Below are 110,531 nucleotides of genomic sequence, written 5' to 3'. Positions count from 1 at the left end.
CCGGCCTCGGCGCGCCCTATTGGGATGCCGAGGCGCGCGGCGCGATCTTCGGGCTCACCCGGGCGACAGGCCCGGCGGAGCTCGCCCGGGCGGCGCTGGAGGCGGTCTGCTACCAGACCCGCGACCTCCTGGACGCCATGCAGAAGGACTGGCGCAATTCGGGCGGCGACACGGTGCTGCGCGTCGATGGCGGCATGGTCGCCTCCGACTGGACGATGCAGCGGCTCGCGGACCTTCTCGACGCCCCCGTGGACCGGCCGACGATCCTCGAAACCACCGCGCTCGGCGCCGCCTGGCTCGCCGGCTCCAGGGCGGGCGTGTGGCCGGACAGGAAGGCTTTTGCGAAAAGCTGGGCGCGGGAGCGCCGTTTCGAGCCGAAGATGGACGAAAAGGCCCGTTCCGCCAAGATTCGCGGCTGGAAGGATGCAGTCAGGCGGACGCTGACGGCCGTCTAATTCTTTAAGTCTGATTAACTATCAGGTGAAAACTTGAATTAAATTCGAGGCGCGTCATTTTCGCACCACCTTGATTGTCATATTCTCCGCCGCGATTTGGAGAGGGCGAAAGATGTTTCGAATCCAGCGGGTTTTGGCGTTCCTGTTTCTGGCCGGTGCTTTCCTTGCGATGGGCAGGACGGCGGAGGCAGGCTATGCCCATTTCATCTATGACGCCAGGAGCGGCAAGGTGCTGGCGTCGGAAAATGCCGACGACATCAACCATCCCGCGTCGCTCACCAAGATGATGACGCTCTACATGACCTTCGAGGCGCTGCGCGACGGCCGGCTCGGATGGAACCAGGAAATCGTCATGACGCTGAACGCGGCGAGCAAGATACCCTTCAAGCTCGGCGTGCCTGCCGGCCAGACGTTCACCGTCCGCGAAGCGGTGTTTGCAATGGCGGTTCGGTCCGCCAACGACGCGGCGGCGGCGATGGCCGACCATCTCGGCGGTTCGGAAGAGCGTTTCGGGCAGATGATGACGAAGAAGGCCCGTTCGCTTGGAATGACGAGGACGGTGTTCCGCAACGCCTCCGGCCTCCCGGACGACCAGCAGGTGACGACGGCGCGCGACATGGCGATGCTGGCGCTCGCGCTCATCCGGGATTTCCCGAAGGAATATCAACTGTTTTCGCTGCGTTCCTTCGAGTTCCGCGGCAGGAAGATCCCCGGCCACAACAACCTCATGTATCGTTATCCGGGCATGGATGGCGTCAAGACCGGCTATATCCGCGCGTCCGGCTTCAACATCGCCAGCGCCGTCAACGTCAACGGGAGGCGGGTGATCGGCGTCGTTCTCGGCGGCAAGACGGCGCGTCAGCGCGACGACCGGATGGCGGAGCTTCTCGATCAGTCGGTGCCGGGCAATGTGCCCGCCGCCGGCGGTCTCGTGGCTTTCGAGGCTCAGCAGAAGCGGCCGGGCGAAGGCGCGGTTCCGCTGCCTTTCGCCGTTCCGCGCAAGGAGATCACGCTTGGCAACCCGGCGGGCAATCCGCCGGCCAGGGCATCGATCGCCAACCTTTATGCGACGCCGCAGGAGCCGGTAGGGCCGCTCTGGCGCATCCAGATTGCCGCCGCCGGCAGCCGGGAAGCGGCTTCCGGCATGCTCCAGAAGGCGCTGCCGCTGCTTGCCGAGAATTTCGGCCGTATCGCGCCGAGCGTCGAAAGCTATGCGGACGGCAGGAAGGAATATTTCCGGGCCCGCTTCGTCGGCTTTTCGGATGCCGCCGCCGCCGCCCAGGCCTGCTCGGTCCTGCAATCGAAGTCGATCAACTGCTTCGTGGTGCAGTGATCCCCTTCCACTATTCCACGCTCTCGCCGGGATAGACGCCCCAGAGCGAACCCTGCTCGACCGAACCGCGCAGGCGGCGCTGCTGCAAGGAGACCTCGCACCAGGTGCCGTCGCAACGGTGGAGGTTGAGCCGGACTTCGGGGGCGAGGCGGGCAACGACGCGGGCGTTTCGCGAAGGCCCCGATCGAAGCGCCAGGGGTTGTTTCATCCAGGGGCCGACGACAGCGGTGCGGTTGCCGGACAGGAGAGGGGCGAACATCCATCCGGTGTTGCCCTCGTGGTCGCGCACGCGCCGCCAGTTCCCGTATTCCTCGGTGATCTCCAGCGGCAGGCCGTGGGCGGAATAGATCCAGGATGCCGGATAGTCCGTGGAAGGGCCGACGCGCATATGCGCCCTTGCGGCCTTCAGGGATACGAAGCGCGGGACCGGAAACCCGGTCACGCGCCCTTTCCTGAAACCTGCGGCCAGCGCAGGTTCCTCCTGTCCTTCGTCGCCGTTCGCATGGGCGTCGAGCGCCGGGAGGGCGAGCGCGAGGCAGGCCGCAACCGCGGCGGCGCAGAGTTGAAGCCCCTTGCGCATGCCCGTCATGCGGCGGCCGGTGCCGCTGCGGGGCAGAGGGCATCGGCAACGCTTACCGGCACCTGCGGACTTCCTGGAGGGCGGCGCTGACGCCGCGAAGGGAATAGGAGTAGGAGGTGCTGGTGCCGCGGCGGGAGGTCGCTTCGAGGGTCATGTCGCTTCCGCGGCGCATGGCATCGACAAGCACCGGTTCGCGCGACTGGTCGCGCAGCCATGCGGCATTGTCCTTCGGGACAAGACGGAATGTGTCGCCGCCGACCGTGACGCGGACTTCGGAACCTTCCCTGATCGGATATCCCATGATGGCCTGCGGGGCGTAGCCCGACGGACCCTGCGGCGCGATCAGAAAGAAATTGTCGCCGTGATCCACGGCGGAGGGCCTCGATGTCACGGGGACGGAAAGGGCGTAGCAGGTGGTCTGGCCGCTGTTGACGTAGGAATAGACGCCCCAGGCCTCGAATTGCGCCACCCGGGTCGGCTGGGAGCCGGCGGAGGCAGCCGAGACGAAGATGAGGGAAAGGCCAAGGGCGAAAGGCTTGATGTTCATGGTGTCTCCACAGTGTGACAGGCCCGGGAGATGGGCCTCATTTCAGGACGGCCTCATTCAAGTTTCGGTGGGTTATCGAAAGGTTAATATCTGTGTCAAACCGGTGATCACCGCGGTCACAAAGGCTTGATGGCTTCGTGTTCGGCCGCTCGGAGCGCCGTGCGTCCCTTCCGGCCCGCGGTGTTCCAAGCTATTGAAAATATATTGAATCTTCGCATCGCGCCTTTCGAAAACCGCTTCCGCCTTCGATCATTTCACCGGAGCATTCATCGCCCAGGCGACGCCGAACGGGTCGCGAAGCTGGCCGTAGCGGTCTCCCCAGAACATCACCTGCAGGTCCACGACGACCTCCAGCCCCGCGTCGACGGCGCGTTTCCACCAGGCATCGATGTCGGCGCTCGACAGGGGCAGGAAGATCGTGAAGGCCTGCGGCTTTTCGAGCGGATAGCCATGCTCGGGATAGGCGTCGCCCAGCATCAGCGAACTGCCGTTGACATAGAGATGTACGTGCATCGTCCGCCCCTCGTCGTCGATGGGGTGGAAGGATTCGGTCTCGGCGCCGAAGGCCTTCCTGTAGAACTCGGCGGCTTTCATCGCGCCATCGACCTGAAGATAGGCGACCAGCCCTCCACGGACAGGCGACGGGGCCTTGCCGCCGTTCGTTCCAGCTTCGGTTTCCATGAAAATTCCCTCCTTCTCTGTGATCCGGTTCGGCCTGAACCGGATCACAGGACGCATGAGGAGGGGGAATCCCGACAGAAGCGGAAGGAAATTTCTAACCCTGCGCCACGAATTCCCTGATCAGCCCCTCATAGGTTTCGAAGGGCGGAAAGGTTTCGTAGGAGTGCACGGCCGTGGTCGTCGCCCAAGGCAGCTTTTCGGACGTGTAGGTCTCGATGAAGGGCGAGAACCACTGCACGTCGTCCAGCATGGTGGGGCGGAGATTGACGAACCAGTCTATGCCCTCCGGTTTCGTGAACATCCAGCTCTTGCAGTGCGGGCAGTGGTAGTGATGGGCGTCGGCGCCATGCAGGCCGCCGATGACCGGTTTGCCGGCGATCACCTCGAACCCGTTCGACGGGATCGCCGCCGAACAGGAGAATGCGCTGGCGCTCATCTTCTGGCAGCCGGTGCAATGGCAGGCCATGGTGAGGATCGGTTGCGCGCTGATCCTCAGCCGGACCTGGCCGCAGCGGCAGCCGCCTTCCATGGGGAGGGTGGGCCTGGGCATCTTAAAACTCCTTTCCCGGTGAATTCGGCGCTGCTGCGCCGGGTCCCTCAGGGGCGTTTCGGAATGTCGAGGCCGCGCTGGACGGCGGGCCTGTCGAGGCCGCGTTCCAGCCATTTCGGCACGCGCTTCAATTGGTCGTATTCGACCAGCTCCCCGGCGCCGTAGAAGCCGATGAGGTTGCGCACCCAGCCGAGCATCGAGATATCGGCGATCGTGTATTCGTCGCCCATGATCCAGTCGCGGCCTTCGAGCCTGCTTTCGATGACGCGGATGAGGCGGGCCGATTCCTTGGCGTAACGGTCACGCGGGCGCTTGTCCTCGATGTCCTTGCCGGCGAACTTGTGGAAGAAGCCGAGCTGGCCGAACATCGGGCCGATGCCGGCCATCTGGAAGAAGACCCATTGGATCGTCTCGTAGCGCTTCGCCGGGTCGGAGGGCAGGAGCTTGCCGGTCTTCTCGGCGAGATAAAGGAGGATCGCGCCGGATTCGAAGAGGCCGAACGGCTTGCCGCCCGGGCCGTCGGGATCGATGATCGCCGGAATCTTGCCGTTCGGATTGAGCGACAGGAATTCCGGCGTCCAGGTCTCGTCGACGCCGATGTTGATCGCATGCGGTTCATAGGGAAGGCCGATTTCTTCCAGCATGATCGAGACCTTCACGCCGTTCGGCGTCGGCAGCGAATAGAGCTGGAGGATGTCCGGGTTCTTTGCGGGCCATTTGGACGTGATGGGAAAAGCAGAAAGATCAGCCATGGGATTTCCTCGTAAGGGTTTTGTTCCGCGGCGACTATAGCCAGCAGCGCGCAATGCGCCAGACATGGAACATTGAGATTTTTTGATGCGCGATGTCGGCGGGCCGGTTACTCCTTCGTCTTCAACAGGAGAAGGAGATCGACATGCTTTATGCCATCCTTTGCTACGCCCATGAGGAAACCGTCTTTGCCTGGTCCAAGGAGGAAGAGGAGGCGGTCATGGGAAGGCTCCGCGCAGTCCAGGAACCGATGGCGAGGGCCGGCAGGCTCGGCCCGGTGGGACGGCTGATGCCGACGACCGCCGCCACGACCGTACGCAAGGGCAGGGAAGAACCGCTCGTCGTCGATGGTCCCTTCGCCGAGACCAAGGAGGCGCTGCTCGGGTTCTACACGGTCGATGTCGATACGCTCGAAGAGGCGGTCGCCTTTTCGAAGGAGCTTTCCAAGGTCAATCCGGGGTCCACGTCCTACGAGATCCGGCCCTTCTACGTCTTCCATCCGGGAGAGATCAAAACATGACGACAGACATCGCGTGGATCGAACTCGCGCTGACGGCGGCAAGGCCGCAGGCGCTCGGTGCGCTGCTCCGCTATTTCCGGGACCTCGACACCGCGGAGGAGGCCTTCCAGGAAGCCTGCCTGCGCGCCGTCAGGACCTGGCCGGACAAGGGGGCGCCGCGCGACCCCGCCGCCTGGCTGATCTTCGTCGGGCGCAACAGCGGCATCGACGCCGTCCGCAAGCGGCAGAAGAACGATCCGCTGCCGGAGGAGGAGGCCTTCTCGGATCTTTCCGATGCGGAGACCGATATCGCCGACCGGCTCGACAATTCCAACTATCGCGACGACATCCTGCGGCTGATGTTCATCTGCTGTCACCCGGACCTGCCGGCGACCCAGCAGATCGCGCTGGCGCTCAGGATCGTCTCGGGGCTCAGCGTGCCCCGGATCGCACGCGCCTTCCTCGTCGGCGAAGCCGCCATGGAGCAGCGCATCACCCGCGCCAAGGCGCGCGTCGCTAAGGCCGGTGTCCCCTTCGAGACGCCGGGGGCCGCGGAACGCGCGGAACGGCTCGGCGTCGTCTCGGCGATGATCTACCTCGTCTTCAACGAGGGCTATTCCGCGGGCATCACCAATCCCGACAACGCCGCCTTCTGCGAAGAGGCGATCAGGCTCGCCCGGCTGCTCCTGCGCATCTTCCCGTCCGAGCCGGAGATCATGGGGCTGGCGGCGCTGATGCTGCTGCAGCATTCGCGGGCGCAGGCGCGGTTCGACGGGCAAGGCCAGATCGTCCTCCTCGAGGATCAGGACCGCAGCCTGTGGGACCGCAGGCTGATCGACGAGGCGCTCGCGCTGCTCGACAAGGCGATCCGCCACCGGCAGCCCGGCGCCTATCAGGTGCAGGCGGCGATCTCGGCCCTGCATGCCCGCGCCGCGACGCCGCAGGAGACGGACTGGGAAGAGATCAACATGCTCTACGGCCTGCTCGAGCGCATCCAGCCGTCTCCGGTCGTCACGCTCAACCGGGCGGTATCGGTTTCGAAACTCAAGGGGCCGGAGGCGGCGCTGGAGATCGTCGAACCGCTGGCGGAAAAGCTGAACGGCTATTTCTATTTCCACGGCGTGCGCGGCGCGCTGCTGATGCAGTCCGGACGCAACAAGCAGGCCCGCGAAGCCTTCGACCGGGCGATCGCGCTGGCCAATTCGCCGGCCGAATGCGCCCATATCCGCCAGCAGATCGACAAGCTCGGGGCGGTCGGCGCGCCGGTGGAATAGGCCGGTGGAACAGGTGGAGACCGGGATCGGGCGGGCTTGCGCGCCGCCGATCGAACGGGTTTATGATGAAGGCACGCGCATCCTGAGGAGGGAGGAACCCGATGTATTACGCCATACTGGCCTATCACGCGGAGGGAGTGGTCGAATCCTGGAGCAAGGAGGAGGACGACGCGCTGATGGACGAGTTGCTTCGGATCAACGATCGTCTCGTCAGCGAGAAGCATCTCGGACCGGCCGCAAGGCTTGGCCCGACCCAACGCGCGGTGACGCTGCGCGGGGCGGGCACCGGTATGGTCGTCGACGGTCCTTTCGCCGAGACCAAGGAACAGTTGCTCGGCTTCTATGTCGTGGATTTCCCGACGCTCGACGCGGCGGTCGCTGCGGCGCGCGACCTGCGCCGCGTCAATCCGACGGCGGTCTACGAAATCAGGCCGATTTCGCTCTATCTGCCCGGCGCATCGCTGGAAACCCGCGAAGAGGGTTAGATCCCCGGGCCATCCTTTGCGATGTTCCGGAAAAATCTCCTGGCGGCTGTCGGATATCGTCGGGGTCGCACGTCCTTGGAACAGCATCGCACACAGGATGCCTTCGAATCCAAGGGAGACAGGAAATGATTGCTGATATCGCCACGCACTCGCTGCAACTCGTCCGCGAGATGGATGCGCCTGCCGACAAACTCTACAGAGCCTGGACCACGCCGGAGCGGATGGGCGAATGGTTCTGCCCGAAACCCTGGAAGGTGACGGAGGCGAGGCTCGACGTCCGCCCCGGCGGCTCCTGCTTCATCCTGATGGAAGGGCCGGAGGGTGAAAAGATCCCCAATCCCGGCATCTACCTGGACGTCGTGCCGAACAGGAAGCTCGTCTTCACCGATGCCTATACCAGTGCCTGGGTTCCGTCGGAAAAGCCGTTCATGACCGCGATCGTCGAATTCGAGGATCTCGGCAACGGCCGCACGAAATATACGGCGACGGCGCTCCACTGGACGGCAGAGGACAAGAAGGCGCACGAGGAGATGGGATTTCACGAGGGCTGGGGCATCGTCGCCGGCCAGCTCGAACGGATCGCCGGGACGTTTTGAGACGGCACGGCCCCGCCGGCGCTGCGCATCATGGATGAAGCGTGGCGCCTTAACGGACCTCTGGCCTCGCCGGACCATATCTTCCGCCTGAAGGACTTCCCGGATCGATTCCGCTTTCGGCGGCAAGTCCTTGAATTCCCTGGATCGCCATGCGTCCGGTGTCGCGGCGCAAGGCTCAGTTGTCCTGCGGCAGCAGGGCTTCCTGCAGCGTCAGATTGGAGTAGACGCGGTTGCGGCCGTTCATCTTGGCCATGTAGAGAAGCTGATCGGCGGCGTTGAGCTGGTTGCCGAAGGTTTCGCCTTCCTCCATTTCGACGACGCCTATGGAAATCGTGATCGCGATGGTCTTGCCGTTCACGGGTATTGCCGTCTTCTCGACATGCAGGCGTATCCGCTCGCAGAGGGAATGGGCCTGGAATGCGTTGCAATCCTTGATGTAGATGGCGAATTCCTCGCCGCCGAGACGGGCGGGCAGGTGCCTTCCCTCGGCGGTCATCTCGATGAGGATGGCCGCGAGCGCCTGCAGCACATGGTCCCCGGCCTCGTGTCCATGGGTATCGTTGATCGACTTGAAATGATCGATGTCCAGGATCGCGACCGCATCGGTCGGCGGGGCGGGTTTCTGGGGCGGAAACCTCTCGAAAAAGTAGCGGCGATTGGCGAGGCCGGTCAGGTAGTCGCGTTCGGCCAGATAACGGAGCCGCTTGATCTGGGTGAGCGTCTCCACCGTGTTGTCGATGCGGCACTGCAGTTCTTCCGGGACGAAGGGCCGGTAGATGAAGTCGGATGCGCCCGCCTTGAGGAAGTTTGCCGAAAGCCGGCGGTCGGACGAGGATGACACGCCGATGATCCTGAGCTCGTCCGAAGGGCGCGTTTCCCGGATGCGCCGGGTCAGTTCATGGCCGTCCATGTCGGCCATGTGGTAATCGGTGATCACCAGCTCGACCGACGGCTCCTCGGCCAGGATATCCAGCGCCTGCCGGCCGGAATGCGCTTCCAGCACACGGAAGTTCTGCCTTTCCAGTATCTCCACGAGGCCCGAACGGGCGGTGCGGGCATCATCCACGACCAGCACGGAAAACTGACCATTGGCCAGGATGCGATTGACTGTTCCGATTACCGTATCCACCGTCCGGTCTCCGTTCTTCACGATGTAGTCGATGATCTTGCGCTCTGCGTATCGGGTGCTCATGTCCGGATCGAATGTCGCGGTGAAGACGATGGTGGGCACCTGGTGCCGGCCGAGCAGGCCGAGGACTTCGCCCTGCGGCGCATCAGGCAGGTTGAGGCCGGTCAGGGCGAGCGTGAACTTCTGCCGTTCAAGCTGCCTTTGCGCGTCTTCGAGGCTGGCGGAGTGAAAGACGCGGGCGCTCGTTTCGCGTTCCAGCCGATGTTGCAGAAGCGTCGAAAGCGCAACGGAATCCTCGATGAGGAGGATGTCGTTCAAAGGCTGCCGGTTCGGGACCGCCGAAGTTTGCCGTTCGCCGCCGTCGTTCATTTCAACTGCCTAAATTGCCATTAATATTGACAATATGCATAGACCGCAGGGTTTACCATTCCCTTAGAGAGACGACCTATATTTGTGGCCTAAATCTTGTATCGCGCTTAACGTTGTCAATATTGGCAGGAGAGCGGAATGAGGAAACGGGCGTTTTCGCGCTTCGATCCGGAACCTTCGCCAAGCGAGGCGGCTTGCAGCTCCCGCCGCCAGGCTTCGGCATCCGCTTTCCTCGTCCCTATCCGTCCCGGCCCCAACCGGTCCCGACGCGATTTTCGGCGGGTGTCCGTTCAAGCAGTGGATGACGTGCACACCGGCTGAAATTTTCTTGAGGGAATATGATGGTTTGGTGATATTCTTGCGTTGGACAATTGCAGGTAGTGGTCCTATCTGCTTCGGGCGTTTTTCCGGAATCATCTGGAGTTCTTCGTGATCACGCATCCGGCGGGAGAAATCGAACATCTGCCATTTCACGGCACCGGTGAAATGGGCAATCTCATCCGCGCGTTCGATTGGTCGGAGACGCCGCTCGGACCCATTTCGAAATGGCCCCAGAGCCTGAAGATCATGACGGGCATGCTGCTCCTGTCGCCCGTTCCCATCGTCCTCATCTGGGGCGGGGACGGCATCATGATCTACAATGACGCCTATTCCGTCTTTGCCGGCGACCGCCACCCGAAACTGCTGGGCTGCAAGGTGCGGGAGGGATGGGAAGAGGTCGCCGATTTCAACGACAACGTCATGAAGATCTGTCTGGCGGGAGGCGTGCTCTCCTACCAGAACCAGGAACTGACGCTCATCCGTCACGGCAGGCCGGAGCCGGTATGGATGAATCTCGACTATTCCCCGGTGCTCGACGAGAGCGGCGAGCCGGTGGGTGTGCTTGCGGTCGTGGTGGAGACCACGGAAAGCGTGTTGGCGCAGCGCAGGCTGCGGGAGAGCGAGGAGCGGTTCCGGGCGCTGACCACGGCGACGTCGGACGTCGTCTACCGGATGAGCCCGGACTGGAAGGAAATGCGCCAGCTCGACGGCCGCGGCTTCCTTCCCGACACCGAAAGCCCGAGCGTCGCCTGGCAGGAACTCTACCTCTTCCCGGAAGACATCGGGCATATCCAGGCAGTCATAGACGAGGCGGTCCGCACGAAGGGCGTCTTCCAGTACGAGCACCGCGTCCGGCGGGCGGACGGTTCGGTGGGCTGGACATTGTCGCGCGCGGTGCCGATCTTCGATCGCAGGGGCAGGATCGTCGAATGGTTCGGCGCGGCATCCGACGTTACCGAGCGCAAGCGCAACGAGGAGCATCTGAAGCTCGTGGTCCACGAGCTCAATCACCGCGTCAAGAACAACCTGGCCATGATCCAGGCGATCGCGACGCAGACGTTCCGGAACACGGCGGACCTGAAAGAGGCGCAGACCCGGTTTTCGGCGCGCATGGTCGCCCTCGCGCAGGCCAACGACCTGCTGACCGGCGAGCGGTGGGTTGGGGCGTCGTTGCGGGGGGCGATCGAGCAGTCGATACGCTCCCATTGCCCGGAGGAGCATCGCTGCGCGATCAAGGGCGAGGACGTCAAGCTTTCTCCCAAGACGGCGCTTGCCCTGACGCTGGCGATGCACGAGATGGCGACCAATGCGCTCAAATACGGCGCCTGGTCGAATTCGTCGGGCAAGGTATCGGTGTCGTGGTCGACCTATGCGGACAGGGAGGGGGCGAAACGGCTGCGGATCGAGTGGCGCGAGACGGCCGGGCCGCAGGTCGAGCCGCCGCTCCGGCGTGGCTTCGGGTCCGTCCTGATCGAGCGCGGCCTCGCGCGCGAGATCGGCGGCGAGGTGAAGATGGAATTCGTGCCGGGCGGTCTCGTCTGCACGATCGACGCACCCGAAAATGTCTATGCGGGGCAATGACATGTCGCTGCGAATCCTCGTGGTCGAAGACGAAATGACCATCGCGCTGCTGATGGAGGACATGCTCATGGAGCTCGGTCACCAGGTGGTCGATCTCGCCATGCGCCTGTCCCAGGCCGAGGAACTGGCGAAGAAGGCCGATTTCGACATGGCCATCCTGGACGTGAACCTGGATGGGCGAAAGTCGTTTCCGGTCGCCGACATCCTGACCGGCCGCGGCATTCCCTTCGCCTTCGCGACCGGCTACGGCATCACCGGCATAGAACCCGCCTATGGCGGGTCGCCCGTGATCACCAAGCCGTTCCTGATCGACGACCTGAAGGTCGCGATCGAAACGCTGTCGTCGCACAATCGGGCGGCCTGACGATCGGGCCGCCTGACGGTTTTTCCCCCAACCCATCCAATTCATCGAACAAAGGCTTCGAAAGAATAGCGTTTGTGCAAACCGTGCCCGATACCTATCTGACGGGTATCAACGAATGGATCTTTCACGATGGAACTCGGGCTTCATACCTTTGGCGACGTAGACGCCGCAGCGCTTGACAAAGGGGCGGAAGGCGCGCGCCGGGTCAGGAACCTTCTGGAGGAAATCGAGCTTGCCGACCAGGTGGGGCTCGACGTCTTCGGACTCGGCGAGCATCACCGTCCGGACTACGTCATCTCCTCGCCCTCGACGGTGCTCGCCGCCGCGGCCGGGCGCACGAAGAACATCCGCTTGACGAGCGCCGTCTCGGTGCTCTCCTCCGACGATCCCGTGCGCGTCTTCCAGCAGTTTGCGACCGTCGACCTCATCTCCGGCGGCCGGGCGGAGATCATGGCCGGGCGCGGCTCCTTCATCGAATCCTTCCCGCTTTTCGGTTACGATCTCGGCGATTACGACCAGCTTTTCGAGGAAAAGCTCGATCTGCTTCTGGCGATCCGCGATGGCGAGACCATCACCTGGGAGGGCCAGATGCGCCCGCCGATCCATGGCCGAGGCGTCTATCCCCGCCCGCTGCAGAACCCGCTGCCGGTCTGGATCGCCGTCGGCGGGACGCCGCAGTCGGTGGCCCGGGCAGGGGCCTACGGGCTGCCGCTGGCGGTCGCCATCATCGGCGGCGAATATCCGCGCTTCGCACCCTTCTTCAACCTCTACCGCGAGGCTGCGCGCCGGGCGGGCCACGATCCGGCGGCGCTGAAGACCAGCATCAACGTGCATGGTTTCATCGCCGACACGACGGAAGCGGCGGCCGACACCTTCTACGGCCCGCAGGCGGAGGTGATGAACCGCATCGGCCGCGAGCGTGGCTGGGGTCCGACCAGCCGGGCGCATTTCGACCAGGCCCGCGGGGCGCTCGGCAACCTCTTCGTCGGCGAGCCGGAACTGGTCGCGGAAAAGATCGTCGCCGCGCACAAGGTGTTCGGCATGGACCGTTTCCTGCTGCAGATGGCGATCGGCCCCATGCCGCACGACCGGATCATGCGCGGCATCGAGCTCTACGGCACGAAAGTCGCTCCCATGGTCAGAAAAGAACTGGGGGTCTTCAGAAAAGAATTGACGGGCCCGGTCGATGGCGCGAAACCGGCGGCCTGACGAAATGGGACGCAAGGCACGATCATGGTTATCTCCACCGAACACGAGCTGTCGAAGCTGAAGGAAATCGGCCGGCTTTGCGCGCAGGCGATGGAGGCGATGGCCAGGGCACTGGAGCCCGGCATCACGACCCGCGAGCTCGACGACATCGGCCGCAAGATCCTGGAGGATGCCGGCGCCCAGTCGGCTCCCGAAACCTGCTACCAGTTTCCGGCGGCGACCTGCATCAGCGTCAACGAGGAAGTGGCCCACGGCATTCCCGGAGACCGGGTGATCCAGGCGGGCGATCTCGTCAATATCGACGTTTCGGCCGTAAAAGACGGATTCTTCGGGGATACGGGCGCGTCCTATGCCGTGCCGCCGGTGACGCGCGAGATCGAAAAGCTCTGCCGCGACGGCCGCCGGGCGATGTGGACCGGATTGCAGCAGGTCAAGGCCGGCAGGCCGATCGCAGGCATCGGCAACGCGATCGGCGCGTTCGCGAAAAAGAACCGCTATACGCTGATCACCAATCTTTCGAGCCACGGCATCGGCCGCTCCCTGCACGAGGAGCCGAAGGAAGTGCCGACCTGGCCGGATTCCGGCGAGAAACGGGTCATGCAGGAGGGGCTGGTCTTCACCGTCGAGCCGTTCCTGTCGCTCGGCGCGAACTGGGCCGAGGACGGAGGCAACGGAGATGTCTGGACGCTTTACAGCGATCCGCAGGCGCCGACGGTGCAGTACGAGCATACGGTGGTGGCGACGCGCAACGGCCCGGTCATCCTCACGCTGGCGGCATAAAGCGGTCTGGCGGATCGCAGATATCCGACGGCATCCTGCGAAGAGCGAAAATCAGCTCAGCCTGCTCCTCTGCCCGGCAATTTCCGCCTGGCGATAGAAGGTATCCACGCGTTCCTTGTCGAGATGCGAAAGAAGCTGGCGCGTATGGACGCGGGCGGCGCTTTCCAGGAACTGGGCGAAGGCGGCGTAACCGATGTGATCTGCCCTGCGCAGCTGCGCGATCAGGGGATCGGCAAGCACTTCCGATACGGTCAGGTCGCTTTCCATCTTCCATCCTCCGCCGTGCCTACATGACGACCGGCGAAGAGTGATCCTCATTCGTGACGGCAACAAGACGAAAGTCGTATTGCGCCGCATCAAATCGTCGCGGCACCTGCGTGATTGCGATTTGTCCATCAGCGGCATTGATCGCTGCGATGACAATTCCTCATTTGCCGCGGCCCGATGGGGCTGCCATAACCGGCGCATGCTCCAGGTCAACACCGGCTATTCCAGCCGTCCCCTGCTGGTCGGTTTCGCCGGCGCCGTCGCCATGGCGGCCGCCATGGGGTTCGGGCGTTTCGTCTACACCCCGATCCTGCCGGGCATGATGAGCGGCATCCCGCTTTCGGCGGCCGATGCGGGCCTCATCGCGGCCGGCAATTTCGCCGGTTATCTCGCAGGCGCCATCCTGTCGGCCTATGGCTGGGCCGCGGGGCGCGAGCGGCGGGTGGTGCTTGCCGGCCTGCTCGCGACCGCGATCCTGCTGGCCGGCATGGCCGCGACGACCTCCGTTCCCGCTTTCATCGCCATCCGTTTCCTCGCGGGTGCGGCGAGCGCGCTTGCCATGATCTTCGCTTCGTCGATCGTGCTGCCCTATGCCGTCGGACGCGACAATGTGAACGTGCTGCATTTCGGCGGGGTGGGAGCGGGGATCGCGCTTTCCTCGGCGCTGGTGTTTGCCGTCAACACGATGGCGGGCGCCAGTTCGTCCGGCTGGGCCGATAGCTGGCGGCTGAACTGGATCGCGGGGGCGGCGGTCGTGTTCGTCGTGCTGGCCATCGCCGCCTTGCTGCTGCCGCGGCCGACCTTCGGCAAGAGCGCCGTCGTGGAGCCTCCGCTGGAATGGCGCATGCCGCTCGTGCTGCTGACCGCGTCCTACGGGCTCTTCGGTTTCGGTTATGTGATCACCGCGACCTTTCTCGTCGCCATCGCGCGGATGGGGGACGCCGGACCGGTCGTCGAATTCCTGGCCTGGTTCGTGACGGGAACGGCGGCGGCCGTCTCGCTCGTCCTCTGGCGGCCGGTCGTCAGGAGGTTCGGGCTCGGCAAGGCCTATGCCGCCGCGCTCGGGCTGCAGGCGGTCGGCGTGCTCGGCTCGGTCGCGCTGCCGCCCACCGCAGGCGCGCTTGGCGGCGGATTGCTGCTCGGCGCGACCTTCATGGTCGTCACGGCCTACGGGCTGCAGATCGCCAGGGCGCTTTCGCCGGAAAGCCCGCGCCGGGCGCTCGCCGTCATGACGGCGGCATTCGGCGCCGGCCAGATCATCGGCCCGCTGGCGGGGGGCTGGGTGGCGGAACGCAGCGGCAGTTTCGTGGCCCCGACGCTGCTTGCCGCGGCAGTTCTTGTCGCCTGCATGCTGCTCGCCCTGCCGGTCGCCCGCCGGCCCGCTTGAAAAATCCCATGGTTACAATCGTGTAACGATGACGTGCGGCCATTGCCGCATTCTTGGAACTGCCTTAGTTTCGCGCTCTACAGTCGTTCCCGACCTTCAGAGCTCTCGAACTCAGGAAAGCCCAAGCTCCGTGTTCCATTCCTTCTTTCCCCGGCCGAAACTGTTCTTCATCTCTGCTGCTATCTGGACGGTCATATGTATCGCCGTCTGGTATACAGTCGGGCCGCAGATCGGGGCGGCCATCGGGCTTCCGCCGCTTGCACCCGGAGAGCAGGCGCCCGTCGGCCTTGCCTTCTTCTTCACGCCGGACAATCTCTGGTTCTATCTCTACTTCACGATCTTCGTACTGATTTTCGGTATCGCGTGGAAGCTGGCCGAAAGGGACCATCCCTGGGCCAACTGGTCGATCTGGGGTTCGGCTTTCATCATCTTCATCGCCTATTTCGCGGTGCAGGTGTCGGTGGCCCTCAACAACTGGCGGGGGCCGTTCTTCGACCTGCTGCAGGCCGCCCTTGCGAAGCAGCCGGGCATCACCGCCGGGCAGTTCTACGACTACCAGCTCCGCTTCCTCGAGATCGGCATGGTGGGTGTCGCGATGAACGTCATCACGGCATTCTTCACCAACCACTACGTCTTCCGTTGGCGCACGGCGATGAACGATTATTACATGTCGAAATGGGACAAGCTGCGGCACATCGAAGGGGCCTCGCAGCGTGTGCAGGAAGACACGATGCGCTTCGCCAACATCCTGGAAGGGCTGGGCGTCACCCTCATCAATTCGGTCATGACGCTGGTCGTGTTCCTGCCGCTGCTTTTCCGTATGTCGGAGCATGTGGGCGATCTGCCGCTCATCGGCGCGATCCCGCATGCCCTGTTCTGGCTGGCGATCGCCTGGTCCCTGTTCGGGACGGCGCTGCTGGCGCTTGCCGGCATCAAGCTGCCCGGGCTGAATTTCCGCAACCAGCGAGTGGAGGCCGCGTATCGCAAGGAACTCGTCTATGGCGAGGACCATGAGGACCGCGCCAGCCCGGTTACGGTCCGCGAGCTTTTCACCAACGTACGGCGCAATTATTTCCGCATGTACTGGCACTACACGTATTTCAACATCGCACGGTATACCTATGGGCAGATCGATGCGATCTTCCTGAACTTCATCCTGATCCCGACTTTCGTGGCAGGGCGGATCACCATGGGCATCTGGCAGCAGATCGCCACCGCCTTCGGCGAGGTCAGCAACTCTTTCCAGTATCTGGTCAACTACTGGTCGACGATCATCGAACTGCTGTCGATCCACAAACGCCTCGTCGCCTTCGAAGCGGCCATCGATGACCAGCCGCTTCCGGAGATCGACCGGCACTATCTGGAGAGGGAAGCGAAAGGCGGCGAGCTTGCGGCCGACCGGCCGTACTGATCCTCTTTGAAGAGCAGCACTTTTGGCCGCGCCGGATGTCACTCCGGCGCGGTTTTGCGTTGAATGCGCATCGTGCATCCCGAAATCGATGCCGATTTTCGGGCCGATGCCTTGGGAAGGGGGCAGGCGGGCATTTCAATGGTATTGGGGTATTCAGGCTTTCCGCCTGCCCCGGCCGCCTAGAGCTGTTTCGGAAGGTATAGTCAGGCCTTCCTTGCGTTCCATCGGCCATCACCGGAAACCGGGCCTTTCGAGCCAGATGAGGAGGCCGGTTCTAGAACCCGGTTTCCCATCCGATGACGGCCACGATTATGGGCGAGATCCGCAAAGCGGGGACGAGACGGGGAAAGAAAGCGCTCAAGTGGTTGGGAAGCGGAGCGAGAATCTTTTGGAACAGGTGAATTCATCCCCGCCCCGCCGCCAGGCCGGGTAGATTACAGCCCCGACGTTTCTTTCGGCTTCTCCCGCTCCTTCAGCATTTGGATGGCTTGCGAATAGCTGACGCAGGCGACGTCCTCCTTTCCGCAGACTTCCGTCACCAGCCGCTCCATGGCCCGCCAGTAGGCGCCGCCATTCATCTCGACGAAATGCAGGCCGATCTGGAGCGGGATGCGGCCGCCCTGGTATTGCCGGTCGAAGGCGGACCTGAACGCGGCATAGGCGCGCTCCTCGAATTCCGCCGAACCGCTCGGATTGTCGAAGCCGCCGGAATGGCGGACGAAAAGGTTGTAGTCCATGGCGATGATCGGCCGGTTCGACGGGCCTTCCGGAATGAGCGGCAGGCCGAAGCGGATGAGCCCGTCCTTCTCCTCCGGCATCGCCGGCCCCTTGGTGACGAGGCTCGCGTCGTACCGGAAGCCGGCCTTCTTCTCGGCTTCGGTCATGCCGGGGCTCGTGGAGAAATAGGGCGCGCGGAAACCGCGGATGTCGTTTGCGACGAAATCCTTCCAGCCCGCCGGTTGCTCCGACGCGGCGTCCAGCGTCTTCCAGGCGTTGGTCAGCACATCGTGAAAGGTCGTGAACTCGGCGATCCAGTCGTCCGCCGTCCAGTCCTTGCCATCGAAATGGCCGCAGGTGTGGCTCGATATGTCATGGCCTTCGAGATGCGCCTGCCAGACATGCCCCAGCCTCGCGCGCGCTTCCTCAGCAGTCTGGGCGAAACCGATATTGGATCGCCCGGCCTTCTGGCGCGGTCCCTGGTAACTCTTCGCGTTGGCCCGCTCGATCACCAGCGTGCAGGACAGGAAATAGGTGAAATGCGCGCCGGCGCGTCGTGCGAGATCGCGGCTGCGCTGCCAGAGCGCGTTGGCGCCGGCCCCGTCGAAGGAGATCATCACCAGCTGCTTCGGCCTTTCCGCCGCATGGGTGGCCAGAGGGCTCAGGGAAAGACAGAGGGCGAAGGGAACAACGGAAAAACGCATCAACGGAACCTGATTCACGCGAAGGAAGGCCGCTTCATGACGGCGGAATGAGGCGAAGCTTTGAACGGGCCGGGCAAAACCCGGTCGGGTAACCGGAAGCCGTTGACAAGCTCCCCCGGTTTATCGCCGATGTGCATCTTTTGAAGGATGTCTTTCGGTGCCTCACCTTTTTTGCGCTTCGAGGCGATTTCGCAAAACCGGTGGCCACTTTTGCGTGACGCGTTCAAAGGACCTTACATATCAGGGAAAATAGGCTAGAAGGCGCTTTCTTCTTGAGATTGAGGCCGCATGGCCGGAGACTTTGATGGCGCAGCACGACGACGACAGTTTTATCCGCGAGGTGAACGAGGAACTTCGCTCCGATCAGGTGAAGTATGCGTGGAAACGCTTCCGGCCGGCGGTGATTGCGATCGTGGTGCTGATCGTCGGCGGCGCCATCGCCAAGGAAAGCTACGAGTGGTGGGATACGCGCAGCTCCTCGCAATCCGGCGACAAGTTCCTGGCGGCGTTGCAGCTTGCCTCGCAGGACAAGCCGGACGATGCGCTTGCCGCTTTCGAGGCCTTGGAGAAGGACGGCACCGGCTCCTATCCGGTGCTCGCCAGGATGCGCGCCGCTTCCCTGCAGCAGGCGAAAGGTGACATGGCGGGCGCCATCGCCTCCTTCTCGGCCGTGGGCAAGGATGGCCATGCGCCGCAGGCCATGCGCGATCTTGCGAAGATGCGCGCCGCATGGCTTTTGATCGACACCGGCACCTATGAGCAGGTCGCGGCGGAAGTGCAGGCCGTCGCCAATCCCGGCAATCCGCTTGCAAGTTCCGCCCGCGAGGCGCTGGGCCTTGCCGCCTACAAGGTCGGCGACATGAAGAAGGCCAAGGAATGGTTCCAGCAGATCGCCAACGATGCGTCTGCGCCCCGCAACATCGCCAACCGCGCCCAGATCATGCTCGACAACATCGCCGCCTCCGGCAAGGCGTCCTGACGCCCTGCCGATCCGGATCTTAAGGAAACCAAATGAGCTTCACCGTCGCCATCGTCGGACGCCCGAATGTCGGCAAGTCCACGCTTTTCAACCGTCTGGTCGGAAAGAAGCTGGCGCTCGTCGACGACACGCCGGGCGTGACGCGCGACCGCCGGCCGGGCGACGCGAAGCTCGTGGACCTGAAATTCCGCATCATCGATACCGCCGGCCTCGAAGAGGCGGGTCCCGATACGCTTGAAGGCCGCATGCGGGCGCAGACGGAAGCGGCGATCGACGACGCCGATCTGACGCTTTTCGTGGTCGATGCCAAGTCCGGCCTAACCCCGCTCGACAAGACTTTCGGGGAACTCCTGCGCCGCAGCGGCAAGCCGGTGGTGCTGGTCGCCAACAAGTCGGAGGCACGCGGCTCCGACGCCGGCTTTTACGACGCCTTCACGTTGGGGCTCGGCGAGCCGGTGCCGATCTCCGCCGAACACGGCGAGGGCATGCTGGATCTGCGCGATGCGATCGTCGAGGCGATCGGCGAGGAGAGGGCCTTTCCGGAGCCGGATGAGGAAGCGGAGACGGATATCGACGTGCCGGCCCCCGCCGCCAGCGCCGGGGGCGAGGCGGAAGAGGAAGAGGTCGAGCCGGCCTATGACGAGACGAAGCCGCTCAGGGTCGCGATCGTCGGCCGCCCGAATGCCGGCAAGTCGACGCTGATCAACCGCTTCCTCGGCGAAGACAGGCTGCTGACCGGGCCGGAAGCCGGCATCACGCGCGATTCCATCTCGGTCGAATGGGACTGGCGCGGCCGCACCATCAAGATGTTCGACACGGCGGGCATGCGCCGCAAGGCGAAGGTGCAGGAGAAGCTGGAAAAGCTTTCCGTCGCCGACGCGCTGCGCGCCATCCGGTTTGCCGAAACCGTCGTCATCGTCTTCGACGCAACGATCCCGTTCGAGAAGCAGGACCTGCAGATCGTCGACCTCGTGCTGCGCGAGGGCCGTGCGGCGGTGCTCGCCTTCAACAAGTGGGATCTCGTCGAGGAGCCGCAGGCGGTGCTTGCGGACCTTCGCGAAAAGACCGAGCGGCTGTTGCCGCAGGCGCGCGGCATCCGCGCCGTTCCGATCTCCGGCCAGACGGGCTACGGGCTCGACAAGCTGATGCAGAACATCATCGATACCGACCGGGTGTGGAACAAGCGCGTCTCGACCGCCAGGCTCAACCGCTGGCTCGACGGCGTTCAGGTGCAGCATCCGCCACCGGCCGTTTCCGGCCGTCGCGTCAAGCTCAAGTACATGACGCAGGTGAAGACCCGCCCGCCGGCCTTCATGGTATCCTGCACGAGGCCCGAGGCATTGCCGGAAAGCTATGTGCGTTACCTGGTGAACGGGCTGCGCAACGACTTCCAGATGCCGGGCGTGCCGATCCGCGTGCATTTCAAGGCCGGCGATAACCCGTTCGAGGGACGGAAGAAAAAGCGGTAGGGCGCGGACCCCCTGTCAATCGCTGCAGTGGGCCGATCGCCGCCGCGGGGGTTGCATTTCTCCTCTCCCCGTGTTCGAGTGCGACATTAGCGCGCGGTCGGGAGTAGCCGCGCGCGGGAGGAGAAATTCATGATCATCGCCGGCCTTATGGCATCCGTCTGTCTTGCAATCGGCAGCATCGCGTTTTTCGTGTGGCGCGACCGCCGGGCGGGATGATTGCCGGATGATCTCAGGCCCCGGATGATCTCAGGCCGTTGATGGTCTGGCGCCGGTCGGGGGGCCTTTGAGCCGCGGCCTGCGGCCCTGAGCGATCATGACGTTGTTCAAGAACTGTTTCGAGGCGGCTTCCCAGGTGAAGTTGCGGGCAAGCTTGCGCGCATTCTCGCGGGAGCATTTCAGCGCCGCAAGGCAGGCCTCGCGCAGGTCCTCGCTGAGCGCCCCGGCGCCCGAGCCTTCCTCGATGATGTCGATCGGACCGGTGACCGGGTAGGCCGCGACCGGCACGCCGCTCGCCAGCGCCTCCAGGATCGTGTTGCCGAACGTATCGGTCTTCGACGGGAAGACGAAGACATCGGCTTGCGCATAGGCATGGGCAAGGTCCTCGCCGGTCTTCATGCCGGTGAAAAGCACGTTCGGGTAACGTTTCTGGAGATCGGCACGGGCGGGGCCGTCGCCGACCACGACCTTGGAGCCCGGCAGGTCGAGGTCGAGGAAGGCCGGCAGGTTCTTTTCCACGGCAATGCGGCCGACGGTCATGAAGATCGGGCGCGGCAGGTCGAACGGGCGTTCGTCGAGCGCCATCGGGTGGAAGACGGTCTGGTCTATGCCGCGGCTCCAGCGAAGCAGGTTCTTGATGCCGAGCCTCGACAGTTCCCGCTCCAGGCTGGCGGTCGCCACCATGCAGCCGTTGCCGGCGTTGTGGAACCAGCGCACGAAAGCATGCAGCCAGCGCAGCGGGATCGGGAACCGCGCCGCCACATATTCGGGAAAGCGGGTGTGATAGCTGGTCGAGAAGGGCACCCGGTTCTTGAGGCACCAGCGGCGGGCGAGCAGCCCGAGCGGTCCTTCGGTGGCGATGTGGACGGCGGTCGGCTGCGAGGCTTCGATCGCGCCGGCAACCTGGCCGTAGGTGGCAACCGAGAGACGGATTTCCGGATAGGTGGGACAGGGGACGTTGGTGAAGTCCTGGGGCGTGACCATCACGACGTCGACACCCATCCGGGCAAGTTCCCGGTTGGTGTTCTCGATGGAACGAACGACGCCGTTCACCTGAGGATACCAGGCATCCGTCACGATGGTGATTCTGGTCATGAAAGGCCCAGCCCGGTTGCCGGTCCGTGCGCGACTCGGCCGCCACGGAGCGTTTTCGGCCCTCTATCGTAAAGGATTGTTACAGGAGGATGAAGGACCTTGCCGGGGCCGGTTGAACGGCATGCCGTCCGGCGGGATCTCTACGGCTCGGCCGGTGCCAACAAGGTCAGGGAAGGGCCTGGTTCTTCGCCTGTGCTTCAGGCGTTCGTCGTCGCAACCGGTTACCGGATCGGCGCCGCGACGCTCCTGAACCGTTCCTCATCCCGGCAGAAGGGCGGGGCTGATGAGGGCTCCGTGGTGGCCGATGACGACGGCGGCGACGGCGGCGCCATAGGCTGCGGCTTCCTGCGGCGCGGCGCCGCGAACCAGCCGGGAGAGGAAGGCGCCATTGAAACTGTCGCCGGCGCTCGTCGTATCGACAAGCCGCGCCGTCCGGACGGCCGGGACATGAACCGGCTCGCCGCCTCCGAAGCTCAATGTCGCACCGTCCTCGCCGTTCTTCACGACGACGTTCTCGACGCCGAGGGCATGGTAGCGGGCGATCGTGCCGGCGACCGTCGCATCGCCGAAATGGGTGGCCTCGTCATCGAAGCTCGGCAGCACGAGATTGGCGGCGCGGGCGCCGGCCTCGATCGTGCCGAGCATATAGTCCCTGTCCGGCCACAGGCGCGGGCGGATGTTCGGATCGAAGGCGACCGTCCCGCCGGCCGCTTTCGCGCGGCGCAGTTCGGAAAGCAGCGTTTCGACCGCTTCCGGCGCGAGGATGCCGAGCGTGATGCCGGAGAAATAGACGATGTCGGCCGTTTCGATCGCGTCTCTCAGGTGGCCCGCGTCGTTGGCGAGCTTTTTCGCGGCAGCCGTGTCGCGCCAGTAGCTGAAGGTGCGCTCGCCGTTCTTCAACGTGATGAGGTAGAGACCGGGCGTGCTTTTCTCGATGCGGCGGATGAAGCCGGTGCCGATGCCGGCCTCCTTCATGAAGGTCAGCATTTCGGACGAAAGCGGATCGTCGCCGAGCGCGGTGAAATAATCGACCGACCATTCGGCCGGCAGGCATGCGCGCGCGTACCAGGCGGTGTTGAACGTGTCGCCGGCGAAACCCTTGCGCAGCAGGCCCTCGCCCGCCTGCGACAGTTCCACCATGCATTCCCCGATCGAAAGAAGCCGTCCGCCCATTTTGCGTCCTCCGCTATTTTGACCAAGTCGCATAGGCCGAAGTGGCGATGGTGGCAAGAGCGGAGCGGACGCTTGCTTTTGCGTTGTCTTTTGCAGCCTTCACACTAGGTTGGCTGGAACAAAGGAAGGGAAGGAGAGTCGAGGCATGGCGACGGAAGCGGCAAGGACAGTCGACGCAAACTGGTGGCGCGGCGCGGTGATCTACCAGATCTATCCGCGCTCCTTCCAGGATACGACCGGCGACGGGCTGGGCGACATCAAGGGGATTACCGCCCGGCTTGCATATGTCGCCTCGCTCGGCGTCGATGCGATCTGGCTGTCGCCCTTCTTCACCTCGCCCATGGCCGACATGGGCTACGACGTCTCCGACTATTGCAATGTGGACCCGATGTTCGGGACGCTCGCCGATTTCGACGAGATGATGGCCGAGGCCCACCGGCTCGGGCTGAAGGTGATCATCGACCAGGTGATCTCCCACACGTCCGACCGGCATCCGTGGTTCGTGGAAAGCCGCTCCAGCCGCACCAATCCGAAGGCCGACTGGTATGTCTGGGCCGATCCGAAGCCGGACGGCACGGCGCCGAACAACTGGCTTTCCATCTTCGGCGGGCCGGGCTGGGAATGGGACGGCGTGCGCAAGCAATATTACATGCACAACTTCCTGATCGCCCAGCCGGATCTCAACTTCCACAATCCGGAGGTCCAGCAGGCCGTGCTGGACACGGTCAGGTTCTGGCTGGACCGGGGCATCGACGGTTTCCGCCTCGACACCGTGAACTACTATTTCCACGACAAGGAACTCAGGAACAACCCGCCGATGGTGTACGACACGGAGGGGGCAGGCATGGAGACGGACACCAATCCTTATTCCATGCAGAACCATCTCTACGACAAGAGCCAGCCGGAGAATATCGAGTTCCTGAAGCGGCTGAGGACGCTGCTCGACGGCTATGGCGGGCGGACGACCGTGGGCGAGGTGGGCGACGGGCCACGCTCGCTGACGACGCTGGCGATCTACACGAGCGGCAACGACAAGCTGCACATGTGCTACACGTTCGACCTGCTCGGCCCCGCGTTCCACGCCGCCTATATCCGCAAGGTGATGACCACCGTGCAGGACACGGTCACCAACGGCTGGGTCTGCTGGGCCTTTTCCAACCACGACGTGGTGCGGCACGTCACGCGCTTCATCGACGACCCGCAGGAGCAGGATCGCGTCGCGAAGCTGTCGATCACGCTGATCGCCGTGCTGCGCGGCTCGATCTGCCTCTATCAGGGCGAGGAACTGGGACTGACGGAAGCGGAGCTCGCCTTCGAGGACCTGCGCGATCCCTACGGCATCCGCTTCTGGCCGGCGTTCAAGGGGCGCGACGGATGCCGCACGCCGATGGTGTGGGAGGCGAAGGCTCCGCACGCGGGGTTCACGGAGGGGGCGAAGACCTGGCTGCCGGTGCCGCGCGAACATGCCGCCCGCGCCGTCGACGCGCAGGAGGCCTTGGCGGATTCCGTGCTCAACCACTACCGGGCGACGCTTGCCTTCCGCAAGGCGCATCCGCCGCTGATCGACGGTGACATGACCTTCCTCGATACGAACCAGGACCTGCTTGCGTTCGTGCGGGAGAAGGGCGGTGAAAAGCTGCTTTTCGTCTTCAACCTGACCCGCGAGGCGCAGGATTTCACCCTGCCGAAACGGCTTGGCGACGTATTGCCGGTATCCCTGCCGGGTTTCGTCTCGCGTCTCGACAGGGGCGTGGTGAAACTCGACGCTCTGGATGCGTTCTGCGCGAGGGTGTGAACGACTTAGCCGATCAGTTTGTCATAATCGGCATGCGAGCCGATCCAGAACCAGACGAAGTCCTCCCCATCCTGAATGGCCAGCGCCCGCCAGGATTTTCCGACGCGTGCCGACCAGAACCGGCCGATGCGTTTGAAATGGAGGGAAGGATGTTTCGGGTCTTGTTTGATCAGTTCGAAATTCTCGTCTGCCAGTTTCTGAATCTGTCGGGGAAGGCGGTTATATGCTTCCCAGAATGACGTCGCCGCATGATGTTTCAAAGCGGTCGCGTCTTTCCAGCACGGAATTCGGCCAGAGCCTTGTCGGCGAGCGCATCGAGCTTGCCGGCCGCATCCTTGCTTTCGATCTGCCGGTCCCAGCGTTCTGCTTGGAATTCCTCGAACCATGCCGAGAATGCTTCGAGTTCCTTCGCATTGAGTTCGGATACGGATTTTTCGATCTGCTCAAGTTTTGTCATCGGATGCGCCTCTTTCAGGGAGAGGATATTCGTCCTCACGGCATTTTGCAAAACTACGTTCAGATCAACGCAAACCGATCCACGTCCACCATGCCCCGGTCGGAAATCTTCAGGTGGGGGATGACCGGCAGGGGCAGGAAGGCGACCTGGAGGAAGGGTTCTTCGAGTTGCGTTCCTAGCGCATAGGCGGCTTTCCTCAGGTGGTGCAGCGTGTCGCGCACCGTCTCATAGGGCTCGAGGCTCATGAGGCCCGCGACGGGCAGGGCGATCTCGCCGGTCACCCGTCCGTCCTCCACCACCACGAAGCCGCCGTGGATTTCGCCCAGGCGGTTGGCGGCGCGCGCCATGTCGTCCTCGTCGACGCCGACGACGCAGATATTGTGGCTGTCATGCCCGACGGTCGAGGCGATCGCGCCTTTCCTCAGCCCGAAGCCCTGCACGAACCCGTTGGCATGGTTGCCGTTCTTTCCATGCCGTTCGATGACGGCGACCTTGATGATGTCGCGGTCGAGATCGACGCTTGCCTTGTTGCCGGAGGAGGGAAGACGGTAGCGGCGATGTTCGGTGATGATCTTGCCGGGCATCACGCCGATGACCGGCGTTTCGGCCTCCGTGGCCGGCACCACGAAATGGGCCGCCTCCACCCTCCTTGCCTTGACGCTGTCGAGGCCCACGGGCGCGACCGGCCCGCGGGTGGCGAACAGCTCGTCGGAGACGCGGCGGCCGGCGGAAAAGACGATCTGCGCCTTGCAGTTTTCGAGGCTGTCGATGACGGCGAGATCGGCCCGCCAGCCGGGAGCCACGAGGCCGCGGTCGCGAAGCCCGAAGGCGCGCGCGGCCGAGATCGATGCGGCCCGGTAGACGGCAAGCGGCTCGACGCCATGGGCGATCGCGGTGCGGATCATGTAGTCGAGATGGCCCTGTTCGGCGATGTCGAGCGGGTTGCGGTCGTCGGTGCAGAGCGCGAGATAGGGCGACAGCCGCTCGGTGATGATCGGCATCAGGGCCTGCAGGTCCTTGGAAACGGAGCCTTCGCGCACAAGGATATGCATGCCCTTGCGGATCTTCTCGAGCGCCTCCGCGGCGGTGGTGCATTCGTGCTCGGTGCGGATGCCGGCCGAAAGATAGCCGTTCAGGTCGTTGCCGCGCAGCAGCGGCGCGTGGCCGTCGATATGGTCGCCATAAAAGGCGTCGAGCTTGGCGAGGCAGACCGGGTCCTTGTGGATGACGCCCGGGAAATTCATGAATTCCGCAAGTCCGATGACCTTGGGATGGTCGCGGAAGGGGAGCAGCTTCTCGATGGGCAGTTCGGCGCCCGCCGTTTCCAGATGCGTCGCCGGCACGCAGGAGGAGAGCTGGACGCGGATGTCCATGATGGTTTCGAGGGCGGAATCCAGGAAGAACCTGATGCCTTCCGCGCCGACGACATTGGCGATCTCGTGCGGATCGCAGATCGCTGTCGTGACGCCGTAGGGAAGCACGCAGCGGTCGAATTCATGCGGCGTCACCAGCGAGCTCTCGATGTGGAGGTGCGTGTCGATGAAGCCCGGCACGACGATCTTTCCCGAGATGTCGATTTCGGTCCTGCCCCCGTAGGCACCGCAGGTGCCGACGATCCGGTCCCCGCAGATGGCGATGTCGGAGGCCACGAGTTCGCCGGTGACGAGGTCGAAGAAGGTCCCGCCCTTCAGCACGATATCGGCAGGCTCGCGCCCGGTGCCTTGGTCGATCAGCATTTCTAGTCTGGCGGTCATGGCTGTCTCCGATTCCATCCGGTCCATTCTAGCCGGGTAAGGCGGACAGGGAAATGAAGCGATCCGGGGTTCCGAAGACGGTCCGGGCGGACATTCCAGTTCTGGTTGATCTGTCAAACAGGCGTTACAGCCATGGGGTAATCAATCGTCATCTTGTGTGCAGCGGGAGGGATCAATGGACATCTATCAGCAGATATGGGACGCCGATCAGGCCGCCAATGGCGTGCAGCCCATCCTTTCAGGCCAGCAGGGCGACGAGGCGAGGGGATATGTCTCGGTGGCGAACACGGTTGGCGCCGAGGAGGAGACCCGCGTTCTCGACAAGGTGGTCATCCCCGATGCAAAGCGCCTGACCTACGACCGCGTGCTGAAGCTTTTCGACAATTATGCCCTCGACGAGCAGGAGCAGGAGGTCGAGACGCCGCAGGAGCGCCAGGAAGTCCACGATCTTCTTGCCGCGGTCATCGACACGCCGCCCATGCAGGTGGCGCGGGAATATGTCGCCAATGCCAGCGGCACGGTGATCTCCCGCGACCGCTGGTACGGGGTTCTGCTGGAGCACTGGTTCCGCACCTTTTCCCAGGGCGGCGATCCGGCGCTCACCGGTTTCGAACATGTCTTCGTCGGCGAGCAGGAAGGGCCGAAGGTTCAGGGCTATCACTTCTGGTACAAGTACTACCTGGATGACGGGCTCGCCACGACCTACGATCGCGATAATTTCCCGGGTTTTGCGGACGACCGCATCGCCTATGTGCGAGGGCTCTACGAGAATGGACAGGAGAATTTTCCGGAGTCGGTGACGATCTCCTACAAATGGCATGCGCCGGACTATTCCCGATGGTCGGCCGGCGACGACCCGAAAGAGATCGTCCGGCCGCTGACCAAGCCGGTGGGCGGCTTCTTCGTCGGCTGCAGCGTCGAAGGGCTGATGGCCATCGGATCGGTGCGGGCGCATCTCGGCGCCCGCGCGCCGAAGGAGGCGGTCATCAACGGCGCGCGCTACGATTTGAAGGTTTTCCGCAGCGCCAACGACCAGCATATCCGGACCTTCTATCCCGTCTTTCTCGGCCCTGCGGGGCGCGGCGGCGCGGAAGGCCCCGTGGTGATCCCCCGGCAGCCGGAGCAGCCGCAGGAACCGGCGGTCCAGAGCCCGATCCGCATCCTTGCCGCCCTGGTCAATCCGGAGGGAACCGACGAGGACAAGGAAACCGTCACCCTCATCAATACCGGCGCCGCGCCGCAGTCCCTAGAGGGCTGGTTCCTCGTCGACAAGACGAAGCGTCGCTTCGCCGTCAACGACGTCACGCTTGCTCCGGGCGTCGCCACGACGATCCTGCTTCCCCGCAACTCGATCCAGCTTTCCAACAAGGGCGGCGAAATCCGGCTCGTCAACCGCGACGGCCATACCGCGCATGTGGTTACCTATTCGAAGGCGCAGGCGAGCGATCAGGGCCGGACGATCGTCTTCTGACGATGGTTGCGGTCTGGGATTGCGGTCTGGCCGGTCGACGGCGATCCGGAAGCGGCTCGAAGGGAGCGACCGGTGGATCAGGCGATCCGAGGACGGTACCGGGCCGTCCTCAGGAACCGCGCCTGCCTTCGTAAAACAGCCCCCTCAGAATGAGCCCGACGCCAAAGACGAAGCGCGCATTCTGGTCGCTTTCCAGCAGGTCGGGAAGGGCGGCGGCCAGGTGAGGGTAGTCCTCGGGCGAAAACGCCTTGAACTTCTCGGCAAGCGGGTGCGTGCCGCCTGTGCTGCGCGACTGTTCGACGAGCGCCTGTTCCTCGATGACGAAGCCCAGCACGAAATAGAAAAGCGAGGCGATCGCGCACGTCGCGATCCTGGTGTCGAACCCGGCGCGTGAGAGCGCCGCAAGCGCAATCTCCGCCACCTGCAGCACGTTCGGGCGGGCCACGAACGTGCCCGCGAAAACGCGTGCGCCATCCCGTCTCGACAGAAGTGCGAGGCGTATCTCGGTGGCGATCTCCACCATCACCTCCCGGCAGTCGTCCGAAACGACGATCCTTTCCGGAATGCCGGCCACCAAGGCTTCGGCCATCTCGTCCAGCAGCGCCTGCTTGCCGGGGAAGTGCCAGTAGAGGGCCGGGGCCTGCACGTCGAGTGCATCGGCGAGCTTGCGCATCGTCAGGCCCTCGATACCCGTCCTGTCCAGCAGGTCCAGGGCCGCGTCGACAATACGTTGTCGGTCCAGGTTCATGGCGAATCCTCCTTGTGAGGGCAATTTAACGATGTTAAGTAACTTAACAATGTTAAATTGGAGGCCTCATGCGACTTGATGCAGACAGTTTCCCGATCGTCTGGATGCGGGATCACGATCATGGCGACGAACACAACGATGCGGCCGAGCGCGCATTGCTGCTCCAGTTGTTTTCGCGCGGGGAACGCTTCGTCCTGATCGCGGAGAGGGCGCCGCGGCCGTCCGATCTGGCTGAAAGCACGCCGGAAGACCGCAAAGAACGCGCCAGGATGCTCAAGGCCTACAAGAGCGAGATGGTGCGCCTCTGCGCCGGCATGATCCTGATCGGCCGGGCGTCCGGACTGGCGCTGCCGATCCGGAGGGCGATCGAGGGTTTTTCATCGGCCATGGGGATCAGGTTCCTGTTCGCCGACGACGGGGCGGCGGCTCTCAAGCTCGCCAAGGAGCTTCTGGGGTCGGGAGAAACGGGCGCTTCGCCAAGATGAGCGGTTCCGGGCCGTCTCCATCCGTGGAGGCGGAGACCCGGGCCCTTGTCGAAGGCGCGGCTGCGATGACGGTCCTGCCGTTATCGTCAGGGCATTCCCGGCGTCGCCGCTTCCTGCAATGCGTGCAGGACCATTTCGACGCTCTGCGCGATCGACGATCCGGCTGTATCGATCTGCAGATGAGGCCGGTCCCAGGGCTCGTAGTCGCGGGCTTCCACCTCTTCCCAGGTGGGAGGCCTGAAACCTTCGATATCCGGGTGTCGCTCCTCGACCCGGCGGCGGTGTTCCAGCCTGTCCGAGCAGACGATTTCCACTTCGAGGCATGTCGCGCCTGCCTGAGCGGCAATCTCCCGGAAGGCATCGCGCGTTATCTTCAGCGGATTGACCGAATCCGCCACGACCGAACCGCCGATGCGAAGATTGTCCGCCGCCACCCGGTAGGCGATCATGTAGCCAGCCGGCCCGACATCCGGGGCGGAGCCCGGAATGCCCGAGGCGCGAATGGCCTGCTCGATCGTGTCGATGCGCAGGTAACACGCCTGCAGACGGCCGGCCACCTGGCGCGAGATGGTGGTCTTGCCTGTTCCCGGCAGGCCGCCAAATATCACAAGCATGCAGCCCTCATCCGGTTTCCGGCGACGATTTCCGGTTCGAACGGATCTTTCGCTTCCCGCTCCGGGAACTTCGAAAAAAGATGGGCGCCCGAGGCGCCCATCCTTCGATATCACTCGGCAGCGACGATCTTGCCGTCTTCCCACTTGAAGAGCGAGAAGCTCTGCGAGGTAAGGTCGCCGGTCTCGCCATAGGTGAGCTTGCCGATGGCGGTGGGGATCGGCTCGCCGGACTTGAGGGCGGTGGCGACGGCCGCCGCGTCTTCGGCGCTCTTCGCCTTTTCGATGCCGGCCTTGATGACTTCGACAGCGGCATAGGCGTTCAGCGTGAAGGCTTCGGCTGGAATGTTGCGTGCGGCCAGCGCTTCTGCCGCCGCCTTGGAATCCGGGCTCTTGGTGGCGTCGGAGGCGTTGGTGAAGATCGTGCCGGCCGCCGCCTTGGTGCCGATGTTCCAGAACTCGCTGTTCGACAGGCCGTCGCCGCCGATGATCGTCGCCTTGATGCCGAGATCGGCGAGCTGGCGGGCAAGCAGGCCGCCTTCGGGGTGATAGCCGCCGAAATAGATGAGATCGACATTCTGCGACTTCAGGCGCGTGGTGAGCGCGCTGAAATCCTTGTCGCCCGGGGTGACCGCGTCATCGAGGACTTCCTTCACGCCGCCGGCGTTGAGGGTCGCCTTGAAGGCGTCCGCCAGGCCTTTGCCATAGGCGCCCTTGTCGTTGATGATGGCGATCTTCTTGTCCTTGAAATTCGCCACGACGTATTTGGCGGCAACTTCCGCCTGCTGGTCGTCGCGGCCGCAGGTGCGCAGCACGTTGGTGAGGCCGCGCTTGGTCAGTTCCGGCGTGGTGGCGGTGGGCGTGACCATCAGCACGCCGTTTTCGGCAAGCACGTCCGAAGCGGGCATGGCGACGCCGGAGGTCACCGGGCCGACCACGAAGCGGATGCCTTCGCCGACGAGCTGGTTTGCCGCGGATACGCCCTGCTTGGGCTCGCCGGCGTCGTCGGTTGCCTTCAGGACAACCTTCTCGCCGAGAATGCCGCCCTTCTTGTTGATCTCGGCGACTGCGGTCTCGGCGCCGTTCTTGACCTGGTCTCCATAGGCTGCGACCGGGCCGGTGAGGGGGGCGATGAGGCCGATGACGATATCGGCATGGGCGAGCGGAGCAAAGGTGAGGGAAGCGAGGGCGGTTGCCCCCAGAAACGTCTTGAGGTTCATCTCGGTTCTCCTTGGGTGGAGCCCTGAAGGCTCGCGGTCACGCCGCATCCCTGCCTTTCGTCCCCCGATAAGCTCCCGGTCGATCATGCCGGGCATATCGCGCCAATGACGGAAGGCGATGCGGTCGATGCCGCGCCGAGCCATGTTTGGCTTTCGGCGGCGGCCATCCAATCTCTAGGAATTCGCCCGGGATTCCGCAAGAAGATAACAAAACCGGGATGCCTTTTGTCGCTTTTCACAAAAACCGGGCTGCAAACCGCTCAAACGGGCGTGGATTCCGCAAATCCCGGGAATGTGCCGGATGGCAGTCTCACGCACTGCGTTCCAGGGCGTCGAGGAACGACTGAACCTGCCGGTTGAAGGCCTGGAATTCCTGAGGCGTCATGCCGGAACGCTGCATGAGGGTGTCTCCGAGGCACTTGCTCCGCTCGATCAGGACGCGGCCCGCATCGGTCAACCGGACATGCACCTGCCGCTCGTCCTCCTTGCTGCGCCGGCGCTCCACAAGGCCGGCCTGCTCGAGCCGCTTGACGGGAGGCGTGATCGTGCTCGATTCGAGCGAAAGCCGGTCGGCGATCGCGCCGATCGTGATCCCGTCGTTTTCGGCAAGCGTGCTGAGCACCAGATATTGCGGGTAGGTGATGCCCATGGCATCGAGCATCGGCTTGTACGTCCGGTTGATGGCTATGTTGGCCGCGTAGAGCGAAAAGCAAAGCTGATCATCCAGCGGGTAGGCGACATGTTCGGTCATGGTTGTCTCACGCGATCCCGTTCGGTTTCCGATATCACAAAAAATAGTATCGCGATAAATATTTTTGTAGACAGGTGCGGAAAACGTCGCTAGCTTATGTATATCGCGATAAATTATATTGAGATATGGAAATCGCGATACACCGAAAGGTGCGGTTCACCAAGGCGACACGCTGCGGCATTATGAAGGTTCGGCTGGCCGGCCGTCCGAAGGGGGCCACCCGCGCAGTCATCGCGTCGCAATCATTCAGAGATCACTTTCGAAGGACGAGAAGACCATGACCAGCAACTTCATCACCACCAAGGACGGTACGCAGATCTTCTACAAGGATTGGGGTCCGAAGGATGCCCAACCTGTGGTTTTCCACCATGGCTGGCCGCTGAGCGCCGACGACTGGGACGCCCAGATGCTGTTCTTCCTCCACCAGGGTTTCCGGGTCATCGCCCATGACCGCCGCGGCCATGGCCGGTCCAGCCAGACCGAGACCGGCAACGAGATGGATACCTACGCCGCCGACGTCGCGGAACTTGCCGCGCTTCTCGGCCTGAAAGGCGCGATCCATGTCGGGCATTCGACCGGCGGCGGCGAAGTCGCTCGCTACGTGGCGCAGTACGGCGGGGGCGGCCGGGTTTCCAAGGCCGTGCTGATGGGGGCGGTGCCGCCGATCATGGTCAAGTCCGAGACGAATCCGGGCGGCCTGCCGATCGAGGTCTTCGACGGTTTTCGCGCCGCGCTTGCCGCCAACCGCGCGCAGTTCTTCCGCGATGTGCCGGCCGGGCCTTTCTACGGCTTCAACAGGCCCGGCGCGCAGGTTTCCGAGGGCGTGATCCAGAACTGGTGGCGGCAGGGCATGATGGGCGGCACCAAGGCCCATTACGATTGCATCAAGGCCTTTTCGGAGACCGATTTCACGGAAGACCTCAGGAAGATCGAGGTGCCGGTGCTCGTCATGCATGGCGGCGACGACCAGATCGTGCCGATCGCCGACTCCGCGCCGCTTTCCGCCAAGCTCCTGAAGAACGGCACGCTGAAGATCTATGAAGGCCTGCCGCATGGCATGGCGACCACGCATGCCGATATCATCAATGCCGACCTGCTGGCCTTCTTCAAGGGCTGAGCGCAAAAGGCACGCGACCGGGCTCGCCGCGGCGCGGCGGGCTTTACAGCAGCGGGCGGAGAAGCATTTCCGTGCCGAGGACGAGAAGCGCCACCAGGAACCAGCGGCGGAAGGCGGGCGGGCTGATCCGGTTGCGGGCGGCCTGGCCCAACCACATGCCGATGAGGGCAGGGACCAGCGCCAGCGCCGACAGCCCCAGGTTTCCCGGATCATAGGCGCCACGCAGGGCAAGGCCGGCGGCAAGAGCGACCGTCGATACGGTGAACGACAGGCCGAGCGACTGGATGAGGTTGTCCTTTTCCAGCCCGAGGGACTGAAGATAGGGAACGGCCGGGATGACGAACACGCCGGTGCCTCCGGTGACGAGACCGGTCACGAGGCCGATGACGGGCGAAAGCCAGGGTTCCATCCGTGCCGGAACCCGGAGCTGGCGGGCGAACAGCGTGTAGCCGGCATAGGCGACCAGGGCTGCGCCGAGCGCGCCGGTGGTGATGGCCGTGTTGCCTCCGGTGAGCAGCGACGCGCCGGCGACCGTCCCCACGGCGATGGCGAGCATCATCGGCCAGAACCGCTTCAGCACCGTCCCGACATGCGGGCCGGCGACGAGTTGCCAGACATTGGTCACGAAGGACGGGACGATCAGCAGGCCGGCGGCGGCGAGCGGGGAAATCAGTGCGCCGAGCACGCCCATCGCCACAGTCGGCAGGCCCATGCCCGTGACCCCCTTGACGAAGCCGGCGAAGACGAATGTAGCGGCGATCGCCGACAGGAAAAGGGCCTGATTATCCATTTCGTTTCTACGGATGTGCCGACCGTTGACCGACCACAGGCCGGCGGAGAGGCCCGGAACGACACCGGCAGGCGAGCCGATCGGGTCCGGGGCGGAAAGCTCCCCCGCGAAGGCGGGAGAGCCGAGGGCGGCGAGAGCGGTCAGATATTGTTCTTCAGGATATCCCGCAGCTTGCCGAATATCTCGTCGATATGGTGCCTTTCGACGATCAGCGGCGGCGACATGGCGATGATATCGCCGGTCGTGCGGATCAGGAGGCCGTTTTCATAGGCCTTGAGGAAGGCGGTGAAGGCGCGCTTGGTCGGCTCGCCGGCGATCGGATCGAGTTCGATCGCGCCGATCAGGCCGATATTGCGGATGTCGATGACGCTCGGCAGGCCTTTCAGCGAGTGCAGTCCCTCTTCCCAATAGGGGGCGATTTCCCTGGCGCGCTCGAAAAGGCCTTCTTCCCTGTAGGTTTCCAGCGTCGCGATGCCGGCGGCCGACGCGATCGGATTGCCCGAGTAGGTGTAGCCGTGGAAGAATTCGATCAGGTGTTCCGGGCCGTTCATGAACGCATCGTGGATTTCGGAAGTGACCAGCACCGCGCCCATCGGGATGACGCCGTTGGTCAGGCCCTTGGCGGTCGTCATGATGTCCGGCTTCACATCGAAATACTGGGCCGCGAACGGCGCGCCGAGGCGGCCGAAGCCGGTGATGACCTCGTCGAAGATCAGCAGGATGCCGTGCCTGGTGCAAATCTCGCGCAGCTTCTGAAGGTAGCCCTTCGGCGGGATCAGCACGCCGGTGGAGCCGGCGACGGGTTCCACGATGACGGCTGCAATGGTCGATGCGTCGTGCAGGGTGACGATGCGCTCCAGCTCGGTCGCGATGTCGCCGCCATGTTCCGGCTCGCCCTTCGTGAAGGCATTCTTGCCGGGGACATGGGTATGTGGCATGTGGTCGACGCCGGTGAGCAGCGTGCCGAACATCTTGCGGTTGGCGACGATGCCGCCGACCGAGATGCCGCCGAAGTTGACGCCGTGATAACCGCGCTCGCGGCCGATCAGCCGGAAGCGCGAGCCGTCGCCCCTGGCGCGGTGATAGGCAAGCGCCACCTTCAGCGCCGTCTCCACCGATTCCGAGCCGGAATTGGTGTAGAGGACGTGGTTCAGGCCCTCGGGGGCGATATCGACGAGGCGGTTGGCGAGCTCGAAGGCCTTCGGGTGGCCGAGCTGGAAGGCGGGGGCATAATCGAGTTCCCCGGCCTGCTCGCGGATCGCCTCGGTGATCTTCGGCCGGCAGTGGCCGGCATTCACGCACCAGAGGCCGGCGGTCGCGTCGAGCACCTGACGGCCGTCATGGGTCGTGTAGTGCATATCCCGGGCGCCGACGAAGAGACGGGGCTCCTTCTTGAACTGGCGATTGGCCGTGAACGGCATCCAGAACGCCCTCAGATCGTTGGGCGTGGTATTCAGGCGATTGGACATGAGGCTCTCCCATGGCCATTCGAAACGTCGGGTGGCCATTTCCCCGTGGACGGCTTGACGCCAGGTTTTTGACTGCATGGTCAAACTATCAGCGGGGACAGACCCGTCAACCGCCTTTGGGCAAGGCGGGGCATTCCGGGGAGAGCGGGCAGGAGGGGAAGCGTTCGCCCGCCGGCAAAGCCTAAGCCTCAGGCCCAGCCGAGCGGGGCAAAGGCCTTCCTTATCGTCTCGGCCAGGGCATCGACCGCCGGGCGCGATCGATAGGCCTTTCGTTTCAGGAGAACGCGGGAGAAATCCACCGGAGGAAAGCCGTCCTCCTGCGTCAGTTCGCGGCAATCGGCAGGAATGCTGCTGCGCGACAGCGGCGCCACGCCGAGGCCCGCGGAGGCGGCGGAACGAAGGGCGCCGCTCGTTTCGCAGGTGAAGGCGATCCGATAGGCGATCGAGTGCCGTTCGAGCGAGCGTATCGCGAATTCGCGACACCAGTCCGACCGGCGGTAGACCGCTATCGGCAGCGGGCGCTGCAGGTGGACTTCGTGGGCGGTGGAGGCGACCCAGACCGTGGGATCGATCGCCAGGACCTCTCCGGACTTGTCGTTGTTCCAGTCGAAGATGATCGCGAGGTCGAGTTCTCCGTTTTCGAGCGCCTGAAGCTGCTGGGATGAATAACCGCATTCCACCGTGACCTCGGTTGCCGGATGCCTTTCGGCGAAGGCGGAGAGAGCATGCGGCAGGATGGTCTGGCTGTATTCCTCGGGAATGCCGATCCGCAGCGTTCCGTCGAGCGGCGTCGTCTGCATGAGCGCGGTCGTCTCGTCCACGAGGCCGACGATCCGGCGCGCATAGGGCTCCAGTCGAAGGCCTTCTTCCGTGAGATGGACGCCACGCGGACCCCGCTCGAAAAGAGGCTTTCCGACGACCTCCTCCAGGCGCTTCACCTGCATGCTCACGGCCGACTGCGTGCGCCCGAGCCTGAGCGCGGCCCTGGTGACGTTACGGACTTCCGCAACGACCAGAAAACTTCGCAGAAGATCGCTTTCCAGAGGGAGTGCCATGGGATCAGAAATCGGTTTTCCTTATGGCTGACATCGTAACTATTCATTTGTGCGATGTCTATCGTGCGGGATGATTGGCCTCTTTTACCCGACGTGGAAGAAAGCCATGAGCTCAGTTATCAGGCATGCCGCGGGGGCCGTCGCCTCGGTCTGGCATCGATACCGGCAGAGGAAGATGGAGCGGTCGGCTCTTCTGACGATCATCCTGCGCCGGAACGATCACCTGCGCAGAGACGCAGGACTGCCGGCTGATAGCGATCTCGCCCGGCCCGGCTCGGGAAAAGCCGAGCATGCGTTGTGGAAGGCAGGAATCTGGCAGCGCTGGTAATACGTTTGCGGCGCGTGGAAAACAAATGCTGTGCATCAAAACAAACAACCCAGCCTCCGGCGCGCATGCCGGAGGCTGGGCTTAGGGCAGCGGAGACATCATGTCAGCGCTGTCATTCTCAGGCGGCGGACTTCTTCTGAGCCGGCGCGCAATAAATCTCTTCCAGCGTCTCAAGCACCTTGATCACCGATTCGGACGAACTGGAATAATAAATCGTCTGCGCATCGCGCCGGGTCTTCACCAGCTTCTGGGCGCGCAGCTTGGAAAGATGCTGCGACAGCGCCGACTGGCTGAGGCCGACCTGCGAAGCGAGCGCGCCGACGGCAACCTCACCTCGTACCAGGCAGCACAGGATCATCAACCGCTTCGGATTGGCCATGGCAGACAACAAGCCTGCTGCCGCGGTGGAATGCTCAGATAGTGCCATCGTATCCATCAGCTAAAATTCCCCTCATATTCGAAGCGGCCCCCCGCTTCAAAAAATCGCCCTTTTGTCCTACAGGCGAAAATTAACAAGGAGCAAAAGGGATTGTATATCCCTAAATTTCGGGTAACCGGCCTAATGTACTTTAGCTGTGGCAAAAATATAATCAAGCACGGCTTCTGGTGAGTCCGCAAGCCGGTCGAATTCGTGCCTGAGTTGAATATCGCCACCGATAAGGTCTATTCCGGCCCGATCCACCCCTCCGAATCGCCAGTTTTTCCCGTTTCCGGCACCGAGATGAGTCGCCAGCCTGGTCGCGGCCTCTGTCATATTCGTTAAATCTTTCTGGAGTCCGAGCCATTCCGGCGTGATTCCCGGTTCGGGAATCATCAGGTCGGCGCCCGTCAGGACATAGGCCCGGCCGAACCCGCCGTTCAGCGAAGCGCTCTGCGGGATGATTCGGAAGAAGCGGAAATCGGGAAAGTCCGCATAGAGCGCGGCTTTCGGGTGCCGGTCCAGGAAGCGGCTGCGGATGCGGGCATGTTCCGCCGTGTCGCGAGCGACGCTTTCGGCGAGCGACTGCACCGCGATCCTCGGATGGGCGAGTGGGTCGCCCTTGCCGGGTTCGCCGGCCAGCAGCGAGCAGCGGGGATCGGCGACCAGCCCTTTCGTATGCCCGGAAAGGCCGGAGACCAGGATGACCGGCACACCGTCGACATCGGTGCCGGTCAGCGCCCGGCTGACGGAGGGAAAGCCGGTTTCCGGATCGAGGACCGCGAGCGCCATGTAGCGCGCGCCGCGCACCAGCTTGCGGGCGAGGCGGCGGGCCTCGTCGTCCGTATCCCGCAGCACCTGCGGTTTGTCGGTCCGGGCCTTGTCGGCTTCGGGCGTATCGGCCCCGGTTTCATCAGCCCCGGTTTCATCAGCCCCGGTTTCATCAGCCATGTCGTCCACCTCGATCCTGTCGGCCGGCCGCGCGCCGGACGTCAGCAGGACATAGCACCGGCCGCGACGGCGTCAAAGCGGACCCGATGTCTCAGGTTTGATGTCAGCCATCCCGCCGGCGGTGGCGGGTAAGCCCGGCGACCACGTCTTCGGCGGAGATCGTGCCGACGATCGCCCCGTTGTCGACGATGCCGACCGCTCCCGGCTGGCGGGAGAGGGCGTCGAGGATATCGACGAGCGGCGTTGTGGCGAGCGCGGTGGCGGAAACACTGGCGGCGCCCGCCGCCTGTCCCACGCCCGGGCGCATCACGTCACCGGCCGTCAGCATGGTGATCGGGTTCATGTGCTGCACGAAATCGGCGACATACTGGTCGGCCGGGGCGCGGACGATTTCCTGCGGGGTGCCGCACTGGATGATGCGGCCGCCTTCCATGATGGCGATGCGATTGCCGATCCTGAAAGCCTCGTCGAGATCGTGGCTGACGAAGAGGATGGTCTTCCTGAGCCGCCGCTGGAATTCCAGGAGCTCGTCCTGCAGGCGGGTGCGGATCAGCGGGTCGAGCGCGGAGAAAGGCTCGTCCATCAGCAGGATGGGAGCGCCGGTCGCAAAGGCGCGGGCAAGGCCGACGCGCTGCTGCATGCCGCCTGAAAGCTCGCCCACCTTGCGGTCGGCCCATTTCGTCAGGTTGACGAGTTCGAGCTGTTCGCCGACGCGCTTCTTCCGTTCCGCCTCCGCAACGCCGGCCAGTTCCAGGCCGAAGCCGACGTTTTCCGAGACCGTGCGCCAGGGAAGCAGGCCGAATTGCTGGAAGACCATGGAGACGGTGTGCATGCGCAGATCCCGCAGCGCCCTGGGGCTCGCCTTGTAGGGATCGACCGGACCCGACGGCGTGGCGACGCGCACGCCGCCGCGCACCACCGGCGCAAGCCCGTTGACGGCGCGCAGCAACGTCGACTTGCCGGAGCCGGAGAGGCCCATCAGAACGAGGATCTCTCCCTCGTGGATCGTCAGCGAGGCATTGGCGACGCCGAGCACGATGCCCGTCTCGGCGCTGATCTCGTCGCGGCTCCTGCCCTGATCCACCAGCGCGAGCGCCCTTTCGGGATTGTCGCCGAAGATGATGTCGACGCGGTCGAAGACCACGCAATCGGTCGTCTGGGCTGTCATGCGCCATCTCCGGTCGAGGTACGGAACATGCGGTCGAGAATGATGGCCAGGATGACGATGCAGAGGCCTGCTTCGAAGCCGCGGGCGATGTTGACCGTGTTGAGCGCCCGCACCACCGGCACGCCGAGGCCGTTGGCGCCGACGAGCGCGGCGATCACCACCATGGAGAGCGAGAGCATGATCGTCTGGGTGAGGCCGGCCATGATCTGCGGCATGGCGAAGGGCAGTTCGACCTTGCGCAGCACCTGGCCGGGCGTCGCTCCGAAGGCCACGGCGGCCTCCGTAAGGGCGGGGGGCGTCGAGACGATGCCGAGGCGGGTGAGGCGGATCGGCGCGGGAATGGCGAAGATGACGGTGGCAATGAGGCCGGGCACCATGCCGAGCCCGAAAAGGATCAGCGCCGGGATCAGGTAGACGAAGGTCGGGATCGTCTGCATCAGGTCGAGGATCGGCCGCATGACCTCGTAGACCCAGGCGCGGCGGGCGGCGGCGATGCCGAGGGGCACGCCGACGGCCATGCTGACGGCGGTCGAGGCGAGCACCAGGGCCAGCGTCTCGGTCGTTTCCTTCCAGTAACCCTGGTTATGGATGACCAGCAGGCCCAGACAGGTGAAGACCGCGACGCCGGGCGAGCGGCGCAGCCACCAGGCGAGAGCCGTGAAGATCGCGATCATCACATAGGCGTTCGGCCACTGCAGGACGAAGAGCAGGGCGTTGATGACGGCCGAGAGCACGGCCGACAGCCAGTCGAAGAACCAGTCGGCATTGGCGGTCAGCCAGTCCACGAACATCTTCGCCCAGCCGCCAAGGCGCAACTTGCCGTCGGAATCCACGAGCCAATCGGGAAGCCAATTCACATCCATGCCCGCCTGATCCGGAGGAAACTATCGCTTGAAGGACGAAGGGCCGGTCTCCCGGCCCGGCCGGGGCTCACAGGCCAAGCTTGGACTTGACCGCCGCAAGACCCGGCTTGCCGTCCTTGGTGGTGACGCCGGCGAGCCATGGCTCGACCGCCGCGCCGTTCTTCTTCAGCCATTTGGTGGCGGCGGCTTCCGCCTCGTCGCCGTCGTTCAGGATGCCGCCCATGACCTGGTTTTCCATGGTCAGGGAGAATTTCAGGTTCTTGATGAAGGCGCCGACATTGGCGCATTCTTCGGTGAAGCCGGCGCGCACGTTGGTATAGACCTCGGCTCCTCCGAAATTCGGCCCGAAGATGTCGTCGCCGCCGGACAGATAGGTCAGCTTGAAATTGGTGTTCATCGGATGCGGCTCCCAGCCGAGGAAGACGACCGCCTGGCCCGCCTTGTCGGCGCGGGCGACCTGGGCGAGCATGCCCTGCTCGGAGGATTCGACGACTTCGAAGCTCTTCAGCCCGAACGTATCCTTCTCGACCATGCCGAGGATCAGGCGGTTGCCGTCATTGCCCGGCTCGATGCCGTAGATCTTGCCGTCCAGCGCATCCTTGTGCTTGGCGATGTCCTTGAAATCCTTGATGCCGAGTTCGGCGCCCTTGGCATTGGTGGCAAGCGTGTATTTCGCGCCGACAAGATTCGGACCGAATGATTCGACTGACTTGTCGTTGATATAGGGACGCACGTCCGCTTCCTGGGTCGGCATCCAGTTGCCGAGGAAAACGTCGATATCCTTGTTCTTCAGGGAGCTGTAGGTGACCGGGACGGAGAGCACCTTGACATCGGTCTGGTAGCCGAGCGCCTTCAGAAGGACACTCGCGGTGGCTGTGGTGGCGGTGATGTCGGTCCAACCGACATCGGAGAAACGGACCGTGCCGCAGGCTTCCGGCTCTGCGGCGGAGGCACCCGTGGATAGCACCAATATAGAGGTCGCGGCTGCGAGCGTGATCTTCAGCGAGGTGTTGATGCGCATGAGTTGCTTCCCTGTTTTTTCTGGTTCCCGCCATTATCAATATCTGCTGAGACGAGGCAAGCGCGCGCATTCGCGGCGAAGGCCGGGGGGTATTTGCGACATTTGCGAGAAAAATTCCGCCGGTCGCCGGGTTCAGTTTCCTGTGGTTATCGGCATCGCCCGCTTTTCTCGAATCCGGTTCGCGGTCAGAAGCGGCTCATGGCCAAGCTCTATTTTCACTATGCGACCATGAACGCCGGCAAGTCGACCATGCTGCTGCAGGCTTCCTACAACTATCGGGAGCGCGGCATGCGCACGGTGATCTTCATCGCCGCGCTCGACGACCGGGCCGGGAAGGGGCGGGTGGCTTCCCGCATCGGGCTTTCCTCGGAGGCGATACCCTTCGGGCCGTCCGACGACCTGTTCTCGGCGATCGAGGCCATGCATCGCGAAGAGCCGGTCGCCTGTGTCTTCGTGGACGAAGCGCAGTTCCTCTCCAAGGAGCAGGTCTGGCAGCTCGCGCGCATCTGCGACCGGGCCGGCATACCGGTGATGGCCTACGGGCTGAGGACCGATTTTCAGGGCAAGCTTTTTTCGGGCTCGCTCGAACTGCTCGCCATCGCCGACGAATTGCGCGAGGTGCGCACCATCTGCTTCTGCGGCCGCAAGGCGACGATGGTCGTGCGGCTGGACGGCAACGGCGATCCGGTGCGTGAGGGCGCGCAGGTCGATATCGGCGGAAACGAGAAATACGTGTCTCTCTGCCGCCGGCACTGGGAAGACCGGATACGGTGCGAGTGAGGCCGGTCCGGGACCATTCCCCGATCGCCTGAGACGGAACGCCGCGGAGGTGCGGCGAGATTGACTATGGTCAAAACCCGTGGCGGGTAGGATAGCTAACGGGTATCCCAGTCGGATCTTCTCAGGAGTGTGTCCATATGTTCAAGGCCGCCAAGACCCTTACCCTTGCTGCAACCCTTGCTCTTTTCGCCCTGCCGGCCCTGAGCGCCGAGATCGAGGTGAAGATGCTCAACAAGGGCAGCGACGGCCAGGCCATGGTGTTCGAGCCGGCAGCCGTCAAGGCTCAGCCGGGCGACGTCATCAAGTTCGTGCCGGTCGACAAGGGGCATGACGTCGTTTCCGTGACCGGTCTCGTGCCGGAGGGTGTCGCCGAGATCAAGGGCAAGATCAGCGAGGCGGTTTCGTTCACGGCGGACAAGGCCGGCGCCTATGTCTTCAAATGCACGCCGCATTTCGGCATGGGCATGGTGGCGCTGGTGGTTGTGGGCGACGCACCCGCCAATCTCGATGCGGTGAAGGCCGCGAAAATGCCGAAAAAGGCGAAGGAGCGGCTGGACGCCGAGATCGCCAAGCTCGGGCTCTGATAATCGCGGCGCCGCCGTGGCATAATTCCGGCGCCGCGCTATCTTGTCTGCGAAGACAGGAGAGGCGGCGTGGCGGGACATCAGGATTTCGACGGCGAGATCAGGCGCATCGGCGGTGCCTTGAATGTGTTGCGCGAGGCGCTTGCGCCGGTTGCGGCCGCGCTTGCCAGGGTCGCTTCCGAAGCGGCGCTGCCCGAAGAGGAGGGGCTGGCGGCGGTCGGAGACCATCTCAAGTCGGAAGCGCCGGACCGGCATGCGCTGGAAGCGTCGATCGCGCGGTTGACGGCGGGCCTTTCAGCGGCAATCGAAGAGGGCAAGCGGGAATTCGATGCGCGCGAAGTGCCGACCCGCTTCGAAAAACTGATCGGCCTTGTGTCCGGAGCGGCAATGCGCCGCCGCCAGAGGGCGCGTTGGCGCAACCGGGTGCCCGCCGATCATCTTGCCGAGCTTCTGAGGCGCGCCGATGTGCTGGTCGGCCTCGTGAGGGCCGAGTGCACGTCTCTCCTTGCCGAGCGCAGGGAGGGCGAGAACGATCTGGTTGCGTTTATCGACCATCGGCCGGAAATCCTGGAGAAACTGCGCGGCGGGGCCGGGGCGGCGATGAGCGGCGTCGAGGCCGTCCGCCAGACCGAACGTTTCGTCGAGCTTTTCCAGGCGTTCGTCGACAGGCTCAATGCGAATATCGGCACCTGCAACGTGCTGCTGCACAAGCTGATGGCGGATACGGAGGATCTGCTCATCCTCTATCGGGTCGTTTCGGAAGCTGCGCCGCGGCATGGTTCCGAGACGATGGAGCCGGACGCCTTTCCGCATCTCGCATCCGCGGTCGGGCGCATGGCGAGGGGAATGCTGACCGTCCATGGACTGGAGCGGCGCCTGATGCGCGTCAGCCAGGCCTTCGCCGAGCGGTTTCCGAAGGAGGCTGCGGAAGCGGCGGCAACCGAGCCGCGCCTTTCGAATGCCGGATGGAGGCCGCCGGCATTTGCCGGTTTCAGACCCGTCCGCTCCTGATCGCGACGAAAAGACCCGGCGTCAACCGGCGGCCGGGAACCTTCCGGGCGATTTTGCTCTTGGTCTTCGCTGTCCGAACACATATGTGTGAGGCGGCTCAAGTGGATAGCCCCTGACAGGAGACAGTGATGCTCGACCGGATTACCGCCTTCTTCCAACGGATCGGCCAGGTTGTCGGCCGGGGGATAGGGCTTCTCGTCGCCTGGTTGGTCTGGCCGTTCATGGCCGCCCACGGCTGGTATGGCCGGCGTCATTGGATGGTGAAGGGACCGATCCTCGCCGTCCTCCTGCTTCTCGTCGGCTTCTACGGCTATTTCTTCTGGCAGACGCAGGTCTGGTCGGGCTTCAACCCGAATTTCGTCGAAAGCTACCGCTGGTCGGAGCGCACGGTCCCGGCCGGCCAGGAATTGCCTGCCACCACGGCTCCGGCAAGCGCCAACGCGACCGCGACGGGGGCAAGGCAGTGCCAGTCATCGGCGATCGTCGACGCGGTTGCCGACCTTACCGACATGAACGTCAACCAGAATGCCTGGATCTCCTCGATGCTGCTCTATCGGCTCGGGTTCTTCGGCATCGACTGGGATCATACGCCTTTGCTCGACAACAAGGCTTCGTTCCAGCGTGGCGTGAACCAGGCGGTGCGGCGGACCTCCAGCGAACTGGTCGACACGCTGGGGCGGGTGCGCGGCACGTCCGGCATCAACAACAACCTGCAGGATGCGCGCGGAAACCTGCAGTTCGACGAATATTCCTGGTATTTCGGGCTCGATCCCTTCGGCTTCAAGACGCCGACGCCGGCCTATTACCGCACGGCGATCGAAAAGCTCAGGGCCTTCAACCGTGATCTTTCCTCCTGCAATGCGACCTTCGACAGCCGCGCCGACAACCTGATCCAGTTCGTGGACCGGATCGCCAACGACCTCGGCGGCACGGCGGCCATCCTGCGCGAGCGTTCGGAGAACAACAGCGCCGGCTGGTTCGATACGCGCGCGGACGACCGTTTCTGGTTCGCCTACGGCCAGCTCTACGGCTATTACGCGGTGCTTTCGGGCGCCGGCGCGGATTTCTCCCAGGTGATCCGCGAGCGCAATCTCAGCCAGATCTGGAACGAGACGCTCAACCGTTTCCGGGCTGCGCTGCGCGTCCAGCCGGCCATCGTCTCCAACGGCCGCGAGGACGGGCTGATCATGCCAAGCCATCTCGCCGTCATGGGTTTCCACACGCTGATGGTCCGTTCGAACCTGGTGGAAGTGCGCTCCGTGCTGGACCGGTGATTTCGGCCGGTCAGGCGTTGGGGTCGTCGAGGAAAAACGTCACGCCCGGGCTTTTTTCGAAGAACTCGTAGGTGATGCCGACGACCTCGCCGCCCGTGCCCGGCTTGTCGCGGAACTTGCCGACCGTGCGGACGTATTTATAGTCTTCCGCATTGGCCTTCACACGATAGATGTTGTGGTAGGTGAGGCGTTCGGCGCTTGCGCGTTCGTAGATTTCCATCAGGACCGGCATGTCATCCGGGTGGATGCGGGCGATGAGAGCGACCAGGTTGATGGGGCCGTCCTGCGGCTCAAGGCCGAAGATGCGACAGACATCTTCCGTCGCGAAGAAATGACCGGTGTCGATCTCCATCCGCCAGAATCCATAGAGACGGAAGGCGGCGGCAAGGTTCACCGCCTCGTCGGACGACAGCCCGACTTTCTCATATTGCGTATTGAGGCGTTTTTCGAGGTGTTGAAGCCACAAGGGCAATCTCTTTTCTCCGCAAGCCGAGGGGAAGGTTCCGGCTTACATTATCAATCTCAACCTTAACGCCTTAGCTACCAATTGGGTTCGATTGACGCAATCCAGTTTCTTGATGGCATTGGTCATATAAGCGTTGACGGTGTGATCGGACAACGAGAGAATACGGCCGATCTCCGCCGAGGTCTTGCCCTGCGCCGTCCAGCGGACGACCTCCAGTTCGCGGCTGGAGAGGGGGCCGACGACTGTCGTCCTGGCGCTGCGGCGCAACTTGTCGAAGACATTGAAGGCGTGCAGGACGAGCATGCCGATCTCGTTCAGCTCCACCTGGGTGAGCCGCGGGCGGACGCCATCGAACCGCAGCAGGAAACGGTCGCCATCGAGGGAGTTCAGGGCCATGGCCACGCTGGTGATCATCCCGTGGCGCCGCTGCAGTTCCTCCATCGTTGCAGGAATTGCAAATCCGCGGATATTTTCCGGCTCGTCGAGCGACCAACAGTGCGGCAGGACCGATCCGGCGACGATCGGCGCGATCGGGCAGAGGCGCAGGAGGCGGCGGCGGTCGAACTCCTGGACGTAGGAGGACGGCAGCGTCGTCTCGACGATTATCCGCGACAGGAGCATCTCGTCCGGAGAGGTGGATGCGAACAGCGTGACGTGGCGGAACCCGAATTCATGGGCGACGCGCCGCATCGCCGCGAATACCTCCACCTGCGAATCCGAGGCGGAAATTTCACTGTTCAGAATCGATTGCCGTTCCAGAGTGATCATACGAGTCAAAGCTGACAGGTGTTTATGTTATGGTTAACAAATATATAAATCTGATTGAATAGCCAGCGGAATTTCATGCAGTGCAGCAGATATTCACTACTTTTATGATAATAAGTCAGTTTTTCGGCTATTTTAGGAGTTCGGCAGGAAGGATTTCAAACGGGGAGGTATCCCGTTCCCTTGATTTCCTCCATCACCGCGTAGGTGTGGGTTTCGCGGACGCCGGGAAGCGGGAGAATCACCTCGGACAGGAACTGCCGGTAGGCTTCCATGCCGGCGACCCGCGCCTTGACCAGGTAGTCGAAGCCGCCGGCCACCATATGGCACTCCATGACGTCGTCGCTGCGTTTGACCGCCGCGGCAAATGCATCGAAAACGTCGGGCGTCGTGCGGTCCAGCTTCACCTGCACGAAGACGAGAAGGTTGCGGCCAAGCTTCTCCGGCGAGAGTTGCGCGCTATAACCAAGGATGTAGCCTTCGCGGGTCAGCCGCTTGACGCGTTCGGCCGTTGCGGTCGGCGACAGGTTGACGCGGTCGGCGAGTTCCAGATTGCTCAGGCGGCCCTCCTTCTGGAGTGCGCGGAGGATCTTGCGATCGAGACGGTCGAGTTCCTTCATGTTTCTCTATGAGTTGATGTATGTGTAGTTTTATTTCCACTCAATAGCCCAAAAATCCGCCGGAATCACCAGAGAATTCCCGCTATGTGGAGAATGAAACGGAGATGCCCATGAGCCAGCAGATTTTGACCGAGCCTTTCGTTCCCTTCAATGCGCCCTACGCGGGCGACGACGACCGGCTGATCCGCCAGTTCGCCGCCCGTACTGGCTTTTCGACCGCGCAGGACGCGGCGATAGACCAGCGGGCGCGGCGGATGATCAACGCCATCCGCGACGGGGCCGGCAAGGTGGGCGGCGTCGAGGATTTCCTGCGCGAATACGGACTTTCGACGCGCGAGGGACTGGCGCTGATGGTGCTTGCCGAAGCCCTGCTGCGCGTGCCGGATGCCCTGACGCAGGACCGGCTGATCGAGGACAAGCTGCGCGAAGGCGGCTGGAGCTCGCATGAGGCCTCCGGTGAAAGCTGGTTCGTTTCGGCCTCCGCCTGGGCGCTTGCCGTTTCCGCGCGCGTCATCGGTCCCGGCGAAACGCCGGAGGGCATTCTTCGCGGTCTCGTCAAGCGCGTCGGCCTGCCGACGGTGCGGACCGCGACCAAACAGGCGATGCGCTTCCTCGGCCATCACTTCGTGCTCGGCGAGACGATGAAGGACGCGCTGGCGCGTGCCGCCAAGAGCGAGGAGAAGGGCTATCGCCATTCCTTCGACATGCTGGGCGAGGGCGCCCGCACGGCCGAGGACGCCAGGCGCTATTTCCGTTCCTATGCGGATGCCATCCAGTCCATCGGCGGCTTCATGGCCAGGAACGGCAAGGACAAGCAGCTTCCCGACCGCATGGGGATCTCGGTCAAGCTCTCGGCGCTGCATCCGCGCTATCTCGCCACCCATCGCGACTGGGTGATGAAGGAACTCGTCCCGGACCTCCTTGATCTTGCGCGCATGGCGAAGGAGCACCAGCTCAATTTCACCATCGATGCGGAAGAGGCTGACCGGCTGGAACTGTCGCTCGACGTGATCGCGGCCGTGTTCTCCGATCCGTCGCTTGCCGGATGGGACGGGTTCGGGCTGGCGATCCAGGCCTATCAGAAGCGCGCCACCGCGGTCATCGACTATATCGACCAGCTTTGCGCGACGCTCGGCCGGCGGATGATGGTGCGTCTCGTCAAGGGCGCCTATTGGGATACGGAGATCAAGAGAGCGCAGGAACGCGGGCTTGAGGACTATCCGGTCTGGACCCGCAAGCCGGCGACGGACCTTTCCTATCTCGCCTGCGCGCAGCAGCTTCTTTCCAAGCGCGCCCGCATCTTCCCGCAATTCGCCACGCATAACGCCCTGACGGTCTCGACCATTCTGGAGCTTGCCGGTCCGGACCGCTCGGGCTTCGAGTTCCAGCGCCTGCATGGCATGGGCGAGGCGCTCTACGACGACCTTCTGGACAGCAACGACCGGATCGCCTGCCGTATCTATGCGCCCGTCGGCGGTTATCGCGACCTGCTCGCCTATCTGGTCCGCCGCCTGCTGGAAAACGGCGCCAACTCCTCCTTCGTGGCGGTGGCGGGCGACAAGCAGATTCCAGTCGAGAAGCTGCTCGAACGGCCTGCCGCACGCCTCGGCCTCGATGATGGCGCAAGCGCCCGGCACAGGCAGATCCCGCTGCCTTCCGACGTCTACGGCCGTCGTAAGAACAGCGCCGGCTTCGAGTTCGGGCATCGCGAAAACCTCGAACGGCTGATGGCAAGCCTTTCCAGGCCGTGGGGCGAGGTGAAGGCCGGGCCGCTGGTCGCCGGCGTGACGTCGAAGGCCGAGGAAAGGCCGGTCCGCTCTCCTTCCGACCGTTCCAGGATCGTCGGCTCGGTGAAGGATGCGACGACGGCGGATGTCGAGACCGCATTCGCCGCCGCCGGCAAGGCATTCAAGGCCTGGTCACGCCAGCCGGTGGAGGTGCGCGCCGCCTGCCTGGAGCGGATGGCCAGCCTACTTGAGGAAAACCGCGACCGGCTGCTGGCGCTGCTGGCCGCAGAAGCCGGCAAGACGCTGGACGACGGCATTGCCGAGATCCGCGAGGCGGTGGATTTCTGCCGTTATTATGCCGACAAGGGGCGCGAGCTTTTTGGCAGCCCGATGCCGATGCCGGGGCCGACGGGGGAAGACAACCGGCATCTGTGGCGCGGCCGCGGGGTGTTCGGCTGCATATCTCCATGGAACTTCCCGCTCGCCATTTTCCTCGGCCAGGTCTCGGCGGCGCTGGTGGCCGGCAATACGGTCGTCGCCAAGCCGGCGCCGCAGACGCCGCTGATCGCCTTCGAGGCGATCAGGCTCTTCCACCAGGCCGGCGTGCCGGCCGAGGTGCTGGCGCTGGTGCCCGGCGGTCCCGAGGTCGGCGCAGCGATCACGGCGCATCCGAAGCTTGCCGGCATCGCGTTCACCGGCTCCACGAAGACCGCATGGGCGATCAACCGGGCGCTCGCCGCCAAGGACGGGCCGATCGTGCCGCTGATCGCCGAGACGGGCGGGGTCAACGCGATGATCGTCGATGCGACGGCTCTTTCGGAGCAGGTGGCGGACGACGTGGTGATGTCGGCCTTCCGCTCTGCGGGGCAGCGCTGCTCGGCGCTGAGAATCCTCTTCCTCCAGGAGGATGTGGCCGACGGCATGCTGAAGATGATCGAAGGGGCGGCCGCAGAGCTCAACCTTGGCGATCCCTCGCTGCAGAACACCGATGTCGGGCCGATCATCGACGAGAGCCAGACGAAGATGCTGGCCGACCATGTGGCGGACATGCGTATGAAGCAGAAGGTACGTTATGCCGGGCGCGTGCCGGAGACGGGCAATTTCTTCGCGCCGCATATCATCGAGCTCGATAATCCGGCGGCCTTGACCAAGGAGGTTTTCGGCCCGGTCCTGCATGTGGTTCGATGGAAGGCGAAGGATCTGGACAAGGTGCTTTCGGCGGTGGACGCCACCGGCTTCGGCCTGACGCTCGGCGTTCACAGCCGGATCGAATCCACGATCCGCAAGGTGACCGAGGCGCTTGATACGGGCAATGTCTACATCAACCGCAACATGATCGGCGCCGTGGTGGGCACCCAGCCCTTCGGCGGTTCGGGCCTTTCGGGCACCGGCTTCAAGGCGGGCGGCCCGGCCTACCTGATGCGGTTTGCCGAAGAGCAGGTGATTTCGGTCAACACCGCGGCGGCGGGCGGCAATGCCAGCCTGATCGCAATGGGCGAGGGGTGAGACGCGACGGCCGGAGGCCGGCAAAATGCTCCGGTGGAGCATCTTGAGCGTCGAACGCGCCGAGCCAGAGCGAGGCGCCGGCAGGGCGCAGTCCGGCGAAACCTCACCAATCGATCCGGGGAACCGATCGGTGTTCCGGACGCCCGGAGCGAAAGCGAAGGGCCGGACGGTTTTGCCGGCAAGACGCTCCCAAGACGCTCCCAAGACGCTCCCCTGGAGCGCCGGCAGCCGGCACGGCGAACGGCCGGCATCCATGACAAAAGGCCGGGATCGCTCCGGGCCTTTTCGCCAGTGGCGCGGTCAGTGCTTCTCTTCGTATTTTTCGCTCTTGGTCTTCGACATGATGCGTTCGAGCCAGCCGAGCATGACGGCGGAGACGACGAAGGCGAGGTGGATGATCGTGTACCACATCAGCTTCGTATTGTCGTACTGGCTGGCATTCAGGAAGATCTGCAGAAGGTGGATCGAGGAAATCGCCACGATGGAGGACGCGACCTTGATCTTCAGGCTGCCAGAGTCGAGCTTGCCGAGGAAGGAGACGTCCGCCTCGGTTTCGTCGAAGCGGCTGACGAAATTCTCATAGCCGGAGATCATCACCATGACGATCAGGCTGGCGACAAGCGCCGCGTCGATCAGGCCCAGCATGGCGAGGATCATCTCCGCCTCGCCGAGCGCGAAGACGTTTTCGGCGACCTTCAGGAACTTGACCGCGAAGGAAACGGCATAGACCGCAAGCGCGGCCACCAGCCCGAGATAGAAGGCGACCAGAATCCAGCGGCTCGACAGAATGATCCGTTCGACCAGCAGTTCCAGCGATTTCATACGATTGTCTTCCCCGTTGATGGACCCGCCTCACTTAACCGCCGATGGTGAAGGCTGCAAGACGGATATCAGACGAAGAAACGCCGCACCTCGAAAGGCACGGCGTTTCCGCTTCCGGGCAGGGAATGCTCAGAACTTCTTGCTGATGGATACCTTGAACGTGCGGCCCGGCTCGCTGAAGTAGTCGCGCGTGGCGTTGGCCGTGCCGTTCGGGACGCTGACGGCGTCCCAGTATTTCCTGTCGAACACGTTGAAGACACCGGCCTGGACCTTGAGGCCGGCGACCTCGACGTCTCCGATCTTCTCCGGCGCCCACCAGGCGGTCAGGTCGACGATACCGTATCCGGGGGCTTCGAAGCCCCGGGTCGTGCCGCTGCCGCTGACCTTGTCACGGTCCGTCGCCATGGTGAGCGAGACGTCCGTCCCCCAGGTCTCGGCGGCGTAACCGAGGCCGACAATGGCGCGAAGCGGGGCGACCGAGTTCAGATAGGCCCCCGTTTGCGTATTGCGGCCGTTGGACCAGGCGAGCGAACCCCAGGTCCGCCAGTTCGGATGGAACTGCCATTCTCCGGTCAGCTCGATGCCGTAGATGCGGACCTTGTTGACGTTGTCGTAGCCGGTGATGCCGCCCACCGGATATTCTCCGCCCGGCGGAGCGATCGTGATGGTGTCGATGAAGTTGCGGTAATAGTTGTTGAACACGGTCGCCGATACGGAATAATCGGTCGCGACGTATTTGGCGCCGATCTCGAAGCCGTTGCTGGTCTCTGTTTCCAGATCGGGATTGCCGATACGGGCGTAGGAACCCGGCGCGCCGTAGTTCTGATAGAGTTCCGTCACGGTCGGGGCACGAAAACCGCGGGCATATTGGGCGAAGAGTTCGAGTTCCGCATTAACCTGATAGGCAAAACGGAGTTTTGGCGAGATGCCGAAATCTTCGGCGGATTTCAAATAAGCCGGGTTGTAGTTCGGGCTGCCTTCGAAGGCGGCGGTCGACTTCGGATCGTGGCTGTACCAGTCGAAGCGCAGGCCAGGCGTGATCGTCAGACGGTTGTCCATCAGCTTGATATCGTCTTCCACAAATGCGCCAAAGACGACGCTGTCGACGTCAGGCATATCCGAGGCATTGGTGTGCAGAAGGCGGCAGGACTGCGGGCCATACGGTTGAGGCACAGTCGTCCAGTCGACGTCCGGGCAATTGTCGACGCCGGCGGAATACTGATGGGTGTCCTGCCAGTAGAGTTCGCCGCCGAACCGGATTTCATGATCCAGTCCGCCGATCTGCAACTCTTTCCTGGCATTGCCGGTAATGCCGTAAGAAGTCTGCTCGATCATGTTGTCACGTTTGTAGACGCCGTAAGGAGGGCCGTAGTGCAAAGCCGCAGCGCCCGGAATGAAGGCCCGCGAATCTCTAAGGCGGATCGCGTCGGTCGTATTGTTCAGCTTTTCCTTCTGCCAGTAGATGTTGACGCTCGCCTGGTCGAGGATATCGGTGCCGTCGGGCGAAATGAAATCGTAGGAGCCGGAGAAGCGCTTGCGGTCGACTTCCTCGCCCGACTTGAAGCTGCCCTGCTCGTAGCTGGACGTCGTGCCGCGCATGTTGTCGGAGTCTTCGTCGCGGTTGAAGAGGTCCGCCGTGAAGCCGAGGCGATGACCGCCCTCCAGGTATTGGTGGAACTTGACCAGCAGGTTCTTCTGGTTGAAGTCCATCGGATTGGGCTCGGTACGCGTCGAGTCATACCCGCCGACATGACCCCGGTTTTCGGTTTCGTGACCCTTCCTGTAGCCGCCCTGGATCAGGAGCCAGCTATCGTTGACGCGGCCCGCGATCGCCGCATTGCCGCCGAAGCTGTTGTCCTTGCTGTCATAGGTGGACTTGGTCAGCGCGCCGAAATTCTTGCCCTCGTCGATCAGGTCCTCCGGATTGAGGGTTCGCAGTTCCACGACGCCGCCGAGTGCGCCGGAACCGTAACGGCTGGAATCGGCGCCCTTGGTGATGTCGACCGACGACAGGCTGTCGAAATCGAAGGAATTGATGCCGCCCTGGGCGCTGTCGCGCGGGTCGGTGAGCCAGGGCAGGCGGATGCCGTCGATCGTCGTCAGGACGCGCTGGTCCTGCAGGCCGCGGATGTTGATGCTCTTGGTGCTGCTGTTGAAATTCACGCCGGCATCGATGCGGCGGGCAAAATCCTGGAAGTCGGTGACCATGCGCCGTTCGATCTTCGGGCGCTCGGTGGTCTGCGTCAGCGGAGAATCGGCAACCCGGCCGCCTTTCTCCTGGTGCAGGACGATCGGCTTCAGCTCGGTCTGCTGTTCGTCCGTGGTCGCCTCCTGGGCGCGGGCGGCGGATGTGATACCCAGTGTGATGACGACCGCAGTGCCGGCCAGAAGATACCGGTGTCGTAACGAACCTGAAGCCATGAAAGTCCCCTCGAAAAGCATGTGGCAACGTCGCGCGCCGTTCTCTCGACGCACGGACATGAAGTCGGATCTGTTGATTTCCGTCACAGCGGAAGCCCCGACGAGGAGCGTTAAAAATCTAAACAAAAGGAGTCAAGTTTAAAATCGAGTTTTTTAGTCAAGTTATTGTGTGGTTTCATGGGACTGTGACCTGAAAGCATTCGGCCCCGCTCCGGCCATTCCCACATTGCCGTTCCTTCGCTATTCATGACCGCGCGGGCAATTCGAATTCACAAACGAACGGGAACGGGGAGAAGCGCATGGCAGCCGTCAAATCGGATATCGAGATCGCGCGCGCCGCGAGAAAGAAGCCGGTCGTGGAGATCGGCGCGCGGCTGGGGATACCGGTCGAGGCGCTGGCTCCCTATGGCCACGACAAGGCCAAGGTCGGTGCGGATTTCATCGCCTCGCTCGCCGATCGCAAGGACGGCAAGCTCATCCTCGTGACCGCGATCAATCCGACGCCGGCGGGCGAGGGAAAGACCACGACGACCGTGGGTCTGGGCGACGGGCTCAACCGCATCGGCAAGAAGGCGGTGATCTGCATTCGCGAACCGTCGCTCGGACCTTGTTTCGGCGTCAAGGGCGGCGCCGCCGGCGGCGGTTATGCCCAGGTCGTGCCGATGGAGGACATCAACCTGCATTTCACGGGCGATTTCCACGCCATCACCGCCGCGCACAACCTCCTCACGGCCATGATCGACAACCATGTCTATTGGGGCAATGCGGAGAATATCGATACGCGGCGCATCACCTGGAGGCGGGTGATGGACATGAACGACCGGGCGCTGCGCCAGGTGGTCGCCTCGCTCGGCGGCGTCGCCAACGGTTTTCCGCGCGAGAGCGGGTTCGACATCACCGTAGCCTCGGAAATCATGGCGATCCTCTGCCTCGCCTCCGACCTCAAGGATCTGGAAAGACGGCTCGGCGACATCGTCATAGGCTACCGGTTCGACAGGACGCCGGTGTTTGCCCGCGACCTCAAGGCCGACAAGGCGATGACCGTGCTCCTGAAGGACGCCATGCAGCCGAACCTCGTGCAGACACTGGAAAACAATCCGGCTTTCGTGCACGGCGGTCCCTTCGCCAACATCGCGCATGGCTGCAACTCCGTGATCGCCACCAGGGCGGCGCTCAAGCTCGGCGACTATGTGGTGACCGAGGCGGGTTTCGGGGCGGATCTCGGAGCGGAGAAGTTCTTCGATATCAAGTGCCGGAAATCCGGGCTCCTGCCGAATGCGGCGGTGATCGTCGCGACGGTCAGGGCGCTCAAGATGAATGGCGGGGTGAGGAAGGAAGACCTCGGCGTGGAGGATGTCGAGGCGCTTCGGCGCGGCTCGGCCAATCTCGGGCGGCATATCGCGAACGTGCGGAAATTCGGCGTGCCGGTGGTGGTGGCGATCAACCATTTCATCTCGGACACCGAGGACGAGATCGCGGCGGTCAAGGATTACGCGGCCCGGCACGGAGTGGATGCCATCCTCTGCCGTCACTGGGCAGAAGGTTCGGCGGGCATCGAGGAACTGGCGGAGAAGGTGGTGGAGCTTGCCGAGAGCGGCCAGGCGAAGTTCCAGCCACTCTATCTGGATCAGCTGCCGCTGATGGAGAAGATCGAGATCATCGCCTCGAAAATCTACCATGCGGGCGAGGTGACGTCCGACAAGGGAGTGCGCGACCAGCTGAAGGCCTGGGAAGAGCAGGGCTACGGCGACCTGCCGGTCTGCATGGCGAAGACGCAATACTCCTTCTCCACCGATCCTTCCCTGCGCGGCGCGCCGGAGGGCCATATCGTGCATGTGCGGGAGGTGAGGCTTTCCGCCGGCGCCGGTTTCGTCGTCGCCATCACCGGCGAGATCATGACCATGCCCGGCCTGCCGCGGGTGCCTTCGGCGGAGCGGATTTTCCTTAACGACGACGGGTTCGTGGAAGGGCTGTTCTGAAGGCGGCTGTCTGCGGCCGGTCCGGCAGAAAATGCGCGGGCGGCATCAAGCCATCGGAAAGCATGCCGGGAACCCGGGGCTTGAATTCCGAATTGATGCTGCGCAGGATCGGTGCCATGTTGTTTCGTCTTCGTCCTGTCGGAGAAATTCTCATGTCGATCGCATCCGGAAAGCTTCCGTATCTTCTTCTCGTCGCCATGGCCGCCGGTTCGCCGGGCCTGCAGCCTGCGCAGGCCGCCGATCTGGCCGACGGCTATCATTCGAGGCCCGCGGCGAAAGCCTATCGCCAGCGGGCGGTCAGGACCACCTATGCCGGCCGCGGCGCCCTGGAATGCAGCGACCTGCGCGTGACGGAGTGGGGCAGTTCCCGGACGGTGCAGGTCTGCCATTCGCCTCTCGACCTCGATCCTCCCCACACGCCGCCGGGCGGGGGTTCCGGCGATTACACATCCTCGTCCTCCTGAGCGGCCGCCCTGCGGATGTGTTCGGCTATGGCATCGGCCCGAAAATCGTAAGCGCGTTTCGGACAGCACGGTGCTCTAACGGCAATAACGATAGCCGTTCCTGCGTTCCAGCACATCGAGATGGAGATGCGTCTCGTGGGCGGCGTCGCTGCCCGGCGAGAGCACGGTCGTGAAGTGCAGGCAGGCGCCGGCGGTGGCGGTGCGCTGGAAGGCGCCTTCGAGCGTCGAATCGTCCTCCCGCGGTTTCATCTCCATCGTCTCGCCGTTGTCGAGCTTGAAGGCGGCGATATCGATCGCATTTCCCCGCGCATGTTCGGAAATCTTGCCCGTCGCGGCGCCGTTGCGCAGGCGGCAGGCATAGGTGGAGCCCGGCACGATGCCGGTGATCTTCCGCCCGGGCATGGCGATGGCAAGCGCGGGCTGGACGGTGTCCTTCAGCCAATGCGCCATGGTGAGCGCCGTCCTGCAGCGCATGGTCGCGCCGCCGAGCTCGAGGCCCGGCAGGATCTCGGCAATTTCCACCGGATGCTCGATGCCGCAGCCGTCGCCCTCATCGATCGGATCGCTCGGCTCGAACTTCGCGCCGAGCGACGACAGTTCGGCAAGGCAGGCCTTCAACTCCTCCGGGTCCTCCTTCACGGGCGGTAGCGGGGGAGGCGATGTCTCGACCTTGTCCTCTTCCTTCTCCTTGCCATCCGGCTTCGGGCCGGTGTCCGTGGGGGCAGGCGCGTCGGCGCCGGGCTTTCCCGCCGGTTGAGCTTCTCCGGGTTTGGGCGCAGGCGCCGGAACCTCCGACGCCTTCGGGATTTCGGGCGTTGCCGGTGGCGTTGGCGTCTCCGGCGCTTGGTTTTCCCGCTCCTTCACTCGCTGCTCCGTTTTCCCGGCGGGCCTTTCGGCTGGCAGGGGACCGGTGCTCGGCAGCGTCGCTCCGGACGAAGCGGCAGCAAGCAGCATCAGCATAGCCAGTCGAACCGTCATCGGCCTCTCCCGATCGCCGTTGAAAACAGGCTCTCAACGTTTCAGCCCCGAATGCGGTTGCGTATGCAATTTAAAGGGGAGTTTGATAATTTCTTCAATCGCCGATCTTGCGTTATGCGTGTATTGTTGATCTAACTCGCCTTATTGGGGAAAAGGAGGGGTCTGATGCAGGTGGGGATTTCATTCGTCATTCTGTTGTGCGCGGGCGGGCTTGCCGCCTGTACGCACGGGGAGAGCGGTCTCAAGGTGGTGAACATCCGGACGGATTTCGCCAAGACGAATTACGGCTACGTCAATTCCGGCGGTTATCGGGCGGGTTCGCTGTTTTCCTGGGACAAGGCAGCATCCCGGCTGGTCTTCCGCGACAACGTGCCGGGCTTCGAGACGGATATCTCCAGCATCCCGCCCACCGACAGCAGGATAACCTACCAGTCCGGCATGACGGCCGACGCGTCCATCTCGCTGGCTGTGAAGGCGCGGATCGACACGGTGCTGAAATCGGATGCGACGATCGCGATCAAGGATGCCAGGCGCCTTACGGTCTCCGGCGTGATCACCAGGATCACCAACTACATGAAGACGAATGGCGACCTGTTCGAGGAATGGAATTTTCGCGAGAGCGCGTCAAATTCCGATCGTTATTTCCTGATCGTCCGCGACGTCACCTACGGGGACAGTCTGGATGTCGAGGTCAACAACGAGAAATCGGCGGGGGCAGGTTTTCCGATCAAGATCGGCGACGCCTCGTTCCAGGTCAAGTTTACCGGCAAGGGTCTCGGCAATCTGAGCGGCAACGATATTCCCATCACCATGAACGTCTACGTTCTCAAGGCGAAATTCATCGAGAATGCCGAGGGCGGTCAGAATCCGACATTCGGCGTGGTGAACGATATCGATCTCAAGGATTTGCCGGAGCTTTTCCGATCGGTCGGCAGCACGTCGTAAGCCGCGGATGCGTGAGCCACGGATGCGTGCCGGGGCCGAACGAAAGGCGCTTGCCTAATCCCGAAAGTCCGGCTAACAATCCTGCCCATGACGATTTCGATGAACATCGGCAACTGGTGGTGGGTACGCTTCGCGCGGCCTTGACCAGTCATGTCCATCGACAAGACAGACAAGCCGCCCGAGAACCGAGGCGGCTTTTTTGTTGGCCGCAGGGGACCCGGGCAGAGAGTAGTGCCAGAAAGGTGTTTCGCGGCTTTCCGTCCGGAATTGCGCCGAAGCAGAGAGATCGGAGAGGGCAATGGTAACGATCATTCGGGATGACGGTTCGGAGGTCTACGAGACCAGGGGTGGGATTGGCGTCAGCCGGCAGCGGCGTGCGGCGGATTATGCCACCGCCATCTCTTCCTATGTCGACAGGCTGGACGAGCGGCGCGGCGCGGTCTTTTCCTCCAACTACGAATATCCGGGCCGCTACACCCGCTGGGACACGGCGATCGTCGACCCGCCGCTCGGGATTTCCTGCAACGGCCGCAAGGTGTGGATCGAAGCCTATAACGAGCGCGGCGAGGTGCTGCTCGGCTTCGTGACCGAAAAGCTGAAGACCGTCGATGACCTGACGCTCGGCGCAAGCACGGCCCGCCGGCTGGATCTTGCCGTCAACGAGCCGACGCGCGTCTTCACCGAGGAAGAGCGCTCCAAGATGCCGACGGTCTTCACCGTGCTGCGCGCCGTCGTCGATCTTTTCCATTCGGAAGCGGATTCGGCGATCGGTCTCTTCGGCGCCTTCGGTTACGACCTCGCCTTCCAGTTCGATGCGATCAAGCTTTCCATGGCAAGGCCCGAAGACCAGCGCGACATGGTGCTCTACCTGCCCGACGAGATTCTTGTCGTGGACCATCATGCGGCCAGGGCCTGGATCGACCACTATGATTTCTCGAAGGATGGGGCAACCACGGAAGGCAAGTCGGCCGAGATCGCGCCCGAGCCTTTCCAGCGCACCACGGTCGTGCCGCCGAAGGGCGACCACAAGCCGGGCGAATATGCGCAACTGGTGACGAAGGCGAAGGAAAGCTTCCGTCGCGGCGACCTCTTCGAGGTCGTGCCCGGCCAGAAATTCATGGAGCGCTGCGATAGCAAGCCCTCGGAGATTTCCAACCGGCTGAAGGCGATCAACCCGTCGCCCTATTCCTTCTTCATCAATCTCGGAAACCAGGAATACCTGATCGGCGCTTCGCCGGAAATGTTCGTGCGCGTGTCGGGCCGGCGGATCGAAACCTGCCCGATCTCCGGCACGATCAAGCGCGGCGAGGACGCGATCTCCGACTCGGAGCAGATCCTGAAGCTCCTGAACTCGAAGAAGGACGAATCCGAACTGACGATGTGCTCGGACGTCGACCGCAACGACAAGAGCCGCGTCTGCGAGCCGGGTTCGGTGAAGGTGATCGGCCGCCGGCAGATCGAGATGTATTCGCGTCTCATCCACACGGTCGACCATATCGAAGGCCGCCTGCGGCCGGACATGGACGCTTTCGACGGATTTCTCAGCCACGCCTGGGCCGTTACCGTCACCGGCGCGCCGAAGCTGTGGGCGATGCGCTTCATCGAGAACCACGAGAAGAGCCCGCGCGCATGGTATGGCGGGGCGATCGGCATGGTCGGCTTCAACGGCGACATGAACACCGGCCTGACGCTCAGGACCATCCGCGTCAAGGACGGCATTGCGGAAGTCAGGGCAGGAGCGACGCTTTTGAACGACAGCGATCCCCATGAGGAAGAGGCCGAGACCGAACTGAAGGCATCCGCCATGCTGGCCGCGATCCGCGACGCCCGCACCGGCAATACGGCCAAGGCCGGCCGCGACGTGGCGCGCGTGGGGCAGGGGGTGAAAATCCTGCTCGTCGACCACGAGGACAGCTTCGTTCACACGCTCGCCAATTATTTCCGCCAGACGGGAGCGACGGTCTCGACCGTGCGCACGCCGGTGCCGGAAGAAGTGTTCAACCGCTTCGATCCGGATCTCGTGGTGCTCTCGCCCGGGCCGGGCAATCCGAAGGATTTCGACTGCAAGGCGACCATCAGGAAGGCGCGCGCCAGGAACCTGCCGATCTTCGGCGTGTGCCTCGGCCTGCAGGCGCTTGCCGAGGCCTATGGCGGGGAACTGAGGCATCTCGCCGTTCCGATGCACGGCAAGCCGTCGCGCATCCGCGTGCTGGAGCCGGGCATCGTCTTCTCAGGGCTTTCCAGGGAGGTGACGGTCGGCCGCTATCACTCGATCTTCGCCGACCCGAAGACGCTGCATCCGGACTTCGTCATCACGGCGGAAAGCGAAGACGGCACGATCATGGGCATCGAGCACGCCAGGGAGCCGGTCGCGGCGGTGCAGTTCCACCCGGAATCGATCATGACGCTCGGCGGCGATGCCGGGATGCGGATGATCGAGAATGTCGTGGCGCATCTGTCGCGGAAGCGCGAGACCAAGGCTGCTTGAGATGTCGGCGGAAGACATAACGATAGAACCCATCCGGGAAGTGCATATCGAGAGCTTTCGCAAGGCTCTCGATATGGTATCGCGCGAACGGAAATATCTGACCTTGCTGGAAGCGCCGCCGCTCGAAAGCGTACGGGAATTCGTGCTCGGGATGATCGAGAACGGCCATTCGCAATTCGTCGCGGTCGCCAATGCGGATCAGGATGGCGGCGTGGTGGTCGGCTGGTGCGATATCCGCGGGCATGCGCGCGAGACGCATGCCCATTGCGGCACGCTCGGCATGGGGATCGTTTCCGGCTATCGCGACAAGGGGCTCGGCACGCGGCTGATCACGACGACGCTCAACGATGCGAAGGCGCGGGGGCTTCATCGCGTCGAACTGCACGTGCACGCGGACAATCCGAGGGCGGTCGCCCTCTATGAAAAGGTCGGCTTCGTGCGCGAAGGCGTGGCCCGGGATGCGGTGAGGATCGACGGGCGCTATATCGACGCGATCCAGATGGCGGTGATTTTCTAACCGAAACATATAGAGAGAATTGGTATCATATGGTGATACCTTCCTGTTGACATGGATTGGTATCGTTATATGATACTTTCATCGAGAGTTGACGATGATCCGGTCGTTCAAGGACAAGCTGACCCGTTCGATCGATGACGGTACGGTCAGGAAAGGCTTCCTCCCGATCTGGTTCGCAGAGCCCAGCTTCTGCTGGCGGTGTTGAATGCGGCGACCTCTCTGGAGGATTTGCGCTCGCCACCCGGAAACCGCCTGGAGAAGCTTTCCGGGGACCGGGAGGGCAGGCATTCGATCCGCATTAACAAGCAGTGGCGGATTTGCTTCGTCTGGACCGATGCGGGGCCGAAAGAGGTGGAGATCATCGACTACCATTAGGCTGATCATGGTCTACAGGAGATCGTCATGAACGTCAGTAACCTTCCTCCGATTCATCCCGGTGAAATCCTGCGCGATCTTTATCTGGAGCCGCTGGAGATGACACCTTACGCGCTTGCCAAGAAGCTGAAAGTTCCACGCACTCGCATCGAGCGAATCGTTGCGCGGAAGACCGGTATTACGTCGGACACCGCCTTGCGCCTCGCCAAGTTTTTCAAGACCTCGCCGGAATTCTGGATGAACCTGCAAAACAGCTTTGATCTCAAGCTGGAAGCTCAGATTCTGAAGGATGAGCTTGAACTCATTCCGGAGTATGAGACTGCGGCATAGCCTTCGGAACCTCCTCGCAGCCTGTCGCAAACAGCCTTTCGCTCAGGAAATCGACAAAGGCGCGAACCTTCGGCGACAGGTGCCGGTTCGACGGCCAGATGATGTGGAACAGTCCGGGAGCATCCAGATGCTCGTCGAGGATCGTGGCCAGGCGTCCGTCCGACAGGGGAGCGCGGGCGAGAAAGTCGGGCATGCAGGCTATGCCGATGCCGCTGATGGCCATCTGGCGCAGCGCTTCCATGTTGTTGCAGGTCATGACCGTGCGCACGCGCGGCTCCGGTGAGTCCGGCGGCCTGCGCAGCGGCCATTCCTGCAGCCTGCGGCTGTTGGGGAAACGGAAGCGGATGGCCTGGTGATTCTCCAGGTCGCGCGGGCAGCCGGGCGTGCCGTGGCGGGCCAGATAGGCGGGAGCGGCGCAGAGCAGCAGCCGGAAAGGTCTCAAGGCCCGCGATATCAGCCGCGAATCCGGCAGTTCTCCGCTGCGGATCGCCACATCCATTTCCTCGTCGATCAGGTCGACGATCCGGTCGTTGAAGTCGACGTCCAGCTCCACCTCCGGATAGCGTTCCATGAATTCGGGAAGGATCGGCACCAGGAGATGATAGGTGACGATGGGAACGCTGATACGCAGCCTGCCGCGCGGGACGGAGACCGCATGCGCCAGGGACGCTTCCGCATCGTCGAGTTCATCGAGCAGACGGCGGCATCGCTCATGGAAGAGGCGGCCTTCCTCGGTCAGGCGGATGCTGCGCGTCGAGCGCTGCAGAAGCCTGACGCCCAGCTCCGCTTCGAGCCGCGCGACGGCCTTGCCGACTGCGGAGGCGGAAAGGCCCGTGACGCGGCCGGCGGCCACGAAACTCCCCAGATCCGCAGTCCGGACGAAGGCGGTGATGCCGGCAAGCCTGTCCATGATGTCTTCCTATTCGAGCGTTTTCTTCCGGTATGGATGGAAGAATAGCGGTATTTTCCCTTCATTGCATCAAATCTATCGTGATCGGCGTTCGGCGTCCCGATTTTCAGGCTGCGGCGGCTCCCGCGCCGCAAGGGCGCCTGTCTTCGAGCAAACCCAAGGAATTCCCTTCATGAGAGATACGATACCCGACACAGGTACGGCCGGACGATCGTCGGTTCTTCTGGCCGTGTGCGCGGCCGCGGCGGCGATGCCGACCGCGTTCACGGGGCCGGCGGTGGCGCTTCCGGCCATCAGCCAGCACCTCGGCGGCAGCCCTGTCGCGCTCAACTGGATCACCAACGCCTTCATGCTGACGTTCGGCAGCACGCTGATGGCGGCCGGCGCGCTTGCGGACGCCTATGGACGCAAGCGCGTGTTCCTGGCCGGAACGCTGGCTTTCGGGCTGGTTTCGGCCGTGCTCGCCCTGGTGCAGGACATCTTCTGGCTGGATATGCTGAGGGCATTGCAGGGGCTGGGCGCCGCCGCGGCCTTTTCCGGCGGCATGGCCGCGCTTGCCCAGGAATTCGACGGCCAGGCGCGCGTGCGCGCCTTCAGCATCGTCGGCACGAGTTTCGGGGTGGGGCTGGCCTTCGGCCCCATCGTGTCCGGGCTGATGATCGACGCCTTCGGCTGGCGGTCGATCTTCGTGCTGGTCGTCATTCTGGCGGGTCTCGGCTTTGGCCTCGGACGTGCCGTGATGCGCGAATCGCGCGATCCCGACGCGGCCGGGCTGGACTGGCCAGGCATCGTCTCCTTCACGGCGGCGCTCACCCTCCTGACTTTTGCAGTGCTGCAGGCGCCTGAAACCGGCTGGGATCATCTTCCGGTGGTCGCCATGCTTGCCGGGTCGGTGCTTCTCCTTTTCGCCTTCGTTGTCGTCGAACGCCTAGCGCGGCGGCCGATGCTCGATCTGTCGCTGTTCCGGTATCCGCGTTTCGTGGGCGTGCAGCTTCTGGCGGCGGCGCCTGCCTATGGTTTCGTCGTCCTGCTCATCCTCCTGCCTGTCCGCTTCATCGGCGTGGAAGGAATGGGGCAGATCACCAGCGGGTGGCTGATGGCTGCGCTTTCCGGTCCGCTCCTCGTCCTGCCGCTCGCCGCAGGGCTTCTGACCCGCTTCCTCGCGCCTGCGACGATCTGCGGCCTGGGGCTGGCGGTCGCTGCGGCCGGTCTTCTGTGGCTCGGCCGGTTTCCGCCCGGAACCGACGCCCGCGCACTTGTCCTGCCGCTGCTGACGATCGGCGTCGGCATCAGCCTGCCCTGGGGGCTGATGGACGGACTTGCGGTGAGCGTCGTGCCGAAGGAGCGCGCCGGCATGGCGACGGGCATCTTCAGCACGACGCGCGTTGCGGGCGAGGGGGTGGCGCTCGCGGTCGTGACGGCGCTGCTTTCGGCCCTGATGCAAGGCAGGCTCTCCAGCGCTGCCGGCGACAGGGCAGGCTCCATCGCGCAGCATATGGTGACGGGCAATCCCGCCGGGGCGGCGGCCATCCTGCCGGCGCTCGGGCGGGCGGCGTTGCTCGATGCCTACGGCGACGCGTTCAGTCTCCTGCTTCTCGTGCTCACCGTCATCACGGCGGTCACGGCGGCGGTGGTCTTCGTCTTTCTCGGCCGCGGAGCGCCTGAGGAGGAGGCGGAGGAAGATAGGGCGCCGGCCGAGCCTTCCTGCCGGTCCACCCTTTGACAAACGGCTCGGCCTGATCCATATACCCGCCTATCCGAAACCGCCGCCGCGAGACGTCTCGCGGCGGCGGTTTCGCCGTTTTGGACCATGGGTCCTGCAAATCATTCGCACGCGCAACAAGGAAGACATGGTGGCGAAAGAGCGAGAAATCGTCGGACGGCTGGCTTTCTGGAGCATTCCGGTTTCGATTGTCGTCATGGGGCTGAAGATGCTCGCCTGGTGGGTGACGGGCTCGGTGGCGCTGCTGTCCGACGGGCTTGAATCCTTCGTCAATGTCTCGGCCGCCTTCATCGCCTATTTCGTCATTCTCTATGCGCAGCGGCCGGCCGATCACGACCACCAGTTCGGCCACTACAAGGCGGAATATATTTCCGCCGTCGTGGAGGGCGTCCTGATCGTCGTCGCGGCCCTTCTGATCATCAGCGAGGCCTGGAACGGGCTCGTTTCGCCGAAACTGCCGGAAGCGCCGGTGCTCGGCCTTGCGATCAACGGCGTGGCCGGCGTCATCAACGGGGTCTGGGCGACGATATTGATCCGTTTCGGGAAACTGCACCGGTCGCCGGCGCTGACGGCGGACGGCCACCATATCATGTCGGACGTCGTCACCTCGGCGGGCGTCTTCGTCGGCCTCATCCTGGCGATCGCGACCGGCAACGCGGTGCTCGATCCGGTGCTCGCGATCCTGGTCGCCTGCAACATCCTCTGGCAGGGGTACAAGGTCATCTCCCATTCGCTCGGCGGGCTGATGGACCGGGCGCTGGACCCGGAAGAGGAGGCGGCCGTCCGCGAGGCGATCGCGACCCATTCGGAGGGCGCGCTCGGGGTGCATGACCTGAAATCCCGCCGTGCGGGGGCGGCCGCTTTCATCGACTTCCATCTGGTCGTTCCCGCCGAAATGAGCGTCGAGGAGGCGCATGGGATCTGCGACCGCTTGGAAGATGCGATCAAAGGGATTATTCCCGGCGCCACATTGGCGATCCATGTGGAGCCCGAAGGCGAGCGCGCCCATGGACAGAAGGTAGAGGTCGAAGGAACAGGCAAATGACGACAACGGATGTGAGCGGGCTGTCGCAGCTCGGATCGAAGGTCGAGACACCCCGGAGCCCGGAAGAGGCGGTGCTGGAAAAGGTGCCGAACGGCAACCAGGGCACGGACTATGTGGTGCGGTTCACCGCACCGGAATTCACGTCGCTCTGCCCGATGACCGGCCAGCCGGATTTCGCGCATATCGTCATCGACTATATTCCGGACGGATATCTGGTGGAGTCGAAGTCGCTAAAGCTCTTCCTGCATTCCTTCCGCAACCACGGCGCCTTCCACGAGGACTGCTCGATCCATATCGCCAGGCGGATCGTCGATCTGCTTCAGCCGAAATGGCTGCGGATCGGCGCCTACTGGTATCCGCGTGGCGGTATCCCGATCGATGTCTTCTGGCAGACGGGCGAAGCGCCTGCCGGCGTCTGGCTGCCGGAGCAGGGCGTGCCGACCTATCGCGGCCGGGGCTGAGGAACGGTCCGGCGAAGCCGGAGCAGGCGATCCGGTGAAGCCGATTGCGATGGCGGGCGCGCCGCCAGGGCGAAGCGCCGGAAGCGGCGCGGCTTACAGGTGAAATGCTCCGGCAGAGCGTTTCACGCGTGTGAGGTATGCGCGACGCCCCGTTCCGTGGGGCATTTCGGTTGAGATTTTGCTCCGGCCGTCCCTATCAAGGATGGCGCTCACACGTCCATCGAGTCGTCGCCGCCGAAATCGCTATTGTCGAGGCCGGATTGATCGTCAGCGGAATCGCTGTCGTTGAAATCGGCCTGCTGCCAGCCATCGTTCGAATCCCGGTCGCCGGCACTGGAATTGTCGTTGTCCGAGGCTTCGCGAATGGCGTCGTCGCCATAATAGTTGTTGATGACCGTTTCACCGGCTGGCGCGCTGCCGGCTTCATTGCCGAAGGGATTGGCGCCGGCAAAGGGCGAGCCCCAGCCAAGCGAATTCATGTGATTGCCAAAAATGCCGGAGAGCGAATTGGCAAGCAGCATGCCGCCGGCAACGCCGGCCGCCGTTCCCAGCGCGCCGCGCAGGAAGCTGCCGCCGGCGGAAGGCATGGCCTGTTGCCCCCAGAGCCCCGAGGGAGGAGGGGGCGGCGCGCGATAGCCGTCGTCATAGTCCCGGCCCGGCCGGTAGCCCTGGCGTGAACTGCTCCACGGGCCGGAGGAGGGCGGAGGCGCCGGCTGCCGAGGCTGGCCCGAGCCGAAGATGGAGCTCAGGAAGCCGCCGCCCTGCTCGGCGGGATGAGGTTCGCCTGTACCGGCTTCCAACTCGCGGATGCGTTCTTCCAGTTCCCGGATGCGGTTGGCCGCGGCTTCCAGGCCCTTTTCCTGCACGACGACGGCCTGGGCCAGGTAATAGGTGGCGTAGGGCTGCTCGCGGGTCGACTGTTCGATGAAGCTCTCCGCCTCCCGGTCGCGCGGCGTGGCGGATGCCGTCCGCACGCGATCGAAAAGGGCGGTGAGGAGCTGGCGTTCTTCCGGTGACATTGTTGCCTCCTTGAGGGCTGTTGCCATGGCCAAGGAGGTAGGAAGGGATTCCGGCTTTTCAAAGCCGGAATCCCTTAAATCTCGGTAAGGATCAGCCGAAGACCAGCGACAGGCCGAGCAGGGCCGTGACTGCTCCGGCAAGACGCGTGACAGCCGGGGCGAAGCGGGAAATGCCAAGGCCGAGCCCGATGCCCACGGCATGGAGCAGGGCTGTGGCCGCGACGAAGCCGATGCCGAACTGAAGAGCGCCCGCCGATCCGAGTTCGCCGCCATGGGCAAAACCGTGGAAGAGGGCGAAGATGCCGACGACCGCGGCGGATACCGGGACGGGAAGTTTCACCGCCAGCGAGACGAGCAGGCCGAGGCCGATGACGGAAGCGAGGATCGCGGGCTCGACAAAGGGGAGGTTCATGCCTGCGAGAGCGGCGAGGAAGCCGAGAGCCATCGTGCCGACGAAGGCTGCGGGCACGGCCCAGAGCGCATTGGCGTTCCTTTCCGCCCGGGCGATCTGCGAGGCCCAGAGGCCGACCGCGACCATGGCGAGGATGTGATCGAGGCCGAAGAGCGGATGCGAGACGCCGGCCATGAGGGAGCCGTGCTCCAGGGGGTCGAGATGGGCGGCGGCGGGAGCCGTTGCGGCGGCAAGAACGGTTGCGGCGAGAGAAAGGCGTTTCAGCATCTTGGTCCCCTGTAAATTATGAGCATGCGGAATGACAGGGGAGGATAGGCAAGCGCGCCCTGGCTGTCCATCGGCATTCGCCACGTGGCGCGGCCTGTGACTACGTCATTCACCTTAGACTCCGGAAGGCACTCTTCTTAGACTTCGTCTCCATTGTTTTACGGCCGCGAACACATTATGTCCCGTATATGAATCTGATGCAGGAGACTCTGACTGTGCTCGACGACGAAGACGACAAGGACGACAAGACCAAGGAACTGCCGCTCGGCAAGGAAACGGAGGCGAACCTTTTCAAGTCGCGTTCGATCTTCATCTACGGGCCGATCACCCAGGAACTGGCGCAGAAGGTCTGCACGCAGCTCGTGGCGCTTTCCGCCGCCAGCGACGAGGACATCCGCATCTACGTGAACTCGCCCGGCGGTCATGTGGAATCGGGCGATTCGATCCATGACATGATCAAGTTCATCAAGCCGAAGGTCTGGATGATCGGTACGGGCTGGGTCGCATCCGCCGGCGCGCTGATCTATGCCGCCGCGCCGAAGGAGCGCCGTATCGCGCTGCCGAACACGCGCTTCCTGCTGCACCAACCGTCCGGCGGCACGCGCGGCATGGCTTCCGACATCGAGATCCAGGCACGCGAGATCATCAAGATGAACGAGCGGCTGATCAAGATCTTCTCCAAGGCCACCGGCCAGCCGGAGAGCAAGATCGCCAAGGATATCGACCGCGACTACTGGCTCGGCGCCGAGGAAGCCGTTTCCTACGGCCTCGTATCCCGGATCATAACCTCGCAGGGCGAAATCTGACAGGTTCGAGCTTTCGAGACGAGACCCCGCCGGCGCAAGCCGGCGGGGTTTTTCGTTCCCGGTCTTCACGCCACCTGCGGCCGCCAGGCGATGACGCCTTCGGTGCGGGCCCGGACCTCGGGCGACGCGAGGCAGGTCGTGACGGCTTCATAACCCGGCGCGCCCGGGTGAGGAGCGACCCGGCTCGGCGGGCTGTGGTTGGCGGGGCAAAGGATGATCGCCTCGTCCTGTCCCACTGCGGCAAGATCGAGGATCGCCGACGAACGGGTCAGCATGAAGACGGGGCGGGCGGTGCGGGCTCGATGACGAAGATAGCCGATCAGGGCTTCCTGTGTCGCCTGGTCCAGCCCCTGTTCGATCAGGTCGAGGACCAGGATATCCTGCGGGCCGGCCTCCATCGCCACGACGAGGGCGGCCAGGTCGGGTGAGGGTGTGCTTCCCTCCTCGGCGAGCCAGTGGAGCGCCTGTTCGACACGGGCCTTCAGCTCCGGATCGGCCTGCATGCGGGCTTGCGCCGCGGCGGCATTGTCCGCCCCGCGGTCGAGATCGACGAAGACGGCGCCGGGCAGGTGTTCGGCGATCGCCTTCGCGAGCCGCGTCTTGCCGCTGCCGAGCGGACCGATGATGTAGTTCAGGGAGCGGATGTCCCGAAGCTCGAACCTTTCCCCGCCCCAGGGCCAGGGCAGGTCAAAGGCGACGGCGATCTCCGCCTCGGGCCGCGCAAGCCGGGCAAGTTCCGTCATCTTCGGCGGAAGGCCGCCGGCAAGGCCCGCGCGCAGGTCGCGCACCGTTTCGACCGTTGCCGACAGGTGCCGGATGTCATCCTCAAGCCGTTTCTGGTGTGCGGCGAGCGCGGGCACGAGACCCTGTGCGTCGCCCTGCAGCACCCGCGCCACCTGGGCGAGGCTGAGGCCGAGCGCCCGGAGCGCAGCGATCTCCGCTGCGCGGGCCATTTCGGCGGGGCCGTAGGTCCGCCAGCCTGCCGCAGTTCGGACCGGGGAAAGCAGGCTGCGCCGCTCGTAGAGGCGGAGCGCCTTCTGGGATATGCCGAGGCGCTCGGCGGCTTCGGATGGGCTCAGATAGTGTGCGGAAGAACTCAAGGGAATCACCTCGTCGGTTGTTGACCGCATGGCTTATCGAGGCAGCCCCAGGGACCGGGTCAATAGCGGATGGCGAGATTTTACGTTCGGCTCCGGCCGGCCTGTTGCGGCCCGTCCGGTGCCGGTCGGCTCTCGGCCGGTCGCGCAGGCATTCCGCAGCCCATAAAAAAACCGCCCTCCGGAGGGAGGGCGGTTCTCAGGCCGGACGTTTCGTCCTGCTTATTCGGATGCGGAAGCCGAGGCTTCTTCGCTGGCTTCCTCGACACCGGCAGCCGGGGCAACGATGGTTGCGATGGTGAAGTCGCGGTCGGCGATGACCGGACGTACGCCCTTCGGCAGGGTGACGGCAGAAATATGGATGCTGTCGCCGATCTTGGCGCCGGAGAGGTCAACCGTGATGAATTCCGGGATGTCGTTTGCCGGGCAGTGGAATTCGACCGAGTGGCGAACGATGTTGAGAACGCCGCCGATCTTGATCGCGGACTTCTCTTCGTTGACGAAGTGAACCGGTACTTCGACCGTGACGTCGGTGTCGCCGGAAACGCGCAGGAAATCCACATGCACGGTGAAGTCGCGGACCGGGTCCAGCTGGTAGTCCTTCGGCAGGACCTGGATCTTCTGGCCGTCGACGTCGATCGTGGCAACCGTGGTCATGAAACCGCCGGCATGGATGCGCTTCGTCACTTCATTGGTCGAGAGTGCGATCGCGAGGGGGGCCTGCTTGTCACCATAGATGACAGCGGGAATGAAACCGTTGCGGCGAAGTTCACGGGAGGACCCCTTACCTACCCGTTCGCGCGCCTCGGCCTTGAGCTCATAAGATGCGTGGCTCATGGCATGTCCTTTCGAGGTTGTTTGGAGAGTTTTCCGCAAGCGATGGCCGCTGCGTCAAACCGAAGGCGCCATCCGGTGCGCTTCATCCGCGTTGCCTCCAAGGGTGTCTGCGCGGACCGGCGGGCTATAATACAATAGGGTTTGGAGCGCAAGCATTTCAGGCCGGAAAGACGCCGATCCTGCTTGACTTCCCGGACCCATCTTCCAAATTCGCCGGTGATTGAACGAAGGAAGGGCTGATTCATGAAGAGGGCTTTGATCGCGACGGGCGTGGCAGCCGTGTTCTCCGCCCATGCGGCGCAGGCGGCCGAGGTCAACGATCAGGGTGCCCGCGCGCTGAAGGACAGCCTGAGCCATTTCCTGCCGGACCCCGCACGAAGCAGCGGCTTCCTCACCGTCACGCCGGCCGGCGACCGCTACGAGATCAGCTACGATATCGCGAGGCTTCTCGCGACGATCGACAGACAAGACTTCACGGTTTCCGGCCTGACGCCTTTCACGCTCCTCGCGGCGCCGCTTCCCAATGGACAGTGGAAGCTGAACAGCGACAGCAACATGAATTTCTCCGTGAAGGGGAAAATGCCTGACGGCAGGCCGACGAACCTGACCTATTCCGTCACGGATGCCGTGTTCTCCGGCATTTTCGATCCTGCCATCAGCTATCTGCGCTCGGGCGAGGCGACTTCGGGTCCGATCCGCATGGTGTCGAAGAGCGGAGCGGAGGAGATCGAGGCGAGCTTCGCCGGCATGAACTATTCGCTGACCTCGACGGACGGCGCGATCGCCGGCGCCACGAATTTCCAGGGCAAGGGCTCGCTTGCCAAGTTCTACGAGCGGATCGCTGCTCCGCAGACCCCGCCGGTACAGATCCGCGCCGAAAGCCTCGATTTCGACGTCGGCGTGGAGGGCGTGGTCACGCAGAACATCCAGAAGCTCGTTTCGCTAACATTGGAGCTGATCAGGAACGAAAAGCCCTCGGATGCCGAGATCACGGAGCTGAAGGGGCTTATCCGCGACGCGATGCCGTTCTTCACCTCGCTGTCGGAGAAGATCGCGTTCAATAACTTCATCGTGGCAAGCCAGGCCGGCGATTTCGGCGTCGACAAGCTCGACTATACCTTGACGATGACGGAACCTTCCGAGGCGACGCGCATCGGTTTCGGCTTGGGAGTGGAAGAGATTTCCACACCGTCCGGCCTCGTTCCGGAAGTCTATGCCCGGCTGGTGCCGGACATGGCCGCCGTTGAAGTCGGGATCGCCGACCTCAATTTCACCCGCTTCGTGGACACCGTGATGGAGATGGAGCTGACGAAGCCCGGGCCTCCGCCCGAGGCGGAAGGCGAGCGACTGGGCAAGGCGCTTCTCAAGGACGGCCTGCTCACGATCGATTTCCCCAGGGTCGTGGCCAGATCGTCGCTTTATGATATCGAGGCTTCCGGTGAGATCACCGGCAATCCCGACGAGAAGGACCGTTATAACCTCAAGACCTCGATCCTGGCCCGCGATATCGACAGGCTGATCCAGTATTTCCAGGGTGCGGCGAAGGTCGATCCGCAGTTCAACCAGGCTTCCTTCGCGGTCATGATGGCCAAGGGCATGGCGAAGACGGAGCCGGACGGGCGGCTGCGCTGGGATATCACGATCGAGGACGGGAAGACTTTCAGCGTCAACGGGCAGCCCATCCGCTGATTTGCCAGGCGGTTGCAAGCATTTCTCCGTCAGAATTGATGCCGGTCCGGGCTTGGCTTTATTTACCATTCGGAAGAACGTTTCGGACATGTTTCAGTGCTAAAACTTCTCAGTCAATGCAATTGAGAAGTAACAGGTATTCATGTTTCGCGTTCTTTCCTGCGTCTTCATCGAACACGATCTGCGCTACATCATCGGAGCGGTTTTCATCTGTGCGGCGGGGTCGTTCCTGACGGTCCGGCTGTTTTCGCGCGTTCGGCGAGGACGTGGCCTGGAAAAGGGTATCTGGCTTTTCCTCGCAGGCTTTATCGGCGGATCGACCATCTGGACGACGCATTTCCTGGCCATGCTCGGTTACCTCGGCGGCGGGCAGGCGGGGTACGAGCCGGCCATGACGTTTCTCTCCTTCGCGGTCGCGGTCATGACGGCCATGGCCGGCCTCGGCATTGCCGCCTATGGAGGCCGGTCTGCGCTCATCGAGGCCGGCGGCACGATCCTGGGGCTCGGCATCGCCGCCATGCATTACACGGGCATGGCGGCCTATGATGTGCAGGGCGTCATCCTCTGGGATCGCAACTATGTCATCGCCTCGCTGGTCCTGGGTGCGGTATTCGGCGCGCTCACGACCAATCGCGTCATGCGCCCGGTGACACGTTTCTGCAAATATGGGGCGGTTCTGACGCTGATACTGGCGATCGCCACGATGCATTTCACCGCCATGGGGGCCGTCACCGTCGTTTTCGATCCGCGCGCGGTGATGCCCGCCACGATCGTTCCGCCGATCGTGCTCGGTTTCGGCGTGCTGTCGCTGATGCTGATCCTGCTGGCCCTGACCGCGGCGACCTATCTGATCGACGCCCGCACCACCAAGGCGGCCGTGGAACAATATCGCCACCTCTCCCTTCACGATCCGCTGACGGGGCTTGCCAACCGTGCGGCTTTCAACGAGCAGCTTGCGGACATCGCGGCCCGCCCGCTCGATCCGATGGCCCACACGGCCGTGCTTTCCTTCGATCTCAACCGTTTCAAGGAGATCAACGACGTCCACGGACATGCGGCCGGCGATGCGGTGCTGAGGGCGGTCGGCAGCAGGCTTGCCGAGGCGATCGGGGAGAACGAGTTCGCGTCCCGTGTCGGCGGCGACGAGTTCGTCGCGTTGAAGCACATGTGCTACCGGCGTTCGGACGCGCTGGCGCTGGCCAACCGGCTGCTGGCGGAAATCTGCAAGCCGATCGAATGGGCCGGCAACACGCTGACCGTGGGCTCCAGCGTCGGCATAGCGCTCTATCCGGACGAGGCAAAGACGGTCGATGACCTGCTGGCGCAGGCGGACGTCGCCATGTACCGCGCCAAGCAGACCGGCGACAACGTCATCTGCTTCTACGATTCCTCCATGGACCAGGCGGTGCGCGAGCGCAACGCGCTGGCGATGGATATGCGCTCGGGGCTGGCGAAAGGGCAGTTCCAGCTTTTCTACCAGCGCCAGAACGACACGTTCACCGGCGCGGTGATCGGTTTCGAGGTCCTGCTGCGCTGGAACCATCCGGTGCGGGGGCTCGTTTCGCCCGTCGAGTTCATTCCGATCGCGGAACGCACAGGCTTCATCAACGAGCTTGGGGAATGGGTACTGCGAACCGCCTGCAAGGAGGCGGCAGGCTGGAAGAACCCGCTCGGCATCGCCGTCAATGTCGCCTCGCAGCAGCTCGCCGATCCGAGCCTACCGCAGAAGGTGCGTGAAATCCTGAAGGAGACGGGGCTCGACGCAGCGCGTCTCGAACTTGAAATCACGGAATCCGGCATCATCGCTGATCATCAGCGCGCGCTGCAGACCATCCGCCATCTGAAGAGCCTCGGCGTGAAGATCGCCATGGACGACTACGGCACCGGTTATTCGTCACTTTCGACCCTGATGACCTTCCCCTTCGACAAGATCAAGATCGACCGCAGCTTCGTCGACGGACTGGCGGTCAGCGAGCAGTCGGCGGCGATCGTCCGCTCGACGCTGATCCTTGCGTCGAGCCTGCATATCCCCGTGCTTGCGGAAGGGGTGGAAACCGACGAACACATGATCTTCCTGCGCAAGGAAGGGTGCATGCAGGTCCAGGGCTATCTCTTCGGCAAACCGGGACCGCGCGAGGGCATCGAGGACATCGTCAACGGCAAGACGGGTCCGGCGGTCGCCAGGGTCGCCTGATCCTCAGCGCCGGGGCTCGCCGCCCGGCGCATAGACGGTCTTCTGCTCGAAACGGAACTTGTGGCTGCATTGGCCGCAGCGCAGCATGTATTTGCGCGGATCGGTGGACGCAAACTCCGTGAAGAAGCCCACCGGCAGCTCGTCGATCCGGAAATCGCGATTGCTTTGACGCTTGTCGTCCGTTTCGGACACCTCGGCAAAACCCGTATTGCCGCATTGGGAACATTCGAGTTTTCGGGAATAGCGGTCTCGCGCGGCCATGAGGAACTCCTTCGACAGGCGCCTTAACTAATCGAAGCTGCGATGCAAAGCAAAACGCCGGGACGGTTGTCCCGGCGTTTTGCTTCATGCATTCCACGGCTCCCGGCCTATGTCGCTCAGCGGCGGCACTCTCCGGAGGCCACGACGCTGAAACCGGCATTTCCCGCTTCGCAGGCGTTCGGGAACGTCTGGGTGCGGGAACCGCGCTGGCCGCAGACCGGCCGGTATTCGCGCGTGCAGACACCGCCGGGCCGCTCGGGGCGTCCCGGGCGATCGGGACGATCCCAATCCGGCCTGTCGGGACGGCCTGGACGATCCCAGTCCGGCCGATCAGGACGGCCCGGGTGATCCCAATCCGGCCGATCCGGCCGACCCGGCTGCGGGAAGCCGGGCTGGCGGCATTCGCCGCTGCTGACGACGCGGTAGCCGCGCTCGCGCGCCTGGCAGGCATTGCCGAAGGTCTCGGTGCGGCCGCCGCGCTCGCCGCAGACCGGGCGATATTCCATCGTGCACATCTGCGGTTGCGGCCGGGGTTCGGGCCAGGGACGCTGCGGCGGATAATAGCCGCCCGGCCCGGGGCCGCCTTCGACGCAGCCGGACAGCAGCGGAATAAGAAGGAAAAAGGCCAGCCTCTTCGACTGCCCGAAACACGAAACCATAGCGACTCACTCCTCGTTGTGTTCACAAGAAGTTTATCGGAACACCTGTCGTTGCAAAAGGTCAGTCGAACAGGCTGGAGACGGAGGATTCCATCGCCGTGCGGCTGATCGCCTCGCCAAGCAGGTTGGCCGTGGTGATGACGCGGATGTTGTGGGCCGACTGGACCGCCGTGGTCGGCTGGATGCTGTCGGTGATGACCAGTTCGCGCAGCTGCGAGGCGGCGATACGGGCAACCGCGCCGCCCGAGAGGACGCCATGGGTGATGTAGGCCGTCACGCTTGCAGCGCCCTTCGCCAGCAGCGCATCGGCGGCGTTGCAGAGCGTGCCGCCGGAATCGACGATGTCGTCGATCAGCAGACAGTCCTTGCCGTCCACTTCGCCGATGATATTCATGACCTCGGATTCGCCGGCGCGTTCGCGGCGCTTGTCGACGATGGCGAGCTGGCAGTCGAGGCGCTTGGCCAGCGCGCGGGCGCGCACCACGCCGCCGACATCGGGCGAGACGACCATGACGTTGTTGAGGTCATAGTGCTCCTTGACGTCGCGGGTCAGGATCGGCACGGCGAAGAGATTGTCGGTCGGTATGTCGAAGAAGCCTTGGATCTGGCCGGCATGCAGGTCGAGCGTCAGGACGCGGTCCGCGCCGGCCTCGGTGATCAGATTGGCGACGAGCTTGGCCGAGATCGGCGTGCGGCCGGAGGCGCGGCGGTCCTGGCGGGCATAGCCGAAATAGGGAAGGACCGCCGTGATGCGCTTTGCCGACGAGCGGCGGAACGCATCGATCATGATCAGCAGTTCCATCAGATGGTCGTTGGTCGGAAAGGACGTCGACTGAATGACGAAGACGTCTTCCCCGCGCACGTTTTCCTGGATTTCAACGAAGATTTCCTGGTCTGCAAATCGCCTTACGCTGGCTTTTCCGACTGGAACATTGAGATAGCTGCAGATCGCGTCGGCGAGGTGCCGGTTCGAATTGCCTGCGAAAACCTTCATTTCGGTCCGCCTGTTTTGAAGCTGGATGCGGGCCTTTTACCGCCGCTGCCCTCGAATGCAATAGTGTTTTGCGCCTCACCACGGTTTTTTATGAAGAAACGATGACCGGCGGCTTTCAAGCCACTCCTTCTATCCGCGTTGCGACTGGCGCCAGCTCAGGTAGTCCTGGATGGTCTTGCCGGCGATGGCCTCCATGGTGGAGGCGGGCACGGCCGCCCATGGATCGGAACCTTTCGCCGGCACGCTTTCCTGTCCCTGCATGCGGTGCAGCCGGGCGCCGGAATTGTCGAGGATATCCCAGACGTAGATGACGGTGACCTTGTTGCCGTCGACGAAGGCGGAGAAATAACCCTTCAGGATGTTCTCCGTGCTGGTATCGCCGGACGGGCGGATCGTCAGGCCGCCGGCCCGTGCCTGGGCGCCGAGCTGGCGCGAAAGCGGCGTTACCGCCTGAACCGGTGCGCCGATGATCGGCAGGAAGCGGACCGTGCCGCCGGACGCGCCGGACGGCGGCAGCGAGGCCTGCTGCGAGGGAGCGGCCGTTGCGGGCGGCTGTTCCTGCGGCGGCTGCGCCGCCTGTTGCTGGCCTTGCCCGTTCCATTGCGGCGCCGGGCCGGAAGACGCGGGCGAGACCGAGCTGCCGGTTTCGAGCGCGCGGGCCTGGGCCTCCAGGGTGTTCTGCGGCCCGGTCCGGTAGCCGCCCTGCCGGGCGCCATAGGTTTCCGGCTGCGCGGATCGCGCCATGCGCTCGGTATCGGCTTGGGTAACGGGCGCGGACGCCGTGCCGCTTCCGCCGCCGACATTCGCCTGCGGCGTCAGGGCCTCGGTCGTGTTGCAGGACGACAGGGCGACCGCGAGCAGGATTGCGGAAAACAGTCTTCCGAAAAGCCGCATGCCCGCCTCCTGCACAAGATTCCCCATCCCGGAAGCTTATTGTTCGCCTTCGGGGCCTGTCAATCGCCGGATGAGAGACTGAAAATCAGCGCAAAATAAGGTCCAGACCGTGGCGGGAAAGAGGCTGCGGATCGGTTTCGGTGGTCAGGTAGGTATGGCCGAGGGTCATGGCGGCGCCGCTGTCGGAGTCCATGATGATCATATGTGCGAAAAGCGTCATGTCGGGCAGGATCTCCTGCGGGTTGCCGACATGGAACATCTGGTGCTCCATCCACGAGGGCGAAAAACGGGCGCCGAGCGAATAACCGCAGGCATTCAGGCGGTGGCGCGACAGGCCGCGCTCGTCGAGAATGCGGGCATGGGTATCGAAAACGTCGCCGAACGTGTGGCCGGGGCGCAGAACCTCCTCGATCGCCCGGATCGTTTCGAGGCAGGCCTTGTGAAGCTCCCGGTGGCGGAGCGTCGGTTCGCCGATGATGACGGTGCGCATCATCGCGGCATGGTAATGGGCTGCCGTGCCGGCCCATTCGAGCGTCAGCTGGTCGGTCGCGTCGAGCTTGCGGCGGCCGGCCTTGTAGCGGCACAGAAGCGCATCGACGCCCGAGCCGATGATGAATTCGTTGGCGGGATAATCCCCGCCGCCGAGGAAGACCGCGCCCTGCATGGCGGCCAGAATCCCGGCCTCGTCGCCTCCGGCCCCGATGAGCGGCAGCGTGGCGTCGAGCGCGTCATCCGCAAGCTCGGCGGCGCGTTTCGCATAGGCGATCTCCGCAGGGCTTTTGACGAGGCGCAGCGTGCTGACGAGATAGGAGGCATCGCTGATCTGGCCGAAGGTGGAGAGCTGGTTGTCCACCAGCCGGGCGGTGCGGCCCGTCATGCCGTGGGTGTCGTATTCCACGCCGATCTTGGCGCCGAGCAGATCCATGTCGCTCAGCATGTTCTTGAGGTCGAGCGTCGGATCGGCGTTCACCCGGTCGACCCAGACGACGATGTTCTCGATGATCGAGGTATGGCGCGCCTGGCGCAGGTCCGCGGAACGGGTGAGCAGCGTCATCGTGCCGTCGGCCTTGACCACCAGCGTCTGGAAAAAGCAATAACCGAAGGTGTCGTAGCCGGTCAGCCAGTACATGCTTTCCTGGGCGAACAGCAGCAGCGCATCCAGCTTTTCCGCGCGCATCCTCTCCGTCAGCCGCGCCAGGCGGTCGGCATATTCGGTTCTGTCGAAATGCAGGGCCATATCAATCCTCCCGAATAGAGATTGCTGAAATCTGGCGGCCGTAGTCCGGCTCTCTTGCGTGGGTGGTGCGGCGATAGGAGAAGAACCGTTCCGCATCCGGGTAGGTGTCGAGGTCGAGGTTTTCGGCCCGCACGCCGGCGGCCTTCAACCTCCTGATCGTCAGCGAGGGCAAGTCGAACATGGCATGCCCCGGCTTTTGCGAGGCCGTGAAGAATTCTTCGTAGCCGGGATCGAAAGCAAGGAAGCGTTCGACGAATTCGGGGCCGACCTCGTAGCTTCTCGGGCCGATCGAGGGGCCAAGCACGGCGGTGATCCTTTCACGAGCGGCGCCGAGCGATATCATGGCCTCGATGGTGTTTTCGAGCACGCCGCCAAGCGCCCCCTTCCAGCCCGCATGGGCGGCGCCGATGACGCCGTTCTCGCCGTCGGCAAACAGGATCGGGCCGCAGTCGGCCGACAGCACGCCGAGCACCACGCCGGCAACGGTGGTCACCATGGCGTCCACCTGAGGCCGCTCGCCGGCATAGGTCTCGTCCACCACGAAGACGTCCGGGGAGTGGACCTGGTGAACGGTCGCAAGCTTGTCCAGCGGCAGTCCGAACCAGCCGGCGACGCGGGTCCGGTTCTCGATCACCTTCAGCCGGTCGTCGTCCGAGCCGATTCCCACATTGAGGCCGGCGTAAAGTCCCTCGGACACGCCGCCCTGGCGGGTGAAGAAACCATGGCGGACGCGGCCGCCCGCCACGTCGTTCAACAGGGGGCTCTCAATCGGCGTCGGCAAGGGGCTGTCCTGCATCGGCGTTGTCTATCCTGTTGATTTCAAGGGATTTTGTGCAGGCGCAAGATGAATGCCCGCTGCTTCGGTCCGGGGCGAGAGTGGCCCAAGCGAAGGGGGGATGTCAATCGGGTTGGGGAGATTGCCTGAATTGACGACGCTCTCCTGCGGCCCGCGGGGCGGAGCGGAGGTGGCGCAGGCCCTCAGCCTGTCGCCCGGAAGGGCATAAGGTCCAGAGCGGGGCTCGATACCGCGATGACCTTGAACAGCTCGCCCATCTTGCCGGCGCCTTCTCCGGCCAGCCGGTCGACCGCCGCGGCGATCAGCCGCTGTTCCGGCGGCTCCTTGTCCTTTGCAAGCGCGGTCGCGCGTTCGGCGAGGCCGAGGCCGAAAAGGAATTCGCCCTGGCGCAGGCCGCCGTTCAAATGCACGCCCGTGGAAAGAGCGACCTTGGCGAGATCCTCGAAATCCACATGGCTGGTCAGGTCCGCTTCGCCGGGGCTGGCGAGCGGAGGGTCGAAGTCATGGTTTCGGACCGCCTGCAGCGTATCGCCGAAACCGGTGACCATGTGGCCGTAGTCGATGACGAGCGCCGTGCCGCCGGAACTCCTCAACCGGTCGCAGAGGGTCTGCATGACGGCCTGGCGGGCGGGAGCCAGCTCGAAGATCGTGCCTTCGGGAATGGAGGCGGCGGGCGAGGGCAGGAGGGCGGGATCGAGCGTTGCGACGCCGGCGGCGAAGGTCAGTTCGTCATCGGCGTCCAGACCGACGAGGCGCTCCCGGAAACCCGTCGACGTCCTGACGAACTGGCGGATCGGGATCGCATCGAAAAGCTCGTTCGCGGCAATCAGCGTAAAGCCTTCCGGGACGTCCTCGAAACTGTCGTGCCAGGAGATCTTGGTCGAATAGGCCTCCAGTGTTACCCGCTGCACGCCCCGCAACCGCTCGCTGGTTTCGACGAGATGGACATGCAGGCCCTCGAAGAGCGGCGGCGCGATTCGCCGGATGACCCTCAGCATGTCGGCCATCATCGTGCCGCGGCCGGGGCCGATCTCCACAAGCTGGACGGCAGGCGGCGTCCCGTGCCGCTGCCAGGCATGCACGATGAACACGCCGATCATCTCGCCGAAGAGCTGGCTGATTTCCGGTGCGGTGATGAAATCGCCGTGCCGGCCGAAAGGTTCGCGGCTGCGGTAATAGCCGTATTCCGGGTCGGCGAGGCAGAGCGCGAAATAGTCGGTGACGCTGATCGGGCCGTTTGTCCGGATCAGGTTCTTGATCTTGTCGGCGAGGGGCGTGCTCACGATCGTGCGCCTCCGTCTACGCCTTTGCGGAGGCCGTGGTGGCGGCCGAGCGTGCCCGGGCGACGGCCCAGAGGCCGATCGCGACCATGGGCAGGGAAAGAACCATCCCCATCGTCAGCCAGTTCGTGCCGAGCAGGTAACCGAGCTGCGCATCGGGTTCGCGGAAGAATTCCACGAAGATGCGGCAGAGCCCGTAGCCGGTCACGAACGTGCCGGAGAGCGTGCCGGGCGTCTTCAGCGCCCTGAAGCGGAAGATCAGCAGCGCGAGCGCCAGCAGGAGCACGATGCCTTCGAGCCCGGCCTCGTAAAGCTGGCTCGGGTGCCGTGCGAAGGGACCGCCGGTCGGAAAGACCACGGCCCATGGCATGTCGCTCAGGCGTCCCCAGAGTTCACCGTTGATGAAATTCGCGATGCGCCCGAAGAAGAGCCCCAAGGGGACGACGGCGGCGACCGTGTCGAACATGCTCCAGACCGGAATTCCGTTCCGGCGCGCGAAGAGGATCATGGCGATCGTCGCGCCGAGGAAGCCGCCATGGAAGGACATCCCGCCGTTCCAGATCTGGATCACCCGGATCGGATTCTCCGACACCGCGGCGAAATCATAGAAAAGCACGTAGCCGATACGCCCCCCGAGCACGATGCCGGCGGCGACCCAGACGAGGAAGTCGTCGAGATGGGTGGCGGTGATCGGTGACTGCCCGTCCTTCCACAGCGAACCGTTCGCCACCAGGCGGCGCGCATAGAACCAGCCGAGCAGGATGCCGGCGACATAGGCGAGACCGTACCAATGGACGGCGAGCGGGCCGATGGAGAAGGCCACCGGATCGATGTCCGGGAACGGCATGAGGGCGAAAAGATGAAGCGCTTCGTACAAATTATCGGGTTCCCAGGCTGGGTATCGTCGCGGAACATGGCGTTGCGGATATCGCCGGTCAAGGCGAATCTCAGCAAGAGCTGATGCAGGCAGTGGATGACGCTTGCAACAGATCGCGGCAGGCCCTACTTCACCTCTATGGATTTTTTCAGGCCGCGCCTCCGTGGAATGTTTGGGCGGCCGGACATTTCGGGAGTAGAACCATGTCGACCGGGACGAACCGCATCCTCGACGATTTCGCGCGGCTGATGACCGATGCCGCGGGCGCCGCCCAGGGCGTGCGCAAGGAAATGGAAACGGCCTTCCATGCCCAGGCCGAGCGATTCCTCAACAGCATGGACGTGGTCAAGCGCGAGGAGTTCGAGGCCGTGCGGGAAATGGCGGCCCGCGCCCGCGACGAGAACGAAGCGCTGAAAGCCCGCATCGAGGCGCTCGAGGCGAAGCTTTCCGGGCAATAAGGCCCGAGGCTCCAGGAGCGGGGCAGTCGAATGGACAACGCGACCGCCATCAGGGAGATTGCCGCCGCCCTCCGGAGCGAACCGACGGTCCGGGCGCTGTTCCTGAGCGGCAGCTACGGCGCCGGGCTTGAGGATTCCTACAGCGATATCGATTTTCTCGCGGTTTGCCGGGATGGTCCCACGGATGGGTTCGCCCGTGTGTGGCGCAAAGCGGTCGGCATCTCGGGCGAGGTCGTTCTCTGGCGGGACCGTCAGGTCAGGCCCATGCTGATCAACGCCGTCACGGTGGACTGGCTGAGGATCGACGTAGAGATCGTCACGCCGGACCAGATGGCCCGCCGGACCGCCGATGGCCTGAAGATCCTCTTCGATCACGATGGAATCCTGGCCGCGCTACCCTCCCCATCGCGAAGGGCAGGCCCCGATCCGTCGCGCATGAGGTGGCAGTTCGAGGAGTTCATCCGGATCTTCGGATTGCTGGCGCTTGCGATCGGCAGGGAGGAATACCTGAACGGGATCACCGGTATCTTCCACCTCAGGAATCTTCTCGTCGATCTGATGATCGAGGAGACGGGGGCTCCCAACAGGGGCGGCGCCCTTCATCTGAACAGGCTGATCACCGGCGAGCAGAAGGATGTCCTCGCCGGCCTGCCGATACCCTCGCCGACGAGAGAATCGATCATATCGGCCAATCTCGCCTATGCCGGAGCATATCTGCCCCGGGCGCGGAGGATGGCGAAGACGATCGGCGTCGAATGGCCCGAGCGTTTCGAGGCGGCGACATGGGCCAATCTGAAACAGGCCCTGGCGGTCGATCCGCCCGGCATGTGAACCGAGGGCACGCCGTACCCAAAAAAATCTCACCCTGTGGACACTGGCAAAAAAGCCAGTCGTCAGAGTCGGTTATGACTCCGTTCTGATCCCCGTTAGGAAGAAGTTTCGAGGGCGGTTTCAGCAAAATCGAGGGGGAGGGGATGGCAGCCGGACTCTGTCTAGCTACACTGATTTTAAACGATGATTCGAAACGGGTTGGTAAGCTCCGGACAAAGTGGCTGCGTTAGTCTGGAGGCGTCGGGCGATCATCGACAGTGTAGTTCCCGGTCAGTGTTCGCGTGTTTTGGCGTTGTCGCACGAATCCGCAATCATTCCGGTCAAGAAGGTGCCGCATGAGCCTTATGGAATTGGAAATCGAACGTCAGTCGAACCCGGTCGATATGATCGAGTTCGTCGCAGCCTCGAACGACTGGACGTTTGAGCGGTCGGGCGAAGACGAAATCGCCATGACCGTGGAAGGCCGCTGGGCTGACTACCATGTTTCCTTCTCCTGGATGGAGGAGTTCGAGGCGCTGCATCTGGCCTGCGCCTTCGACATCAAGATTCCCGACGCCCGGGTCAACGAGGTCATTCGCCTGCTGTCGCATATCAACGGGCAGGTGCTGATGGGCCATTTCGACCTGTGGCGCCAAGAAGACGTCATTATCTTCCGCCAGTCTCTGCTTCTGGCTGGCGGCGCGGAGCCGACCAACCAGCAGGTGGAAGTGCTGCTGTCGAGCGCGCTCGAAGCCTGCGAGGCCTATTATCAGGCCTTCCAGTTCGTGGTGTGGTCGGGAATGGAGGCGAAGGCTGCCATGGATGCCGTTCTGTTCGAAACCGTGGGCGAAGCCTGATGGCGCTCGCCCAGCTCGGATCGATCGTTCTCGTCGGCGCCGGCAATATGGGCGGCGCCATGCTTTCCGGCTGGCTGAAAAAGGGTGTGCCCGGTGCGTCCGTCACGGTCATCGATCCGTCGCCATCCGAGGCGATGAAGGCGATCATTTCCGATGCGGGCGCACGGCATTTCGCCTCCCTGCCGGAACGGCTTTCGGCCGATATCCTGTTCCTTGCCGTCAAACCGCAATTGATGGATGCGGTCCTGCCTCCGTTGAAACCGGCCGTCGGTCCGGACACGGTGGTTGTTTCCGTCGCGGCCGGCAAGACGCTGTCCTATCTTCTCGCCCATCTCGGCGATGCTGCCATGGTGCGCGCCATGCCGAACACGCCAGCGATGATCGGTCGCGGCGTTACCGGGGCCTATGCCAATCCGAAGGTCAGCGATGCCCAGCGCACCGCCGTCGAATCGCTCCTGAGGGTCAGCGGCCCGGTGGAATGGGTTTCGAGCGAGGCGGATATCGACGCGGTGACCGCCGTTTCGGGCAGTGGCCCGGCTTACGTGTTCTATCTCGTCGAGTGCATGGCTGAAGCGGGCCGGAAAGCCGGCCTGCCGGCGGACCTCGCCATGCGGCTCGCGCGGGAAACTGTCTCGGGGGCTGGTGAACTCCTGCACCAGTCCCCCGACGACGCTTCCAGGCTTCGCCAGAACGTCACGTCGCCAGGCGGCACGACCGCGGCGGCGCTTGCCGTGCTGATGGCCGAGAACGGCATGCAGCCGCTTTTCGACGAGGCGATCGCGGCGGCCCGCAAGCGGGCCGAAGAACTCGGACGTTGAGTGCATCGCATGGCTGAAGAAACCGCCAATCGAGACGTCGAGAAGATCAGTTTCGCGGATTTCGAAAAGGTCGATATCCGCGTCGGCACCATTGTCGAGGTCGAGGCCTTCCCGGAGGCCCGCAAGCCGGCATTCAAGCTGAAGATCGATTTCGGCCCGGAGATCGGCATCAAGAAATCCTCCGCCCAGATCACCGTGCACTACACGCCGGAGACGCTGGTCGGGCGACAGGTGCTCGGCGTCGTCAATTTTCCGCCGCGCCAGATCGGTCCTTTCCGTTCCGAAGTCCTGACGCTCGGTTTCGAGGACGAGAAGGGCGCGATCGTGCTCGCCGCCATCGAGCAGCCGGTGCCGAACGGCAGGAAGCTGATGTAGGTCAGTCCCTGCTTTTTAGTGAATATCCCGGCTTTTGACATCGGTCAGGCTGAACGAGCGGAATTCGACTTCGAAACCCTCGCGCTGCGGCGAGCAGAAGGTCATGCCGACGGAAAGATCGGCGATGTCCGGCGGAAAATAGGCAAGCCGGGCCATTCGCCATTCCGGCTGGCGGTCGGTGCGATACTGGATGAAAAGAGCATCGCCCATCCGGGTGACGCGAACGAATATTTCCTCGAAATTGTCCGCGAGACGGAAGGCCGACCAGTCCGAATGGCCGTTGGTGACGACCACGCTGAAATGGCGGGCGCCGTCGGTGAACTCGATGCCGCATTTCATCCAGTGCGTCTCGTCGTGGCGGATCATCAGTCCGGCCTGGTCGTAAAGCGCTTCGTAGCGGCCGACGAAGGAGGTTTCGGCGGTGAAATCGCCGGACCGGCTGCGATGGAGGAAATGACCGCTGTCGCGATGAAATCCGTAATATGTTCCCTGCCAGAAGTCGGTCTCGCTGCCCGAGCGGGCGACCAGCCGGCCTTCGGCTTCGCGCGCTTCGGGCGGGGGATTCAGCCATTGCATCCCGGAAAGGTCGATGGGCATTGTTTCTCCTTTTACGCCGGCACGCGCACGATGGCGCGCAGGCCGCCTTTCGGACTGTCGGCGAGCGTCACGTTGCCGCCATGAGCGCGCGCGATGTCGCGGGCGATGGCAAGGCCGAGGCCGGTGCCGGAAGAGTTGAGGTTGCGGGCCTCGTCCAGCCGGTAGAAAGGCTTGAAGACGTCCTCGCGCGCCTCGGGTGGAATGCCGGGGCCGTCGTCGTCGAGCGTCAAGGTCAGCCATTTGGCGCTGTGCCTTGCCTCGACATGCAGGTTGTCGGCATAGCGCTCGCTGTTCGACACGAGGTTGCCGACGAGCCTGGTGAAGGCGTTCGGGCGCACGGCGATCTCGTCCTCGCCGTCGATCTCGTAGGTCATGGTCTTGCCGTGAAGCGAGAAATCGGCGCGGAGCCTTTCGAGGAGTTCGCTGAGGCGCAGCTCGCCGAAATCTTCCTCCGCCTCGCCCTTGGCGAAGGCGAGGTAACCTTCGAGCATCGACTGCATGTCCTCGACGTCCTGGCTCATGCCGGCAAGCTCCGGCTTGTCGCCGGCCAGCGCAAGCTGCAGCCGGAAGCGTGTCAGGATGGTCCGGAGATCGTGGCTGATGCCGGCAAGCATGGCGGTGCGCTGCTCCATCTGCCGTTCGATGCGTTCGCGCATCTGGATGAAGGCAAGGCCGGCGCGGCGGATCTCGTCTGCGCCGCGCGGGGAAAAACCCTCCGTCTTCTGGCCCTTGCCGAAACTTTCCGCGGCGCGGGCGAGCGTCAGGATCGGGCGGATCTGGCCACGCAGGAAGAGGATGGAGATCACCACCAGCACGAAGGCGGTGCCGATCATCCAGACCAGGAAGATATGGGTGTTCGAGGCATAAGTGGAGCCGCGGCGGGCAAAAACCCGGAGCACGCGATCGTCGAACTTGATGCGGATTTCGACGAGGCGGCTGTCTCCCACCGTATCGATCCAGAAGGGCATCTGGATCTGGCGGGTGATCTGGTCGGCGAGGATGTCGTCGAGGATGGAGAAAAACGGACGGGGACGGGGCGGCGGTAGCTGGCCGTTCTCCTCCACCGCGATCGTGAGGTTCAGCGCATCGTCGGCGATGCGGGTGATCGCGTCGTAGTTGGCGTCCTGCGGATAACTCTTGATGACCTCGATGATGCCGGCGATGTCCCTGACCGTGCCTTCCGAAAGCCGCTCGGTGACCATGCGCCAGTGCCGCTCCATGAAGACGGCCGCGACCACTGTCTGCAGAAGCAGCATGGGCAGGATGACGATCAGCAGCGAACGGGTGTAGAGGCCGGTCGGCAGATGGCGGCGCAGCCAGCGGACGAAGGGGCGCCAGCCCGGCACGGTCAGCCGGTCCATGTCGCGCCTCAGGGAATCGAAAAGTGCCATCCTGCCTTCTGCCTGCGCGCTCCTGCCTGTGGCATCGGCCGAGAACCGTAAACGATCTTCGGAAGGCGCGATGCGTGGTTTCAATAGGCTGGAGAGCCACGCATCCGTCAGGACACACGGTTCTCCAGCCGGTCAATCGATACTCAGCCGGTATCCGATGCCGCGCACCGTCTGCAGATAGACGGGGTTGGCCGGATCGTCCTCGATCTTACGCCGCAAACGGTTGATCTGCACGTCGATCGTGCGCTCGCCGACCTCGGCATCGTCGCCGATCAGCTCGTGGCGGGGAATGGTGTCGCCGGCGCGCAGGGCGAAGAGCAGCATGATCTCCTGTTCGCGATCGGTGAGCCTGATGGTCTCCGCCGCCTTGCGCAATTCCTTGCGCGGGATGGAGAAGGTGAAGGGCCCGAACATGATCTGCTCGATCTTCGGCGTGTCGGCCGACGAGCTGCGGCGCAGGATATTGTTGATGCGCAGCACCAGTTCGCGCGGATCGAAAGGTTTTGAGAGATAGTCGTCCGCGCCGGCCTCGAGGCCTGCGATGCGCGATTCCGCCTCGGCGCGCGCGGTCAGCAGGATCACCGGTATGGTCTTCTTCTGGTAGAGCGACTGGGTGAGTGACAGGCCGGATTCGCCCGGCATCATCACGTCGAGGATGATGAGGTCGAAATGCAGCCCTTCGAGCTTGCGGCGGGCTTCCGCCGCGTCGCCGGCGATGGTGACGCGAAAACCCTGCTCCATGAGATAACGGTTGAGAAGATCGCGGATGCGCGTGTCGTCGTCGACCACGAGAAGGTGCGGTGCATCATCGGAAGGGGGCGTTTTCGTCATATGGCAGGTCCCACTTAATCCAGATCGCTGTCGACGGGGTCGAGGTTCTCGTCGCGCCCGCGCATGCGGCGCAGGAATTCCTTGACCGAGGCCCGGATCTCCGGCGTCAAATCCTCCATGGCGCGAGCGATACGGCGCGATTGCGGCTCGGAAAGGGCGAGCGCCAGCTCGCGGCCCGCCAGCGTCGGGTAGAGCCGTCTCTGCCGCCTGTCCTTGGCTCCCGCCATCTGGCGAATATAACCGGATTCGATCAGTTGTTTGAGTACGCGTGCAAGGCTCTGTTTGGTGATCTGCAGCGTGTCGAGAAGGTCGGTCACCATCATGCCCGGCTGGCGGCAGACGAAATAGACGACGCGATGGTGGGCGCGTCCCATGCCGATCTTGGCCAGAATGGCATCCGGATCGGACACGAAATCGCGGTAGGCGAAGAAAAGCAGCTCGATGGTCTCGAAGTCGATCTGGGCTTCATCGACCGCCGGCATCGGCGGCAGGACCTTCTTGACGGCTTTTCCCGTCGATGCGCGCGACACTCCCTGTTCCTTTCCCGTCATGGCCCGGCCCGGTCGTCGCCGTAGCTCTTTAAACACGCAGGCACTTTAGACATTCGCACGTCATAAAGCGCGAACGGCTTGAACAATCAACAGCATTTCTTGAAAGCAGCGCGGGACGGGCGGAAGGGCGCCGAACAAGGGCGCCCTTCGCGGGATGGATCAATCGTAGATGTGAACGATGCGGCGGCTGCCGGGATCGACCAGGACGGGCCGGTCGTTGACGACGACATAGTCGTATTCGTAGTCGGGCACTTCGCGGATCATCACGTCCGGCGGCAGCGTCGCCCCGACCACCAGTTCATTGCGGACGCGGATGGTTTCCGCCGGATGCTGCTCGATATAACTGATGACGGTATCGGGCGGGTCGACCACGTCGACGGTGCCGACCGGACCGAGCATGATATCGTCCGGTCCCGGAACGGGAGCGGGCGGGGCGATGCTGGACGTGCTTTCATAGGTCACCGCCGGCACGTCGTAGCGGCTGCGATAGTCCTGAACCACGACAGGCGTTCCGTTGTGGCGGATGGTCAGGTATTCCGCGAATACCCAGCCACGCATGCCGTTCACTTCGATGCGGCACCAGTTGCCGCCTTCGAGGCAACCGTCCATCATCGCCGGGCTGCCGCGCGTGGCGAGACCGATCTCGGGATAGTCCTGGCCTGGACCGGACCGCACGACGATGTCCGATGCGGTCGTGGTGGCCATCTGTGCCTGGGCGGGGAGGGCAAGCGCCGAAAGGGCGGCGCCGAGGCCGAGCCACGTCAATTTCGGGCGTTTCAACCAGGTCGTCATGGATTTTCTCCTCATGTTGACTGGTTGGGAAACCCCGATCCGACCGGCTGGTTCCGCCGGAAACAGGCGGATTCTCCAATCTGTGACGGGTAAGCCACAGATAAATGGACGCTCTGGAACTTTTAGGCCCGGCGTCCATTGAATCTGCCACATATCGGAGAAAATCCCATGACCGCCCGACCAATGACCATCCAGACCTTTTCCGCCCTGCCTCCCATCACGATGGAGCCGGTCGCGCCCGCCAATCCGCTCAGAGGCGTTCTGGTCACCGTCTTCACGCTCAAGATCATCGTATCCGTCTTCCTGCTCGCAACCGTGTCGCTCGCGCCGCCGGTCTCCTCCGACCTGCAGTACACGACTGCGTCCGCCGACTGATTTTTCGGCTGAAATGCTCTGCGTTTGCCGTTATACCCCGCTGATCCTACAGAATGATCCGAGGCATCATGGGCACGTTACAGGCCGGCATCATCCCGGTTACGCCATTCCAGCAGAACTGCACGATCCTGTTCGACGACGAGACCAGGGAAGGCGTCGTCATCGATCCGGGCGGCGATGTGCCGACGATCCTCCAGGTCGTCGAGGAAAACGGCATCACGCTCAAGGAAATCTGGCTGACGCACGGCCATATCGACCATGCCGGCGGGGCGGACGAATTGCGCGAGGCGCTGGGAATCCGGGTGATCGGGCCGCATGAGGCGGATCTGCCGCTTCTCCAGCGGCTTGAGACCCAGGCCGGGAAGTTCGGAGTGAAGATGGCGGTGCGCAATGTCATGCCCGACCGCTGGCTCAACGAAGGCGATACCGTCTCGTTCGGGGATCACGTCTTCGAGGTTTTCCACTGCCCCGGCCATGCCCCCGGCCATGTGATCTATTACAACCGTAAACAGAAGTTCGCGCATCTCGGCGACGTCCTGTTCAACGGTTCGATCGGCCGCACCGACCTGCCCGGCGGCGATCACGAGGCGCTGCTCGCCTCCATCCGCGACAAGGTCCTGCCGCTTGGGGATGACGTGGGCTTCATCTGCGGCCACGGGCCGGGTGGCCGGATCGGCGACGAAAGACGGAGCAACCCATTCCTTCGCGGTCTCTGAGAGGCCACGCCGGTCAGCAGCCTTAAGTTGGAACGCCGCCTGATCCAGGCGTTCCGGCAAAGAAAAAAACCCGGCATGACTGCCGGGCCTCAACTCGAACAGAAAGCCTCTAGGGCTTAACCAGCGATCTGCAGGTTGACGGCCTTGGGGCCTTTGCCGCGACGATCCGGTTCCGTGTCGAAGCTTACCTTCTGGTTTTCCGACAATCCGGACAGGCCGGAAGCCTGTACGGCAGAGATATGGACAAAGATATCGGCGCCACCACTATCTGGCTTGATGAAGCCGAAGCCCTTGTCGGTATTGAAGAATTTTACAGTGCCAGTTTCGGCCATGCAGCAGGTCCTTTTCTCTCTGTCCGTGTTCAGCGGCGGACAGCATAAATAGTATTGCCCCGAAGGGCGGCGGCAGGCAGCTTTAAGAAAGGGTCCCTGTCTTTACCGCGGTGACCGGCAGGAATAGCTTTGAATATCTCCGCCCCCAGCCTACCGCCCGAAGTCTTAGCGCCTTCGGAACGCGTCATTATAGGTCTTCCCATGCTCGTAAATTGCCCGAACTTGCACAGAGTGCTGTGTTTATCGGAAATTGGCAAGAAAAAGTTTTTTGAACTGCCCCGGCCGGCCGGAAACAGGAATTGCCAAAACGCCTGAAAATGCGGGGTTTGCGCTCTTTTGAGAGCAGGGCGATGAGAATTTCATCGCCAGCAATGCTTTGCTAACCCTCTTCTGTGTCATTTTGAGGCAGGTGACGGAAAGGGAAAAATTTTATCGTTCCGGTGTCGCGATGCCGTTCAAAGGGGGTTCGGCGGTATTTCGCCCGCCGGTTGCCGTGGGCATCCGGGACCGTTCATTCGCCGCCGGATTGCCGGCGGCCGAAAGTGCGGGCGTGTCTTGCCAGGGCGGGCCGCATGGCGGGAGCCGCCGGCGCGACGGGGAGGTCGCTCGACAGCGCGGCCTCACGGCGCGGTGACGGCGCGAAAGCCGCAAGGCCTTCCGGAAAGGCTTCGTTGAACGTGGTCGGCGCGATTTCCGGGCGGGCAAGCGCATAACCCTGCATCAGCGGAACGCCGAGCTCCTCGCACAGGTCGACCTGCCAGACCTCTTCAAGCCCCTCGAAAATGGGCTCTATGCGCTCGTCCAGCATCTGCCGGACGATGACCCTCAGCAGGGCATAGCCGGCGGAGTTGTCGAGGACGTCGCGGACCCAGGAGGCGTCGAATTTCACGTAGTCCGGCTTGATGCGCTTCAGCCGGGCCAGATCGGAATCCCCCGCGCCATAATCGTCGATCGCGACGAGGAAGCCGATCGCTCTCATGTGCTGGGTAAAGGCTACGACGATATCGTCGGCCGCGCCGGATTTTTCCGAGATCTCGCAGACGATGCGGTCCGGCTTGAGGCCAGCCTCATGGCCCGCGAGCTTGATGCGCTCCACTTCCTGGCGCATCTCGTGGGGCGTCCGGAAGAGGCCTGGATGAAACTTCACGAAGATCCTGGCGCGGGACCGGTTGAGCCGCCCAGTGTTGAGAATGTGGATCGTGCGCAGGATGCTGTCGATATCGGCGATGTCGGCAGGCGGGACGAGGCGGAAGAAATCGCCGGGCGAAACCGGTTCCCGCTCGCGCGAGACGCGCACCAGGCCCTCGAAAGCCTCGATATCCAGTTCGGCGCCCGTCGAACGGAAGATCGGCTGCAGGGCGGATTGCAGCACGAAGGGGCCGTAGGCGGTGGAAAAGGCACCGTCTTCGCTACGCACCAGATTGGCGAAAATGCTTCTCGGCGTCATGCTCGTCGGACTTTTCGTTGCGTCTATTCCGGTGGTTGTACCAGCCAAGGGTTACGCTGGTGTAAAAAAGGCCCTGAAGGTTTTAGCACATATGTTTTCGAATGCGGCCGTGGTTTACGGGTTCGTGGTCCTGCGCGCCTGTCCGCGAGGTGGCGGGCTCCCGATCCGGCGGGCCGGTGCTGCGTTTCCGCCCTCGCGAACCGGGTCACATTCGGGAGACCATGCTATGATCAGCTTCTTTGATCGGTTTCATTCAAGCTTTCCGCTTGAAACGGCGTCATAGTTTAGACATAGAGCGTACCGGCGGTGTCCGTGCGCGATCCCGCCTTGTGCAACAGCTCTTCAGGACGAAGATTATGGCCTTTCTTGCCGACGCTCTATCCCGCGTAAAGCCTTCCGCCACCATCGCCGTTTCCCAGAAAGCCCGCGACCTCAAGGCGAAAGGCCGCGACGTGATCGGCCTCGGCGCAGGCGAGCCGGATTTCGATACGCCGGACAATATCAAGAAAGCCGCCATCGACGCGATCAGCCGCGGGGAAACGAAGTACCCGCCGGTATCCGGCATTCCGCAGCTCCGCGAAGCGATCGCGAAGAAGTTCAAGCGCGAGAACAACCTCGATTACACGGCTGCCCAGACGATCGTCGGCACCGGCGGAAAGCAGATTCTTTTCAACGCTTTCATGGCAACCCTGAATCCGGGTGATGAAGTCATCATCCCCGCGCCCTACTGGGTGTCCTATCCGGAGATGGTCGCGATCTGCAACGGCACGTCCGTCTTCATCAAGGCGAAGCAGGAAAACAATTTCAAGGTCACGGCAGCCGATCTGGAAAAGGCGATCACGCCGAAGACCAAGTGGTTCCTGTTCAACTCGCCGTCCAACCCGTCGGGCGCGGCCTATACGCATGATGAGCTGAAGGCGCTGACGGATGTTCTCCTCAAGCACGAACATGTCTGGGTGCTGACCGACGACATGTACGAGCACCTGACCTATGGCGACTTCAAGTTCGCGACGCCGGTGGAGGTGGAGCCGAAGCTCTACAACCGCACGCTCACGATGAACGGGGTCTCCAAGGCCTATGCCATGACCGGCTGGCGTATCGGATACGCGGCAGGCCCCGTCGAGCTCATCAAGGCGATGGACATGATCCAGGGCCAGCAGACATCCGGCGCCTGCACGATCGCCCAGTGGGCGGCCGTGGAGGCCCTCAACGGCCCGCAGGATTTCATCCCGGCGAACAAGAAGATCTTCGAAGCCCGCCGCGACCTCGTGGTGTCGATGCTCAACCAGGCAAAGGGCATCGTCTGCCCGTCTCCTGAGGGGGCCTTCTACGTCTACCCCTCCTGCGCCGGCCTGATCGGCAAGACCGCGCCGTCCGGCAAGGTCATCGAGACGGATGAGGATTTCGTGACCGAGCTTCTGGAAACGGAAGGCGTCGCCGTGGTTCACGGATCGGCCTTCGGTCTCGGCCCGAACTTCCGCATTTCCTACGCCACCTCGGAAGACCTGCTTGAGGAAGCCTGCAAGCGCATCCAGCGTTTCTGCGCCAACTGCAAGTAAGTCGCCGTAACGGATTTCAATAGAGGAGGCCCGCCGGCAATGGCGGGTCTTCTGCTTTTCCGGTCTCAGGTCCGGGTCAGCCGCAGGATCGCCGAACCGCCGCCGCCACGTTGCTCGGTAACGGCATAGACGGCGCCATCGGGGCCGACCTTGACGTCCCGGATGCGGGCCTGAAGCGGCACGCGCTCCTCATGGGCGACCTTGTCGCCATCCATGTGAACGACCACGACGCCCTGGGCCACGAGCCCGCCGATCAGGAACGAACCCTTCCACTCGGGGATGGCGTCGGCATCGTACCAGGCCATGCCGGAAGGCGCGATGACCGGGTCCCAGTAATAGACCGGCTGTTCGGTTTCGGCTGTCGCCGTGATGCCCTTGCCGACCGGCGAGCCGCTGTATTCGATGCCGTAGGTGACCTCCGGCCAGCCATAGTTCTTGCCGGCCTCGGGGCGGTTCAGTTCGTCACCGCCGCGCGGTCCGTGCTCGACCGTCCACAGGCGGCCCTGACCGTCGAGGGTGGCGGATTGCAGGTTCCGATGCCCGAGGCTCCAGATTTCCGGTTGCGCGCCGCCCTGGTCGACGAAGGGATTGTCGGGCAGCGCCTTGCCGTTCATGTCGATGCGGAAGACCTTGCCGAGACCGCTTGAAAGATCCTGCGCCTGCACGCGCGGCTCCGGATCGGAACGTTCGCCGACGGTCACGTAAAGCTCGCCGCTGGGGCCGAAGACGAGGCGGGAGCCGAAATGCTTGTTGCCGTCATAGCTCGGCATCTGGCGGAAGATGACGTTGACGTTTTCCAGCCTGCCGCCGCCATTGTCGTCCGGGACCAGCCTGGCGGAAGCGACGGACGTGCCGTTGCCCCCTTGGCGTTCTTCCGAGAAGGAGAAGAAGATCAGGCCGGAACTTGCGTAGTCGGGAGCGAGCGCGACATCCAGCAATCCGCCCTGGCCGCCGGAAAGGACCTTGGGAACGCCCTTTATCGCGGGGCCGGCCTCGCCTTTCTCGGAGATGATGTGCATGGCGCCCCGTTTGGCGGTGACCAGCATGCGGCCATCGGGCAGGAATTCCATCGCCCAGAGATGCGGCAGGTCGTCGGCGACGACTTCCTGCGTGATCCTCGGCATCCGGTCCGGTTGCGGCGCGCGGGTCTGGCCGGCGAAGGCGGGTTGCTGGTTGGGCGCATTGGGCCGTTTGGTCTCGGCGGGCCGGCCCGCGGTCTGAGCATGGGCCGATACCGCGACGAGCGCGGCAAGAAGGGCCGAACCGGTGAGGAGAAGGCTGGAACGTTTCATCGTGAACTCCCTTCGATGGGCGGCGTTGGCCGCAGGCCGGAAAGGCTCTTCCGCAGGTTGCGGAGAGGCCCGTGTCGTAGCCTTCATCTAGTGCGCTTGTCCGGAATGGTTGCACACGGGGCATTCAAGATAATTTTATCGGGTTCCCATCGGGCTCCCCGGAAAAAACAAGCCCGCCTCGAAGGCGGGCCCATCGTTTGTTCTGTCTCTCGGCGAGACTCAGTCGAGAAGGTCGGCCGGAACCTTGCCGCCGTTTTCGGAGAGCTTCTTCATCAGGGCCTTGTGCAGCCAGATATTCATCTCGGCCGAGCCGTCCTTTGCGCCCGTATAGCCCAACTCTTCCGCAAGCTCCTTGCGGGCCCCGAGGCTGGAATCAAGATCAAGCGCCTTCATCAGGTCGACGATCGACTTGCGCCAGTCGAGTTTCTGGCCGCTTTGCTTGACGGCGGCGTCCAGGATGGGGGTGACATCCACGGGGGCCGAAGTCGAAGGGGCAGGAGCCGCCGGGGCTGCCTGCGTGGCGGCCGGAGCCGATGCCGACGAAGGCGCCGCTGTCGGCGCGGGGGCGGCAGGTGTTGCAGGTGCGGCGGTCTCGGCCGCTTCCGCCCGTCCGAAAATAGCGTTCTTGATCTTGTCGAAGATACCCATGTCGTGCTCCCTCGTTGGCGACGTACGGTGTTAGAATTACCGCGAAGAATTTTTTTCTCAAGAGGAGGCGCCGCAACCTGTTGTGGGTTGCGGCGCAACAGGGGTCAGGCCGTGCCCCAGATGGCCTCGGCAGTCTTGACGACGAGTTCCAGCTTCCGCTTCTGATCGTCCTCGGTGATCGAGTTTCCTTCCTCGGTCGACGCGAAACCGCATTGCGGCGCGATGCCGAGCTGGTCGAGGTCGACGTATTTGGAGGCTTCGTCAAAGTGGCGGCGGAGCGAATCGAGGCTTTCCAGCTCCCCGGTCTTGGTGGTGATGAAGCCCGGATAGACGCGCTGCTTCGACCCCTTGCGGAGCAGGCTGAGCGGCTGCAGGCCGCCGGCGCGTTCGGTATCGTATTCCATGAAGAACATGTCGACGCCGGTATGGTTGAAGATGGCGTCGGCGGCCGCGTCATAACCGCCCTCGGCGGCCCAGGTGGAGCGGAAGTTGCCGCGGCACATGTGCATGCCGATCAGCATGTCCTTCGGGCGGTCCTTGATCGCCTCGTGCATCATCCAGGCATATTTCCCGATCAGCCAGTCGGGGTCGAAACCTTCTTCCCGCTTCATGGCGCGCTGCTTCTCGTCGCCGAGATAGGCGAAATAGATGTCGTCCATCTGCAGGTAGCGGCAGCCGGCTTCATAGAACTTCTGCACGGCCTTGGCGTAGGTCTTGGCGAGGTCGGCGAAGAGTACTTCGACGTCCTGGTATTCCGCCGGGTGAATGTCGGCGCGCGCCGTGCGGTAGTGGGCGACGCTCGGGCCGGGGATGGAGATCTTCGGCGTGACCTTGGTCACCGAGGCGAGATATTTGAAGTGCTCCAGATGCGGATGGTTGTCCGGGAAGTCGAGCTTGCCGTTGATCGTCGGGAAGGTCGGCGGAAGCTTGATCCCGTGGAAGGTGACGCCCTTGTGGGCCTCGCGGGTGACGAATTCCATGCCCTCGAGTTCGCCGAGGAAGTCGTAGTGCCAGAAATGACGCCGGGCTTCGCCATCGGTGACGACTTTGAGGCCGACGCCCTCCTGCAGCTTCACGAGGTCCTTGATGGCTTCATCCTCGACGGCTTTCAGCTCCGCGGCCGAGATGCTCCTGTCTTCGTAGAATTTCTTGCGGGCTTCCTTCACGGAAGCGGGACGCAGGAGCGATCCGACGTGATCGGCTCTGTAGGGCGGGGTTGGCATGGGGTTCCTCCATATCGCATATACAAGCTGCCGGAGCCGGCAGCGGTGAAGGCATGTATACAGGCGCGGGCCTGTCAGGGCGAGACAGCATATTTCACAGATTGATTCAATGCCTTCTCAATCCGATTCCGTATGCATGCGCAATCCGTTGATATGGAATCGTTTTTCGTCAGAGGCCGAGGATCGTCAGCATCACGAAGGTGGCGAAGAGGACGAAGTGGGTCATGCCTTCGATTGCATTCGTCTGGCCGTCGTTCAGGTTGATCGCGGCGACGATCAGGGTGATGACCACCATCACCGTCTGCACCGGGGTCATGGCCATGACGAAGGGCTGGCCGCTGTAAAGGGCGATCGCCTCCATGACCGGCACGGTGAGGATGACGGTCGAGAGCGAGGCGCCCATGGCGATGTTGACGACCGATTGCATGCGGTTGCGGAGCGCGGCGCGCAGTGCGGTCAGGATTTCCGGCGCGGCGGAAATGGCCGCGACCACGACCGCCATCAGGGCCGGCGGCGCGCCGGTTCCCTCGATCCCGACATTCATGAAGGTGGACATGAACTCCGCCAGCAGGCCGATGACGAGGACGCCGAACAGGATGATCCCGATGGAAACCGCGGCCGGTTCCGCCATGGCCTCTTCCACCGGCGCCGGGGCACCTGTCGCAGCCTTGTCGGCGCGCGGATAGGTATAGCTGAAGAAGTAGCTGTGCGTGCCGACCTGCATGCGCAGGAAGAGCGCGTAGAGCGCGATCATCGCGCCGATGGTGAACGCGGAATAGTAGTGCCACCGGTCGGAGGGGATGAATTCCGGCACCATCATGGAAATGCCCATGGCCGTCAGGATCATCACGCTGTAGGTGCGGCTCGAATCGTCGTTATAGGGCTGTTCGCCGTGGCGCAGCCCGCCGAGCAGCGCGGCAAGGCCGAGAATGCCGTTGATATCCAGCATGACCGCGGCATAGATCGTGTCGCGCACCAGCGTCGGCGAATTCGTGTTGCCCATCATGATCGCGAGGATCAGCACCTCGACCGCCACGGCCGAGAGCGTGAGGATCATCGTGCCGTAGGGATCGCCGACCTTGTGGGCGAGCACTTCCGCATGGTGGGCGACACGCGTCGAGGTGAGGATGATGACGGCGACGAGGGCGATGGCGGCGACCGCCGATGCGGTCTGGCCGGCTTCCAGGACGGAATGCTCCACCGCATATGCGATGAAGACGGCGACGAGCGCGATGACGAGAAATCTTTCCTGTTTCAGAAGAGAGAAAAGCCCCACCGCCAGCTCCTTGTTCCTGCCGGCTCAATTCTAACGCGACAACTTGCTGCATCAAGGTCGTCCGGTTTTCGCTCCCGGGATTTGCGGCGACCGCGCTTTGATGACATAATTTCGACGGTGGCTGGAGCGTCGCGGCACCCTTTTTGCCTTTTACCCCCGATGCCGCGCGTGGACACGAAGCCTGCGGGATCGATGCGGCCACCGAAGAAGAAGGAGGGAGTATGACCAAGGTTGTCTATAAAGTCGTGCAGCACGATGGCGGTTGGGCGTATCGCCTGGGCGACGTCTACTCGGAGACTTTTCCCACCCATTCCGATGCATTGCAGGCGGCGCGCATCGTGGCCGCCGAACAGCAGGTGGGCGGGGAGCCGGAAGAAATAAGCTGGCAGGACGACAAGGGCGTCTGGCACACCGAATACAGCGATGGTGGCGATCGTCCGGAAGCCGAGGTCGTCGATGGCGACGAGAGCGTCAACGCCCGCTGAGGCCGTCAACCGCGGACATATTCCAAGAGGCCTTTGACAAGTGCGTCGAAGGTGACACGCCAGCGTGGCGAGGATTTCAAGTTCTCGTGCATGGCGACCCAGGTATCGAGCGGCAGTTCGAACAGGTCGGGCAGGACCCGGACGAGATCAGGCTCGCGTCTGGCGATCCCGACCTGGCAGATGCCGATGCCGGCCCCCGCGCGGATCGCCGCGAGCTGGGCGAGGTTGCTGTCGGAGCGATAGCTCCAGCGGATATCTTCCAGTGCGGGAAATGTCGGGGAGGCGGCGCGGATGCGTTCCGCCGCCGTGCGGACAAAGGCGGTGCGGCGGTCGAAGCCGATCAGCCGGTGCCGTGAAAGCTCTCCGGCATGTCCGGGAAGCCCGTGCCGTTCCACGTAGCGGCGATGGGCATGGAGCCCGAGCGGGATTCCGCCGATGTGGCGGGCGACAAGCGCATCCTGCGCCGGACTTGTCATGCGCACCGCGATATCCGCCTCCCGTCTCAGGAGATCCTCCAGGGAATCCGACAGCGACAGTTCCAGTTCCAGGCCCGGATGCTCGTCCTGGAGGGCGGCGAGGATCGGCGGCAGGACTTCGACGCCGATCACGTCGCTGGCGCTGATCCTGACCGTTCCCTGGACCTTGCCGAATTCGCCGGAGGCAAGCCGCTGCATGGCGGCGGTCGTGGCGGCCAGGTTTTCCGCATAGGGTTTCAGCGCCACGGCGGGCTCGGTGGGCAGCAGGCCCTGCTGCGAGCGGGTGAAGAGCTGGCAGCCGACAGCCTGTTCCAGGGCGTCGATATGACGGCCGACCGTAGGCTGCGTGATGCCGAGCTCGCGTGCCGCGGCCGAGAGCGATCCCAGACGCAGGACGGCGAGGAACGTACGGTAGAATCCCCAGTCGATATCATTCATTTTCGTATGGATGCCAAAGAATTTCTTCCAATTCCGTATATCATCGGAAAAGGCGATATTCCAGCCATCGAAACCGCTGCGAAAGGAATATCGCCATGACCGATACATCGATCGTCAAACCCGTCGCTCTCGTGCTCGGTGCCACAGGAGGGATCGGCGGCCATGTGGCGCGCGGGCTCTTTGCCCGTGGCTGGACGGTGCGTGCATTGAACCGCAATGCCGCCGAAGCCGCCCGGCGCGAGCCGCGTTTCCATTGGCTCCAGGGGGACGCGATGAACGCCGCCGAGGTTCGTCGTGCGGCCCAGGATGCGCAGCTCATCGTGCATGCCGTCAATCCTCCGGGCTACAGGGACTGGGAGAAGCTGGTCCTGCCGATGCTGGACAATACGGTCGCCGCGGCGCGCGCCGTCGGCGCCCGCATCCTGCTGCCGGGCACGGTCTATAATTACGGGCCGGATGCTTTTCCGGTGATTGCCGAGGACAGCCCGCAGACTCCCGTCACCCGCAAGGGAGCGATCCGTGTCGAGCTCGAGCGGCGGCTGAAGGCGGCTTCGGAAGGGGGCGTCCCGGTCCTGATCGTGCGGGGCGGCGATTATTTCGGTCCGGGCGCCGGCAACAGCTGGTTCGGACAGGGTCTGGTGAAGCCCGGCAAGCCGGTGACGTCCGTAAGCCGGCCGAATGCCGGCGGGACCGGCCATCAATGGGCCTATCTGCCGGATGTCGCCGAGACCATGCTGCGGCTCGTCGACCGGAGGAACGATCTGCCGCGCTTCGCGCTTTTCCACATGAACGGGTTCTGGGACGGGGACGGCCGCGAAATGATCGCGGCGATCAGCCGCGTCGTCGGAGGGAAGCCAAAGGTCCGGGCTTTCCCGTGGTGGCTGCTCGCACTTGCCTCGCCTTTCGTGCCGCTGTTCCGCGAACTTGGAGAGATGCATTATCTCTGGAGGGAGGAGGTGCGAATGAGCAATGAAAAGCTCATCGAGTTCCTCGGCGAGGAGCCGTCGACGCCGATCGACGAAGCCGTCCGGGCAACCCTTGCCGACCTCGGCTGCCTCGACGCCGGACGCTCCCGATCTCACGCCCTGCCGCTGCCGAGCGTCGACGCCGGGAGGGCCGCATGACGGACGCTTCCCTTGTGGCGACGCGCGGCGCCGTGCCTGTCGCCTTCCGCATTCTGGCTCTTGCCTTGCCGGTCCTGATCGGCGGACAGGTCTTCCTCGCCGGTCTGGCGATCTTCTCGGACGGCTCGATGTGGGAGGTTCACGCCGTGATGGGCGGGGTGCTGGCTCTGCCGATCCTCGGCCTTGCCGGCCTGGCTCTGGCGCGTCCGGCGCTCAGGGCCTATCGGTTGCCCGTCATCCTGCTCTTCGCGCTCTATTGCCTGCAGTTCGTCTTCGTCATCGCGGGCGAGGGGATCGGCGTCATTCAGGCCCTGCATCCGACCAATGCGGTCGCCATGACGGTGGTCAGCGTTCTCCTGGCGCGCACGGCCCGGACGGAGCGATGACGAGAACAGGGGCCGCGAGAGAAGCGGCCCCGTCATTTTCGTCAGGCCTTTCAGGCGACGGCTTCGAGCGCCGGATAGTCCGTGTAACCCTTGGCGCCGCCACCGTAGAGGGTCGCCTTGTCCAGCTCGTTCAACGGCGCATTGTCCCTGAAGCGCTGGACGAGGTCCGGATTGGCGATGAACAGCTTGCCGAAGGCGACCGCATCGGCATAACCGCTCTCCACGGCTTCGATGGCGCTTTCGCGATCATAGCCGTTGTTGACCAGCCAGCCCCCGGTGCCGCCGGCCTTGCGGTAGGTGGCCTTCAGTTCCTGGTAGTCGAAGGGCTTGTCGCCCTGGAAGAAGCCGCGGTCACCGCCGGTGGCGCCTTCGATCACATGGATGAAGGCGAGGCCGCGCGGCCCGAGCCGTTCGACCACGTGGTTGAACAGCGGCTGCGGATCGGTCTCGGTGATGCCGTTGCCGGGGGTGACCGGCGACAGCCGGATGCCGACGCGGCCCGCGCCGATTTCCGCCGTGACCGCGTCGACCACTTCCAGCAGGAAGCGGGCGCGGTTTTCGATCGAACCGCCGTATTCGTCGGTGCGCTGGTTGGCACCCGATTTCAGGAACTGGTCGATCAGATAGCCGTTGGCGCCGTGCAGTTCGATACCGTCGAAACCGGCATCGATCGCGGCGCGGGCACCCTTACGGAAATCATCGACGATGCCGGCGATTTCGGAATGCTCCAGCGCACGGGGCGCGGACGTTTCCACGAAAGCGCCGCTGCCGTCGGGATTGATGATGTAGGTCTTGCTGCCGGCCGGGATGGCGGAAGGTGCGACCGGAGCGCCGCCGTTCGGCTGCAGCGAGACATGCGAGATGCGGCCGACATGCCAGATCTGGGTGACGATCCTGCCGCCTCTCTTGTGCACGGCGCTGGTGACCTTCTTCCAGCCCTCGACCGACTGCGGCAGGTAAAGGCCCGGCACATCCGCGTAACCCTGGCCCTGCTGGGTGATCGGCGTGCCTTCCGTGACGATGAGGCCGGCGGTGGCGCGCTGTTCGTAGTAGGTGACGTTGAGGTCGTTCGGGATCGCCTTCGGCGACCGGTTGCGCGTCAGCGGCGCCATGACGAGGCGGTTGGAAAGTTCGATATCGCCGAACTTGACCGGATCAAAAAGGCTGGACAATGGAAATTTCCTTATTTTGCAGTTGGAGGGAGGCGGGCGGGGATCACAGGGTCGATCGCAGCTCGTCGAGGAACGCCGCAATGGTTTCTTCATTGCGGTGATAGAACGCCCATTGGCCGACGCGGTTGATCTTGAGCAACCCGGCCTTTTCGAGCGTCGAAAGATGCGCCGAGACCGTGGATTGGGAGAGGCCGCAACGCTTTTCGAACTGGTTGGCGCAGATGCCCATGTCGAGCGGATGCGCCTGATCGGAGAAATGATGCTCCGGCTCCTTCATCCATTCCAGGAATTCGACCCGGGTGGGATGTGCCAGCGCCTTGAGGATTTCCGTCTTGTCCATGATCAGGGTCCATATCGGAATTTACCGATATATATATCGTCCGCTGCCGATTTAAAGGAAGGCGTTTGCGAAGAAATGGAATCTCGTAAAAAAAATGGGCCGCTGGATCAGTCCAGGGCCCTTTCAGTTGTGAAGGTCAAAACCTCCAGAGGGGAACAGCCAGCACGGACGACTGGGAGGTCGTCGGGAAGCGCCGGCCGACCCTAATATGGGAGCCGGTTGTCCGTTCGACAAGGGGGCGGATGGAATATTGAACAGAAGTTTCAACCGGGGCTCGTATGGCGTCAGGTCGCGTTCGTTCCGGGCGGGCAAAAAAAGAGGGCCACCGGATTGCTCCAGGGCCCTTTAAGTGTGAAGGTCAAAAAACCTCCAGAGGGGAACAGCTGCTGCGGTGGAACTGGGAGGAAAAGCCACCATGTGCATCAGCTGTGTGCGATATGGTGGTTTTTTGTGCAGTGAACAATGCCCTTTTGTGCAGGCCAGCCATGCATGAAGCGCAATGCTGTTGTCGCAAAAGCTCCATGAACACATATCAGGCTACCGTAAAGGGCTGAAACGCTTCAGATTTGAAGGAATTTGAAGACAGGGGATTCGGCTGGCCGCGCCTCAGAAATTCCAGTTGCGCGCCTTGCCGACGATGAAATCGCGAAAAACTTTGAGCTTTGCAGCGTTCTTCATTTCGTCCGGATAGCAGAAATAGGTGTCGAAGGACGGAATATCCGCGTTGAGCGCAAGCTGAATCAGTCCGGGGTCGCGACCGACGATATAGTCCGGCAGGCAGGCTATCCCGATGCCGAGCAGGCAGGCCCGCTTGATCGAGGTCTGGCTGTTGATCTGCAGGTGCGGCGTGCGCGTGTTGTCCGAGGAGCGACCGGCATATTCCAGCCAGTTGACGTCGAGAAGATAGTTCGGCGCGGGTTCGCCGAACGTGATGATGCGGTGGTTGTCGAGGTCCTCGACCGACTGAGGCTCGCCGTAGCGGTTGATATAGGAGGGCGCTGCGTAGACGTGCATATGCACGGTGAAGAGCTTGCGCTGGATGAGATCGGACTGCTGCGGCTGACGCAGCCGGATGGCGCAGTCCGCATGGCGCATGTTCACATCCACTTCCTCGTTGTCGAGGATGAGCTGGATCGACATTTCCGGATAGAGCTGCAGGAATTCCTGCACCTTGTCGGTGAGCCAGCCCTGGCCGAGGCCGACGGTTGTGGTGACGCGCAGCTTGCCGGACGGCTTTTCGGTCGTCTCGGTCAGCTGCACCTTCACGGTTTCGAGCTTCAGCAGCACGTCATGGGCGGTGCGGTAGAGAAGCTCGCCCTGCTCGGTGAGGATCAGGCCGCGTGCGTGACGATGGAAGAGCTTGACCCCCACATCCTGCTCGAGCGCGCTGACCTGACGGCTGATGGCCGATTGGGACAGGTGAAGCTTATCGGCCGCGTGTGTGAAGGAGCCAGCCTCCGCCGCCGCGTGAAAAATACGCAATTTGTCCCAATCAAGCGGCATACCCATCCCTGAACGTCACTCCGCGGCAACGGCCACCGGCTGAATGCCGGCCAGATAGCGTTCCGCCTCCAGGGCTGCCATGCAGCCCATGCCGGCGGCGGTGATCGCCTGGCGGAAAGTGTCGTCCGTCACGTCGCCGGCGGCAAAGACGCCCGGCACGTCCGTCGCCGTGGAATCCGGCGCCGTCCAGAGATAACCGTTGGGCTTCATCTTCAGCTTGCCCTTGAAAAGTTCGGTGGCGGGAGCGTGGCCGATCGCGACGAAGACGCCGTCGATCGGCCGCTCGGTGATCGCACCGGTCTGGGTGTTGCGGAGCTTGACGCCCTCGACCGACGGAGGCAGCGGCGCCTTGGCGGGCTTGCCGGTGATCTCGGCGACCTCGGTATTCCACAGGACGCTGACGTTCGGGCGCTGGAAGAGGCGTTCCTGCAGGATCTTTTCCGAGCGGAAACTGTCGCGCCGATGCACGACGGTGACCGACTTGGCGATATTCGAGAGGTACAGCGCCTCCTCGACGGCGGAATTGCCGCCCCCGACGACGATCACGTCCTTGTTGCGATAGAAGAAGCCGTCGCAGGTGGCGCAGGCGGACACGCCGAAGCCCTGGAAGTGCTGCTCGCTTTCAATCCCCAGCCATTTCGCCTTAGCGCCGGTGGAGATGATGAGGGTATCGGCGGTCCAGACGGTGCCGGAATCGGTGCGCACCGTGAAGGGGCGATGATCGAGCTCGACCCCGGTCACGAGGTCGTTGACGATCTCCGCGCCGACATGGGTCGCCTGCTTGAGCATCTGCTCCATGAGCCAGGGGCCCTGGATCGGATCGCCGAAGCCTGGATAGTTCTCCACATCGGTGGTGATCATGAGCTGGCCGCCCTGTTCCAGGCCGGCGATCAGCACGGGTTTCAGCATGGCGCGGGCCGCATAGATCGCGGCGGTGTAGCCGGCCGGGCCGGAACCGATGATCAAAACCTCCGTATGACGGGCGGACATAGACAATTTCCTTTCAAAGACCGATCGACTCATGTTTCTGCGCCCTCATATAGGGGGTCGACATCCGGTCTGCCGCTTTCAAAATGTCATCTAAGAGCGATCCATGCATGAATGCAAGGGCAGCCTTGCATTAATAACAGATCAGTTGGCATGCAAGGCGTGATCCTTGCGTTAACCGTCGTTTTCGCTAAAAGCCTTCCGACAAAAGGGGGAAGCCGTGCTTCGTGCCGATCTGGACGCCATCGACATCAAAATCCTCAGGGAGCTTCAGCGCGACGGGCGAATGACGAATGTCGAGCTGGCGGAGCGGGTGGGCATTTCGGCGCCGCCCTGCCTGCGCCGCGTGCGCAAGCTGGAGGAGGGGGGGATCATCGAAGGCTACCATGCGCTTCTCAATGGCCCGAAGCTCGGCTTCGATCTCGTGGCCTTCTGCATGGTGGGCCTGAAGCGGCAGTCGGATGCGGACCTCAAGGCCTTTGCGGCCAAGGTGCAGCAATGGCCGCTGGTGCGCGAGGCCTGGATGGTGAACGGCGACAGCGATTTCCTGCTTCGCTGCGCGGCGCAGAACCTCACGGTCTTCCAGGATTTCGTCATCGAGGTCCTGACCGCCGACGAGCATGTGGACACCGTCCGCACCATGCTGACGATCCGGCAGGTGAAGCAGCTCGGGCTCGTGGAAATCTAAGCGATCCTTTCGATATTTCAGCGATGAGGGGCGAATGCCTGAAACCATTTATCCGATGCCCGGCATGAAGGGGCAGTTGTGGAGTCGTTCCTTCGTCGAGCGAGTCTTGGCCTGGCACGGAACGAACAGGTCGAGAAAGCGCATCCGCGTCTTTCCCGAAGACAAATCCCTGCAGCTTGCCTCTCCGCAGGAGTTGCGCGCATTGTCGCAGGACGACATTCCGCTGATCTTTCTCTCGCGCAATGACCGGCGTCTTCTCCCCTCGTTCCTCTCTCACTATCGCAAGCTGGGTGTCACGCGTTTCATATGCGTGGATGATCAGTCCACGGACGGTTCCAGCGAATACCTGGCGTCCCAGGCGGATGTGGACCTGTGGAGTTCGCGCCTTCGCTATAAGGATGCCAGGCGGGGGAAAAGCTGGCGCCAGGAGATATTCGGGATCTATGGCTCCGGTCGTTGGTATCTGAATGTGGATTCCGATGAGTTCCTCATCTATGACCGGTGCTTTGAAATGCCTCTGCGGGCCTTGATCCGGCGTCTCGAGGAGCATTCGATCCGAAGACTGGCGGCGCCGATGATCGATATGTATCCGTCAGGCCATATAGCCGCAGCCGAGTTCACCGGAGAAAACGACCTGATGCCGTGGCAGGTCGCCGACTGTTACGACCGGGACGGATATAACGTCGTGAAGAACGCACGCTTCGTGCGGATACGCGGTGGGGCACGGAAGCGCCTGTTCGGGTCGGACGTCGACCTGATGAAGTATCCCTTGATATTCTGGGACAGCGAATGCTCCCTCGGCGAAAACATCCATCAGCCTTTGCCTTACCAACGCAATTTTTCGCCGATTTTCGGCGTTCTGCTCCATTTCAAGTTCTTTTCCGACTATCAGGAGCGTGTTCAGGAGGCTGTCGACGGAGGGCAGCATTTTGGCGGCGCGCGGGAATATGTGAAGATCATGCAGAAGATTTCCGCCGACAAGGAAATTGCCTTTTCCTATCCGGGGAGCGTCCGCTTCGAAGGCCCTCGTCAGCTCGTCGAGCAAGGTTTCATCGTATCGCTTTTCGATAGCGGCGAGGCTTGAGAAAGCTCCTTTTCCCATCGTCATCTTTGTGGCGAGAATCCTGCCCCTTCCGGAGGCGGGATCAGTCTCCGCCGGCGGAGACGCCGAACCGTTTCTTTTGTTTCCAGGCGATCAGCTTGTCCTGGAAGAGGCGGAGCTGCTTGGCGAGGCCGTAATACCATTTCCGCTTGTTGGTCTTTCTCGCATGGCCGGCGCCGGAAAGGATCTGGCTTGTCGCTTCCGTCGTCGTGACGGGGGCCGGCCAGAAGGAGTAGCCGTGGCCGGTCCGCGTCAGCCAGTAGCGGAAGTAGTTGTCGACGGGTGCGAAAATCTTGCCATGCTCTTCAATGAAGAGCCGCGCGCCCTCCCGCGACCAGACGATGGCGCTTGTCGTCATCGGGAAATAATGGGCCGCCACGAGTTCGCAGTCATGCCCGCCGACCCCATAGCGTTTCAGGGAGGTGGCGATCTTCAGCTTGTTGTTGCCGATGTTGATCAGCCGCCAATGCGGGTCCGCGGCCTCCAGGTCGGGGAGCGCCCTTTCGAGCAGTTCGACCGGATTGCAGAGCGGCAGCGCATCGTCTTCCAGAACCAGCGCATAGCGGGCGTCGGAGGCGAGGAACCGTTCCGCGACTTTCAGATGGCTGCGGTAGCAGCCGATTTCGCCACCGACAAGGCTGCGGCCCATATACCGTTCCGCCCGGTCCGGATCGTAGTCGGGGAGGGTGGAAAGATCGAGCTTGCGACCGTCGACGGCGGACACGCGCTCGAAGGCCACGCCGAAATCCGACAAACGCTTGCTGATGGCCTGCAGACGGTCATTGCTGCCGTCCAGGTTGATCACATAGGTTTCAAGCGATGGCATCATACCCTTTCTGGGCCTTTCCGGCGGAATGGTCGCAGTTTCCTGTCCGCCACGGCTCTTCCCGTTGTCCGACCTGCGATAATTCCTCAAAGCGGTCGATGGAAGTCATTCTCTGCAATATCGCGACCGATTCCTTCAGAAAGCTGTTGGTCCTGTCCGAAATGGCTTTCCTGCGAGCCGATGGCGACGTGGGGATCGCATAAGCGGCAACATTTCCGGGACAGCCGGACGGAGGCCCTTGCACTGTTTTTTCAACCGTAACATATAGGCGGCGCTGCCTGTAAATGCTGACTTTCGGTATCCAAAGCGGCAGAAGAACAAGGGCAGGACAGGGCCAATGCGGGTTCATCAGTATATTTTCGGCAAGGACGGCGGGGCGGAGAAATTCTTCGTGCATCTGGTTGGCGCGCTCGCGCGGCGGGGCGTGGAGCAGACCGCCGTGATGCGCTGGAACCGGCGCTGGCGTCCGGATGTCGAGGCCCATGCCCGCGTCATCCAGAGCAATTTCCGCAATCTTTCGATCGATCGTCTTCTCCTGCCGATCAGGGTTCGCCTGCTGGCCGAGAAGGAAAAGCCGGACGCGATCATTTCCTGGTCGACGCGGGGCGCGCGCCTGATGCCGGCCTACAGGGGCGGCATCAAGCTCTCGCGCCTCGGCGACTACCCGACCCATCTCGGCTATTTCAAGAATTCCGATATCCTCGTCTGCAACACCCCCGGGATCGCGGATCATGTGCGCAACAATCTCGGCTGGGACCGGGGCGTCGAGGTGATCTCGAACTTCACCGACACGGCGATCGTGGCGCCTGTTGCGAGAGCCGTTGCCGATACGCCGGAGGGCGTGCCGCTCGTCATGACCATGGCGCGGTTCGTCAAGCGCAAGCGGATTCACCTGCTGATCGAAGCCATGGCGGCCGTGCCGGACGCCTATCTGTGGATCGCCGGCGAGGGTGAGGAGAAGGACGCGCTCGAAGCGGTCGTGCGGGAGCACGGGCTGGAAAACCGGGTGCGCTTCCTCGGCTGGCAGAAGGATGCGCGGCCCTACGTCGCCGCTGCCGACATCTTCGTCATGCCGTCGAGCCATGAGCCGCTCGGCAATGTGATCTTCGAGGCGTGGGCGCAGGGCAAGCCCGTCGTCTCGTCGCGCTCGGAAGGGCCGTCCTGGTTCATGCGGGACGGCGAGAACGGCCTGCTCGTCGATATCGACGATACCGCCGGATTCTCGCACGCCATCAACCAGTTGATCTCCGACAGGCAACTCGCGGCGAAGGTGGGCGAGGGCGGCCGCGCGACGCTGGTCGGCCAGTTCTCCGAAGAGGCCGTCGCAAACGCCTATATCGACCTTTTCAAGCGGAAGCCGTGATCCGGTAGATATTGCCGAGGCGTTTGGCCTCGCCTTCGATGCTGAAGTTCTCGACGGCATGGGCGCGGGAGCGGGCTGCGGCCATCTGCCGGCGCGCGTCGTCGTCCATGAAGCGCGCCGCAGCTTCGGCCATGGCGTCGACGCTGCCGCGGTCGATGATAACGCCCGTTTCCTCGTCACCGATGACCAGGAGTTCCGGAAAGGCTCCGACATCGGTGGCGACCACCGGCACGGCGGTCGCCATGGCTTCGAGCGGCGTCAGGCCGAACCCTTCCCAGCGCTGCGGGGCGATGAAGAGGTCGAGCGCGCGATACCATTCGTTGATATCGGTGTGTTCGCCGACGAAGAGGATGCGGTCGGCAAGACCGGCTGCGGCCACTTTCGCCTTCAGGCCTTTTTCGAACTCCACATGCGGTCCGGTGGCGCGGCCGGCGATGATCGCCGCCCAATCCGGCCGGTCCGGCAGCAGCCGGATCATCGCATCCAAGAAAACGTCGGTGCCCTTCTGGTGCCGGACGCGGCCGAAGCAGCCGACGATCTTCTTTTCCGGATCGAGCCCCCGGGCGCGCTTCGCCTCCGCCTTGTCCGCCGGCGGCGAAAAACGGTCCGTGTCGATGCCGTGCAGCACGACGGTGTTGGGCACGGCCAGGTAGCCGGCCGTCTTCCCGCATACGGCGATCACGCCGTCCATCCTCGATATCAGCCATTTGGTCCAGCCCGTATGGCGCCGCTGCGAAGCCGACGTGAAGACGATCTTCAGCGGCATGCGCAGCACGTCGCGCATCAGGATCGCCGGCAGCATCTCGATATTGCGGCGCGCGTGCCAGATGCGGAAGCGCTTGCCGCGAGGCGGGGTCCAGAGCCGCAACAGGTCGCGATAGCGGATATGCGGCAGGTCGGCGGGAAGCCCCGGTCCCAGCGCCGCGACCTTCTGGCCGAGCGATCTCTGGACCGGGATGAGCTGGATGATCGTGGAGGTGACGCCGGAGAGGCGCCGCTTGAAATTCGGCGCGATCACCTCGACGTCACGGATATCCACGATGGCGGGATCGCCATTTCCGGCCACGGGCGATCAGCCCCAGGAAACGGAAAGAATCTCGTAGCCCTTGGAGCCGCCCGGCGCGACCACTTCGATGGAATCGCCGGCCTCCTTGCCGATCATGGCGCGGGCGATCGGAGAGGAGATGGAGATGCGCCCTGCCTTCACATCGGCTTCCTGGTCGCCGACGATCTGGTAGGTCTTTTCCTCCTCGGTGTCCTCGTCGACGAGCTTGACGGTGGCGCCGAACTTGATCTTCGAACCGGACATCTTGGACAGGTCGATGACCTCGGCGCGCGCCGTCAGGTCCTCAAGCTCGGTGATGCGGCCCTCGTTGTGGCTCTGGGCCTCCTTGGCGGCATGGTATTCGGCATTTTCCGAAAGGTCGCCATGGGCGCGCGCTTCCGCAATTGCCTCGATGATACGGGGACGCTCCTCCTGCTGGCGCCAGCGCAGTTCTTCCTGCAGCTTGGCGAAACCGTTCTGCGTCATCGGTACCTTTTCAACCATTTCATCGTCCTTCAGACTCATGTCCGCGGATGCCGCGGACACAAAAAGAAACAGGTTCCGGAGTGAAACTTCGGAACCATCGCAACATCACAATTTGAGGTCACTATAACAGAATTTCGACAGCCGAAGCTAGGAATTTCGAAAGCCTGCCCAAGGCGCTCCCCACGCGCATATCAGAATCCACGGCCGTCTTTTTGTCAATGACTTGACACGCAAAAACAGAACGTATGACGAACGAATTCGCGAAGAAGCCGTTGAAAGAGTGTCTTGCCGCTGGCGGTCAGGCGGCAGGTCCGGCAGGTCAGGGCACGAACCGGGGACTGTCCGGCAGGTTGGATGGATGATATCCGCCCGCATTCATGCGGGTCCTGACCGACTCATGGATCATGGCGCCGTCCGGTATCAGGCGCCGGTCGCCGAGCGGCATGTAGAGACCGCTCCGGCTGCCGCGTTTGCGCCAGGAATTCTCGGGGATGCGGCGCGGGACATATTCGAGAATCTTCCAGCCGGCCGTCATGGAATCGTGGAGTTGCTCCAGCGGATCGAGCGGAACGTATTTGTTGCCGTTCCTGCCGCGCACGATGTTGTTGATCGTGCGGGTGACATAGACAAGGCCGGTGGGCTCGGTTTCCCGGATCATCCAGTCGAGCGGTATCTTGATCTGGCCGCTTTCCTCTTCCCCGTAACCGCCGCCGACGTCGCCGTGGACGCCGGCAAACCAGACTTCCCTGAAATCCTGCGGCGCGATGGTTTTCGGCTTGAACGGCCCGCCCCAATAGTCCTGGCCGGGTGTCCAGAGTTCGGGCTGGAACATGGTGCGCCGCTCGTCGATCGCCACGGC

The 110,531-nt window shown here is 63.3% G+C and carries 114 protein-coding genes and 1 pseudogene (2 of these 115 cut by a window edge); 51 read left to right on the top strand and 64 right to left on the bottom strand.

Translation table 11 applies throughout. From position 1 onward, the window contains the following. Positions 1-455, top strand: partial view of a glycerol kinase GlpK gene (gene glpK / locus ACFFP0_RS04775; protein WP_377257011.1) — the end only. 1,039 nt of this gene lie to the left of the window's left edge; only the last 455 of its 1,494 coding nucleotides appear in the window; the start codon falls outside the window, past its left edge; it ends in the stop codon at positions 453-455. Between the two features lie 112 nt (positions 456-567). Continuing rightward, on the top strand, positions 568-1,788 hold the full coding sequence (locus tag ACFFP0_RS04770) for a D-alanyl-D-alanine carboxypeptidase (protein WP_377257008.1): 1,221 nt from the start codon (positions 568-570) through the stop codon (positions 1,786-1,788). Between the two features lie 10 nt (positions 1,789-1,798). Here the strand turns inward: ACFFP0_RS04770 and ACFFP0_RS04765 are convergent, their stop codons facing one another. The 5 genes from ACFFP0_RS04765 to ACFFP0_RS04745 form a co-directional block, all read right to left on the bottom strand. Continuing rightward, positions 1,799-2,377, bottom strand: a complete 579-nt coding sequence (locus ACFFP0_RS04765; protein WP_377257005.1) for an SH3 domain-containing protein — start codon at positions 2,375-2,377, stop codon at positions 1,799-1,801. Positions 2,378-2,420: 43 nt separating this feature from the next. Then, entirely contained in the window at positions 2,421-2,915 is a 495-nt protein-coding gene (locus tag ACFFP0_RS04760) for an invasion associated locus B family protein (protein WP_377257003.1), read from the bottom strand. 249 nt (positions 2,916-3,164) lie between these two features. Next, positions 3,165-3,596, bottom strand: coding sequence for a VOC family protein (locus ACFFP0_RS04755; RefSeq protein WP_377257000.1), 432 nt, complete (start codon positions 3,594-3,596; stop codon positions 3,165-3,167). A 94-nt stretch (positions 3,597-3,690) separates the two neighbouring features. Next, a complete protein-coding gene (locus ACFFP0_RS04750) occupies positions 3,691-4,146 on the bottom strand; it encodes a GFA family protein (RefSeq protein ID WP_377256997.1) in 456 nt (151 codons plus the stop codon). Between the two features lie 47 nt (positions 4,147-4,193). After that, positions 4,194-4,898, bottom strand: coding sequence for a glutathione S-transferase N-terminal domain-containing protein (locus ACFFP0_RS04745; RefSeq protein ID WP_377256994.1), 705 nt, complete (start codon positions 4,896-4,898; stop codon positions 4,194-4,196). Positions 4,899-5,041: 143 nt separating this feature from the next. Between ACFFP0_RS04745 and ACFFP0_RS04740 the strand changes: the two genes are divergently transcribed. The 4 genes from ACFFP0_RS04740 (at position 5,042) to ACFFP0_RS04725 (ending at position 7,750) form a co-directional block, all read left to right on the top strand. Continuing rightward, positions 5,042-5,416 (top strand): YciI family protein, encoded by a 375-nt coding sequence (locus ACFFP0_RS04740; RefSeq protein WP_377256991.1) that lies wholly within the window; start codon positions 5,042-5,044, stop codon positions 5,414-5,416. Further along, positions 5,413-6,669, top strand: coding sequence for an RNA polymerase sigma factor (locus tag ACFFP0_RS04735; RefSeq protein WP_377256988.1), 1,257 nt, complete (start codon positions 5,413-5,415; stop codon positions 6,667-6,669). The genes ACFFP0_RS04740 and ACFFP0_RS04735 overlap by 4 nt, the downstream gene beginning before the upstream one ends. A 101-nt stretch (positions 6,670-6,770) precedes the next feature. After that, complete coding sequence (locus ACFFP0_RS04730; RefSeq protein WP_377256985.1) at positions 6,771-7,154, top strand: YciI family protein; 384 nt, start codon at positions 6,771-6,773, stop codon at positions 7,152-7,154. 125 nt (positions 7,155-7,279) lie between these two features. Then, the gene (locus tag ACFFP0_RS04725; protein ID WP_377256982.1) at positions 7,280-7,750 is read left to right on the top strand and encodes an SRPBCC family protein; all 471 of its coding nucleotides are present in this window, start codon (positions 7,280-7,282) and stop codon (positions 7,748-7,750) included. Between the two features lie 175 nt (positions 7,751-7,925). Here the strand turns inward: ACFFP0_RS04725 and ACFFP0_RS04720 are convergent, their stop codons facing one another. Next, complete coding sequence (locus tag ACFFP0_RS04720; RefSeq protein WP_377256978.1) at positions 7,926-9,248, bottom strand: GGDEF domain-containing response regulator; 1,323 nt, start codon at positions 9,246-9,248, stop codon at positions 7,926-7,928. Between the two features lie 429 nt (positions 9,249-9,677). Here ACFFP0_RS04720 and ACFFP0_RS04715 point away from each other — a divergent pair, with 429 nt between their 5' ends. The 4 genes from ACFFP0_RS04715 to map all read left to right on the top strand — a co-directional run bounded on the left by ACFFP0_RS04715 (position 9,678) and on the right by map (position 13,503). Then, positions 9,678-11,150 (top strand): PAS domain-containing HWE histidine kinase family protein, encoded by a 1,473-nt coding sequence (locus ACFFP0_RS04715; protein WP_377256975.1) that lies wholly within the window; start codon positions 9,678-9,680, stop codon positions 11,148-11,150. Position 11,151: 1 nt separating this feature from the next. Next, entirely contained in the window at positions 11,152-11,514 is a 363-nt protein-coding gene (locus ACFFP0_RS04710) for a response regulator (RefSeq protein ID WP_377256972.1), read from the top strand. A 129-nt stretch (positions 11,515-11,643) separates the two neighbouring features. Beyond that, complete coding sequence (locus tag ACFFP0_RS04705; protein WP_377256969.1) at positions 11,644-12,723, top strand: LLM class flavin-dependent oxidoreductase; 1,080 nt, start codon at positions 11,644-11,646, stop codon at positions 12,721-12,723. 24 nt (positions 12,724-12,747) lie between these two features. After that, positions 12,748-13,503: a type I methionyl aminopeptidase gene (map, locus tag ACFFP0_RS04700; RefSeq protein ID WP_377256966.1), complete on the top strand. Its 756-nt coding sequence runs from the start codon at positions 12,748-12,750 to the stop codon at positions 13,501-13,503. A gap of 51 nt (positions 13,504-13,554) precedes the next feature. Here map and ACFFP0_RS04695 read toward each other — a convergent pair whose 3' ends face one another. Beyond that, complete coding sequence (locus tag ACFFP0_RS04695; RefSeq protein WP_377256963.1) at positions 13,555-13,770, bottom strand: hypothetical protein; 216 nt, start codon at positions 13,768-13,770, stop codon at positions 13,555-13,557. 199 nt (positions 13,771-13,969) lie between these two features. On the opposite strand from ACFFP0_RS04695, the gene ACFFP0_RS04690 reads away from it, so the two are divergent. Next, entirely contained in the window at positions 13,970-15,157 is a 1,188-nt protein-coding gene (locus ACFFP0_RS04690; RefSeq protein WP_377257059.1) for a YbfB/YjiJ family MFS transporter, read from the top strand. 130 nt (positions 15,158-15,287) lie between these two features. Beyond that, positions 15,288-16,568, top strand: coding sequence for a peptide antibiotic transporter SbmA (gene sbmA / locus ACFFP0_RS04685; protein ID WP_377256960.1), 1,281 nt, complete (start codon positions 15,288-15,290; stop codon positions 16,566-16,568). A gap of 434 nt (positions 16,569-17,002) precedes the next feature. Here the strand turns inward: sbmA and ACFFP0_RS04680 are convergent, their stop codons facing one another. Further along, positions 17,003-17,989 (bottom strand): polysaccharide deacetylase family protein, encoded by a 987-nt coding sequence (locus ACFFP0_RS04680; RefSeq protein WP_377256957.1) that lies wholly within the window; start codon positions 17,987-17,989, stop codon positions 17,003-17,005. 304 nt (positions 17,990-18,293) lie between these two features. On the opposite strand from ACFFP0_RS04680, the gene ACFFP0_RS04675 reads away from it, so the two are divergent. Then, a complete protein-coding gene (locus ACFFP0_RS04675) occupies positions 18,294-18,968 on the top strand; it encodes a tetratricopeptide repeat protein (RefSeq protein WP_377256954.1) in 675 nt (224 codons plus the stop codon). Positions 18,969-19,000: 32 nt separating this feature from the next. Next, on the top strand, positions 19,001-20,437 hold the full coding sequence (gene der, locus ACFFP0_RS04670) for a ribosome biogenesis GTPase Der (RefSeq protein ID WP_377256951.1): 1,437 nt from the start codon (positions 19,001-19,003) through the stop codon (positions 20,435-20,437). A gap of 246 nt (positions 20,438-20,683) precedes the next feature. On the opposite strand, the gene ACFFP0_RS04665 is transcribed toward der, so the two are convergent. Both ACFFP0_RS04665 and ACFFP0_RS04660 read right to left on the bottom strand, forming a co-directional pair. Next, a complete protein-coding gene (locus ACFFP0_RS04665) occupies positions 20,684-21,748 on the bottom strand; it encodes a glycosyltransferase family 4 protein (protein WP_377256948.1) in 1,065 nt (354 codons plus the stop codon). A gap of 258 nt (positions 21,749-22,006) precedes the next feature. After that, positions 22,007-22,921 carry a sugar kinase gene (locus tag ACFFP0_RS04660; RefSeq protein WP_377256945.1) on the bottom strand — a complete coding sequence of 305 codons (915 nt, stop codon included), beginning with the start codon at positions 22,919-22,921 and terminating at the stop codon, positions 22,007-22,009. Between the two features lie 145 nt (positions 22,922-23,066). Between ACFFP0_RS04660 and bglA the strand changes: the two genes are divergently transcribed. After that, on the top strand, positions 23,067-24,716 hold the full coding sequence (gene bglA / locus ACFFP0_RS04655) for a beta-galactosidase BglA (protein ID WP_377256942.1): 1,650 nt from the start codon (positions 23,067-23,069) through the stop codon (positions 24,714-24,716). A 5-nt stretch (positions 24,717-24,721) separates the two neighbouring features. On the opposite strand, the gene ACFFP0_RS04650 is transcribed toward bglA, so the two are convergent. The 3 genes from ACFFP0_RS04650 to ade are packed head-to-tail and all read right to left on the bottom strand — an operon-like array spanning position 24,722 to position 26,927. Continuing rightward, the gene (locus tag ACFFP0_RS04650; protein WP_377256939.1) at positions 24,722-24,976 is read right to left on the bottom strand and encodes a type II toxin-antitoxin system RelE family toxin; all 255 of its coding nucleotides are present in this window, start codon (positions 24,974-24,976) and stop codon (positions 24,722-24,724) included. Then, a complete protein-coding gene (locus tag ACFFP0_RS04645; RefSeq protein ID WP_377256936.1) occupies positions 24,973-25,173 on the bottom strand; it encodes a hypothetical protein in 201 nt (66 codons plus the stop codon). The genes ACFFP0_RS04650 and ACFFP0_RS04645 overlap by 4 nt, the downstream gene beginning before the upstream one ends. Before the next feature lie 59 nt (positions 25,174-25,232). Then, positions 25,233-26,927, bottom strand: coding sequence for an adenine deaminase (ade, locus tag ACFFP0_RS04640; RefSeq protein WP_377256933.1), 1,695 nt, complete (start codon positions 26,925-26,927; stop codon positions 25,233-25,235). A 175-nt stretch (positions 26,928-27,102) separates the two neighbouring features. On the opposite strand from ade, the gene ACFFP0_RS04635 reads away from it, so the two are divergent. After that, positions 27,103-28,398, top strand: coding sequence for a lamin tail domain-containing protein (locus ACFFP0_RS04635; protein WP_377256930.1), 1,296 nt, complete (start codon positions 27,103-27,105; stop codon positions 28,396-28,398). A 109-nt stretch (positions 28,399-28,507) separates the two neighbouring features. On the opposite strand, the gene ACFFP0_RS04630 is transcribed toward ACFFP0_RS04635, so the two are convergent. Further along, positions 28,508-29,146, bottom strand: a complete 639-nt coding sequence (locus ACFFP0_RS04630) for a TetR/AcrR family transcriptional regulator C-terminal domain-containing protein (protein WP_377256927.1) — start codon at positions 29,144-29,146, stop codon at positions 28,508-28,510. A 68-nt stretch (positions 29,147-29,214) separates the two neighbouring features. Here ACFFP0_RS04630 and ACFFP0_RS04625 point away from each other — a divergent pair, with 68 nt between their 5' ends. Further along, complete coding sequence (locus tag ACFFP0_RS04625) at positions 29,215-29,631, top strand: hypothetical protein (protein ID WP_377256924.1); 417 nt, start codon at positions 29,215-29,217, stop codon at positions 29,629-29,631. 86 nt (positions 29,632-29,717) lie between these two features. Here the strand turns inward: ACFFP0_RS04625 and ACFFP0_RS04620 are convergent, their stop codons facing one another. From ACFFP0_RS04620 to ACFFP0_RS04610, 3 genes are all read right to left on the bottom strand, one after another. Continuing rightward, on the bottom strand, positions 29,718-30,245 hold the full coding sequence (locus tag ACFFP0_RS04620; RefSeq protein ID WP_377256921.1) for a P-loop nucleotide/nucleoside kinase family protein: 528 nt from the start codon (positions 30,243-30,245) through the stop codon (positions 29,718-29,720). A 110-nt stretch (positions 30,246-30,355) separates the two neighbouring features. Further along, positions 30,356-31,462: a branched-chain amino acid ABC transporter substrate-binding protein gene (locus ACFFP0_RS04615; protein ID WP_377256918.1), complete on the bottom strand. Its 1,107-nt coding sequence runs from the start codon at positions 31,460-31,462 to the stop codon at positions 30,356-30,358. A gap of 310 nt (positions 31,463-31,772) precedes the next feature. Continuing rightward, the gene (locus ACFFP0_RS04610; RefSeq protein ID WP_377256915.1) at positions 31,773-32,213 is read right to left on the bottom strand and encodes a MarR family winged helix-turn-helix transcriptional regulator; all 441 of its coding nucleotides are present in this window, start codon (positions 32,211-32,213) and stop codon (positions 31,773-31,775) included. Between the two features lie 277 nt (positions 32,214-32,490). On the opposite strand from ACFFP0_RS04610, the gene ACFFP0_RS04605 reads away from it, so the two are divergent. Then, positions 32,491-33,330 (top strand): alpha/beta fold hydrolase, encoded by an 840-nt coding sequence (locus ACFFP0_RS04605; RefSeq protein WP_377256912.1) that lies wholly within the window; start codon positions 32,491-32,493, stop codon positions 33,328-33,330. Between the two features lie 43 nt (positions 33,331-33,373). Here ACFFP0_RS04605 and ACFFP0_RS04600 read toward each other — a convergent pair whose 3' ends face one another. The 3 genes from ACFFP0_RS04600 to ACFFP0_RS04590 form a co-directional block, all read right to left on the bottom strand. Beyond that, positions 33,374-34,120, bottom strand: a complete 747-nt coding sequence (locus ACFFP0_RS04600) for a sulfite exporter TauE/SafE family protein (RefSeq protein WP_377256910.1) — start codon at positions 34,118-34,120, stop codon at positions 33,374-33,376. Between the two features lie 140 nt (positions 34,121-34,260). After that, on the bottom strand, positions 34,261-35,589 hold the full coding sequence (gene aptA, locus ACFFP0_RS04595; RefSeq protein WP_377256907.1) for an omega-aminotransferase AptA: 1,329 nt from the start codon (positions 35,587-35,589) through the stop codon (positions 34,261-34,263). Positions 35,590-35,777: 188 nt separating this feature from the next. Continuing rightward, positions 35,778-36,644, bottom strand: coding sequence for a LysR family transcriptional regulator (locus ACFFP0_RS04590; RefSeq protein ID WP_377256904.1), 867 nt, complete (start codon positions 36,642-36,644; stop codon positions 35,778-35,780). A gap of 106 nt (positions 36,645-36,750) precedes the next feature. On the opposite strand from ACFFP0_RS04590, the gene ACFFP0_RS04585 reads away from it, so the two are divergent. After that, positions 36,751-36,972 (top strand): hypothetical protein, encoded by a 222-nt coding sequence (locus ACFFP0_RS04585; protein WP_377256901.1) that lies wholly within the window; start codon positions 36,751-36,753, stop codon positions 36,970-36,972. Positions 36,973-37,090: 118 nt separating this feature from the next. On the opposite strand, the gene ACFFP0_RS04580 is transcribed toward ACFFP0_RS04585, so the two are convergent. From ACFFP0_RS04580 to ACFFP0_RS04560, 5 genes are all read right to left on the bottom strand, one after another. Then, complete coding sequence (locus tag ACFFP0_RS04580) at positions 37,091-37,408, bottom strand: ArsR/SmtB family transcription factor (RefSeq protein ID WP_377256898.1); 318 nt, start codon at positions 37,406-37,408, stop codon at positions 37,091-37,093. 123 nt (positions 37,409-37,531) lie between these two features. Next, positions 37,532-38,341, bottom strand: a complete 810-nt coding sequence (locus tag ACFFP0_RS04575) for a HugZ family pyridoxamine 5'-phosphate oxidase (protein WP_377256895.1) — start codon at positions 38,339-38,341, stop codon at positions 37,532-37,534. 103 nt (positions 38,342-38,444) lie between these two features. Continuing rightward, positions 38,445-39,509, bottom strand: a complete 1,065-nt coding sequence (choV, locus tag ACFFP0_RS04570; protein WP_377256892.1) for a choline ABC transporter ATP-binding protein — start codon at positions 39,507-39,509, stop codon at positions 38,445-38,447. Continuing rightward, positions 39,506-40,372 carry a choline ABC transporter permease subunit gene (choW, locus tag ACFFP0_RS04565; protein WP_377256889.1) on the bottom strand — a complete coding sequence of 289 codons (867 nt, stop codon included), beginning with the start codon at positions 40,370-40,372 and terminating at the stop codon, positions 39,506-39,508. The genes choV and choW overlap by 4 nt, the downstream gene beginning before the upstream one ends. Before the next feature lie 67 nt (positions 40,373-40,439). Then, the gene (locus tag ACFFP0_RS04560; protein ID WP_377256886.1) at positions 40,440-41,393 is read right to left on the bottom strand and encodes a choline ABC transporter substrate-binding protein; all 954 of its coding nucleotides are present in this window, start codon (positions 41,391-41,393) and stop codon (positions 40,440-40,442) included. A 198-nt stretch (positions 41,394-41,591) separates the two neighbouring features. Between ACFFP0_RS04560 and ACFFP0_RS04555 the strand changes: the two genes are divergently transcribed. From ACFFP0_RS04555 to ACFFP0_RS04540, 4 genes are all read left to right on the top strand, one after another. Beyond that, positions 41,592-42,173, top strand: coding sequence for a thymidine kinase (locus tag ACFFP0_RS04555; RefSeq protein WP_377256883.1), 582 nt, complete (start codon positions 41,592-41,594; stop codon positions 42,171-42,173). Positions 42,174-42,310: 137 nt separating this feature from the next. Next, positions 42,311-42,757, top strand: a complete 447-nt coding sequence (locus tag ACFFP0_RS04550; protein WP_377256880.1) for a pseudoazurin — start codon at positions 42,311-42,313, stop codon at positions 42,755-42,757. A gap of 69 nt (positions 42,758-42,826) precedes the next feature. Next, positions 42,827-43,768, top strand: coding sequence for a hypothetical protein (locus tag ACFFP0_RS04545; RefSeq protein ID WP_377256877.1), 942 nt, complete (start codon positions 42,827-42,829; stop codon positions 43,766-43,768). Positions 43,769-43,896: 128 nt separating this feature from the next. Next, positions 43,897-45,042 carry a DUF2333 family protein gene (locus ACFFP0_RS04540; protein WP_377256874.1) on the top strand — a complete coding sequence of 382 codons (1,146 nt, stop codon included), beginning with the start codon at positions 43,897-43,899 and terminating at the stop codon, positions 45,040-45,042. Between the two features lie 10 nt (positions 45,043-45,052). Here the strand turns inward: ACFFP0_RS04540 and ACFFP0_RS04535 are convergent, their stop codons facing one another. The 3 genes from ACFFP0_RS04535 to ACFFP0_RS04525 form a co-directional block, all read right to left on the bottom strand. Beyond that, positions 45,053-45,508, bottom strand: coding sequence for a PAS domain-containing protein (locus ACFFP0_RS04535; protein ID WP_377256871.1), 456 nt, complete (start codon positions 45,506-45,508; stop codon positions 45,053-45,055). Between the two features lie 42 nt (positions 45,509-45,550). Then, positions 45,551-46,216 (bottom strand): helix-turn-helix transcriptional regulator, encoded by a 666-nt coding sequence (locus ACFFP0_RS04530; protein ID WP_377256868.1) that lies wholly within the window; start codon positions 46,214-46,216, stop codon positions 45,551-45,553. Positions 46,217-46,431: 215 nt separating this feature from the next. After that, the gene (locus ACFFP0_RS04525; RefSeq protein ID WP_377256865.1) at positions 46,432-46,893 is read right to left on the bottom strand and encodes an Lrp/AsnC ligand binding domain-containing protein; all 462 of its coding nucleotides are present in this window, start codon (positions 46,891-46,893) and stop codon (positions 46,432-46,434) included. 110 nt (positions 46,894-47,003) lie between these two features. On the opposite strand from ACFFP0_RS04525, the gene putA reads away from it, so the two are divergent. Next, complete coding sequence (gene putA / locus ACFFP0_RS04520; protein ID WP_377256862.1) at positions 47,004-50,126, top strand: bifunctional proline dehydrogenase/L-glutamate gamma-semialdehyde dehydrogenase PutA; 3,123 nt, start codon at positions 47,004-47,006, stop codon at positions 50,124-50,126. 300 nt (positions 50,127-50,426) lie between these two features. Here putA and ACFFP0_RS04515 read toward each other — a convergent pair whose 3' ends face one another. Beyond that, entirely contained in the window at positions 50,427-50,948 is a 522-nt protein-coding gene (locus tag ACFFP0_RS04515) for a TIGR00645 family protein (protein WP_377256859.1), read from the bottom strand. Between the two features lie 129 nt (positions 50,949-51,077). Then, on the bottom strand, positions 51,078-53,369 hold the full coding sequence (locus tag ACFFP0_RS04510; RefSeq protein WP_377256856.1) for a TonB-dependent hemoglobin/transferrin/lactoferrin family receptor: 2,292 nt from the start codon (positions 53,367-53,369) through the stop codon (positions 51,078-51,080). Positions 53,370-53,668: 299 nt separating this feature from the next. On the opposite strand from ACFFP0_RS04510, the gene ACFFP0_RS04505 reads away from it, so the two are divergent. After that, the gene (locus tag ACFFP0_RS04505) at positions 53,669-55,348 is read left to right on the top strand and encodes a formate--tetrahydrofolate ligase (RefSeq protein WP_377256853.1); all 1,680 of its coding nucleotides are present in this window, start codon (positions 53,669-53,671) and stop codon (positions 55,346-55,348) included. Positions 55,349-55,500: 152 nt separating this feature from the next. After that, entirely contained in the window at positions 55,501-55,812 is a 312-nt protein-coding gene (locus tag ACFFP0_RS04500) for a hypothetical protein (RefSeq protein ID WP_377256850.1), read from the top strand. 75 nt (positions 55,813-55,887) lie between these two features. On the opposite strand, the gene ACFFP0_RS04495 is transcribed toward ACFFP0_RS04500, so the two are convergent. Continuing rightward, the gene (locus ACFFP0_RS04495; protein ID WP_377256847.1) at positions 55,888-56,790 is read right to left on the bottom strand and encodes an extensin-like domain-containing protein; all 903 of its coding nucleotides are present in this window, start codon (positions 56,788-56,790) and stop codon (positions 55,888-55,890) included. Between the two features lie 165 nt (positions 56,791-56,955). Here ACFFP0_RS04495 and ACFFP0_RS04490 point away from each other — a divergent pair, with 165 nt between their 5' ends. The 5 genes and pseudogenes from ACFFP0_RS04490 to ACFFP0_RS04470 all read left to right on the top strand — a co-directional run bounded on the left by ACFFP0_RS04490 (position 56,956) and on the right by ACFFP0_RS04470 (position 61,445). Then, the gene (locus ACFFP0_RS04490; RefSeq protein ID WP_377256844.1) at positions 56,956-57,735 is read left to right on the top strand and encodes a hypothetical protein; all 780 of its coding nucleotides are present in this window, start codon (positions 56,956-56,958) and stop codon (positions 57,733-57,735) included. 298 nt (positions 57,736-58,033) lie between these two features. Beyond that, entirely contained in the window at positions 58,034-60,223 is a 2,190-nt protein-coding gene (locus ACFFP0_RS04485; protein WP_377256841.1) for an anthranilate synthase, read from the top strand. A gap of 1 nt (position 60,224) precedes the next feature. Further along, on the top strand, positions 60,225-60,740 hold the full coding sequence (locus tag ACFFP0_RS04480) for a GNAT family N-acetyltransferase (RefSeq protein WP_377256838.1): 516 nt from the start codon (positions 60,225-60,227) through the stop codon (positions 60,738-60,740). A 94-nt stretch (positions 60,741-60,834) separates the two neighbouring features. Beyond that, positions 60,835-61,115: pseudogene (locus ACFFP0_RS04475) on the top strand (type II toxin-antitoxin system RelE/ParE family toxin). 27 nt (positions 61,116-61,142) lie between these two features. After that, entirely contained in the window at positions 61,143-61,445 is a 303-nt protein-coding gene (locus ACFFP0_RS04470) for a HigA family addiction module antitoxin (protein WP_377256834.1), read from the top strand. Here the strand turns inward: ACFFP0_RS04470 and ACFFP0_RS04465 are convergent. Further along, positions 61,417-62,355: a LysR family transcriptional regulator gene (locus tag ACFFP0_RS04465; RefSeq protein ID WP_377256831.1), complete on the bottom strand. Its 939-nt coding sequence runs from the start codon at positions 62,353-62,355 to the stop codon at positions 61,417-61,419. The genes ACFFP0_RS04470 and ACFFP0_RS04465 overlap by 29 nt on opposite strands. Before the next feature lie 172 nt (positions 62,356-62,527). Between ACFFP0_RS04465 and ACFFP0_RS04460 the strand changes: the two genes are divergently transcribed. From ACFFP0_RS04460 to queF, 3 genes are all read left to right on the top strand, one after another. Further along, positions 62,528-64,078 (top strand): MFS transporter, encoded by a 1,551-nt coding sequence (locus ACFFP0_RS04460; RefSeq protein ID WP_377256828.1) that lies wholly within the window; start codon positions 62,528-62,530, stop codon positions 64,076-64,078. Positions 64,079-64,208: 130 nt separating this feature from the next. Next, positions 64,209-65,123: a cation diffusion facilitator family transporter gene (locus ACFFP0_RS04455; protein ID WP_512699790.1), complete on the top strand. Its 915-nt coding sequence runs from the start codon at positions 64,209-64,211 to the stop codon at positions 65,121-65,123. Continuing rightward, a complete protein-coding gene (gene queF / locus ACFFP0_RS04450; protein ID WP_377256825.1) occupies positions 65,120-65,584 on the top strand; it encodes a preQ(1) synthase in 465 nt (154 codons plus the stop codon). The genes ACFFP0_RS04455 and queF overlap by 4 nt, the downstream gene beginning before the upstream one ends. Before the next feature lie 209 nt (positions 65,585-65,793). On the opposite strand, the gene ACFFP0_RS04445 is transcribed toward queF, so the two are convergent. Both ACFFP0_RS04445 and ACFFP0_RS04440 read right to left on the bottom strand, forming a co-directional pair. Continuing rightward, complete coding sequence (locus tag ACFFP0_RS04445) at positions 65,794-66,603, bottom strand: DUF2076 domain-containing protein (RefSeq protein ID WP_377256822.1); 810 nt, start codon at positions 66,601-66,603, stop codon at positions 65,794-65,796. Positions 66,604-66,694: 91 nt separating this feature from the next. After that, on the bottom strand, positions 66,695-67,282 hold the full coding sequence (locus ACFFP0_RS04440) for a HupE/UreJ family protein (protein ID WP_377256819.1): 588 nt from the start codon (positions 67,280-67,282) through the stop codon (positions 66,695-66,697). Between the two features lie 215 nt (positions 67,283-67,497). Here ACFFP0_RS04440 and ACFFP0_RS04435 point away from each other — a divergent pair, with 215 nt between their 5' ends. Beyond that, on the top strand, positions 67,498-68,088 hold the full coding sequence (locus tag ACFFP0_RS04435) for an ATP-dependent Clp protease proteolytic subunit (RefSeq protein WP_377256816.1): 591 nt from the start codon (positions 67,498-67,500) through the stop codon (positions 68,086-68,088). A gap of 65 nt (positions 68,089-68,153) precedes the next feature. Here ACFFP0_RS04435 and ACFFP0_RS04430 read toward each other — a convergent pair whose 3' ends face one another. Then, the gene (locus ACFFP0_RS04430) at positions 68,154-69,197 is read right to left on the bottom strand and encodes a MerR family transcriptional regulator (protein WP_377257053.1); all 1,044 of its coding nucleotides are present in this window, start codon (positions 69,195-69,197) and stop codon (positions 68,154-68,156) included. A gap of 210 nt (positions 69,198-69,407) precedes the next feature. Continuing rightward, positions 69,408-70,022, bottom strand: a complete 615-nt coding sequence (locus ACFFP0_RS04425) for a 50S ribosomal protein L25/general stress protein Ctc (RefSeq protein WP_377256813.1) — start codon at positions 70,020-70,022, stop codon at positions 69,408-69,410. A gap of 243 nt (positions 70,023-70,265) precedes the next feature. Between ACFFP0_RS04425 and ACFFP0_RS04420 the strand changes: the two genes are divergently transcribed. Together ACFFP0_RS04420 and ACFFP0_RS04415 are read left to right on the top strand one after the other, a co-directional pair. Continuing rightward, positions 70,266-71,711: a hypothetical protein gene (locus tag ACFFP0_RS04420; protein WP_377256811.1), complete on the top strand. Its 1,446-nt coding sequence runs from the start codon at positions 70,266-70,268 to the stop codon at positions 71,709-71,711. Positions 71,712-71,853: 142 nt separating this feature from the next. Next, on the top strand, positions 71,854-73,905 hold the full coding sequence (locus ACFFP0_RS04415) for a putative bifunctional diguanylate cyclase/phosphodiesterase (RefSeq protein WP_377256808.1): 2,052 nt from the start codon (positions 71,854-71,856) through the stop codon (positions 73,903-73,905). 3 nt (positions 73,906-73,908) lie between these two features. Here the strand turns inward: ACFFP0_RS04415 and ACFFP0_RS04410 are convergent, their stop codons facing one another. The 8 genes from ACFFP0_RS04410 to lgt form a co-directional block, all read right to left on the bottom strand. Further along, the gene (locus ACFFP0_RS04410; RefSeq protein ID WP_377256805.1) at positions 73,909-74,166 is read right to left on the bottom strand and encodes a hypothetical protein; all 258 of its coding nucleotides are present in this window, start codon (positions 74,164-74,166) and stop codon (positions 73,909-73,911) included. A 116-nt stretch (positions 74,167-74,282) separates the two neighbouring features. Then, positions 74,283-74,825 (bottom strand): Kazal-type serine protease inhibitor family protein, encoded by a 543-nt coding sequence (locus tag ACFFP0_RS04405; protein WP_377256802.1) that lies wholly within the window; start codon positions 74,823-74,825, stop codon positions 74,283-74,285. A gap of 61 nt (positions 74,826-74,886) precedes the next feature. Next, positions 74,887-75,819 carry a ribose-phosphate pyrophosphokinase gene (locus tag ACFFP0_RS04400; RefSeq protein WP_377256798.1) on the bottom strand — a complete coding sequence of 311 codons (933 nt, stop codon included), beginning with the start codon at positions 75,817-75,819 and terminating at the stop codon, positions 74,887-74,889. Between the two features lie 129 nt (positions 75,820-75,948). Continuing rightward, positions 75,949-76,713, bottom strand: coding sequence for a hypothetical protein (locus ACFFP0_RS04395; protein WP_377256795.1), 765 nt, complete (start codon positions 76,711-76,713; stop codon positions 75,949-75,951). Positions 76,714-76,798: 85 nt separating this feature from the next. Next, complete coding sequence (locus tag ACFFP0_RS04390) at positions 76,799-77,950, bottom strand: M24 family metallopeptidase (RefSeq protein WP_377256792.1); 1,152 nt, start codon at positions 77,948-77,950, stop codon at positions 76,799-76,801. 1 nt (position 77,951) lies between these two features. Beyond that, the gene (gene pgeF / locus ACFFP0_RS04385; RefSeq protein WP_377256789.1) at positions 77,952-78,746 is read right to left on the bottom strand and encodes a peptidoglycan editing factor PgeF; all 795 of its coding nucleotides are present in this window, start codon (positions 78,744-78,746) and stop codon (positions 77,952-77,954) included. Between the two features lie 182 nt (positions 78,747-78,928). Next, complete coding sequence (locus tag ACFFP0_RS04380; RefSeq protein ID WP_377256786.1) at positions 78,929-80,029, bottom strand: class I SAM-dependent methyltransferase; 1,101 nt, start codon at positions 80,027-80,029, stop codon at positions 78,929-78,931. A 16-nt stretch (positions 80,030-80,045) separates the two neighbouring features. After that, positions 80,046-80,873, bottom strand: a complete 828-nt coding sequence (gene lgt, locus ACFFP0_RS04375) for a prolipoprotein diacylglyceryl transferase (protein WP_377257050.1) — start codon at positions 80,871-80,873, stop codon at positions 80,046-80,048. 233 nt (positions 80,874-81,106) lie between these two features. On the opposite strand from lgt, the gene ACFFP0_RS04370 reads away from it, so the two are divergent. From ACFFP0_RS04370 to ACFFP0_RS04350, 5 genes are all read left to right on the top strand, one after another. Next, positions 81,107-81,361 carry an accessory factor UbiK family protein gene (locus ACFFP0_RS04370; RefSeq protein ID WP_377256783.1) on the top strand — a complete coding sequence of 85 codons (255 nt, stop codon included), beginning with the start codon at positions 81,107-81,109 and terminating at the stop codon, positions 81,359-81,361. A gap of 30 nt (positions 81,362-81,391) precedes the next feature. Continuing rightward, complete coding sequence (locus ACFFP0_RS04365; RefSeq protein ID WP_377256780.1) at positions 81,392-82,192, top strand: nucleotidyltransferase domain-containing protein; 801 nt, start codon at positions 81,392-81,394, stop codon at positions 82,190-82,192. 335 nt (positions 82,193-82,527) lie between these two features. Further along, positions 82,528-83,028, top strand: a complete 501-nt coding sequence (locus ACFFP0_RS04360) for a type III secretion system chaperone family protein (RefSeq protein ID WP_377256777.1) — start codon at positions 82,528-82,530, stop codon at positions 83,026-83,028. Continuing rightward, positions 83,028-83,846, top strand: coding sequence for a pyrroline-5-carboxylate reductase (gene proC / locus ACFFP0_RS04355; RefSeq protein ID WP_377256775.1), 819 nt, complete (start codon positions 83,028-83,030; stop codon positions 83,844-83,846). The genes ACFFP0_RS04360 and proC overlap by 1 nt, the downstream gene beginning before the upstream one ends. Positions 83,847-83,855: 9 nt before the next feature. Then, on the top strand, positions 83,856-84,221 hold the full coding sequence (locus ACFFP0_RS04350) for a tRNA-binding protein (RefSeq protein ID WP_377256772.1): 366 nt from the start codon (positions 83,856-83,858) through the stop codon (positions 84,219-84,221). Between the two features lie 15 nt (positions 84,222-84,236). Here the strand turns inward: ACFFP0_RS04350 and ACFFP0_RS04345 are convergent, their stop codons facing one another. The 5 genes from ACFFP0_RS04345 to ACFFP0_RS04325 form a co-directional block, all read right to left on the bottom strand. Continuing rightward, complete coding sequence (locus ACFFP0_RS04345) at positions 84,237-84,818, bottom strand: DUF1349 domain-containing protein (protein ID WP_377256769.1); 582 nt, start codon at positions 84,816-84,818, stop codon at positions 84,237-84,239. Positions 84,819-84,829: 11 nt separating this feature from the next. Then, positions 84,830-86,209 carry an ATP-binding protein gene (locus ACFFP0_RS04340; protein ID WP_377256766.1) on the bottom strand — a complete coding sequence of 460 codons (1,380 nt, stop codon included), beginning with the start codon at positions 86,207-86,209 and terminating at the stop codon, positions 84,830-84,832. Positions 86,210-86,341: 132 nt separating this feature from the next. After that, the gene (locus tag ACFFP0_RS04335) at positions 86,342-87,040 is read right to left on the bottom strand and encodes a response regulator (RefSeq protein WP_377256763.1); all 699 of its coding nucleotides are present in this window, start codon (positions 87,038-87,040) and stop codon (positions 86,342-86,344) included. Positions 87,041-87,054: 14 nt separating this feature from the next. Next, entirely contained in the window at positions 87,055-87,522 is a 468-nt protein-coding gene (locus ACFFP0_RS04330; protein ID WP_377257047.1) for a MarR family winged helix-turn-helix transcriptional regulator, read from the bottom strand. Between the two features lie 228 nt (positions 87,523-87,750). Continuing rightward, the gene (locus ACFFP0_RS04325; RefSeq protein ID WP_377256760.1) at positions 87,751-88,383 is read right to left on the bottom strand and encodes a DUF1236 domain-containing protein; all 633 of its coding nucleotides are present in this window, start codon (positions 88,381-88,383) and stop codon (positions 87,751-87,753) included. A 168-nt stretch (positions 88,384-88,551) separates the two neighbouring features. Here ACFFP0_RS04325 and ACFFP0_RS04320 point away from each other — a divergent pair, with 168 nt between their 5' ends. Together ACFFP0_RS04320 and ACFFP0_RS04315 are read left to right on the top strand one after the other, a co-directional pair. Further along, entirely contained in the window at positions 88,552-88,758 is a 207-nt protein-coding gene (locus ACFFP0_RS04320) for a hypothetical protein (RefSeq protein ID WP_377256757.1), read from the top strand. 68 nt (positions 88,759-88,826) lie between these two features. Then, positions 88,827-89,474 carry an MBL fold metallo-hydrolase gene (locus tag ACFFP0_RS04315; protein ID WP_377256754.1) on the top strand — a complete coding sequence of 216 codons (648 nt, stop codon included), beginning with the start codon at positions 88,827-88,829 and terminating at the stop codon, positions 89,472-89,474. A gap of 116 nt (positions 89,475-89,590) precedes the next feature. On the opposite strand, the gene ACFFP0_RS04310 is transcribed toward ACFFP0_RS04315, so the two are convergent. Continuing rightward, a complete protein-coding gene (locus tag ACFFP0_RS04310) occupies positions 89,591-89,806 on the bottom strand; it encodes a cold-shock protein (RefSeq protein ID WP_085424902.1) in 216 nt (71 codons plus the stop codon). 511 nt (positions 89,807-90,317) lie between these two features. Next, entirely contained in the window at positions 90,318-91,253 is a 936-nt protein-coding gene (locus tag ACFFP0_RS04305) for an EAL domain-containing protein (protein WP_377256749.1), read from the bottom strand. Between the two features lie 356 nt (positions 91,254-91,609). Here ACFFP0_RS04305 and ACFFP0_RS04300 point away from each other — a divergent pair, with 356 nt between their 5' ends. Next, positions 91,610-92,812, top strand: coding sequence for a pyridoxal phosphate-dependent aminotransferase (locus ACFFP0_RS04300; protein ID WP_377256746.1), 1,203 nt, complete (start codon positions 91,610-91,612; stop codon positions 92,810-92,812). 65 nt (positions 92,813-92,877) lie between these two features. On the opposite strand, the gene ACFFP0_RS04295 is transcribed toward ACFFP0_RS04300, so the two are convergent. The 4 genes from ACFFP0_RS04295 to ACFFP0_RS04280 form a co-directional block, all read right to left on the bottom strand. Next, the gene (locus ACFFP0_RS04295; RefSeq protein WP_377256743.1) at positions 92,878-94,104 is read right to left on the bottom strand and encodes a PQQ-dependent sugar dehydrogenase; all 1,227 of its coding nucleotides are present in this window, start codon (positions 94,102-94,104) and stop codon (positions 92,878-92,880) included. A gap of 219 nt (positions 94,105-94,323) precedes the next feature. Then, positions 94,324-94,752 (bottom strand): DUF3597 domain-containing protein, encoded by a 429-nt coding sequence (locus ACFFP0_RS04290; protein WP_377256739.1) that lies wholly within the window; start codon positions 94,750-94,752, stop codon positions 94,324-94,326. 104 nt (positions 94,753-94,856) lie between these two features. Next, positions 94,857-95,975 (bottom strand): 5-methyltetrahydropteroyltriglutamate--homocysteine S-methyltransferase, encoded by a 1,119-nt coding sequence (locus ACFFP0_RS04285; RefSeq protein WP_377256736.1) that lies wholly within the window; start codon positions 95,973-95,975, stop codon positions 94,857-94,859. A 169-nt stretch (positions 95,976-96,144) separates the two neighbouring features. Further along, complete coding sequence (locus tag ACFFP0_RS04280) at positions 96,145-97,251, bottom strand: calcium:cation antiporter (RefSeq protein WP_377256732.1); 1,107 nt, start codon at positions 97,249-97,251, stop codon at positions 96,145-96,147. A 221-nt stretch (positions 97,252-97,472) separates the two neighbouring features. Between ACFFP0_RS04280 and ACFFP0_RS04275 the strand changes: the two genes are divergently transcribed. Next, positions 97,473-97,736, top strand: coding sequence for a DUF2188 domain-containing protein (locus tag ACFFP0_RS04275; protein ID WP_377256729.1), 264 nt, complete (start codon positions 97,473-97,475; stop codon positions 97,734-97,736). A gap of 5 nt (positions 97,737-97,741) precedes the next feature. Here the strand turns inward: ACFFP0_RS04275 and ACFFP0_RS04270 are convergent, their stop codons facing one another. Then, positions 97,742-98,650, bottom strand: coding sequence for a LysR family transcriptional regulator (locus ACFFP0_RS04270; protein WP_377256726.1), 909 nt, complete (start codon positions 98,648-98,650; stop codon positions 97,742-97,744). A gap of 95 nt (positions 98,651-98,745) precedes the next feature. Between ACFFP0_RS04270 and ACFFP0_RS04265 the strand changes: the two genes are divergently transcribed. Further along, positions 98,746-99,774 (top strand): NAD-dependent epimerase/dehydratase family protein, encoded by a 1,029-nt coding sequence (locus tag ACFFP0_RS04265; protein ID WP_377256723.1) that lies wholly within the window; start codon positions 98,746-98,748, stop codon positions 99,772-99,774. After that, a complete protein-coding gene (locus tag ACFFP0_RS04260) occupies positions 99,771-100,160 on the top strand; it encodes a DUF6220 domain-containing protein (RefSeq protein ID WP_377256720.1) in 390 nt (129 codons plus the stop codon). The genes ACFFP0_RS04265 and ACFFP0_RS04260 overlap by 4 nt, the downstream gene beginning before the upstream one ends. A 50-nt stretch (positions 100,161-100,210) precedes the next feature. On the opposite strand, the gene ACFFP0_RS04255 is transcribed toward ACFFP0_RS04260, so the two are convergent. The 4 genes from ACFFP0_RS04255 to trxB form a co-directional block, all read right to left on the bottom strand. Beyond that, the gene (locus ACFFP0_RS04255; RefSeq protein ID WP_377256717.1) at positions 100,211-101,332 is read right to left on the bottom strand and encodes an alkene reductase; all 1,122 of its coding nucleotides are present in this window, start codon (positions 101,330-101,332) and stop codon (positions 100,211-100,213) included. A 43-nt stretch (positions 101,333-101,375) separates the two neighbouring features. Continuing rightward, positions 101,376-101,672: an ArsR/SmtB family transcription factor gene (locus ACFFP0_RS04250; RefSeq protein ID WP_377256714.1), complete on the bottom strand. Its 297-nt coding sequence runs from the start codon at positions 101,670-101,672 to the stop codon at positions 101,376-101,378. A gap of 606 nt (positions 101,673-102,278) precedes the next feature. Further along, on the bottom strand, positions 102,279-103,175 hold the full coding sequence (locus ACFFP0_RS04245; RefSeq protein WP_377257044.1) for a LysR family transcriptional regulator VtlR: 897 nt from the start codon (positions 103,173-103,175) through the stop codon (positions 102,279-102,281). Between the two features lie 15 nt (positions 103,176-103,190). Beyond that, complete coding sequence (gene trxB / locus ACFFP0_RS04240; RefSeq protein ID WP_377256711.1) at positions 103,191-104,165, bottom strand: thioredoxin-disulfide reductase; 975 nt, start codon at positions 104,163-104,165, stop codon at positions 103,191-103,193. Positions 104,166-104,382: 217 nt separating this feature from the next. Here trxB and ACFFP0_RS04235 point away from each other — a divergent pair, with 217 nt between their 5' ends. Next, positions 104,383-104,850 carry an Lrp/AsnC family transcriptional regulator gene (locus ACFFP0_RS04235; RefSeq protein WP_377256708.1) on the top strand — a complete coding sequence of 156 codons (468 nt, stop codon included), beginning with the start codon at positions 104,383-104,385 and terminating at the stop codon, positions 104,848-104,850. 34 nt (positions 104,851-104,884) lie between these two features. Continuing rightward, positions 104,885-105,934, top strand: a complete 1,050-nt coding sequence (locus ACFFP0_RS04230) for a glycosyltransferase family 2 protein (RefSeq protein ID WP_377256705.1) — start codon at positions 104,885-104,887, stop codon at positions 105,932-105,934. A gap of 61 nt (positions 105,935-105,995) precedes the next feature. Here ACFFP0_RS04230 and ACFFP0_RS04225 read toward each other — a convergent pair whose 3' ends face one another. Then, a complete protein-coding gene (locus ACFFP0_RS04225) occupies positions 105,996-106,778 on the bottom strand; it encodes a glycosyltransferase family 25 protein (RefSeq protein ID WP_377256702.1) in 783 nt (260 codons plus the stop codon). A gap of 337 nt (positions 106,779-107,115) precedes the next feature. Between ACFFP0_RS04225 and ACFFP0_RS04220 the strand changes: the two genes are divergently transcribed. Further along, positions 107,116-108,141, top strand: coding sequence for a glycosyltransferase (locus ACFFP0_RS04220; RefSeq protein ID WP_377256699.1), 1,026 nt, complete (start codon positions 107,116-107,118; stop codon positions 108,139-108,141). Here the strand turns inward: ACFFP0_RS04220 and ACFFP0_RS04215 are convergent. From ACFFP0_RS04215 to ACFFP0_RS04205, 3 genes are all read right to left on the bottom strand, one after another. After that, positions 108,125-109,183 (bottom strand): glycosyltransferase family 4 protein, encoded by a 1,059-nt coding sequence (locus ACFFP0_RS04215; protein WP_377257041.1) that lies wholly within the window; start codon positions 109,181-109,183, stop codon positions 108,125-108,127. The genes ACFFP0_RS04220 and ACFFP0_RS04215 overlap by 17 nt on opposite strands. Positions 109,184-109,213: 30 nt before the next feature. Further along, complete coding sequence (greA, locus tag ACFFP0_RS04210) at positions 109,214-109,690, bottom strand: transcription elongation factor GreA (RefSeq protein WP_377256696.1); 477 nt, start codon at positions 109,688-109,690, stop codon at positions 109,214-109,216. Between the two features lie 301 nt (positions 109,691-109,991). Next, positions 109,992-110,531, bottom strand: partial view of a T6SS phospholipase effector Tle1-like catalytic domain-containing protein gene (locus ACFFP0_RS04205; RefSeq protein WP_377256693.1) — the end only. Its footprint extends 672 nt past the window's final position; the window shows 540 of its 1,212 coding nt (coding positions 673-1,212); its start codon lies off the right edge, out of view; it ends in the stop codon at positions 109,992-109,994.

Source organism: Neorhizobium puerariae, assembly GCF_042429745.1.
In the GTDB taxonomy this organism is placed as follows: domain Bacteria; phylum Pseudomonadota; class Alphaproteobacteria; order Rhizobiales; family Rhizobiaceae; genus Neorhizobium; species Neorhizobium puerariae.
The sequence above is the reverse complement of the archived record's forward strand: the minus strand, read 5'-3'. Positions and strand labels throughout refer to the sequence as shown.

Coding starts and splice junctions, on each gene's coding strand:
- ACFFP0_RS04770 (WP_377257008.1), top strand. CDS start 568: ATGTTTCGAATCCAGCGGGTTTTGGCGTTCCTGTTTCTGGCCGGTGCT.
- ACFFP0_RS04765 (WP_377257005.1), bottom strand. CDS start 2,377: ATGACGGGCATGCGCAAGGGGCTTCAACTCTGCGCCGCCGCGGTTGCG.
- ACFFP0_RS04760 (WP_377257003.1), bottom strand. CDS start 2,915: ATGAACATCAAGCCTTTCGCCCTTGGCCTTTCCCTCATCTTCGTCTCG.
- ACFFP0_RS04755 (WP_377257000.1), bottom strand. CDS start 3,596: ATGGAAACCGAAGCTGGAACGAACGGCGGCAAGGCCCCGTCGCCTGTC.
- ACFFP0_RS04750 (WP_377256997.1), bottom strand. CDS start 4,146: ATGCCCAGGCCCACCCTCCCCATGGAAGGCGGCTGCCGCTGCGGCCAG.
- ACFFP0_RS04745 (WP_377256994.1), bottom strand. CDS start 4,898: ATGGCTGATCTTTCTGCTTTTCCCATCACGTCCAAATGGCCCGCAAAG.
- ACFFP0_RS04740 (WP_377256991.1), top strand. CDS start 5,042: ATGCTTTATGCCATCCTTTGCTACGCCCATGAGGAAACCGTCTTTGCC.
- ACFFP0_RS04735 (WP_377256988.1), top strand. CDS start 5,413: ATGACGACAGACATCGCGTGGATCGAACTCGCGCTGACGGCGGCAAGG.
- ACFFP0_RS04730 (WP_377256985.1), top strand. CDS start 6,771: ATGTATTACGCCATACTGGCCTATCACGCGGAGGGAGTGGTCGAATCC.
- ACFFP0_RS04725 (WP_377256982.1), top strand. CDS start 7,280: ATGATTGCTGATATCGCCACGCACTCGCTGCAACTCGTCCGCGAGATG.
- ACFFP0_RS04720 (WP_377256978.1), bottom strand. CDS start 9,248: ATGAACGACGGCGGCGAACGGCAAACTTCGGCGGTCCCGAACCGGCAG.
- ACFFP0_RS04710 (WP_377256972.1), top strand. CDS start 11,152: ATGTCGCTGCGAATCCTCGTGGTCGAAGACGAAATGACCATCGCGCTG.
- ACFFP0_RS04705 (WP_377256969.1), top strand. CDS start 11,644: ATGGAACTCGGGCTTCATACCTTTGGCGACGTAGACGCCGCAGCGCTT.
- map (WP_377256966.1), top strand. CDS start 12,748: ATGGTTATCTCCACCGAACACGAGCTGTCGAAGCTGAAGGAAATCGGC.
- ACFFP0_RS04695 (WP_377256963.1), bottom strand. CDS start 13,770: ATGGAAAGCGACCTGACCGTATCGGAAGTGCTTGCCGATCCCCTGATC.
- ACFFP0_RS04690 (WP_377257059.1), top strand. CDS start 13,970: ATGCTCCAGGTCAACACCGGCTATTCCAGCCGTCCCCTGCTGGTCGGT.
- ACFFP0_RS04680 (WP_377256957.1), bottom strand. CDS start 17,989: ATGCGTTTTTCCGTTGTTCCCTTCGCCCTCTGTCTTTCCCTGAGCCCT.
- ACFFP0_RS04675 (WP_377256954.1), top strand. CDS start 18,294: ATGGCGCAGCACGACGACGACAGTTTTATCCGCGAGGTGAACGAGGAA.
- der (WP_377256951.1), top strand. CDS start 19,001: ATGAGCTTCACCGTCGCCATCGTCGGACGCCCGAATGTCGGCAAGTCC.
- ACFFP0_RS04665 (WP_377256948.1), bottom strand. CDS start 21,748: ATGACCAGAATCACCATCGTGACGGATGCCTGGTATCCTCAGGTGAAC.
- ACFFP0_RS04660 (WP_377256945.1), bottom strand. CDS start 22,921: ATGGGCGGACGGCTTCTTTCGATCGGGGAATGCATGGTGGAACTGTCG.
- bglA (WP_377256942.1), top strand. CDS start 23,067: ATGGCGACGGAAGCGGCAAGGACAGTCGACGCAAACTGGTGGCGCGGC.
- ACFFP0_RS04645 (WP_377256936.1), bottom strand. CDS start 25,173: ATGACAAAACTTGAGCAGATCGAAAAATCCGTATCCGAACTCAATGCG.
- ade (WP_377256933.1), bottom strand. CDS start 26,927: ATGACCGCCAGACTAGAAATGCTGATCGACCAAGGCACCGGGCGCGAG.
- ACFFP0_RS04635 (WP_377256930.1), top strand. CDS start 27,103: ATGGACATCTATCAGCAGATATGGGACGCCGATCAGGCCGCCAATGGC.
- ACFFP0_RS04630 (WP_377256927.1), bottom strand. CDS start 29,146: ATGAACCTGGACCGACAACGTATTGTCGACGCGGCCCTGGACCTGCTG.
- ACFFP0_RS04625 (WP_377256924.1), top strand. CDS start 29,215: ATGCGACTTGATGCAGACAGTTTCCCGATCGTCTGGATGCGGGATCAC.
- ACFFP0_RS04620 (WP_377256921.1), bottom strand. CDS start 30,245: ATGCTTGTGATATTTGGCGGCCTGCCGGGAACAGGCAAGACCACCATC.
- ACFFP0_RS04615 (WP_377256918.1), bottom strand. CDS start 31,462: ATGAACCTCAAGACGTTTCTGGGGGCAACCGCCCTCGCTTCCCTCACC.
- ACFFP0_RS04610 (WP_377256915.1), bottom strand. CDS start 32,213: ATGACCGAACATGTCGCCTACCCGCTGGATGATCAGCTTTGCTTTTCG.
- ACFFP0_RS04605 (WP_377256912.1), top strand. CDS start 32,491: ATGACCAGCAACTTCATCACCACCAAGGACGGTACGCAGATCTTCTAC.
- ACFFP0_RS04600 (WP_377256910.1), bottom strand. CDS start 34,120: ATGGATAATCAGGCCCTTTTCCTGTCGGCGATCGCCGCTACATTCGTC.
- aptA (WP_377256907.1), bottom strand. CDS start 35,589: ATGTCCAATCGCCTGAATACCACGCCCAACGATCTGAGGGCGTTCTGG.
- ACFFP0_RS04590 (WP_377256904.1), bottom strand. CDS start 36,644: ATGGCACTCCCTCTGGAAAGCGATCTTCTGCGAAGTTTTCTGGTCGTT.
- ACFFP0_RS04585 (WP_377256901.1), top strand. CDS start 36,751: ATGAGCTCAGTTATCAGGCATGCCGCGGGGGCCGTCGCCTCGGTCTGG.
- ACFFP0_RS04580 (WP_377256898.1), bottom strand. CDS start 37,408: ATGGATACGATGGCACTATCTGAGCATTCCACCGCGGCAGCAGGCTTG.
- ACFFP0_RS04575 (WP_377256895.1), bottom strand. CDS start 38,341: ATGGCTGATGAAACCGGGGCTGATGAAACCGGGGCTGATGAAACCGGG.
- choV (WP_377256892.1), bottom strand. CDS start 39,509: ATGACAGCCCAGACGACCGATTGCGTGGTCTTCGACCGCGTCGACATC.
- choW (WP_377256889.1), bottom strand. CDS start 40,372: ATGGATGTGAATTGGCTTCCCGATTGGCTCGTGGATTCCGACGGCAAG.
- ACFFP0_RS04560 (WP_377256886.1), bottom strand. CDS start 41,393: ATGCGCATCAACACCTCGCTGAAGATCACGCTCGCAGCCGCGACCTCT.
- ACFFP0_RS04555 (WP_377256883.1), top strand. CDS start 41,592: ATGGCCAAGCTCTATTTTCACTATGCGACCATGAACGCCGGCAAGTCG.
- ACFFP0_RS04550 (WP_377256880.1), top strand. CDS start 42,311: ATGTTCAAGGCCGCCAAGACCCTTACCCTTGCTGCAACCCTTGCTCTT.
- ACFFP0_RS04540 (WP_377256874.1), top strand. CDS start 43,897: ATGCTCGACCGGATTACCGCCTTCTTCCAACGGATCGGCCAGGTTGTC.
- ACFFP0_RS04525 (WP_377256865.1), bottom strand. CDS start 46,893: ATGAAGGAACTCGACCGTCTCGATCGCAAGATCCTCCGCGCACTCCAG.
- putA (WP_377256862.1), top strand. CDS start 47,004: ATGAGCCAGCAGATTTTGACCGAGCCTTTCGTTCCCTTCAATGCGCCC.
- ACFFP0_RS04515 (WP_377256859.1), bottom strand. CDS start 50,948: ATGAAATCGCTGGAACTGCTGGTCGAACGGATCATTCTGTCGAGCCGC.
- ACFFP0_RS04510 (WP_377256856.1), bottom strand. CDS start 53,369: ATGGCTTCAGGTTCGTTACGACACCGGTATCTTCTGGCCGGCACTGCG.
- ACFFP0_RS04505 (WP_377256853.1), top strand. CDS start 53,669: ATGGCAGCCGTCAAATCGGATATCGAGATCGCGCGCGCCGCGAGAAAG.
- ACFFP0_RS04500 (WP_377256850.1), top strand. CDS start 55,501: ATGTCGATCGCATCCGGAAAGCTTCCGTATCTTCTTCTCGTCGCCATG.
- ACFFP0_RS04495 (WP_377256847.1), bottom strand. CDS start 56,790: ATGACGGTTCGACTGGCTATGCTGATGCTGCTTGCTGCCGCTTCGTCC.
- ACFFP0_RS04490 (WP_377256844.1), top strand. CDS start 56,956: ATGCAGGTGGGGATTTCATTCGTCATTCTGTTGTGCGCGGGCGGGCTT.
- ACFFP0_RS04485 (WP_377256841.1), top strand. CDS start 58,034: ATGGTAACGATCATTCGGGATGACGGTTCGGAGGTCTACGAGACCAGG.
- ACFFP0_RS04480 (WP_377256838.1), top strand. CDS start 60,225: ATGTCGGCGGAAGACATAACGATAGAACCCATCCGGGAAGTGCATATC.
- ACFFP0_RS04470 (WP_377256834.1), top strand. CDS start 61,143: ATGAACGTCAGTAACCTTCCTCCGATTCATCCCGGTGAAATCCTGCGC.
- ACFFP0_RS04465 (WP_377256831.1), bottom strand. CDS start 62,355: ATGGACAGGCTTGCCGGCATCACCGCCTTCGTCCGGACTGCGGATCTG.
- ACFFP0_RS04460 (WP_377256828.1), top strand. CDS start 62,528: ATGAGAGATACGATACCCGACACAGGTACGGCCGGACGATCGTCGGTT.
- queF (WP_377256825.1), top strand. CDS start 65,120: ATGACGACAACGGATGTGAGCGGGCTGTCGCAGCTCGGATCGAAGGTC.
- ACFFP0_RS04445 (WP_377256822.1), bottom strand. CDS start 66,603: ATGTCACCGGAAGAACGCCAGCTCCTCACCGCCCTTTTCGATCGCGTG.
- ACFFP0_RS04440 (WP_377256819.1), bottom strand. CDS start 67,282: ATGCTGAAACGCCTTTCTCTCGCCGCAACCGTTCTTGCCGCCGCAACG.
- ACFFP0_RS04425 (WP_377256813.1), bottom strand. CDS start 70,022: ATGAGCCACGCATCTTATGAGCTCAAGGCCGAGGCGCGCGAACGGGTA.
- ACFFP0_RS04420 (WP_377256811.1), top strand. CDS start 70,266: ATGAAGAGGGCTTTGATCGCGACGGGCGTGGCAGCCGTGTTCTCCGCC.
- ACFFP0_RS04415 (WP_377256808.1), top strand. CDS start 71,854: ATGTTTCGCGTTCTTTCCTGCGTCTTCATCGAACACGATCTGCGCTAC.
- ACFFP0_RS04410 (WP_377256805.1), bottom strand. CDS start 74,166: ATGGCCGCGCGAGACCGCTATTCCCGAAAACTCGAATGTTCCCAATGC.
- ACFFP0_RS04405 (WP_377256802.1), bottom strand. CDS start 74,825: ATGGTTTCGTGTTTCGGGCAGTCGAAGAGGCTGGCCTTTTTCCTTCTT.
- ACFFP0_RS04400 (WP_377256798.1), bottom strand. CDS start 75,819: ATGAAGGTTTTCGCAGGCAATTCGAACCGGCACCTCGCCGACGCGATC.
- ACFFP0_RS04395 (WP_377256795.1), bottom strand. CDS start 76,713: ATGCGGCTTTTCGGAAGACTGTTTTCCGCAATCCTGCTCGCGGTCGCC.
- ACFFP0_RS04390 (WP_377256792.1), bottom strand. CDS start 77,950: ATGGCCCTGCATTTCGACAGAACCGAATATGCCGACCGCCTGGCGCGG.
- pgeF (WP_377256789.1), bottom strand. CDS start 78,746: ATGCAGGACAGCCCCTTGCCGACGCCGATTGAGAGCCCCCTGTTGAAC.
- lgt (WP_377257050.1), bottom strand. CDS start 80,873: ATGCCGTTCCCGGACATCGATCCGGTGGCCTTCTCCATCGGCCCGCTC.
- ACFFP0_RS04370 (WP_377256783.1), top strand. CDS start 81,107: ATGTCGACCGGGACGAACCGCATCCTCGACGATTTCGCGCGGCTGATG.
- ACFFP0_RS04365 (WP_377256780.1), top strand. CDS start 81,392: ATGGACAACGCGACCGCCATCAGGGAGATTGCCGCCGCCCTCCGGAGC.
- ACFFP0_RS04360 (WP_377256777.1), top strand. CDS start 82,528: ATGAGCCTTATGGAATTGGAAATCGAACGTCAGTCGAACCCGGTCGAT.
- proC (WP_377256775.1), top strand. CDS start 83,028: ATGGCGCTCGCCCAGCTCGGATCGATCGTTCTCGTCGGCGCCGGCAAT.
- ACFFP0_RS04350 (WP_377256772.1), top strand. CDS start 83,856: ATGGCTGAAGAAACCGCCAATCGAGACGTCGAGAAGATCAGTTTCGCG.
- ACFFP0_RS04345 (WP_377256769.1), bottom strand. CDS start 84,818: ATGCCCATCGACCTTTCCGGGATGCAATGGCTGAATCCCCCGCCCGAA.
- ACFFP0_RS04340 (WP_377256766.1), bottom strand. CDS start 86,209: ATGGCACTTTTCGATTCCCTGAGGCGCGACATGGACCGGCTGACCGTG.
- ACFFP0_RS04335 (WP_377256763.1), bottom strand. CDS start 87,040: ATGACGAAAACGCCCCCTTCCGATGATGCACCGCACCTTCTCGTGGTC.
- ACFFP0_RS04330 (WP_377257047.1), bottom strand. CDS start 87,522: ATGCCGGCGGTCGATGAAGCCCAGATCGACTTCGAGACCATCGAGCTG.
- ACFFP0_RS04325 (WP_377256760.1), bottom strand. CDS start 88,383: ATGACGACCTGGTTGAAACGCCCGAAATTGACGTGGCTCGGCCTCGGC.
- ACFFP0_RS04320 (WP_377256757.1), top strand. CDS start 88,552: ATGACCGCCCGACCAATGACCATCCAGACCTTTTCCGCCCTGCCTCCC.
- ACFFP0_RS04315 (WP_377256754.1), top strand. CDS start 88,827: ATGGGCACGTTACAGGCCGGCATCATCCCGGTTACGCCATTCCAGCAG.
- ACFFP0_RS04310 (WP_085424902.1), bottom strand. CDS start 89,806: ATGGCCGAAACTGGCACTGTAAAATTCTTCAATACCGACAAGGGCTTC.
- ACFFP0_RS04305 (WP_377256749.1), bottom strand. CDS start 91,253: ATGACGCCGAGAAGCATTTTCGCCAATCTGGTGCGTAGCGAAGACGGT.
- ACFFP0_RS04300 (WP_377256746.1), top strand. CDS start 91,610: ATGGCCTTTCTTGCCGACGCTCTATCCCGCGTAAAGCCTTCCGCCACC.
- ACFFP0_RS04295 (WP_377256743.1), bottom strand. CDS start 94,104: ATGAAACGTTCCAGCCTTCTCCTCACCGGTTCGGCCCTTCTTGCCGCG.
- ACFFP0_RS04290 (WP_377256739.1), bottom strand. CDS start 94,752: ATGGGTATCTTCGACAAGATCAAGAACGCTATTTTCGGACGGGCGGAA.
- ACFFP0_RS04285 (WP_377256736.1), bottom strand. CDS start 95,975: ATGCCAACCCCGCCCTACAGAGCCGATCACGTCGGATCGCTCCTGCGT.
- ACFFP0_RS04275 (WP_377256729.1), top strand. CDS start 97,473: ATGACCAAGGTTGTCTATAAAGTCGTGCAGCACGATGGCGGTTGGGCG.
- ACFFP0_RS04270 (WP_377256726.1), bottom strand. CDS start 98,650: ATGAATGATATCGACTGGGGATTCTACCGTACGTTCCTCGCCGTCCTG.
- ACFFP0_RS04265 (WP_377256723.1), top strand. CDS start 98,746: ATGACCGATACATCGATCGTCAAACCCGTCGCTCTCGTGCTCGGTGCC.
- ACFFP0_RS04260 (WP_377256720.1), top strand. CDS start 99,771: ATGACGGACGCTTCCCTTGTGGCGACGCGCGGCGCCGTGCCTGTCGCC.
- ACFFP0_RS04250 (WP_377256714.1), bottom strand. CDS start 101,672: ATGGACAAGACGGAAATCCTCAAGGCGCTGGCACATCCCACCCGGGTC.
- ACFFP0_RS04245 (WP_377257044.1), bottom strand. CDS start 103,175: ATGCCGCTTGATTGGGACAAATTGCGTATTTTTCACGCGGCGGCGGAG.
- trxB (WP_377256711.1), bottom strand. CDS start 104,165: ATGTCCGCCCGTCATACGGAGGTTTTGATCATCGGTTCCGGCCCGGCC.
- ACFFP0_RS04230 (WP_377256705.1), top strand. CDS start 104,885: ATGCCTGAAACCATTTATCCGATGCCCGGCATGAAGGGGCAGTTGTGG.
- ACFFP0_RS04225 (WP_377256702.1), bottom strand. CDS start 106,778: ATGCCATCGCTTGAAACCTATGTGATCAACCTGGACGGCAGCAATGAC.
- ACFFP0_RS04220 (WP_377256699.1), top strand. CDS start 107,116: ATGCGGGTTCATCAGTATATTTTCGGCAAGGACGGCGGGGCGGAGAAA.
- greA (WP_377256696.1), bottom strand. CDS start 109,690: ATGGTTGAAAAGGTACCGATGACGCAGAACGGTTTCGCCAAGCTGCAG.